The following is a 115,343-nucleotide window of genomic DNA, read 5'->3' as shown; positions in this document are numbered from 1 at the left end:
CATCATTGGAAGAGCAGCCCGCCAGCAAACCAACGACCAATGCAGCCGTAATCCCCATAGTCATCCACTTTTTTGTCTTTGTCATTGACACCCTAATTCCTCCCAATGAATAAATTCCTGTAGTGCTAGATTGAGCATTTCCAAAACGATCTTTGCCCACCCCCTTTCAGGAAGAGGCCACCGGACGAGCCTTCCCTGCAACCGGATCATGGAATAGATTAACTCTTAACCGCTCCCAAAGTCATGCCTTTGACAAAGTATTTTTGCAGGAACGGATACACCATAACGATCGGTAAGGTAGCTACCATGGTAGCAGCCATTCGAATGGTATCACTCGAAACGGCATTCCGTTTGGCTGAGTTGGCCAGCATTTGCGATTGTGAGATCATGCCGCCGGTCTGAAATTGATTCAAGATTTTGACGAGCACGGCTTGCAGGGTCTTCAGGTCCGAGCTGTAGGTGAATGCATAGGAATCAAACCAGGCATTCCAATGCCCAATCGCTTGAAAAAGTCCCACTGTTGCAAGTACAGGTGTTGTCAGCGGCATCACAATCCGAAAGAAAATTGTCAGATCGTTAGCCCCGTCTACCCTCGCCGATTCTTCAATCTCATGGGGCAGCTGCTCCATAAAGGTACGGACAATAATCATATAGAAGACATTCATCAAACTTGGCAAAATGAACACCGAAAATGTATCGATCATGTTCAGCGCCTTAAGCACCATGTAGAACGGAATAAGTCCGCCACTGAAATACATGGTAAATATGAAGTACAGGTTCCAGCCTTTGCGACCAACCAGATTCCGCCGACTTAGCGGATACGCAAGCATCGTAATGACGAGAACCGATAGAGGTGCACCAATCAGCGTTCGTTTGACGGTTACCCACAGCCCGTTTAAAATCTCGCTATCTTTTAAAATCTGCTTATAGCTATCCAAGGTCAAGTCCCTGGGCCACAAGTAAACTCCGCCCCGTACCGTATCCTCCGCGCTGTTCAATGAAAGAACGAGTATATTCCAAAACGGAAGAAATGTAACCAGTAATACGAGAATAAGAATGAAATACACAATGATTTTGAAAATACGATCCCCGAATCTGTTCAGAATCATCACAAGCGCTCCCCTCTGTCTTTTGTAGTTAGAACAACGCCTGGTCGTTCACTTTTCTGGAAATCCGGTTCACGATGAGGACAAGAATAAAGGCTACAACGGATTTGAACATCCCCACGGCAGCACCGTATGAGAACATGCTGTTCTGTAGTCCGTATTTGTAGGCATAAATATCAATAACTTCGGAGTATTCGAGCACGGTATTATTTTGCAGCAGGTATTGCTGTTCAAATCCTGCATTCAAAATGCCTCCGACCGCGAGAATAGCCAATATGACAATTGTAGGACGCATGGATGGCAGCGTAATATGCCACATTTGCTTAAATCGGCTGGCTCCGTCCACCCTGGCCGCTTCGTAGAGCTCCGGATTAATAGAAGCGATTGCGGCGAGATACATTATGGCGCTGAAACCCATCTCTTTCCACATGTTCGACAGTGCGATAATCCACCAGAATAGAGGCCCGTTCTGCAAAAATGCGACTGGTTCTTTGACAATGCCCAGCAGAACCAGAATATTGTTAAGCATTCCATCCGAAGCCAGCAGTGTAATTACAATGTTAGCTGCAATAACCCATGAGATAAAATGCGGCAGATAAGAAACCGTCTGTACAAAACGCTTGAAAAATCCCTGTCTCGCTTCATTCAGTACAAGCGCGAGAATGATTGGAGCAGGAAATCCGAAGAACAGCGTCAGCAAGCTTGTCGCAAGCGTATTACGCATAACCCGATAGAAGTCCCCTGTAGTAAAGAAATACTCAAACCACTGGAAACCTACAAATTCAGCATGGAAGAACTGGTGCAAGAACGATCCCCCACCCGGTTGATAATTCGTAAACGCCATATACAGTCCGAACATCGGACCATAGGAAAATAGCAATGTCGCAATGAAGGCAGGAAGCATAAGCACGAATAACCATTTTTGCTCTTTTAGTCTGCTTATCAGATTATTGCTCCTGACTGTTTTGATAGCGCTTACCTTATGCATTAAATACCCTCCCTTTTTCTATATAGCAGCATGGCCGGCCATATCTTGATTCAACTTCTCTCCTATTTATCATAAATTTGACGCAGATCGCTTGCCATAGTCGAATTCTCCGAAAGATACCGCTTTTTAAAGATGTTTTTGTACAAAGAGAGGATTGGATTTACATATTCACTCTGCTATGATGAACTTTGCAACGAATAATCAGTCAAGAGAGGGCTACCTAATGCGCCAATTCTATCGAAAATACATATACATGCCTTTTGTTAACCTGAGCTTTCGTTCCAAACTATTTATGGTTTTTGTACTAGTTACCATCATCCCAATGATGCTATTGGTTTATTTTTCCTATGAACTTACCAAAACGAAACTTACCGAGCAGATCTATATCAACATGACGAACTCAACAGCTCAGATCACTAAAAATCTGGAGAATAAACTGGACAGCTACGAACATATTTCCGCCTCCATTTATTTGGATAACCGCCTTGCCAATTACCTTACGAACGAATATCAGGATGATCCATCCTATTTGGACGTCTATAATTATATTGGCAATCGAATCGACACCGTGATGGCAGCCTACCCTGATTTTGATAGCGCATTCATTTATTCGAACAATCCATCGCTGCCCAAAGATAATTATTATATCCGGCCGATTACACCCGAAGTTCAGAACACTGAACTGTTCCAGAAATTGAAACAATCCTATGGGAACATTATTCATCTCTCATCGCCGCAGACAGAGAACGGTCCTGCAATGTTTACGCTCGCCCGGCTGCTGAACAACAATAGTAATCAGTACCCCTACGGGATGCTGGTCTTTCAAATTTCCGAGTCTGTCATCTACTCTCTCATGGAAAAAGAAGCAGGCGGCAAAGATATCTTTATCATAAATGATAAGGGCATTATTCTATCTTCAGCGGACAAGCAGTTAATCAACACAAGCCTGCCCGAATTGCTTCATCAGAATTTTGACGAGACGCCTTCAGGCAGATTTGATACAACGTATCAAGGCGTGAAGGCTCTAGCGGTTTATAACACGCTCAAAAACGGCTGGAAAACGGTATCCATCTTCCCTTATGACAGTATTATCAAGGATGCCAAATCTCTCTCTCAGCTAATTATCAAAATTTCACTGGGCTTCATCGGCGTGGCACTGTTGCTCATTTATATTACCGCATCGCTATTCAGCAAACGCATCAGGACGTTAATTCGGATGATTCGACGCATTGAACGGGGGGATTTCAATCCTACCCATGAGGAACAAATGGGCAGTGATGAGATAGGACAGCTTCACTTTGCATTCGAACAGATGACAACTCGGTTGAAAAGTCTGGTTACAGAGGTCTACCAGAAGGAGTTACAGAGCAAGGAAGCCGAGCTTGACCTGCTTCAAGCTCAGATCAATCCTCATTTTCTATATAATACACTCGGCTCGATCTCCTCTCTGGCCGTAAAACATCAAGATCCCCAGATTCAGGATATGGTGCTTCATCTAGCCAAGTTTTATCGGATATCCCTGAATAAAGGAAAGAGCATCCTGACTATCAATGAGGAATTGAAACTGACGCAGAGCTATAATGCCATTCAGCTTATTCGATTTAAGGGCAAGCTGAACATCATCTACACGATAGATCAATCGATCCTGCCCTACTCGACCGTGAAGCTTGCTTTACAGCCTTTTGTGGAGAATGCAGTGATTCACGCTCTTTGGAATCAGGATCGGCCCCTAAATATCCATATCAAGGGCGTCATCGAGAACAATAGTATCATCTTATCTGTTATAGACGATGGAATGGGCATGCGGCGTGAGACGCTTCAGTCTTTGTTTGAAGAGAAAGAAGGACGAGGCTATGGCATTTCAAATGTGGATCGGAGAATTAAGCTGAAATTTGGTGAATACTACGGTGTTAAAGTGTATAGCAAACTAGGCATGGGAACCACGGTCCAAATTCGTCTGCCACAAAAAGAGATCCAATAAAAAAGGAGTGCGATGCAGCCACTATTGGCTTGCAAAGCACTCCTTTTAAACAGTTCTACAGCATCCTTTTATACCTGCTCACGGATACGGTACACCAGACTGTCGAAATCGCCGCGTAGAGGCAACTCCACCCCAATGTTCATCAGCGCACGGCCACTGACCGATAATCCCAGCTCTTCAATGAGATAGGTCTTGTCAGCCTGAAGACCTGCCAAACGGAGTCTAGGCAACGGTTCACCCAGCTTCTGCGAGTGAAGAAAAGCGAACAGCACATGATCACTTCCGGCAGCATCGCTGTACTGGACAGCAGTAACCCCCTTATGGCGAAGCGAAGTCAGACGGAATTGTCTTCCGAATTGCACCAGGTGGCGAATGGCTTTGTACTGACCGATGAATTCCCCGGACTGCTCAATCCATTCATCACTCCACTCGTTCAGATTGGAGCCAATACCTAGCGTGCCCATCATTGCACTGTGGAAACGATACTTCAGGGAGACGTTTCGGCCGTTCATTCCTGTAGGAGACTCGGTTACCCAACAGGTCATCATACGTGGTGCGTACGTATACGAGAAGCCTTCCTGAATGCTCAGACGGTCGAATGCATCCGTATTGTCACTCGGCCATGACTGGTCGGCATAACGGAAGATGCCCAGATCAATCCGTGAGCCACCTCCTGCGCAAGTCTCAAACTCCACATCCGGGAACTTGGCTCGCAGCTGTGACCAGATATCATAGAGACTCTGGACATGCCTTACCCATACTTCTTTCTGGCGGTTAATAGGGTGTCCCTTCATGCCAGGCTCCGTGATGGTCCGGTTCATGTCCCATTTAATGAACTTAATTTCATGGTTGCCAAGCAGTTCGGTCATAAAATCTATAATGTATTGCTTAACCTCCGGCTTGGAAATGTTCAGCAGCAGCTGATTGCGAAGCTCCGTACGTCCACGGGTCTCAAAATGATATACCCAGTCTGGATGTGCTCTATAGAGATCACTATCCGGGTTGACCGACTCCGGCTCCACCCATATGCCGAATTCCATCCCAAGTCCGTGAACCCGGTCAATCAGCTCCACAAGTCCGTTCGGGAACTTCTCCTTATTCACGTTCCAGTCGCCCAACCCCGCACGGTCGGAATGCCGCTGCCCAAACCACCCGTCATCCACGACGAATAGCTCCACACCCATCTTGGCTGCCCGCTCGGCAAGCGCCATTTGGTCCTGTGCGTTAACATCGAAGTAGGTAGCTTCCCAGGAGTTGTACAGCACTTTCCCGATTTCACTGCGCGGCAGTATGTAATCGTATTGATATTGATGCAAGCGGTGGCTCATGCCGCCAAAGCCCTCTCGACTGAATCCCCCGACAAAGACAGGCGTCTCGAACGTTTCGCCCGCACCCAGCAACCATTCACTGTCAAAATCATTTATGCCACCTGTTACCCGCACATGAGTAAATGGGGTCTTCTCAGCGACAATCTTCCAATTGCCGCTCCAGGCCAGAGCACCAAACCATACCCCGCCGCCGCTTTCTGACGAAAGACCATCATCAATCGCAAACCATGGGTTAGCATGACCGTCAGTGAAACCTCTCCGCGATTCAAGTACCTTTTTTCCCTCTGTCAAAATGGTATTGCGCAGTTGGAATTCACCCGACCATTTCCCCGTAACATGCGTCAGGCGGTAATCCTGGAGATATGGCAAGGTCCAGGCTGCGGATTGCATGCTTTCCAGCACGATATCCTCCTGTCCCTTATTTACGATATTGGCGTAACGCTCCACCAGGTCGAATTCCGGGATGACCCGATATACCAACTGCGTTTCAAGTGCATACACCTGATCCTTCAACGTGATAATCAGCGTCTGTCTGCCATCCTGTTCAATGATCTCGTGACGGTCATACCTTACCTGAAGATCACGGACACCATCAGGCATGCGCAGTTTCAGAGATGGTTCTGTATAAGATGCACCTCCCCAGAAGCTATACTCCTCCACCTCTCCTTCCACTTCCGCGTCAAAAGAGCTATGGGATTGTAGATGGAGCAACGGAGCGCTGTCCTCGATCTCCACGGGGTCACCCCAATACAGATGCTGGAGGTGTTCTCTCTCATTAATTCCAAAAATGTAGGACGAATTTTGCGTCTGTATTGCAAATATACGTAGTTGTTCATTATATTGAATCGTCAAGTTTATCATCCTTTCGAGTTCCTGTTACCCTCGTGCTGTGTGTTGTGAACATACATATTATTGTAGGAAGCAGGAGTTAAATTAGCCATATCGCATTCTTACAATCCATAGGGGAAATCATCTCTCATTTCAAATTATAAAAATAAGGCTGCGATGCAAATCGCAGCCTTAAATCTTACTTCAAAATCAGGTTATAGATGACCTGAGCCGCTTCTGCACGGGAAGCAATCCCTTTAGGTACAAACTGTCCCTGTTTTTGGCCTTGGACCAGTCCCAATCGGGCTGCATCCTTCACCGAAGCAGTTGCCCATGAAGAAACCTGAGCCATATCGGTAAACAAGATGTCTGTAGAACCAACAGGCACTTTCCCAACATTCAGTTCATATGCCTTCATCAGTATCACCGTAATTTCCTCCCGGGTAATCTGTGCGTCCGGCTGAAAACTGGCTGCGCTTCGGCCGTTTACAATACCGGCTTGGGTCGCAATCGAGATGGGTTCAGCGTACCAGGCATCTGTCGCTACATCTGTAAATTGTACTTCCCCTGCTACGGTCAGCCCCAGGGAATGAACGAGCATGGCAGTGAATTCAGCGCGGGTGACTGCCCGTCCTGGCTCAAATTGATCTTTATTTGTGCCTTCAACATACCCCTTCACTGCTAACTCCTTGATTACAGAGCTGGCCCAATGATTGGCCGGAACATCGGCAAACGTCCTATTCAGTTCCAGAACGGCATACTTGCTGAAGTGGCTCACTTTAGTCGTTAATACGCCATTCACGTAATCCGATTTGAGAAATTCCAATTTCCCATTTTCGTTAATATAATAAATTCCTCCCTGTGAAGGGTCGAAGCCTTCAGCCGCTGCCAGACTCAGCGTAACCGGATGATCAAACGCAGAGAGTGTCTCGGTTGTACCAGATTTAGTTGTTGCCGAAAGGCTGAATTCATAGATTTCTCCCTTAAGGGAAACCGTTGCCCGGGAAGATGATTCCACTGCAGCAACGACCTCCTTGGCCTTGCTGCCAAGCGGAACCATTTTCAGGGAAATCGTACTCTCTTCCTGTTGCCCCGCTGGTAGCTTGCTCAACAGCTGCTGGAACAAACTCGCAGGTACTTGTAGGGTTAGCTTGCCTGATTTCACTTCCAGTGTATGGTTGCCTAGCTGGCGTAAAACAGAAGATGACAATTGTAACTCCTGAGTACCAGCCTTGATGTCCACAATTGCTTTCCCTGCCCCACTGTCCACTTTCAGCATATCGGCTGTGATGACCAGTGTTACTGTATCGTTCTCCGGAGTCGTGCTGTTGCCGGAGTTCCCGCTAGTATTATTGTTATTGCCATTGTTGCCAGGATTGCTTGGATTACCTGGGTTGCCTGGATTTTCCGGATTGACTGGTTTTTCGGTCAATTTAACCAACTTCGATTCAGCCGGTCCAAGCGAGATGGACCATGAACCCGTGGCTGACGAAGATTCACCTGTCCACAAGTCTTTTAACGTGTAGGATTTGGATTCATTCAATCCGGCACGACCCAAATTAATCGTTTTGTTCACTGAACTATTGGCGCTGTAATTAAATACGGCAAGGTAATAATCATTGCCGTCTTTCAGAACAAACGTATCTGCGGCGTTTGCATTCGTATTCCCTTCAAGCGGCTTGAATACTTTGCCTTTCAGCGCCACCTGAAGAACATCTGTGTTATTGTACAATGCTGTCATGTATTCCTGTGCCTTGGGATCCTTCACATCATCGGAATCCATCATCACCGTGCCGGCAATCACACCGGAATTCACCCGGCTACGGGCTTCCTCCAGGCTTGAAGCACTGCTTAATGCCAAATGATCTGGGTCTGTATAGGAATAGATCGTTCCATTTTGCCAGAAGCCATATGTCAATGAATTGAGCATGTACTCCGTCTCATTGATTTTGCCATAGGTGTCACAAGAGATCCGTCTGCTATGCGCGTATTGACTTGGAAAGATCGGTGCAATGGACGCACTAATAAACATTTTCCCATCCAATCGCTCTTCGACATAACGCATCCCTTCATTGTAAGCCTGGATTCCTGTCGTCACGGTTGTGTCATAGTGTTGGCCTTCCAGTGAGCCATGGGTCAGGAAATCCAGTTTGATGAATGTGAATCCAAGTGATTTAAACTTATCCAGAAAATAATTCATACGCATTTGACTCCCCGGATGTGTCACATCCAGTGCATATGCCCCATCCAGCGTAGGCAGAGGTTTCCCCTCAGCATCCTTGAGCACAATATCACCATACGTATATTGCCCATTGGTACCATCTACCGTTTGGCTCATATCGTTGCCCCAATACACAAATGGTCCCCAATAGATGCCTGCATGCTGACCATTGTCCTTAATTACAGATACGGCTTGGGCAAGCTCTGCATCACTCAGATTATCCCAGTAGGAATCCATATTAATGAATACATTGCCGTTATTGTTGAACTTCTTAAGATTGTTCTTGAAATAATTGGACACATCCACTACGTTCTGATACGACAGCCCGCTATCATAAGCTCCCCAGCTATTCCAGCCCACCGGAACACCTTGTGGCAGCTCCGGGTTCAATGCCAACGGAGGTGTAATAATCGCATTGGCTTTACCGTATTCTTCAAGCCCTGTGCGGTAGTCACTGAAACCACCTACCATAATCAGTGGTGAGGACAGTTCAGTACCGGTCAGGCTGCCATGTGGCTGGGTATCGCGAGTAACGTCACTCGCTGCACCACCATACACAGCAAATTCATTCAGACGATTAGCTGAGCCTTTCCAGTCAATACCGGTCTTCCAGGTGTCATGGGTTACTGAACCAATCACCAGACCGTTACGAGTCGAGTTATTGAATACCGTTGTCATCTCGTAGCTGGTATCCGCCCGGTTCATCGTTTGAGATTTATAGCGAATCCATGCATCGTTGTCAAAGGGCACCGTAAGCACGCGGTTATCCGAGCTGACGCCGATATCCACACCACCCGTATTTTTCACGGTAATTGGTGACATGTAATTACTCTGGATCTCTGTATCACTGAAGGCATCCAGACGGTTGAGGAAATACGATTTATCTTCATAAAACCGATAGACCTGCTTCAGGGTTGGTTTGCCAGTCGAAGTATGAACAAAATTCAACTCAATGCCTTTGCCGAATCCATCCTGAATCTCCACTGGTGTTCCACCGCTCGCATGACTCTCATAGCCTTTGGTTTCCACAAGGCTCTCACCAAGTTTAATGCTGCTGAAAACACCACGCATCTTCTGCCCTTCTGCCCAGCTATAGCCAACGAATCCGGTCTGGGTATTATAAGACACTTCGTATTGTCCGTTCGATACCAGAAGGCCATAGGTGTAATCAGTCACCGTTATATCCCCGTATCGTTGCGAGTCACCCGGTGTTCCCAGATCGTCATCTCCTTCACCTGGATTTTCGGGTTCTGTCTCTATCGCAGGCTCTACGATAATCCGGTCCAGATCGGGAGAATAGCCATTGTTGTCTGAAAAAGTAATCGTATTCTCGCCTTCAGTTAGTGGGAGTGTAAGATCATACGTACCTACCGTATCCCAATCCGGGGTTTTGGGCAGGTCATGGAACTGCTCTTCCCCACTATTTGCATGGACATAAAAACTCCGCGGATCACCTGAAAAATAAGCTACCGTAACGCGATAATTACCTGTCATCGGGGCTATAATTTTATTAAACGTCAAGGAGCTCCCGCCATTCAGGTAGCCGACCTTTTTGCCACCGGAAGCATTCGGACTGTCTGTTACGCGCGCTTCACCAGTCAGCGTATTGCCCGAATCTTCGGCTTCATAGCTAAGCGTATACGGGATTACTTCAATTCGGTCAAAATCAGGGGAGTACCCATCATGATCCGAGAACGTGATGGTATTAGCTCCCTTATGAAGGGAAGCTTCCGCATCATACGTGCCTACCGTATTCCAGCTTGCCGTTTTGGGCAGATCAATCATCTCATCCGTGTCATTGTTCACCTGCATATAGACAGGTCGCTGGTCACCGGAAATATAAGATATTCGGATCAAATATGTACCATCTGCCGGTACGGTGACATTCGTAAATTGCAGTGAACTGTTTTTGTTCAGGTCGGTTACTTTCTTTCCACCCGAACTAATGCTGCTTTCTACCACCTTGGCATTGCCTTTCAAAATATTGTCGGCTGCTTCTGCCTCAATGATTGCACCATGCAAATTTTTCTTCCAGTCGTCTCCGCCCCCTTCTCCCGGGTGGCCACTGTCCAAACCGCGGATCGCAATCTTGTCGATGTCGGGTGAATACCAGTTGTTGTCATCAATCAGGATTGTGTTGGCACCAGCGTTCAACGGAAGAGTCACATCATACGTTCCCACCGTATCCCAGTCGACTGTCTTGGGCGGTTCTTCAAATTGCTTCTCCCCGCCGTTCGCACTAATATTGAATGGCCGAGAATCACCTGAAATGTAGTAAACAGAAATCTTATAATTTCCTGTCTCACTTACAGTAACATTGTTAAATTGCAAGGAACTGCCTTGGTACATGCCTCCGACCTTTTTGCCGCCTGAAGCCGTCGGGCTATCAGAGATTTTCGCGTTGCCAAGCAAAATATTCCCCTCGGCCTCAGCTTCATAGGTATTCATATCATCGGCGTGAGCTGTTCGGGCGAACTGGCCCCCGCCAACTACCAAGCAAAAAATGATAAAGAACACAAATCCTTTTTTCATAATCCGTCCCAACATAACATGCCTCCATTTTCTTTTGATTGAGTTAGGTCTCCATGTGCCTATCCTGCAGTGGTTCACAGCCATCATCTGTAATCGCTTTCATAAAGAGCTGTTAAATCCCATCTCTCCTCCTTCCTTTCCTATATGCCTAATTGTAAAAAGGAGGAGGGGGATGTTCCATACCACAATGTTACTATTCATACAGGAAAGCCTCTTTCATTCGCCATATCATGGTTTAGTAAGAGGGAGCCTACCCAAATCATGTTCAGGGAAAACGGGAGGATCATGATCGTTACCAGACAGCCTGTATCGTCATATACTTTTCCTGTATTCGTTTGGTGTGACGCCCTGTGTCTTCAGGAAAAGAGAAATAAAATAGGATGTACTCTCATAGCCCACGTTCTGCGCGATATCGTGAATCTTGAGCGAGCCATCTGCCAGCAGTTCCCTGGCTTTATCCAGTCTGATGCGTGTCAGATAATCGTGAATTGTCATCCCTGTTTTGTCCTTAAAAATGGATCTCAAATAGTTCGGTGACAAATAGACCTGATCAGACAGGCTGTTAATGGTAATCGGCTGATTGTAATTCTGATCGATGAGGGTACGGACCTTGTGAATCAGTTTTGCATTTTTGTCCATAAACCGCTCACCCAGCATACTCACAGCATCTTCCGCAGTACCGAGAATCAGATCCTCGATCTCATGCAGAGTCAGTGCATTATAGATGGAATGATACAGCTCAGCCCGCTTCGGAACAGGTTTATGAAGCTGCTCCAGCAGCTCATTAACAAGATCTATCGACCAGTCGCAGATGATTTTCTTCTTGACTCGCAGTGTTGCCAATCCCTCAATATACCCGTGCAGCTTCTGTGCCGCCCATTCAAAATCCAGTCGATTAATGGCCTCAAACCATTCCTTTTGTTCAAAAGGGGGCATATGCTCCGTATAAAACTGATTCGAAAGCGTCTCCGCATGAATGATCGTGCCTGTACCTTCATAGAAACGCTCGTTCAAAACGATACGCGTCTGTTCGTACAGACAGTGAATATGGGATAACTCGGTCTCTTGTCCTCCTACAGCTGCCGTTACCGTAAAATCTAGGGCACTACGAATAGCCTCAGCCAAGTCTTCCCACGCATAATGTCCCGGCTGCTGGGCCGCTTCCATAAATACACCGGTCTCTCCTTCCTTGTAATCCACAAAGATCGCTTTTAGGTTCTTCGCCTTGAAGAAATGGTCGAGAAAAGACACCAGCCGCCCTGTACATTCCTCCAGACTTTGCTGTTCCCCTTCAGCCTCCTTGGGATCGATACTGAACAAGGCCATTGCATATCGGTTGGTCTCAGGTTGTCGGGTTAGACGGCTGAAACTAAAAGCGAGATCAATAGCACGATCCTCATTTTTTTCGTAAGATAACTCCTTCAGGATATTGGCTTTGGCCGCCTCCATGGAACGGTTTTTAATTCCAACTTCGTCACAACGCTGTTTAACCTTACTGATAACGCTTTCAATTTCATTTAAATCCAGCGGTTTTAGCATATATCCCACGGCCCCTACGTTGATAGCCGATTTCACATATTGAAATTCATCGTGTCCGGTCAGAAACATCACCTGGATCGAGTCGTAGCTCTCATGTATCTTTCTCGCCAGATCAATACCGTTCATTATCGGCATCTGAACATCGGTAAGAACGATATCAGGCTGGGTGGCCTCAATCTTCTCCAAGGCCTCCCTGCCGTTACTCGCAGTTCCCATGATATAGATACCCATCTCTTCCCAACGGATATAATCCCTCATCATCTCAAGTCCCAGTTCTTCATCGTCTACCAAAAAAATACTATACATCAACGTCCCCTCCCTTTGTCTCTTTCTGTCTCTATTATATGTTTTTCCCCCCGTGGGACCATGGTCCATATAAATGAAAGTTATTTTCAAGTATAGATCGTTATTTTACCAACTCCAGCTCGCTATTGAAATAGTAACTTTGGCCTGCTTCGGCATGAAGGATCGTTCTTTGTTTGCCCCAACAAATGGTGAACGTTCCCGGCGAGAAGGTGTGAATGTTCGTAGATGTCAGCTTTCCATTCTCCCAGACGATGTCAACCTCGGCATTCCCTTTTGCCCTCAGCCCGGTTATTGAGCCAGTGCTCCATGCCTGTGGCAGCGCTGGGAGGAGGTAAATTTCGCCCGCATAACTTTGCAGGAGCATCTCCGCTACGACAGCTGTACCGCCGAAATTTCCATCAACGACGAAAATATTACTCTCTGCTCCAGCAATGCCGGATTTGGAATAGGTGAACAGATTATCGAAGCACAGGCTACCGATCAAGTGTGAGAGGTGTTTATAAGCCGTCTCCCCATCATGCAATCTTGCAAAACCCAGTCCAAACAAAGCAGCTGTAAATTCAACATCCTCTAGCTCTTCCTGAACCATGCGGTTCTCCAGCGTTACTCGTGCTGCCGCACTGAGTTCCGGTGTACGGTCAGGTGTAATCTGACTGTCCGGATACAGCGCATACATATGAGACAAATGCCGATGCTCCGGCTGCACCTCCTCATAATCCTCCAGCCACTCCTGTAACTGGCCTTTCTTGCCGATCTGTAGAGGTGGAAGCTTGCTGATTGCATCTTCCAGCTTGCGTCCCAGTTCCTCGTCTTTGTTCAAAAGCCTTACTGAAGTGAGACAAAATTCGAAGAGCCTGCGCACCAGCATCTGGTCCATTGTTGTTCCCATGGACAGCTGCTGTGCCCCATCTCTCGAATTACCGGAATAGAAATGATTCTCCGGCGAATTGGAAGGACCCGTCACCAACCAACCGTTCTGAGGATGCTCACACATGTAGTCCAGATAGAAGGCCGCGGATTCTTTAAGTACAGGATAGGCTACATTCTCAAGGAAAACATGATCCTGACTGTACTCATAATGCTCAATCAGGTGTGTAGCCAGCCATAATCCGCCCGTAACGTTCAGCCCCCACGAGGTCTCCCATCCAGGCAACGTAAAGCCCCATACATTGGAGAAGACATGAGCGACCCATCCGTCGCATCCATATACATTGTGAGCCGTTTCTCTGCCCGCCTGTGCCAGATCCTCAACATACCGAAATAACGGAAGATGGCTCTCTCCGAGATTCGTAATCTCTGTGGGGTAATAATTCATCTGGGTATTCACATCAAGGTGATAATCACAGCTCCAGCCCATTCGGCATGCTTCACCATCATTCCAGATTCCCTGGAGATGGAGTGGCAGCGGAGAGTTCTCGCGAGAGCCCGCAATGGTCAGATACCGTCCATATTGAAGAAATAATGCGAACAGCTGCGGATCTTCATCCCCATCACCCTGTTCCAACAAACGAATACGCTGATCTGTAGCCAGACCGGATTTCCCCTTGACCCCCAACTGAATATCTACCTTGTCATATTGCTCGCTGTAATCGCGAATATGATCCTCCCTCAGCAAGGCATACCCCTTGTTTAAAGCCTTCAACAGCGTATACTCGTTCTCCGTTTCCCAATCCTGATCTGAACGACGATAATCCGTACTTACACTAAAATAAATCCATGCCTCATCCGCTCCGGTCACGTTCAATCGACCATCTCTACTTGCGATGGTCCCCCCGGATATAACCAACTTGACCAAACCCTTGGCCCATACGCCGCAAGTCCCATCACTATGTACATCTTCCGTTGCCTGCCCTTGGAATTCAAGCGTGTTGTCATCTAAGGCTACAACCTTGAATGATTCCGTGCCTGCCTGCAAGCCAAGTGTAAAGGATACGCCACCCGGAGAATCGCTCCAAATTCGGGAGGCCACTATATCATCGGCGTGAGAAGCGAAAACTTCACGAAGAATCGTGATGTCGTCATCCTTCCAGAAAGCCCCGGCCAGCGCATGAGTCAGATCCAGCTCACGTTGGAAGCTTCCAGCTTCATCAGAACCCGAGTTCTTCTTCCCAAAATCAATAACAACATCACATAATCCAAGATGGGTGCCGAAATTACGTTTCTTTGGCTGTAAATGCTGTTTGGCAAGACGATCCCCTCCATCATAATCGCCAGCGAAGAAATAACCACGCATCTCTTCCAGTGCAGCCTTGCCTCCTTCGGAAGGGTGCTCCGGGTCAATCCGACCCGACCAGTAGGTGACCTCGCTCATACTCCATACTTCTCGATGCGATGACGCCATAACAACCGCCCCTATTCTTCCATTGCCCAGCGGCAGGCCTTGAGACCAATCCGCTGCAGGGGTTGAATACCACAAAGTAAAATCGTTCATATCATGTCCTCCAGTCCAATAATGATTATCTTTAGAGATAGACTCATTCCCCAAAATAGACAAACGCGCGATCTGTGAGAGACAAAAGCGCGCGTTTGACTTTGTTTTTATATCCTAAAACCGATCACAGCTCTGGGTTGTCATTTCTCCCAGTCAGTTTCCTTTCACGGTCAATCTGAAGGTTTTGGATTCCGCCGGTTCCAGCGAGACAGTAAGCTCTCCAGACGTTTCCCCTTGCGAACCTTCCCACAGATCTTGCAAACTGTATATGGCATTGGCGTTTAGCCCGGCCCGCTCCAGCGAGATGGATTTAACTGCAGCCTGTGCAGCATCAAAGTTGAAGACGGCGAGATAGAAACTCTTCTCTTCCGGCGATTCAAGAACAAACACGTCAGAAGACAGCTTCCCAAAATCGCCTTCAACTGGACGGAAGGTTTTGCCCATACGAGCAACGTTCAAAATATCCTTGTTACCAAGCCACTCTCTTGCTCGTTCGGCAGCATCCTCTTTGCGGAAGTCATCCCCGAGTAGAAGCACCGTACCGGCAATGACTGAAGCAGTCAGACGGCTACGTCCTTCATTCCAGCCAGTAGCTTCCTGGTTGAAGCTCTTGTATAACACGGAATGATCAGGATCATTGTAGCGATAGAGCGTATTGCTCATCCACCAACCGTGTGTCAACGAGTTCAGCAGATATTCCGTATCCGAAAGTGTACCGAAGACATCACAGGAAATACGGCGGCTGTGGGCAAAAGCATATGGAAATAATGGAGCGATGGACAAGTTAATGAAAAATGGCCGTCCGATTACTTCTGGCGAGAGCTTATGTTGCAAATAAGACATCCCATAGTGATAAGCCGCAATCCCTGTTGTAATATCCGAATTGTGGTGCTGTCCTTCCAGCGAACCATGTGCCAAGAAATCCAGCTTGATATATTCGAAGCCTTCTGAGATGAATTTGTCCGTGAACCAGTCGATTCTTTGCAGGTTGCCAGGATGTGTCGGGTCAATTGCCAGACCACCGTCTACATCCGGCAGGATTTCTCCCTCACTGTCACGCAGCAGAATGTCTCCATAGGTGTATTTGCCGTTCGTTCCTTCGACTGCCTGACCGAACTGATCAGGCCCTCCCCAGAAGGCAAATGGGGTCCAGTACGTTCCCGCTCTATGTCCATTTTGCCGCACCCGGTCCAGTGCACTCTTCATCTCTTCCGGCGTAAAATTGTCCCAGAAAGCATCAAAGTTGATGTATAACGTATCCTCATTCTCGAATCCAAGCGGCTGTACTTCATTTTTTAGAAAATCGCTGGTCGCTGTATACAGATCATAGTCCAGATCACTCATGGCCGCAGACCAGCTGTTCCATCCGATCGGGACACCGCCCTCCCAAGGTAATTGAGCCTCAATCCAGGTATTAGCCTGACCGTAGGCTTCAAGACCTTCACGGTAGTCTTCATAGAACCCGATGAATACCAGGGGAGATTCAACTCTTTTTCCCTTCACATAACCATGAGGCTGGGAATCGCGAGTCAATTCACTCACGGCACCGCCGTACAGATCAAGTCCCTCGATATGTCCGCTTTTTTCGCTTTGCATACGAATCCCTGTTTTCCATACCTTGTGCGTAAGGGAACCCATCACAATTCCCCGGCGGCTGTCGGGCGCGAACAAGGCTGTCGCCTCGTAACTCTCCACATCAAGCGGCGGCTTAACCACCGTATATCTGACCCATTTATCGTTGTCAAACGGTACACGCAGAATACTCGGTTCATCTCCGCCGAGTGATATGGTTTTGGATTGGATGACAGCCATGCGATTCGCCTTAAGCTCTTCATCACCGACTATAGCGGTCTGCACCAGTACAAACGGTGAGGATTCATACATATAGAAATGCTGCTCCAGTTGCGGCAGCAACGAGGCTTTATGCAGAACGACCAAGCGGATGCCTTTTCCAAAACCTTCTCGAACAATATCTTCCTGTGCCTTCAGCTCATGGTTCTGATAATGATCCGTGCTGTATTCCCGACCTTGCCAGCGAAAAGCACTACGAATGCCCTTCACATGGGAAGAATGGTTGCCGATGCAGGACACTTCACCATTTTCAAGATTGATCTCCAGACTCATATGCCCGTTTGTAACGCTTACAAGATTAACATTCTGTTGCTGCACTTGTACGGCTGTATCGCTAGTTAGCATTATATGCCTCCTTATTGTTGCATGCTGTGCCCTGAGCGGAGCTGGTTATGTCTCTCCTGCCCAAGTCTGCCCTCATTATAAAGACCGAATAGAGCATTTTCCATGCAACGATCTTCCGATCCATAACGCGATTTAACTCAACTTAACCCAGTAGGTACGTCCTGCAGATGTAGGGAAGCTTATGATATTTAAATCGATGTCCTCCGTCTTAACCACGTTGCCGTCAAGAGTTACCACAACTGGACCTTCACCTCTAAGCACGCAGTCCCGGCCCAGGTGTGAAGTGATGTGAGCTTCTGCGAGTTGTCCTTTGTCCCACCGGATACTGACCTCAAAGCCGCCTCGGGCACGCAGGCCGGAAACGCTGCCCTGCTGCCAAGCATCTGGCAGTGCAGGAAGCAGTTCCATATAAGGACGGTGAGATTGCAACAGCATTTCGGCAATCCCGGCAGAGGCGGCGAAGTTGCCGTCGATCTGAAACGGAGGATGTGCGCCCAGAAGATTCGGATATACACCGCCATGGTTGTATTGCTCTGACGCTCCATCTCTGACCAGGCGTAGCATGTTGGAGAGCAGACGCAGGGAACGATTTCCTTCTCTGAAACGACTCCAAAGCGCAACACGCCATCCCAGGCTCCAACCCGTGCTTTCGTCTCCCCGCCGCTCAAGTGAGGTTCTGGCGGCGACAAACAACTCTGGTGTCTCTTCGTCCGAAAGCTGTCGACCCGGATACACACCTACCAGATGCGAGGTATGCCGGTGGTAAATGTCCTCATCCTCATAGTCCTTCGACCACTCCTGCAATTGGCCATATTTTCCGACTTGCAGCGGCAGAAGACGTTCGCGGATGCTCACCAGTTCTTTTCTGAAATCCGGGTCCGTTCCAAGAATCTCCGAGGCTTCAATACAGTTGGTGAACAACTCCCAGATTAATGAGATATCCATGGTTGAACCCGGACTGACCGCTGCTACACCTTCCGCTGTTCGGAATTTATGCTCCGGCGAAGTCGAAGGTGAAGTCACAAGGTGACCGCTACCATCGTCAATGAGCCAATCCAGAGCGAACAGCGCAGCTTCCTTCATCACTGGATAAGCGGAATTCCGCAAATACGTCTCATCTCCGCTGAAGGCATAATGCTCCCATAAATGCTGGGTCAGCCAAATACCTCCCATCGGCCAGAAGGCCCAGCTTGGATCACCGTCACCATAATTGCCTACCGGTGCCGTCTGTCCCCAGATATCCGTGTTATGATGCGTGGTCCAGCCGCGGGTGCCATAGTTGACCTGTGCGGTCTCAACGCCCTTCTTCGCCAAATTGCTGATCAAGTCCAGCAATGGCTCATGGCATTCAGCCAAATTGCATATTTCAGCCGGCCAATAGTTCATTTCGGTGTTAATATTCAGCGTGTAATTGCTGCTCCAGGGAGGACGAGTTACTGCATTCCATATGCCCTGAAGATTTGCAGCCTGCGTTCCCGGACGGGAGCTTGAGATCAGCAAGTAGCGCCCATAATGAAAGAGAAGTTCCACAAGCCCCGGATCCTCCGCCCCATAGGTCGTAATCCGCTGTTCAGTGGACATCTCCTCCGGAGCAGGTGAATTCCCAAGCTGAAGCTTCACCCGATCGAAGAGCAAACGGTAATCCGCAATATGTGAGTCAAGCAGGCTGTCATATGGCTTGGCTACCGCCTCCTTCAGAAATGAACTTGCAGTGAAGGAAGCATCTTTTCCCTCGACTCCTGGAATGGCATCCATCCCATTAAAACTTGTAGCCGCACTGAAATAAAAGGTTGCCGTTGTCGCACCCAATACATGAATTCCACTGCCATCCACCGTTACCTGTCCGTCCTCTGTCTTCACCGCTAGCTGTCCTTCAAAGACCATGCCCTTGTTATTTCCGGGGTCACCGTATCGGATCGGCTCGTCGCTTGCAAAGTAGCTGGGATCTACATTCTCCGGGGCTGTTCCTTCCAGAACAAAGCGGCCTTCCCTAACACTAGTCGCATGCCGAAGCGGGCTATCCAGTGACGCGTGTACATTCAGCGCACCTTCCACACTTGCAGCCAGCCGCAGTACAAGTACCTGATCAGGATGCGACGCAAACATTTCACGGGTATATATAACATGGCCAATCTGATATTCAAGGCTGTGCACTGCATTTTCTACATCCAGCGTCCGCTTGTAGGAATGGTAGATGTCCCCGTGCTCAAAACGCAGGAGTAAATCCCCCAAAGGCAGATAGGACTGGGTGTACGGACCCAACATCTCTTTGGTCAGCGTGTCTGCTTCCGTATAACGTTCCTCCTGTAACAGCTTGCGAACCTTTGGCAGAGCCTCCTTTGCGCTAGGATTACTGCCGTTCTTCGGATAACCAGACCACAGAGTGTCCTCATTCAAGCTGATTTTCTCCTGCTCCACCCCACCAAAAATCATGCCGCCCAGACGGCCATTACCTATGGGAAGCCCTTCCGTCCATACATGTGCAGGTTTGTCATATTGAAGTTTCATGTGCACTCTCCCTCATGATTTCTCATTTGTTAGTCAGTTCCTTCTGGAACATTAGTAAACGTATTATCCACAATGTCAACCTCGCTGCAGGCGGTTGCATAGACTGCTTCTTCAACGCAGGATAACTTTCCTGTCTCGCTGGAGGAACATATTTTATTCGACTTGAAAACCAACCCACAAGTGGATTTGGCCCTTAGAATCGGGGCATCACTACAAGTTTCGAAATGGTTATTCAGGATAACGACCTGTCGGTGGACGGGAGCGCTCTCATCAACCACCACATTCTCCGGGGATATGAATATCACGGGATGCTCACTGCCGCCACATTCAATAAAATGGTTATCGGTGATCGTCACATCCTCTACCCTTCCGGACTCATACCAGGAAACGGCATCCACCGCAATCAAAATAGCATTCATGGACATGCGTTCAAACGTATTCCCGGTAATCAGCACTTTCCGACGAGTCGTTATGAGTATGCCTCGTGTTGGCACTCGGGCAAAATGATTATTTGTAATTTCCACTTCTGGTGTCCAGGTTACATTCTCAATGACATCATGGCTGCCAATACCGTCCGGTACCGGATGAGCAAGAGTGAGCAAGAGCTCACGAGCACTTAAACGCTCAACCGCAACCACATTGTTGGAGGCGTAGGCCGTCAACGAACCGGAACGGACAAATTCGATCTCATCACCAGGATAAAACGCCGGAAGCCCATACGTCTGGGGATGCATGAATCGAACCTTCACACAATCCACTGCCGGCTGATCTACAATTCGTAAATAGGTACCGTGGACATTGACAGGATCATCATGCGAACCGGAAAAATAGCTGTCCCTTACGGCAACCTTGCCTCTGCAGCTGGACATGTGCAGAAAATCCGCAAAGCCGGCAACCGTACGTTCCGTTTCGGTGCGGGGAGCCAGGTTCATCCGTGAGAAGGTCAGATTTGTGCTGAACTGTCCGACGACCCCGAGTCCGTGCAGAAAATGCAGACTCACGTCTCTCCACGTTATATCGGAGCATTCGGTCATAAAAGCTCCAACTTGATCACGAATGCCATCGCGGTTTTGTAGTACATAACCAGGGACCACATCAGGTTGAAAATCAAAATGCAAACGGATGGTCATGGGCTCAAGCTCTTCCACAGATTGGGCCAATTCCAGCCAATTGTCGATTCGCCAGGTTGTATTCCGCAATGGATCATAGGTTTGCATGGGACCCTTCGCAAAACTCCAGCCTTCACCGAGCCAGGTTAGCTTGTTGTCCAGAATCTGATAACGGGAATCGGGGTGAATCCGAGCATCGAAATAATGCTTTCCGCTTGAGATAATCGTCATCTCGGTCACAGTCGGCTGGTGATAATCCGTACGCAGGTTGCGAATCTCCACATTCGTGCAATGGTCCAGCAGAAACAGGGTCTGTTTGCCGTGGAAAATAAAAAGGGAGCCGTTTCCCTCCAGTGTTACATCGTTCATCCCTTTCAGCAAAATAGCAATGGTCTTGGTTACGTCTGGGTTCTCTTCTTCACTCGTAGTATTGGAGATATAATAAGGAGCACGAATCGCCTCCTCCGGGTAGAAATGATATCTTCCTCTCGCACAGTCCAGCACCACCGGACCAGGGATTTCGGCCGCCGCCTGAATTGCACGAGCCATGGCTGGCTGGGTGTCCAACTCAGAGTCCGGCACAGCGCCATAATCCGTCAGTCTTATCGTCGTGGAATTCGTGATATGTTCTTGTTCAGTCACAGGAATGTTGATCCCCCCCTTCTTGGTATGTAACGCATTCATTGCTTATCCTCTATCATCACATATACTCCATCATCATACTTCTCTTCTGCCTAAATACAAGAAAAATCAGGTGCCGGTACATCATAGGCACCTGATTCAGATATCGCTGTTAATTACTTGCTAGTGTCATATGCTTTTTGCAAAATTTCCAGATAACGATCGAGCTTCAGGTTCTGTAAACCTTTCACATAAGCGTCCCAGTCCTTATTCAAATCCTTGTTGCCTGTAATGAATTGCAATTCATTTTGCTCAATGTAGTTTCTGATATTGGTTTGCAGCAAGCTGGCTTCGTCAATTTCGTTTGGATCAATCCAGACGGACCAGATAGGGAACAGCTCTTTCGGCTCATGCCCTTCGTACAACAGCGATGCGTCATATAATCTACGCTCATAACCATTGGATGCATAAATATCTGTGCCTTGAACGAAGGTATCACGATATTCTTTTGGCATATAGAAGTGAGCCATACCGCTCCAGCCCGCATTACGTGGTGCCTCACCTTCAGCCATAGGGATTTGTTTCACTACAGGTTTAACGTCTTTACCCAGTGCCACATCACCATCCACCGGGTCAGTCCAGTCAATCCCCTTCATACCGCTTGCACCGTTCGTTTGGCCTTCTGGTGTGAACATGTAGTCAACCATTTTGATCAGGGCAATCTGTGCTTCTTCACTCGCCTTATTCGTGATTACAAATTTCGCTCCTGGAGATACACCGCCCGCATCATGCGTCGCATAGGACACACCCTGTGGTCCAGAAATCGGTGCCAGCGGGTTATAGTGCGCCGAGCGAGTATTGCCTTCATCGATGTTTACGAAGATCGCTGGATGCATGGCTGCACCGGCACCCAAAATTTCAGCATCTGCATTTTCACCGATTTTTTTGAACGCTTCTGCGTTTTGTGTGAATGCACCAGGGTCAATCAGACCTGCGTCAAAGAGGGACTTGATGTAAGTCAGTCCTTCTTTCCATTCTGGTGTAATTGCCGCAGATTGAACTTTTCCATTTTCCATTTGCAGATAGTTTCGGTCATCATCATAGACAAATGCATTCATCAGGAACGGAATAATCCGTACGCCGAACTCCTCTATGGAACCACTCAGCGGCACCTCGTCTGCTTTGCCGTTTCCGTTCGGGTCCTGCGTTTTAAATGCTTGCAGCACGTTTTTGAATTCTTCGGTAGTCTTTGGCATTTCCAGATTCAGCTTTTTCAGCCAATCAGTATTAATCCACATCTTGCTCGGGTAGGAGCAGTGGAAACATTCCGTATACGCAACAAGTCCATAGATATTGCCATCAGGCGCTGTATTAAGCGTTTTCAAATTAGGGTTCTTCTCCATAGCTGCTTTGATGTTAGGAGCGTATTGATCAATGAGATCGTTCAAAGGAACGAGCACACCCTGCTTGCCATACTTCAGCAGATCTGCCTGAGAGAATTGGTCTATATAGTGGGTCAGCAGATAGGCATCAGGGTAGTCGCCGCTTGCCAGCGAGATTTGCCGCTTTTCCTTGGCTCCATCCGATGGGTTGATCTCCCAATTGAATTTGATATTGAATTTGTCTTCCACAAATGCAGTGAATTTATTGGTCGGAATATCAATGCTAGAGTCCTGAACCGCGAACACGCTGATATTCACCTTGCCGCCCTCTTCCGAGCTCCCCTGTTGTGCAGTAGACGAGCTGCCATTGGAACACCCGCTCATGACAACTGTGAATGCCACTACAAGCATCAATAACGTTACCATACTTTTCTTCAAATCTGATCACTCCCTTTTTGTAGTTTACCAGTTGAGACGATGGTACCTTGCGTATGAACTGTCTATATCTTCTTTCTCCATACACCGAATCTAAGGATCAACCTTTAACAGAACCGACCAGCATCCCCTGTACAAAATGACGCTGTACAAATGGATAGATGACAAGTACAGGCAAAGTGGCGACCACAATTAACGAATATTTTAACAGTTCGGTAAGCTGCTGTCTTTCCACCATTTTCGCGACGTCCATGGCACCCGAACCGTTATTTTGAATGATGATACTTCGCAAGATGAGTTGCAGCGGGAACAGGTCTGCCGATTTGAGGTAGATCAGGGCATCAAAGTACGCATTCCACTGCCCCACAGCATACATGAGAACCAGCACGGCGATGATTGGCTTCGATAACGGGAGTACAACACTCCAGATAAATCGCATATCACTACAGCCGTCAATTTCACTGGCTTCCAGAAGCTCCCCCGGAATAGAAGATTGAAAGAACGAGCGAGCAATAATAACTTGCCATACCCAGATTGCATTCGGGATCAGTAACGCCCAGCGAGTATCAATCAGATGAAGCTGCTTCACCACCATATAGGTCGGAATCAGCCCACCACTGAAAATCATGGTGAAGGTAATGATCATCATCAGGGTGTTCCTGCCGAAAAAGGTTTTGCGTGACAACGGATAGGCAATCATGATGGTCAGCACTACACTGATCAGGGTACCGGCGACCGTATAGAAAATGGAGTTACCGTAGCCGATTAGAATCTCAGGTGTATTAAATAATGCCTTGTAACCGTTGAAGGAAATATCTACGGGCCAGAGCCATACCCGACCGGAAGTTACTGCTGCCGGGCTGCTGATTGAGCTGCTGACGATAAATATCAGTGGGTAAATGACCACCAGCGCCACGATACTGAGCAAAATGTAGATTGTAATCAGAAACGTTTTGTCCACGGCGGACTCTTTAATCTTTGTTTGAACGATTGCAGCCATAGGTGAACTCCTTTCCTACCAAATGCTATTCTTAGTAACTCTCTTCGCCAAACCATTCACCGTAACCAGTAAGACCAGATTGATCAGTGAGTTGAACAGCCCTACGGCAGTTGCAAAGCTATAGTTGGCATTCAACAGGCCGACTCGGTAGACATAGGTTGCAATGATTTCAGAATTAGCCAGATTGAGCGGATTTTGTAGCAGGTAGACTTTCTCAAAGCCAATCGCCATGACATTTCCGACATTCAGGATCAAAATGATAACAATGGTTGGCACCAGCCCTGGCAGATCCACGTGACGGATTTTTTGAAAACGCGAGGCTCCATCGACTTTGGCCGCTTCGTACAATGTGGGATCGATTCCGGCAAGTGCTGCCAAATAAATAACCGCACTGTAGCCCGCAGTCTGCCAAATGTCGGACCAGACGTAGATCGAGCGGAACATGCCCGGCTCACCCAGAAAATTCACGGAATCCAGCCCAAAGAAGTTCAGTGCGATGTTTACAAATCCGAGCCGTGGTGCCAGGAACAGCATAATCATGGACACCATCACGACCGTTGAGATGAAATAGGGGGCAAAGGATACGAGTTGGACGAATTTCTTGAACTTGGCTCCTCGTACCTCGTTAATCATGAGTGCGAGCACAATCGGAATTGGAAATCCGGCCAACACTAAATAGCCGCTTAGCAAAATAGTGTTCTTCACCAGGGTCCAGAATAATGGGTTCTCAAAGAATAGACGAAAGTTTTGAAAACCAACCCAATCACTTCCCCATATTCCCTTGATGACGTTATAGTCCTTAAAAGCAAGAACCGCATTGATCATCGGATAATACTTGAAGATGAGAAAAAATAGCAAGGGCGGAATCACCAGTAGATGTAACTGCCAGTGCTTCATCATTCTTTTGCGGGCATTGGTCAGAAAGCCAGGTCCCTTCGACTGTGTTGATGTCTTGTGATTAAATACGATTTCCTTCTCCAGAACAATCCCCCCTTACCAGCTGTCTGCGGTGCGCAAATTATGATAGCGCTTTCTTGATTCTGATCATAGTCGATTTTGATGTCCCATAAACAGGTACACCTGCGCCGTTACACGTACAGTTATCCTGTTTTTGGGGGCACACATCCGCAGTACGACAGCCATTTTTCCATTACGGAGGCGTATTCGCAAAAAAAGACCGCATTGTCCGGAACACGGACAACACAGTCTATGGGTCTTCCTTTCATTTAATCGTCAACCGATTGTCTATACACACTGGGCGAAACGCCATTCAATCGTTTGAAGGCCCTCCTGAAGGAGTGAGAACTATTGTAACCTACCCGTGACGCAATCTCGTCCACCGTATAATTGCTCTCTTTTAACAAAATCACAGCCTGATCCATTCGGACTTTGATCAGGTGGTCGGAGAAATTGACCCCCGTAAACTCTTTGAATAATTGAGAAATGTATTTCTCGGGCCGCTCCACATGCTCTGCCACTCGATACAGAGTCAGCTCTGTATCTGAATACATTTTCGCAGTATATTCCTTGATCTGTTTGATGATTTGAATATGAGCATCCTTCTTCTTGTTCGCAATAACGGAGCACAGTTCTTCCATGATTTCATAAAACTCAGCTTTGATCGTTTCGAGCGGCTCCGAGGAACCAATATCAATGACCCGCCGTTTCACATTCTCGATGGAGGCATATTCCGTAAACGCCTTTTGATCCAGCAACTTGAGAAAAGTCCCCTTCATTTCTCCAACAAGTTGATGCTTCATTTCCATGGACAGTTCCCGCTGCTCCATGTTCTGCACAATGATTGCATCGACAATCCGTTTGGCCTCTTCAAGTTCTCCTGCACGAATCGTGCCAATCAGTCGCTGCTCCGAATCCAGCGGGTAATAATACGTTGTATTTTCGGTTTGGGCTTCATTGTTCCACATCATACCTTTTTTGTTCATGTAGACTGCATACTCCAGCGCCTGATTGGCCTGATCAAAGGATAGACTGACCTCTGTCAACGATGTGAAGAGATTTCCGAATCCTGACTGGATGGTCATCCTGTATTCATTGAACACATACTGTGCCAGATTCTCCATGATATGCGTGATATCTTCCTTTTCACGATCCATTTCGGAGTCGGTTTCCTTGGAAAAGAACAGGATGACCACTTTATCCGAGCCCATATCGGTCATCAGGACATCCACATCCAGTTCAGCCAAAGCCTGCTTCAACAGTAGTCGGGAGGCATTCAGTTCATTCAGGATCTCAACGCTGTCCATACTGGCATAACCCTTAATCTGGACAATTCCTGCATATCCCGTGCCTTGATACAAATTAATATCTGCTTGTTCGGCGGCGGAAAGAATCTCATCCCGCGATTTGAATTCACCGGAGATCAACCGCTTCAGGAAGGCATCCCTGACCAGTGGGAGCTGGCGATTCAATTCGGATTCGAGCAGCTTGTTCTTGGTAAGCATATCAGCGATATTTCCACTCAAAAAGTCAAATTCATTTTTGGGAGCCGATTCATCCTTCCCAAACTGCTCTTTCATTACACTTAACAGTCGATTGATTGGTACGCTGTTGCGATAGGCCAGCACAAGTCCAACAATCAGTCCGATGAGCAGTGTGCCGCCCGTAATCAGCATCGTCATCCCCTTGATCCTGTTTGCATTCTCCATCAGGACATGACGGGGAATGCCCGCCTGATATACCCATCCGTTCTTATCGGATCTTGTAGTGATCACGAGATCATCCCCATAGAACTGGCTGACTCTGCTTGGATCAAAATGAGAGTCAGAGGCCATTTTCACCATCTCGGGCTCGGCGCTCCCTTGCAGCGCAATGGTATTGCCCTCCGCATCGCTGATATGAACCCAGCCACCGTATCGGTCATTCAGGCTGGACAACAGACTAAGAATCATTTTCTCGTCAATGATTACAACGGCGACAGCCGGTGAAGAATCATTGAAGCTGTCCAGAGGCAATGACTGCATATATGTGATTACCGAGGTCTGCTTTCCCCTACTGACATAGGAACTGAGCGGTTTAATCTCACTCCGGTGGGTCTTCCCCAACACGTCCTTCATCCATTCTTCCAACGAAAGATCGTTATAACGGAAATCAGTGTAATAGTGATTCGGTCTGTAAGAAGAACCCGGGGTCAAAATTAGATTGTAATTCGCAAGATAAATATAATAATTTTGCAGAAAATCATTGGTCTGTCCAAAGGTCAACACATTCTCCATCGTTCTCCATATCCCATATACGTTGGTTTCGTTGTCCCTTTCATTCATCAGAACGTTTAATTCCTGATTGACCGCAAGCTGTCGGGTGAAGCCCTCCACTTCCGCCATGCGGCCCTCCAATATTTCCTGGCTTTTCTGAAGTTGGGTAACACTATTCTCAATGGAAATGGACTGTGTTACGGAGATGGAAGTCAGATAAGACATATAACCGCCAATGCTGGGTATAACCAAAATGATCACGTAGGAAATTAAAAATTTACGAAAAACATTGGAATATTTAATGGGTAACCCTCCTCCCCCTCCTTGAGGTATTGGTAGCGTTATCAAAGATAATAATATTTTCCGGGTTAGTCAATTGTTTTATCTCATTCTTTAATCGTGTTTCATTCGGGAATGAATAAAAGGCAACGATAAAAAGAAGATTATCATTGCTTTTTTTAACATTTCCGAAGTTCTTTGGTTTGAGATGATAACTCCTTATCATTCAGAAAAAAGGGGCCAAGATGGCCCCCAATCCTAGTTCACATCATTTCTTCTTTGGTTCTTCCCCCTCTGTCCGGGGTTTTACAACCTGATCGACCGATGCTGCTTCAACATCGCTAAAGGCCCAGTGTGTGGAAGGAACATCCTTCCACTGTGGCTGCGAAACGTTCGTGAGTGGTGCTCTGCCTAAAGCTCTATTGATTGCTACAACGGCTTCCGCTCTTGTCAATAAAGCATTCGGTCGAAAAGTTCCATCTTTATAGCCTTTCAGAATGCCTGCGCTTTGCGCTTTCAAAATGGCTTCCTTGGCCCAGTGGCTGCTGATATCAGAAAATCCATCGCCTGAATTCTCGGAAGCCGGACAGAGAAGGGCCACAAGACTGGCCATCTCCGCACGAGTCAATGACTGATTGGGCTTAAACGTGCCATCCTTGTACCCATTCATCAGCCCCATCTTGCTTACCTTAGCAATGGCGTCGGCTCCCCAATATTCAGATTTAACGTCACTGAATGCAACAGCAGATCCCGTGGCTTCTTTCTCAGATACCATTGCGAGTATGGTTGCCATCTCAGCACGGGTGAGCTTGTTATCCGGCTTGAACAAACCGCCCGGATATCCTTGAATATACGCCTTATACCCTATATCCTGACCACCCTCCGTTCCTGTTGTCCCGTCAGTAGTTCCGGATTCAGGAGTTGGCGCTGGCACAGAAGTGTCTGAGGGCTGAACGACTGGAGTCGATGGTCCGCCTGGATTGGATGGACCACCTGGATTCGACGGATTCGTTGGTTCACCGTTTCCGTTTCCAGTGGGGACAGTAAATTTCAGTTGATCGGCCAGCATGAGCTCACCGGATTTCTTCACAACTTTGATTGTATGCTGGCCACTTGCCAGTCCCGAGATGCTGTAAATCTCCTGCTGAATCTGCCGGCTTGGACTGTAGGCGTTCACGGTTTGCACCAGCTGTCCGTCTAAATAAATATCCACTTCTCCCTGCTCCGGTCCCGTAGGTGTAATCAAGCTTATTCCGGTCCCCTTGAAGGTGTATTCGAAGAAATCTCCATCCACCGTCGTAGAATGTACGTCATTGAGATAATCACCGCCGAAGGAAAAACTGAGATTCAACGTTCCCACGGGCTGGGCAGCAAGATACGTTTTGCTCAGTGTAACGTGGTCGCCATTAACCGTATAATCAGTCCCCCGAACCAGTTCATTGGAGCCGTTGGTAATGCCTTTAAAGCTTTCCGCCTGGATCAGCAGCGTTACATCAATGTCAGCCTGAGCGGAAGCTGACTTGTCGAAATCCGCGGTTACCGGATTAATTAGATTCGGAAGCTCAACTTTGAGCATATCGAGCAGCATGTAGTCCCCCGATTTCTTCACTGCCTTGAGCGTGTGCTGCCCATCCGGCAGCCCCGAGATGCTGTACAGGTTCTGCTGTGCCAGCCGACCGTTACGATGGGCGCTGACTGTTTCCTTGAATTGGTCGTCAACATAGATATCCATGTCTCCCTGTGACTGGTCAACCTCCGTAAATAACTGGATCCCCGTTCCCTTGAAGGTGTATTCAAAAGAATCATCGTTTTTTTCGGTATACTGCACGTCGTCCTTATAGTCACCCAAACCTCTGCCAGTGCTTCGTGACCAGGAGCCGTTGTACTTGATTGCCGGATCGTCGTTATTGATCATTATAAATCGAATGCCCGTAGTATCGCTGATCCTTATTGCCAAAGACTGCGGATCACCCGCGCTAAAGATTACGTTTAGACTCGTTGTCCCTATAGGCAGCTGCGTGAGGTACTGCTTCTTGATAGTCAGCTTGTCATTGACCACCGTGTAGTCGTCTTCACTGAGCAGCACCCCGTCATTTTCAACGCCGGTCAGCGTATTGCCGTTCAAGGACAGCCTCACGGTGACATCCTTCTGTTGTTCCGTCTCCTTGTCAAAGTCTGCAGAGGCCGGACTAATGGTGCTGTTCTGCCCTCCAGGAGGAATTTCCATGGTTACTCTAAGCGCATCCAGCAACATATACTTGCCCGAGCCCTTGACCACCTTCAAGGTATGTGGGCCGTTGTCCAAATCAAGTTTGCTGTACAAAACCTGCTGGACTTCCCTTTCTCCACTGGTATAGGCGCTTACAGTTTCAGGTGCTCCATTATCGAGGGTGACAATCATGTCTCCTTGGTCTTTATCCTTCTCCGTCAGTAGTTCAATGCCTGTGCCCGTGAAACTATACTCAAAATAATCACCGTCTTTTTCAGTAAAATGCACATCGCCATTGTAATCGCCGTAACTTCTGCCGGTATTGGAGTTCCATGAGCCCGTGTATTTAATACTGCTGTCATCATCATTAATGTAGACCTCATTGGTAACAGTGGCATCTTCCACGGAAATTGAATTTGCAGCATTGTCAGCTTCAGCGTCCAAGGCACCCGCTTGACTGCTATTCGTTGGACCAGTGCCCGAGGAATCCTTAATCGCTATGCTCAGATCCTGTCTCCCATCTGTCTGCTCCTTGCCCCCGTTGCGCTGCCAATCCCCGCTATAGAGCATGCCTGTATCATCGTCATTGACGGCTGATGTGCCTTTCAACGCTGTTACTTTAAGCATTCGAGAAGCATGGGGTTCCAGCACGCCGCCACTGAATTCCTTATTAAAGGTTCCCAGTTCGGAACGACTCCACAGGTCGCGGACCGAAGCAGGACCGTTGAGACCAAGATCGCTCCATTTGACTTTAACCTCCGCACTCTGGTCGCCCAAATTGAACAAGGCTACACTGTAAGTACCATCTCCGTTATTGGCATACCAAACCTGCTGCTGGGTCTCCATGGAAACCGGATGGCCTGGACGTCCGGCCTGATTGACGGCAATGACTTCGTCATTCGTAAGCAATTCCAATCCATAGCTGTCTAGCCTTGTTAAATCATTGCCTGTATAGAGTGGCGCTGAAGAGATAGACCAGAAGGTCGTGGCGGTTTGCCGCTCAACCTTGGTCAGACCATCCATCGAGCCATTCCCGACATTCAGGGAATCGAAATCGTTCCAGCCCCCTGGCCCTGCATCACGCCACCAGATGGCTGCTATGGGGAATAAGCGGGAAATACTCGACCATTCGGTCAATCCCTTACTGCTGTCATAGGCTTCAACATCCCAGTCAATACGCCAGCCGTTCGCATACTTTTTCCAGAAGTCCACGTAATTGTGGTCAAGCGCCCAGGAAAGCTCAAACCAGATGTTATTTCTGTCCAGGGCTTTGGACCATGCCTCCACATCGCCGCGTGCATCCCGGCTCAGGTTATTGATTCCCGATCCTGGAGTCACACTGTCGAATTTGACAAAGTTGATGCCCCACTCGCCAAGAAGATCCGCGATTGAGTCAATGTACTTCTGTGAGCAAGGGTTCGTAAAATCAATTTTGTAAGTGTACGAATCCCAAGCATCCATAATAACGAGCGGCTGTACCGCAATATCCTGCATACGACATGCTCCGCCCGTCCCATAAACCTCAAGATTTTTGTTATAGGCGGTAATCGATAACCCCGGAATCAGATAAATCCCGATCTTCTGTCCGTTATTATGAACATAGTCGATGACCTCCTGAAATCCGTTCGGATAAAGAACTTCACTCGGAATAGGACGGCCGTATTCATCCTCGTCACCGTTCCAGCCAGCATCAATATTAATGTATTCATATCCATGGGCTTGCAGCTTCTCGCGCATGGCGTCCGATTGCTTCTTAATACTCTCGGCCGATGTCCAGTTACCCGCCCCGTCATATACCTGCATGCTGTAACTGCTCCAACCCATATACGGCTTTTGGGCCAGACTCTTATCTGCTGCTTGTGCCACATTACCTGTCGTTCCGATTATCCCGAACTGCACTGCCGCAATCATGATTACCATGAAACACATTGCCATCCTTTTTCCGATTCGTTTCAAATTATCCCTACCCCCTCTGAATTTGGTCGTTCAAACCCTTGTTGATAGCGCTTCCATACGAGAAGAGAATAGTGGATGAAAGATTTCCAGGATAGGTACAATTCGGTATTTTACGTACAATTAACCTGAAATATAAGGGCAAACCGTCGCAGAACGAACACATTTCCATTACTGGATAAATAAACAAAGTTTTTTTCTCTGCTCAAGTTGAAGGAATGAGTTGAAAAGAATTAGGATGAGCAAATATCAAAATCCGTAAACAAATAAAAAAGGTTCCTAAAGTGGCAACAATGCCATTCTAGGAACCTTTTTCGTATTACATATGATGCGGTCGAGAGGACTCGAACCTCCACGGGGGTTAGCCCACACGGACCTGAACCGTGCGCGTCTGCCAATTCCGCCACGACCGCGTATGTCGTATCTCCGAGAAATTATATCGCGGCGACAAGAAATAATATATCATGTGCAGGTAATTAGTGTCAACAAAAAAATAATTCCCCTTCAATGATAAAGCCTTTTAAAAATTATATCTTGGAAGGCCAGTTGCCGTACCAGGCATACCCGCCTCTTCTTTCCTTATCGATATCGCTGAGTTTATATTTCACAACCCCATCACGTCCTACGAAGATCGGTTTATCCGTTCCAATTTCGTAAAAACGTGCCCAAATTGGCGCTGCACCTGAATCAGCTACGAGTTTGCTACTTCATAAATCCTTGTTCCTGCAGGTTTAAGGGAGCTGGAATCATGCAGCTGTCCCCATGCAGTCAGTTTACCATTCGCTACAACCTGTGTATTAAGAGCATCTACGCCTTTGGCAACTGATTTTTTACTGCGATCCGCAAGAGAGCTGTCGATGAATGAGAAATCACCTTTACGTGCACCTACTTCATCCAACATGTACATGACATTATCATGGCATCATCGTAAGTTGATTCCTTTGATGGCAGCAGCCGAATACCGCGGATCATTCGTCTTTTTAAATTCCTTGGCTAATCTTCTAATTTCTGAGTATGTAGCTTTGTTATCAATCGTAGATTTGGCCCACTCACCACTTGTTTCTTTGTACTCCTTCTTCCATCCCCCGTCAGGACGTTGATTAGGCAAAATATCTGAGATACTTGCTGTCGTTCCAGATACTTAACCTAAAGCTATCGTCTAATTGTATATGAGAAAACCAATAAATTGTCCAATTTTTCTCCATTTGAAACAGTAGTTACTTTTTTGTCATCTATTAAAAATCAACATTCGAGTTATTTCTACATAAATAGCGATAATTCCGTTAACATTGAGATGATAAGAAGTGTTCAAGATCGGTTTGACATTTTCGCATTTATGCAATATAGTTTCAAAAGGTTACAAAAACTTAATTATTCATTTGCCGAGTTTCATGTTTGAAAACGGGGGAACCATTTTGGGTGAATTATTCTTATACATAGGAAATATAGGGAACCTTCTACCGAACCCTTAGCTAACTCCGTAGGCATCGAAGGGAGAACAAAAATTTTGAAAAAGCTTATCATCTCCATTTTTGGAGCAGCAGTTCTATTTACATCCGGTGCAGCAAGCACAGAGGCAAGCAGTATTAACACCGTCGTTAACAACATGACTGGCATACCTTACAAATGGGGCGGCACAACAATGGCCGGATTTGATTGCTCTGGATTTATGAGATATATTTTCAACAAATATAGCATTGAATTACCACGCACTTCCCAGCAACAAGCTAAGGCCGGAACTCCGGTATCCAAAGCTAATCTGCGTACTGGTGACATGGTATTCTTTAATACGATGGGCAATGGCATTTCACATACAGGTGTATATATCGGGGGCGGACAGTTCGCTCATGCTTCAAGCAGCAAGGGTGTCAGCATCACACAATTATCCAATCCTTACTTCAACGATCGTTACGTAACAGCACGCCGGGTAACAGGACAGTTTATGTATAACAAAATGCTGGGCAAAATATAAGTTAAACACGAAAAGGCTTCGGTTATAACCGGAGCCTTTTCTTTGTCTACATTGATTTTCTACAGACGTAAAGTCGCAATCAGTCTGCAATTAAAACTTTTAATGTAATGCCTTCTGTACTCTCATTGCACCCTGAGACAGCGCATGACCTCCGCCTACTGCTCCAGCCACAGCAACCGTCTCCATAATCTCCTGATCGGTCGCTCCTTTGGCACGTGCCTCTTCCACATGGTAAAACGTACATACCTCATTGTTTGCAAACAAACCAATGCCCAGCGCAATCAGCTGTTTGGTCTTGGCATCAATCGCCCCTGCCTGAAAACATTCTCCAGTGAACTCATGATAAGACTTCACCACAGCTGGCAGCACGTCGCTTAATTCACCAATCTGATCTTTATAGGCATGAACCTTATCATTCATCAATGTCACGGTTACCGCACATCCTCTCGGCTGATATGTTACAAGCTCTCACTGTACCTATCTTCTCTCCCGAGAGGTGTAATTATGCCAAAACATCCATGGTAAATCCTATTCTTCGAGCAGGCTCTCGCGTGGTTCGCTGAACAATTGATATCGGTAATTCCGATCAAGCTTGACCACACGACGATTCTGACGGCGAATGAGTACCTGCTCCCCGTCCCAAGCCACTACAATACCTGTCACATCATTGGACTGAATCTCGTCCCGTACTACCCTTACTTTTTCACCTGATAAACGCAGTGCATCCAATTGTGCATCACTGATCATATTTCCGACGCCTACTTTCCCAAAAAAATTATTTACAAAAAGAGACCTAAATGATAAGTCATTTAGGTCTCACGTGACTGTATTGGACTGTCATGTCATTCGAAAGTATGTCCCGACTGAAAGTTACCGCTGCGCGTGCTCTTTGCTGTCGTTCTTCTCAAACCAAAAATCAAGCACTTTGGCGGACATCACACGTTCTTCAAGGTACTCCACTTGATGCGGTGTAAATTGTTCTTTCCAAGAGAAGGACAACTCTTCGCACAAGCCTACAATCGTCAGCAATTCTGACCAGGCAACGTAGCGTTTGTACCAGAAAAATTGAGGATGTTCAATCATATAGGGATAAAGGTCATCGAATTCCGTATGTTTACAATCCAGGGCACGCTCAAAATGTACTTTCGATTCCGCCAGCTTATCAATAAAAAATTGTTCTGTTGCCGGTTGGTTACCCATGGTGTTGCCTCCTCTCCCTAACATAACCCCATTATAAATGAAATCAGCGGTCATGCAAAGGCATTGTTATAAAAATAGGCACTTTTTCCTTTAAAAAGTCACATTTCGTTATCGTCAAATTGCACGGTGCCATCGTTCAATGAACGAATGCGCACCAACGCTTCAACCGGAATGCCCTGCTCACGAATGGTACGCGCTCCGGCCTGAAAACATTTTTCGACCACGACACCGAATCCAACCAGTTCCGCACCCGAACGTTCGATAATTTTGATGACACCACGAGCGGCATCGCCATTCGCAATGATATCGTCAATAAACAAAATACGGTCATTCTCATGAATATATTCACGGGACACCATAATATCCGTTACGATCCCTTTGGTAAAAGAAGGCACTCTTTCACAATAGGCGTCGGGGTCAGCCAAAAGTGTTTTTTTTCGACGGGCAAATACCAGCGGAACACCCAGTTCATGTGCGGCAGCAAAGGCGACCGGTATCCCGGAAGACTCCACTGTAATGACCCGAGTTACACCACTTTCACGGAAACGAGCGGCAAATTCACGTCCCATTTCCATCGTCAATGCAGGATCAATCTGGTGATTCAGCAGACCATCCAGCTTAAGCACCTGATCTGACATGACTACACCTTCTTGTAAAATTCGTTGTTTCAATACTTCCATAATTTGACCTCCCAAGCCTATCCTATGACGTAAAAGTATCATAGATCCGGCTATCAGTTCAAGCGAAATTGCCTTTGCTCTTGTCCAGAGCATTGAAATAACCCTATGTCACACTTCAATAGTCATGACTTTGGTGGGTCAAGCATACCTTGTACCATGGCACCCGCATGTCCAAACTATTCAGGGGCCTGAGAGGGGAAACGCATGAAACAGGCATTTCGGGTGCTGCAGATCGCATTTACATACATTGGAACGGTGGTAGGAGCCGGCTTTGCAACAGGGCAGGAGATATTGCAGTTTTTTACCCAGTATGGCAAATGGGCCACCATTACCATCGGCTTATCGACCATACTCTTTGTCTGGTTAGGTACAAAAATGATGCTGATTGCCCATGATACCGGCTCGCGCTCTTACGAAGATCTCAACAAGCATCTATTCGGTCATAAAGCAGGAAACTGGATTACCTGGGTTACCCTTCTAATTCTCATCGGAGTAAACAGTGTTATGCTGGCCGGAGCCGGGTCGGTCTTTGTAGAGCATCTGGGGCTTCATTACCAGACAGGTCTGATTGTTACCCTTATCGGTACATATCTGCTGCTTGGACGGGGCATTCAGGCTATTCTGCAAATGAACAGTATCGTGGTACCCATGATGCTCCTGCTCTCCCTGCTTATGATCACCAGCACCATACATCATCCCGGCGCAAACCGATTTATTACATTAACCACTGACAGCAATCCTATCCAGGTCTGGTTATCTCCTCTGTTGTATACTTCATTCAACCTGGCACTTGCCCAAGCTGTACTCGTTCCGGTGGGAAATCAGATTCGTAGCCGAAAGGTGCTGAAATGGGGCGGCGTTCTGGGCGGAATTGGTGTAGGATTCATGCTTATGGCAGCTCACTTCGCCATGTCAGCCCAGATGCCTGGCATCACACAATTTGAAATTCCAATGGGCAGCATTGCCTTTCAACTTGGATGGGTAGTCCAGTCTATCTATGTATCCCTGATCTTTATGGAAATCTTCACAACGTTTGTAGCCGATATTTATGGAATGACCCTCCAACTCAGACAGCATGTCCACGTACATCCCAAACTAATCATACTGGCCATCATGCTGCTATGTTATTCGCTCAGCCAGTTTGGATTTAGTTCACTGCTCTCTATCCTTTACCCCATTTTCGGCAGTTTAGCACTGATCTGGGGTGCAAAATTAGTAATGGATCGATGGGGAAGCTTTCGCGGACGCAAAAAACATCTATAACAACGTATCCTTTTGTTGCGAAATATCATTTCCCTAAACATAAAAAAGCCGCTGTTCACACAGCGGCTTCCTTCTTTTCCCTTTTCATCATTTAAAACTGGCTCGGGAATTGCAAATACATTTTTTTCAGTTCATTGACCGATCTGCCCAAAGAGTAATGGGTTTTGGCCTTCTCACACGCCGAACGAGCGAGCTCATAACGGTACGCCGGGTCAACCATCACCTTCTCCAGCGCTTCTGCCAGTGCAGACGGATCTTCTGAAGGCACCAGCAAGCCGTTACTGCCGTTCTCGATCTGTTCTGGTATGCCGCCAACATCTGTACCTACAAGGGCGAGACAGCTAAGCGCTGCTTCCGCGAAAACAGACCCGAACGCCTCCGCCCGCGAAGGTAGTACAAAGATATCAAAAAATGGCATGAATTCCTCAGGGTGCAGCGTGTAACCATAAAAAATAGTCTCATTATAAATGCCCAGCCGCTGGGCCAATTCTTCCAAGTCTGGACGGATCGGTCCGTCCCCAATAATATGAAGCACATAATCATGTCCCCGGGCTTTCAGTTCGGCACAGGCTTTGAACAGAATATCCAGCCCTTTCGCCGGAACCAGACGGCATACGGTGACCAGCTGTGGTATCGCATTCTCATGGGGAATTGGCTTAAACCTTTTTTCATCAAAACCATTAGGAATTACACCGATAACATCGGGATGCTGTACATAAGGAGCCAGATAACGACGGAAAGAATCCGATACCGTTAACAACCGCTCCGCCTGGTGCTCCAGCTCACCATAGATGGCCAGCAGGAATTGATGCTCCGGTCCGTTCGACTCAATACGTCCATTCAGAATCAGCTCTCGCTCATAACTGGAGTGGATCGTTTGAATGAGAGGAACATCCGGGAAAACCTTCTTCATTGCAAGCCCCGCAATAGGGTGATGGGCATGAATCAGATCGTAAGGCTTCTGAATACGCAGCTTGGTCCACCACAAATAATCCCGGTAGGTTTGCATATATTTTTGCACGACAGGACTGTCCTGATACTGAGTCCAATCGAACGTCTCAAACTGGATATCTTCCCTGCCCTTGTTGCGAATTCGCTTAGGCAACGAGAACAGATCCATCTCCCACCTCGGGGTTGTAAACCTCTCTTGCATATACGGAATCATAGAGGATACACCTCCGGGCTGCTCCGGAGGAAAGAAAAGCGCCTGCAGCAATCTCACCGTTAGTTTCCCCCTTTCTAGCATAAATCTTTTCATTACATCTTCAATCATGATATATCAGAACATATGTTCAGTAAAGGTACAAAATGAGATTTCTTATCACTCGCTCATTTACAGCTGAATAATAGAATTCATTTCAATAGCAATTGTACCATGTTGGTTCTGACGCTGACGACATGACGAATATTGTTAGGTACTGAGTAACTCCACCGGAAATAATCGCTCTTTGGCTGGCTTTATTCTACTATACGTTATCTTTTTCATCTTATTTGAGCGTACGCCCTCACTCCGGAGTCGTATATACAACATATTCAGAAGATGCTCGGCTAAGAAGCGGATGTATGATTTTGAAAGTTAAGCCTCTTTTGCCGACATACAAATGAAAGCCAGTGAGCAATGGTTGCCCCCGGCTTTTTGAATGTACTTCTTATGTTTGAATACAGCGTTTATACAGACAAGTGTGTGACCGCCTTCTGGTACGTACTGAAGCCGTTTGTTTCTCCCACAAAGGTATAGTCGTTACGCCCATAGAATGCGTTCAATGTTGCGTTCTCGGCTCCACAATCCAATCGGACGATATGTTTGTCCTCAAACTGTATGCCGCTGCTGGACCATTGCAAAATCGCCCTTCCCAATCCACTCTTGGCATACTTTCTGCGAATGGCTAATCGGTGCAGATAAAGTGCGCCATCCCCGGCATGCGCTTTGCTTCCCCACAAATGTACATCCCATGCACTTGGCTGGCTCATCAAAATAACCATGCCAGCTACGTCAGAACCCTTTTTAAATACAAATACGTCGCCACGCTGAATGGCCTCCGCCGTATTATGAGAATCCTCACCTTTTAACAAAGCATTCCATTGAGAAGAGCCCTGGCTCTGCAACCACTCGGCTGTTTCCATGAGCAGGGACATCACATCCTCCGTGTCTTCCGGCTGAGCCTGCAATGCCTTAAATTCATCATTGATGTAGTCTGTTGTGATACTGAATGAGTGCTTCATGATTCTCCTCCACTTCCAGGTCTCTCTTAAACTAATGGTACTATACCGGGAAATGGCTTTTTCGTCAAAAAGTAAACAAAAAAGGCAAGAGGCTGTGCCTCTTACCCTTCAATCTTCGCTTCATCAATAATTTGATTACGGTATAACATCGTGAGATGTAATGTATCAAATTCAAGCTCTTTGTCCAGCTCTCGCATCAGAACTTCAACCAGACTCTTTCGCTGAACACTTGTGCCGGGAACCTGATAATCGATATAGCCTGACAAATCCGCTTCTGAGGTATCAATCGTTGCTGTACCTACAGGTAACCCTCCGCGTTCTTGTAGAAACAGTTCATATACCCGAAACTCCCGATCTTTGCGCACCAACATTACATAACAGGCTTCTTCAGCAGCTTCAATCTCTTCGAGCTCTTCTTCGGACTCTATCTCATCCTCATCCGCAAAATCCCGGTGCACCCATTCCGCCGATTCCATCTCCTGCCCCTGATGCCACATGCGGATCGTAATCGTATCAATGATTTCTTCATCGAGCTCTCGTACCAACAACTCGGCAGCCGCATCCTGATAACTCTCTGCCGGTTCATCATACCAATGGATCTCACCCTGTACATCAGCACCATATTGTTTCAGAGAGGCTTCGGCCAGTTCCTGTCCATTGGCGTCATTAAATACATAGGTAGATATGCTGCGTCCAGCGCTTACAAGCTCCATCTCGAGCAAATGTTCCGGGTCTTCATATGTAAATGATTCGGCTTGTGAGCCGGATATGACATGTACTTCATTTACGCCAGCCCGATCACTTTTCCCATCGTGACTGTACTTATCTTCAGACCGTGACGACTGAATGAACACATCCGTTTGAGACTCTGGCTTCTGTAACACAGAATACAGTGTACCGCAGCTTACAAGCACTTCATACTCAGCAGCACTTACCGCATCCGCGAGAGAACGAATATATTCGTGCACTTGCTCCACAATATATTCTTCTGTCTCGTCAGGTAGCGAATTCTGCTCGATCTGAAGACTGCCGGATACCCGATCCCCTTCCCTGAACACAAGCAGCAGCGAACCCACATATTGACCGTCCACCATAATATCCTGCACTTCGCCACCTGATGTTCGAAGATCAGGAATCAGCTCTACTTTCAGTTCCATGCACTGTCCTCCTCGGTTCCTAACGTTATTCTATTAGGTTACCCTTGAGAGCGACAGTTTATAAGATACAACGCTATTCAATTTTAAGAGCGAACTGTTAGACGGACAACACATATTTTTGGATAGCGTGGGCCACACCCTGATCGTTGTTCGAAAGTGTAACCTCATCCGCAGCAGCCTTGACTTCTTCCGGGGAATTGTCCATCGCAACCCCTTTGCCTGCAAAAGTCAACATTGTGATGTCATTATAGTAGTTACCTACCGCCATAATCTCGGAAGGCAGGATTCCTTTTGCTTCGGCCAGTCTTTTTAGAGCTGCACCTTTGGAGGCTTCGGGATGCATCAGATCAATGAAAAAATCACCGCTACGCGTCATATAATATGGAAGATTCCAGGTCGACCACTCCTGTTGCACCGCATTCATCTGCTCGATGGGTCCAAACGCAGTGAATTTCGCAAGCGGCTCTGTCATATCCGCCCATTGCGGCAGCTTTAATGGCTCTGCCATGAAATTTTGATACATTTCGCGTACCTGCAACTCTAACCCTTCTGGCTGATCCACGTAGAGTCCAAACGCCGTATTGATATCAAAATGCACACCTTGCGTACGGCAGTAAGTTATGAAAGGCTCCAGTCCCTGTCCATCCATGGCAAAATGGTGCACTACTTCGCGAGTCTGAACCTGTGCGGTCACCGCCCCATTATGTGTAATGACATATCCGTCAAGTCCCATCTGCTCCATAAACGGGATCGTATTCGCAGGACCTCTACCTGAACACAGGACAATCTCAGCTCCCTGACGGGAAGCACGAATTAAGGTCTCTTGCGTCATTTCGGTAAGTTCATGATGATCATTAAGCAGTGTTCCATCGACATCCAGTGCGATTAATTTAATTGTCATTGTCTTCATTCCTTATCTGTAAAAGAGTCGCACCCACCCAAACCCTCCCTTCCGAGGGAGGGCCCCAGAGGGCTCTGCCCTCTGGACTCCCGTCTCGTTTACAGCGGCGGTTTGGATCTTGCTATGTGACGGTCGGTGTGGGAGCGCTTGGTTGCCGGGTCTGCCGCTTGACAGCGGCGGTCCCGCCCAAGCTCAAGCGGGACCATTACGGGCAGGGCTTCCGCATCCTGCCCGGCTCCCTGCTCCGCTTCGCGAAGGACGGGAGCTGTTACTTCCGCAGACGATCTAACTCGTCAGCGGTTAATTCGCGATAACTGCCAATTTCCAAATTGGCATCCAGCTCCAGGTCACCCATGGCAACACGTTTCAAATAAACCACGCGTTTGCCTACAGCCTGAAACATTCTTTTCACCTGGTGGAACTTGCCCTCATGAATGATCAATGAGATGGAAGAAAACACGCCCTCTTCCGTTTCCTCACGATCCAGCACAGTCAGTTCCGCAGGCAACGTCTCATATCCATCATCCAGCTGAATGCCGGCTTTGAATTTTTCGATATCTTCTTCATCAACATTTCCCAGCACACGGGCTTCATACGTCTTGGGCACATGTTTACGCGGGGATAACAGATCATGGGCAAGCGGCCCATCATTGGTTAGGATGAGCAAGCCTTCGGTATCTTTGTCGAGCCGTCCCACAGGGAACGGATCGAAGACACGCTCCTCTTTACGCAGCAGATCAATCACCGTTTTATCCCGATTATCTTCGGTTGCCGACACCACGCCAGGTGGTTTGTGCAGCATCAGGTAGATCATTTCACGATACACGATCCGCTCTCCATCGGCTTCAATTACGTTTACGTCTGGATTAACCTGCACGCCACTGTCTTTCACCGGCTTACCGTCCACACGGATTCTGCCCTGCTTCACCATCTTTTTGAGTTCACTTCGTGACCCCACGCCCATATGGCTCAATATTTTATCCAGACGCAGCGTTTGTTTGCCTTTTCCACTCATACCGATGTCCACCTCCAGCCTGCCGGATATTCATTTTTCAGTACACCATCCAGCCATTTCCCCCAGCCAGCCGCAAAACCGTCCACACACACCAATACGAAACCTTTGGCCACCGTATCTGCTTGACGATCAACTCGTGCCTCTTCGATGTTCAAAGTTTCTCCTTTGAGATACCTTACTGCTTCACCCTCTGCCGAAGATAAATTAACGGATCTCTGGGCTTCAGCTGCATTCAAAGCGCATGCAAGCGGATGAGAGGGCACAAATCGCCCATTCTTCACGGTACCCATAAACCATCCCGGTCGTATAACCTTGAGCCCTTCCAGGCGGGCAGCATCCACAGAAGATTGATACACTCGATCGCCGTAATACACCGTTTCTCCAGCAAGCTCGATTTCCAGATTTTCTTGTAAAAATTGAGCATACACCGTTCCTGGATCGACATTCGCCTGGTCGGTTCCTCGTCCCTGAGCCCGTTCGTTTTTGCGACCACCACGTTCGTTTCCTTTGCCCTGTTTTCCCTGAGCCTTGCCACCAAGGGTATGCCTGTCATTGCGTTCTCTGGATTCGGTTCTCATTAGACGTTCCCGTTTCCGCTCTTCTTTACTGATTGGTGCAGATACACGGATAAATGGATCTACCGATTCACTTGGTTCGGTGAAATCTGCGCCCACTGCCTGTCCAATTTGTAAAACACTGCCCTCTTCTTGATTTCCGTCTTCTTCTGCAAGAGATTCCCCACGATGCTGCAATACAGCAACATAATGTCCCTCCCCCTCTAACAGATGAGGCCACAACCTCGCAGTGCCGCGCGTTTGGTCCAGCACAGATCCCGTCTCTTCTGCTTTTTCGGGCAACATCTGACGCACCCATTCCGGTCGTCCTGGAGCAAATCCTGCACTTTCCGGGATGTCATTCACCACAAAATCAGGATTGATGTTCAGAAATTCCGCAATCATCGCTTCATTTTCCTCTGGCGCAAACGTACATGTAGAATATACGATGGTTCCTCCTGGAGCAAGCAGTTTGGCCGCAGTCTCCAGAATATCGCGCTGCATCAGCACACATTTTTCCACCGAATGATTTTCCCAGGATTTCACCATGTCCTCATCTTTACGGAACATGCCCTCACCCGAGCAAGGCGCATCGATTAACACTTTATCAAAATAATGAGGAAATGCATTGGCAATCCGTTCCGGAGATTCATTCAATACTACAGCATTGCGTACTCCATAAAGTTCCACGTTTTTGGCGAGGGCTTTCGTACGTTCCGCATGGATATCATTCGTAACGAGTACACCCTTGCCTTGCAGCTTGGCTGCAATCTGGGTTGTTTTCCCGCCAGGAGCCGCACATAGATCCAGCACACGTTCCCCGGGTTTCACATTCAATAATTCAACTGGGGCCATGGCACTTGGTTCCTGGATATAATACAAACCCGCATGATAATAAGGATGTAACCCCGGCTTAACCCCGTGAGGCACATAAAAACCCGTTCCGCACCACGGAATGGGTCGCATATCAAATGGAGCAATTTCCTTGAATTGTTCCAGCGATATTTTTAACGTATTCACTCTCAGCCCCGCATGTGGCGACTGCTCATAAGATTTCATAAATTGTTCAAATTCATCGCCTAACAAGCTTTTCATGCGCTCGGCAAATATCGAAGGCAGCTGTACAGCCATAATCCCACTCATCCTGTCTTGTTAAAATTGCATATAGTTCTATGTTATCATATCCGGGCAATGCTTTCCTATTGCTTCATACATATTCCACTACAGCGTGTAATGTAGTATAATGGCAAGTAGATTGATTGATGTGCAAAAATTCGGGTGTTTATGCATATTATCCCATCCTGTCTTTTTGCCAAACTATATTTCGATATGATCGATGGGGGATGTCTTAATGAAATCCAAGAAGAAAAAGAAAAGTGCTGCGATCCTTATTTTCCTGGGTATTTTCGTCGTATTAATTGCAGCACTTGTCCTGGTGAATCAGCAATCCAAGAAACAAATGGACGCCGTGGGGAATGCTTATGGCATCGCCGCTTCCAAGCTTAATCCCGCAACCCGCGAATTGCTGGACGATCCGAACTACCAACAAATTATTTTGCCTGATGATCTGAAAGCCAGAATTGATAACAAAGACAGCTTCTTTGTATATTTCTTTGCCTCCGACTGCTCACACTGCCGTGCGACAACACCTCAGCTGATGCCGCTGGTCGATGAGGAAGGTATTCAACTGCCTCAGTTCAATCTGCGCGAATTCGATTCCGGTTGGACAGATTATAACATTGAGTTCACACCGACTCTGGTATATTATCAGGATGGTGTTGAGAAAGACCGCATGGTTGGTGGGCTGCAGGAAAATGGCAGTGACAACGGTTATACGCTGGATGACTACAAGCAATTTTTCGAGAAATATAAAGGCAGTGCTACTCCATCAGCAAGCTAATCGTATATTACTTCGTGGATGCGATGGATCCGCATGGATCATATTGTCCTTTGCATGGACAAACTCTGGAATCATTCCAAACTTTTAATGATGTCTTTTAATATCGAACACCCCGGCCAATTCCTCTAGAGGAACTGTCGGGGTGTTTTTTATAGATCATATATCTGACAATAGTTAATGATGAAGTGAATGATGACTTTCTATTACAAGCTTACTCGCTCTGCAAGTTCTGTTCTTGCTGCAATGCTTTCATCTTCTCTTCATAGATTCGTCCACGTGTAGGACTTCGGCGTTGGGGAATATTAGGCTTCAGTTCAAGAGCTCGTTCTCGAACCTCCCGGGCCAGCACCTCATCCTGAATCTGAATGTGCAAGTCTCTGTAAGGAAATTTCTGTGGCTCCGGACCCGAAAGTCCATGAACCAGCTCCTGTACTTCTTGCACCAACGGTCCTAGGGAAATGCCTCGCGAAGTTTCCGGATATGACTTTAACAGATCTACCGAACTCTGTAACATCATGCGTCCTCCGCGAAGGTTATCATTCCTGAAATGATACAGCCCCACTGCGATTTGCAGCAATCCTTTGTACAGAGAATCCCGATCCCGTTCAAGCCACAGTTCTTCCAATACCTCATGGCATTCAAAGTAGTCCTGATCGCGATTGAAGTAGATCAGATAGTCAACATACAGCGGCTCATAGCTGCTCATCCGGGTTTTCGCCCTTTCTAGCCGCATTCAGAAGTGCTTTCACATCATCCAGAAGGTCTTTTAACCCTTCCATATCATGACGCTCCCAGCAGTCATTGAAGCGCTTTTGTGCCTCTATCGCTTCGTTCACGAGGTGGTAGAAGTACAATTGATGTATGATGTTAAGCGTTCTTGATACAATATTGGAATCATCCTCAAAGGCCTTTTGCGCCTCCAGAATTTGCAGACGGATCGCCGACATCTCATTATCGAGTACAAAAGCGGCTTCCGCCGTCTTTTTCAATCTTGCGCGCATATCATCCGGCAGACTCTCCCGAAACTTGTAACTCAAGGAGTGCTCGATCGTGGCCCAGAAGTTCATCGCCAGTGTCCGAATCTGAATCTCGGCCAGCACATTCTTTTGCCCCAGAGCGGTCTGAACAGGATACTCAATAATCATATGGAAACTGCGGTAGCCGCTCTCTTTGAAATTAGTGATATAATCTTTCTCGATTAATACCGTCAAATCCTTGCGACCACGAATATACTCGGCTACTCGCCGAATATCATCCACAAACTGGCACATAATGCGGATACCTGCAATATCCTCAATGCCTGTTTCCACCTGATCAAGCGGCACATTCAGGCGTCTGGATTTCTCCAGAATGCTGGATATTTTTTTGACACGACCGGTAACGAATTCGATCGGGGCGTATTCTTCCCTTTTCTTAAGCTCCGCCCGCATCGTTTTAAACTTAACTTTCAATTCCTCTACCGCTTGTTCATAAGGAAGTAAAAATGTACCCCAGTCTCTACCGTCCATGCTTATGCCTCCTGTCTCTATAGCTTCCCCTGTTCTTATCCATTATACATGATGTTAAGCGGGGGGAAGAGTTCCGTACGACATTACCCTCTTCCACGCTTCTAATTTTCAATCCGGGAAACTCCGAAACATTGCTTAACGATGCTCTGCACCGACAGCTTCCGAAATATGACTGTAACCGTCTTTGCGCAGCAATTCACGCAGTCCGGCATGAATGCGCCGGTTCACTTCAGGTCCTTCATAGATCAATGCCGTATATATTTCCACTAGGCTGGCTCCTGCTTTAATCTTTTCGTAAGCATCTTCGCTTGTGAAAATGCCCCCCGATCCGATGATTGGCAGTTTTCCTTCTGTCTGGCGATAGATTTGACGAATGATTTCCGTGGAACGGTCATGCAGCGGCTTGCCACTTAGTCCACCTGTCTCTTTGGCATGCTGATGGGACAGACCTTCTCGGCTAATCGTTGTATTCGTTGCGATGATTCCAGCAACTCCACTATCTGCAATGGTACTCACCATATATTCAAGCTCCTGGTCATTCACATCAGGTGCAATTTTGACCAGCACCGATTTAACGGAACCGCCCGCTCTGTTGCGCTGCGTCTCCATCTCATTCATGACAGCGGCAAGCAATTCCTTCAATTCATTCCCATGTTGCAGATTACGCAAATCCGGTGTATTTGGTGAACTGATATTCACCACGAACAGGTCCGCATAATCATATAGCGCCCGAATGCATTTTGCATAATCCAGATGCGCTTCTTCATTAGGTGTCGCCTTGTTCTTGCCTATATTAACGGCCACTGGAATTCGGCGCTCCTTGAGGCGTGCCAATTCGACTGCCATGGCTTCGGCTCCAAGGTTATTGAATCCCATCCGGTTCACCAATGCCTCATCGGGAGGCAGGCGGAATAACCTTGGCTGGTCGTTACCTGGCTGTGCAAGTGGTGTGACTGTGCCCACTTCCATGAAGCCAAACCCGATGGAAGAAAAGCCCGTTACAGCCTGTCCGTTTTTGTCCAAACCGGCCGCAAGTCCTACAGGTGTAGGGAAATGACATCCGAACATGTCCACAGCCAGATCCGATGTTTCACGCACGCCATACATGACACGCAAACCGGAAGGAACCGGGCGAATACTCCCCATTCCACTGAGGCCCCCGATAATTAGATGATGGGCCTGCTCAGGGTCCATTTTGAACAACAAGGGTTTAGCAAGACTTCTGTATAACAAATCAATCACTCCGTTCTGGTCCGGTACGCTGAAAAAATGCTTTCCGTCTTTTTCATATGTAAAAAAACACTCTAAACACAAGTCTATCCGTTTCTTCTTCAAAAGGAAAGTAGTTTGAGCATAGACAGAAGGAATCGTATTATGCAAAATGCTCACAAGAAATCCACCCGCCTACTGGAAATGGCGAGTTGAATTCTTTACAATGGGAGCATGGCTACATCTATATAGCCTTATTCCATGAAGGAGGAACAGCCCATGGCTCCCAAACGCAAACCACCTACTTTGCAGCAAAAGAAAGATGAGGTCAACCGGAAAGCCATTATCTGGACGGCAGCCAGCGTCGGTGGACTGATCATTATCATTGGTGCGCTTATTATTATCGCCAACCTGTAAATGCTTCAACCGACTGTTTCTGCATCTACATACCAATCCAGCATGGATTTTACGTTTTCTTCGGTCTGAATCACTTGGTTTTTCGTTTAATTCAACCAATGATACGTCTTATTCGGATTATTTTGCTTGGGAACAAGTGTGTACCGGTAGCGATCCTTTGCTTCTGGAACAATTGCTGTCTCTGGCAGTAAATCTTTCCCGATGCGTACCGGAGTTCCCTGAGGAGCAAGAGCAAATAGCTCTTCCACATCTTCAGTACTCATTCTCACACATCCAAGGGATTCATCCAGCCCGATACTGTTTGGCTCGTTGGTCCCATGGATGGCATAATTCGTGTCCGATAGCTGCATTCCCCTACTCCCAAATTCGCCGTTGGAGCGACCATTTGGATTTACAACCTTGTCTGAAATCACAAACGAACCCTCTGGAGTGCGATCTCCCCCAAGCCCCACCTCGTAATTCCGAATAATGGTGTTGCCACTAATCAATGCAAGCTTATGTCTGCTCTTGTCCACGATGATCTCAAGCCGATCCTGCAAAAAAGGCTTTCCGCCTAACGTATCCACAAATGCAGCATTTTTGCCTTGCGGCGAATCTGAACTTTCACCGATTCCCTCATCTGTGTTTTTCCCTTTTCCCATTATCCCTTGTTGATGCATAGCTAGTAGTGTCGGAAACATCCGGGTCATGCCAGGTGCAGTCTCTCCCAGAATATTATTTGGAAATGGCTGGGCAAGTTGCGCCACACTTTTCGGCCAGCTTCCGTTTTGTTTCTTATATGTAATCATTGCACTCGACAGAGCTGCCGCGGATTCCTGTTTGGCTGTCCAGGCCTGTGCCAACCGCTTGATCTCCGGTGATACTTCCGGTGGTTTACAGTTACACTGTTTGGCATCATAACTCTGTGCCGTTAATTTGCCACTGCTGTTCGTCTGAACGATGTATTTCACCGACATATTTCGCTTCCATAATGTCCAGTTACCTGCAACCTGCATTCCAAGCACAGCCGACGTCTGCACTTTGACACCAGAGCCCGACCATGCAGCTGCAAGTGCAGCCTCACCCTGGTCACCTCCACCGAATGCTCCAGCTGTAAACACATTGGAATTCGTAATAAGAGCCAGGTCTTCCTTCGGGCTATTGCCTGATTCGTTATCCGCAGAATCGTCCATCGGTTCCAACGCTGAAGCCAAAGCCTCGGCTGCATCCCGATTGAAACCGGGAGCATCCGCAGGTGGTAATCCTGCCAGTACAAGCAACATCAGTAGGGTGAGCCACATCTTGCGAACACGATGTTTTTTCTCCTTTTGCTCAGCCATCTCAACCAGCTTCTCCTGATAATCCACCCATATATCTGCCGGTGCCTTACTTCGCTCGAAAGCCTCGTAGACTTCACCCGCCTGTTGAAAACAATAGTTCGCCTTGGCCTCCTGCCCTTCACCCAAATATTCCTTACCGAGTAAATACCAGGCCATTTTATTGTCAGGATGTTTCTTTACATATGTTCGTAGGTGAGTATTTTGCATCCGATCCTCCATCATTTCGCCTTTTTCCGTTTCTATATATATCGGCAAATGATGACAAGAAATCCATAGGACTTGAGTACCCGGATCTTAACCCCAACATTCGACAAAAAAAGCACGTCCCACTGCCTCAAAGGCAGAAGAATGTGCTTTTATATGTTCATATGAAAGAAATTAACCTTCTTTGTTGAAAGGTTCATCCGCTACTTTAATGGAGTCCGTAGGGCAGCCGTCGCAAGCATCCTGCATGTCGTCGAACAAGTCATCCGGAATTGCTTTGATCCCTTTGTTGGCATCCCCATCGAAGATTACTTCTGCCAAACCTTCATCATCATAATCATAAATGTCTGGCGCCGTTGCTCCGCATGCTCCGCACGCAATACATGTATCTTTTTCAACCCAAGTAAATTTACTCATTACCAATCTCTCCTCCTATTATTCAAAAACGTACAGTATTTTTATCTAGAAACATATTAATACAAAGTAAGAGTTATTACAAATAATTTTAACAGCCTCAAGACTCCATTATGCCCTATTTAATCGGGACTTTGCAAATTATCTTTTTGCAGCGATGTTCCCCGGACCTTATGATTACGCAGTAATACGGAAGGATCATCCCCCAGCATTCCAGCTGTAACGACAGCATTCTCACCAAATTTGTCACGTAACTGATCCATAATGCGAATTAGGTTTTCCTTCTTCGGCTTCTGCTCATATTCAAACAGATCAAGCTGTATCACCGACTCCTCACGCGGAATCAACGTTTGAAGGGTCACACCCAACATACGAACAGGCTTCCCGCCGCCCCAATGTTTCGCAAATAAAGCACAAGCCTCCCGGTATATGATTGATGCATCTTCAGTAGGCACTTCCATCATCCGTGATCTCGTAATCGTCTTCATATCTGGTGTACGAATCGTAATCTGAATGCCCTGACTGAGCATTTCGTGCTTGCGCAACCGTCTGGCAACCTGATCACTTATATTCAGCAGTACCCGATGCACATCATCCATTTCAGATATATCCGCAGGTAACGTTGTTGTGTGTCCGATCGATTTGTTCGCTTCACGTTCAGCCTGAACTGCCGAATGATTAATGCCGTTTGCTGAATTTTTTAACCAAGAGCCATTAATTCCAAACACATCGGTTAACATCCGTTCGTCTGATTTGGCCAGCTGGCCTATTGTTTCAATGCCCAGCTTCTTCAGCTTTTCCGCTGTCTTTTTGCCAATCCCAAACATCTCGTTGCAAGGTCTATGCCATAAAATCTGAGGTACATCCCTCATCCGCAAAATCGAAATGCCATTAGGCTTTTTCAAATCAGAGGCCATCTTGGCAAGCAGCTTGTTGGGTGCAATTCCGATCGAACAGGGCATCCCCAGCTCATCCCGGATTCTGGTCTGAATACTTTCCGCAATTTCCAGCGGTGTACCGAACTGTCTGGACCCCGTAATATCGAGGTAACACTCATCGATTGAGGTCGCTTCAAGCAGCGGTGTATAACTGTAAGCTATTTTCATGAATTCTTTCGAATACCTACGATATAAATGAAAATCCGGACGAATCACAATTAAGTCAGGACATTTCTTCAATGCTTGATGAACGACCATACCTGTGGAAATACCCCTGCTTCGTGCCGTGTACGAACAAGTTACAATGACACCTTTGCGCACTTCACTACTGCCAGCAACGGCCGTCGCTTTTCCTCTATATAATTCCGGTTCCTCGGCTTCATGTACAGAGCAATAAAAAGCATTCATATCGACATGCAAAATCACTCGTCCGGCGGTAGGATAATATCGATCTACATTTATGTTGTTATGCGTCTCGTCCGAAGACATGATCTACCACCGCCCTTTCGTATACACAATTCCGTTAAATGCAATCTCTACTCTATTATATCAAAATCCCTTATGTAAAAATCATTTATGTCCCCTTATTTTCGGCGAGATTTAACGATCGATCGAATGACAGCCCACACGGCAACGACGAAAATGGCGATCAAAATGAATGAAATGATTGTGTTCTCCCAAACAAAAGACATCCTCTTCCCCTCCATCTACAAAGACATAATATGAATCCATTTTCAATCCTGGAATATATGCATTTAGATGAAGCATAACATATTACAAGACTACGTTCACAGCTCACTCAACTCTATAATCCATCATTTGTTACACCAAATGCTGAATTCGATGTAGCAATTGGCGATAATGGTGCTATAATAATTAATTATACAAATTCACGATTTTAGGACAAATCTACACTTTGAATTTAATACAGTGTAGCGTTACAGAATCGAAGGGTTCGTCACCAACATGTTCATATGTTTTTTAAACACACCATTAAACTTTCTAAAAAAAGCGCTTCATCTTAAAGGAGGATCTTCATGTCAAAGGCCATCTCCATCTTCGATACGACTTTACGTGACGGCACACAAGGGGAGGGAGTCAGCTTATCGGCAGATGACAAGCTCAAAATTGCCAAGAAGCTCGATGACCTGGGTGCTCATTATATTGAAGGCGGAATTCCAGGCAGCAATACCAAGGACATTGAGTTTTTCAAAAGAGTCAAGGAACTGAACCTGAACGCGAAGGTTGTCGCTTTTGGCAGTACACGTCGTAAAGGCAGCATCGCCAGTGAAGACGCCAACTTGAAGCGCATGATTGAATCCGGTGCTCAGGCAGCAACTCTGGTTGGAAAATCATGGGATTTCCACGTACACACTGCTTTGCAGACCACTTTGGAAGAAAATCTTTCCATGATCTACGACTCCATTGCCTATCTGAAACAAAACGATATGGAAGTCATCTTTGATGCAGAACATTTCTTTGACGGATTCAAACACAATCCGGAATACGCACAGGCTGTATTGACCAAAGCCCATGAAGCTGGAGCGGACTGGCTTGTAATGTGTGACACCAACGGTGGAACAATGCCGCATGAGGTGTACGAGATCGTATCCACTCTCGCTGGACGCCTTCCACAAGCTCATCTGGGCATTCATACACATAATGACTGTGAACTTGCTGTAGCCAACACCTTAAGCGCGGTACAAGCTGGTGCCAGACAGGTGCAAGGTACGATGAACGGTTATGGAGAGAGATGTGGTAATGCTAATCTAGCTTCCATTATCCCTAACCTGCAACTGAAGCTTGGATATGAGTGCGTTTCTGAGGATTCAATGAGACAGCTCACGAATGTTGCCCGTTATGTCAGTGAGATTGCCAACGTAAATATGCCAATCAACCAGCCTTACGTCGGAAATGCTGCTTTCGCTCACAAGGGCGGTATTCACGTCTCTGCCATATTGCGTGATTCCCGAACTTACGAACACATCGTTCCTGAGTTGGTTGGTAATAAACAGCGTGTGCTCGTCTCCGAGCTGGCAGGACAAAGTAATATTGTGTCCAAAGCACAGGAACTGGGTCTTGAATTCGATCCAAGCAGTGCCAACTCACGTCAGATCATTGAGAAAATCAAAGATCTGGAACATCAGGGCTATCAGTTCGAAGGCGCCGATGCCTCTCTTGAATTGTTGATCCGCGAAGCCAACGGTGACATGAAAGAATTGTTTACCTTTGAATCGTTCAAGATGCTTGTTGAAAAAGTGGCTGGCAAGTCTGTTGTTTCGGAAGCCTTTGTTAAACTTAACGTAGGCGGAACAAGTGCGTATACCGCAGCTGAAGGCAACGGTCCGGTTAATGCACTGGATAACGCACTTCGGAAAGCGCTTGTGCAGTATTTCCCTTCCCTTGCCAACATGCATCTGTCCGACTATAAAGTACGTGTTCTGGATGAAAAAGATGCTACTGCCGCGAAGGTTCGTGTATTAATTGAATCCAAAAACACAGAAAACACATGGAATACGGTCGGTGTATCCGAGAACGTGATTGAAGCGAGCTGGGAAGCCCTCGTACACAGTTTCCGTTATGCCCTTCTTCAGGAAAAATTGCAGGACGAGCCTGATGTAGTCAACATTCCAGCTCACGGTCTAAGCAACCATTAATGCATATTTCCCGGAAAATAAAAGAAGCGCCTGTTTCCAAAAAACATTGGAAGACAGGCGCTTTTGCTTCTCGCTTGGCTAGCTTCTTGCTCGGCTAATCCTCAATTAACTCCTTGATTTTTCTCTCCAGCTCTTTCTCAGGTAAAATCCCCAAGATAATTTCCTGAACGACACCTCGGGAATCAATCAGTACATTCGTCGGAAAAGCTAAACCGTTATATTTGGCATATGCTGTTCCGTCTTCATCAAGCAGAATAGGGAACGTCAGTTTGTATTCATCTACAAAAGCTTTGGCATCCCTGATTTTATCGTACGTAGTTACATTCACACCGTAGAGATCCAACTTATCCTTGTATTTTGCTGCCAATGTATTGAGCGCAGGAGCTTCCTGCTTGCACGGTTCACACCAGGATGCCCAGAAACTGACGAAGATGGCTTTTTCCTTGGCCCCACCTACAGCGTAGGTTTTCCCATCCATGGCTTTCAAAGAGAATGCTGGTGCCAGTAAACCCGCTTTCGGCCCCGTCTCCGTCGGCATTGGCTCCTCTTGCTTAAACACGGCTGCGATTCCGTTGTCTGCATTTTGGGCCAAAGCAATGCCAACAAGCAAAACAACACCCAGCAGTATGTATATATTTCGTTTCATGGCCAGCCACCCTTTTGTATAATCAAACATATTGAGATTCACGCTCTTCTAACATGTGAGATATTTCAAGCTCTCTCTCATATTGTACCCTTTTCCTTTAAAATTTTACAATCCGGGTCACACAAAATAAAATAAAAAAGGACTCCTGCCGAAGCAGGAGCCAAAGAGAGAGGGGTGAATACAAATGGCAGCACTTCACGGGCAGCAAAACACCTTATACATCCCTTCCTCCGTAGAACAGGAGATGTCTAAGTACATGTTCGCTTCACTGCCACAGGAAACCTGCGGGGTTGTGCTGGGTGAAGCCGCAGCGGGCGGCATACGAATCAGTCGGTTTCAGCCCATTCGTAACGTAGCGCCTGACCCGCTGCACCATTTTGCATTGGATGATGCCGAATGGATCCGGTGTGTGTTCAATGAGCCACAACTTATCGGACTCTTTCACTCCCACCCCCGAACCACTCCCGTACCTTCCAATGAGGATCTGCGTAACCTACCGATTTTCGCCGGACTACTCCAGGTATATTTTATAGGCTCGCCTGATCAGACAACTGGTACACAATCAAAGATGCTTCTAAAGGGTTATCAAATTCATGCAAGTATTGATTCAAGCATTGGAATGAGCCATGTCCAATCATACAGCTTACAGCCCGCCCAGTTATGCGTGACTTAACTGAGTGTACAGATCACCTAATGTTTCTACATTTTTGCGAGACATATCCTCCAGATAACAGGACCATAACTGCGCAGTCATTTTGGCGTCCTCCAAGGCGTGGTGGCGTCCATAGATCGGAATGCTTTTGGATTCCAGCAATTCATCCAGACCATAGCCCGGTCTGTTCGGTTCAAGCCAACGTGCCAGCATCATCGTATCGATGAGCCGGTGCGTTAGCCTTACTTTGGATGTCCGCCACAAGGCCGCATTCAGAAAAGCCCGATCATGCGCACTTGCATGGGCAACCAGTACACTTCCGCCAACAAAAGACATGAAGTCATGCAAACCTTCCAGGAGCGACGGAGCATCCATCGTCATTTCCTGTGTAATTCCCGTCAGTTCGGTAATGTGTTCCGGAACGGAGACTTTGGACTGAACCAACGTATAGAATTGCTCATTCTCCAGCATCACACCGCCATTAATACGAACCGCCCCAAAGGAAAGGATCTCATCCCCATGCTGGGGAGAGAAGCCCGTCGTTTCCAGATCAAATACGACAGCATTCAATTCGTTCAAGGGTGTGTGTAGCACCTCGGGTCTGCGCTGTTCTCTCATCATCGAACGGATAAACGCCATATGTTGCGCCGTAGGGGCTCCCATTATGGAAGCGATGGCGGAAGGAACCCCTCCCTGGCGCAGCGAATTCCAGAATCCAGTATTGCCCCTTGCCGGCTCTCTCATGGACGTCTCCTTTCTGCAAAACGAAGTTGTCTTTGCAGCGCACGATGTACTCGCCGCACCAACCCTAACGTATCCCGGAGTTCATAATGTATTTGTTTTTCCTTCAATTGCTTCTCATTCAGGAAACCACCACTATGCTGCAACCCTTGTTTGACCACAATGGGTGTACTGCGTCGCAGCTTCAAAGCCGTCATAAATGAACGCTGAGCTGCATCCAGCAATGTAAGCGGAACTGCTTCGAGCGAGACCAACCTCTGAATCCGCTTGAGTGTGGACGTTTCTTTGATACCATGCTGTAAAGCCAGAAAACGCGCACTGTTCACCAGAGGAATATACAGGCCATATTTCACATCAAATCCACCTGCATGTTCACCGAATCGTTCCGTTACGACCCTTCCAAGAATGTTCAGCGTCGCCTTGTGTTTAACGGTATTGCGCAGCACAGCATCGGAAAGCTCAGGAACCGATCTGAACCCTTCATAAAATGCAGAAATCCATTCCTCCGCAAGCTCTGGATCACCTGCAACAAAACGCATGTCTGAAGCGATAATTAGATTGCGAACCGGCTCCCATGACAGGTCCGATCCCCACGCTATCAGTTGTTCCTTCCAAGATTCCAGCGTTTTCCTCCATAGAGGCTCTGAACACATCACTTTGCCTTCACATTTGGCGTAACCAAGTACCTCCAACATATCGGTCATTCGAAGTCCGAGTTCGGCAAAATATGTCTCTTTCCCCTTATGAGGGATATCACTGATAATCATGCCATTATCCTGATCACTCCATAACGTCGCTTCTTGCCTGCCGGAACTGCCAAAAACGATAAAGGCATAGGGGACGGGAGGTCGGCCTAAGCCTTCCTCTACCATCCCCTGGATGCATAACTCTACTGCCCGCCGAGCAACCCGGTCATGCAGGTCATTTACCGTCTGGTACCATTCAATCGGCGACAAGGAAGCGGACAACAGTTCCTGGAGCTCATTCTGCAATATCACACGTGCCTGGCGCAGTTCTTGAGAAGATGCCGCACCATCTATTCCCTGATAGGACCAGGATTGATTTATATACGGGATGGGTTCCATCATGTCCAGCCTCCTTGAAGCATGATTCAGCAATCATTCCTCTTAGGAGCTGAACGTACCGCCATTGGATTTAGTTTCTACATTTTTCATTTGTTCAGGGTACCCGTAAGTACCATGCTCACTTAAATCCAGACCCATCGTTTCTTCTTCTTCCGTTACACGGATTCCCATGACAGCTTTCATACCACCAAGAATAATGAAGGACATGATCAGTACGAAGGCAAATGCGCCTGCCAGACCCAGAAGCTGAACGCCCAGTTGGTGGAAACCACCACCGTAGAACAGTCCCGCTTGACCTACGCCTGCATTCTCAGCAAGTTCCGGTGTTGCGAACAAACCTGTGGAGATCGCGCCCCACATACCGGCAATACCATGTACAGAGAAAGCATAGATTGGATCGTCAATTCCTTTACGCTCAAAGAATTGAGCAGTGAAGAATGTGATAATACCTGCCAGAGCACCAATAACCAGCGCTGCCCATGGTTCTACGAAAGCACAAGCACCTGTGATGGCAACGAGTGCGGCAAGCACGCCGTTCAACATGCTAGGAATATCGGATTTACCCAATACAGCCCATGAGATCAACAGTGCCGCAACACCACCAGCAGCCGCAGCTACGTTTGTAGTCAATGCTACATAACCGAAGAATCCATCACCCATGGCAGATAATGTACTACCTGGGTTGAAACCGAACCAACCGATCCATAGGATAATTACACCGAGTACGGAGTAAACTTGGTTATGACCTGGAATGATGTTAGGTTTACCATCTTTGTTATATTTGCCGATACGCGGCTTCAACAATATAGTAGCTACCAATGCAGCAGTTGCACCCGTCAAGTGGACAACCGTCGAACCTGCAAAGTCTTGCATACCAAGCTCAGCCAACCAGCCGCCGCCCCATACCCAGTGAGCAACAACCGGATACATGATAATGGTATACAGCGTACCGAAAACGATATATACACTCATCTTTGCACGTTCAGCCATACCACCGCAGGCAATGGCCAGGGATACTGCTGCAAAGGCAAGGTGGAATACAAACTTAATTGTTAGCGGAACATCAGAGAAGGCCAATGATTCGAACGATGCCGCCATTCCGTCCCCACTCAGGAAAAATCCAGTTGTTCCGAAGAAACTGTTACCATTACCGAAACCAAGACCGAAGCCAAGAGCCCAGAAGGCAATAACCGATATTCCCAATGTCAGGATTGTTTTACCCGCAATGTGCCCTGCGTTTTTCATTCGAGTCGAACCCGCTTCAAGTAAAGCAAATCCCCCTTGCATCAGGAAAACCAGCACAACAGCCAGAAACGTAAAGGCTGAGTTCAGACCGCTTTGAAGCTCGATGTTAGTCGGCCCCTCCGCAGCTGCAAATGCGCTGACCGGGAAAGCCAATAAAGTAAGCATTATTAACACCGAAACCAACCATTTCTTTCTCATATACCCCACTCCCTCTTATGTTAAGTTTCTTCACATATCGTGAAACTCTTAATGCCATTATAAGCAGAAGACAGGAAAGTTGACAAGAGTATTTTCAGCAAAAATGAAAAATATTTCTGGGAATAAAGTCTTACGTCTTTTTCTTGCACTTAAGTACATATTCATGTCCTATGAGCACATAGATATAGAAACGCAGCTTGACAGCCGTCAAAGCGTAACGTTTGACTGTATGGTTAAAGATCATGTATCATAACTATTAGTAAGAAAAAAATTGGGCGGGTTATGCAAAGCCGCAACTGGAATCTAAAATTCCCTACATTTGAACTTGCAAGCGAGGTGAATATCATTGGGGATATGAAATTGTTTCGGATTGGCGAACTTGCCAAAACTGCAGGTGTGAGCGAACGGACGATTGATTATTACACAAAGCTCGGTCTCATCGCTCCTGAAGAGCGCACAGAAAAAAATTATCGTCTTTATAGTAATGAAACTTTAACCAGGCTCGAACGTATTGTACACATGAAACAAGAGAAGTATAGTCTCGACGAGATTAAGCAATCTCTTGAGAAGTGGAGTCTGGTGAGCACGGAAGAACAGGTTGCCAGCAAACTGACAACATTGGAGCTCCATGTGCAACAGCTTGAGCGAGAGGTAAATGAGCTTAAACCGCTGCTAGGCGAGATGAAACCTGTACAAGCACGTAAGATGATGGCCGGACTGCTCGCCAAAAGTGCTGGTACGATGGAAGCTTTGAAAATCTTGCTTGAGAACACCATGATGTAGCTTATTATTTAGAAAGCGGAGGAATGAATATGAGTTTTAATAACGGTATGTTCGTTTTGATCATTATCGCCTTTTTGCTCTCCTTATGGGCGCAATTTCGCGTTAAGAGTACATTCAATCGTTGGTCTGATGTTAAAAACCTGAATGGAATGACCGGTTACGATGCTGCTCGTCATATGCTGGACTCTAATGGCCTACACGACGTCCCTATTGAACCGGTGCGTGGAGCACTCTCCGATCACTACGATCCAATCAATCGTGTCGTGAGGTTGTCTGAGCCTGTATATTATGAAAATTCAATCTCGGCTGTCTCCGTTGCGTGTCATGAAGTTGGCCATGCGATCCAGCATAAGGAAAGTTATCCGATGTTGGCACTACGTCACCGGATTTTCCCGATCGTCAACTTTGCATCCGGACTCGCGCCCTTCTTGCTCATTGCCGGATTCATCTTTAATGCAATGAACCTAGTCGGTATTGGTATTATTTTCTTCTCCGTAACTGTTGCGTTCCAACTCATTACGTTGCCGGTCGAGTTCAATGCTAGTAATCGTGCAAGAGAGATTATGGTATCGGAAGGTTATATCCGGAACGAAGAAGAAAGAGGCGTCGCCAAAGTACTGAATGCCGCAGCATTGACTTACGTCGCTGCAGCGTTAATCTCATTGCTGGAACTGGTTCGTTACATCGGAATTTTCAATAGCCGTGACTAATTGAATACACAAACAAAAAACAATACCCCACCGTTAATCGGATGGGGTATTGTTTTGCTGTAAACCGAAATAATTAAGCAAGAATGAACGAAATGACTGCGCAACAAGTGGAAGCTTGTCATCCGCGCGATGGATCAACCCAATCGTACGTGTCACTTTTGGATGAGAAATGGCTACATGCGCCGGTTGCAGCGGGTTCGTCTGGAAAAGCGCCATTTCTGGCAGTAAACTCACACCCATGCCAGCAGCAACCAGCCCACGAATGGTATCCGTCTCTTCACCCTCAAAAGCAATCTTGGGGGTAAACCCGGCTTCGAGACACGCGTGCCAAACAATTGGACGCAGAGAATAGCCTTTACTGAATAACACAAATTTATCATCTTTAAGCTGCTCTAACGCAATGCTCTCTTCACCTGCCAATGGATGATTAGGTGGAAGGATTGCATGCAGTTCTTCCGTAAGCACAATGTCACCATCAACCTGGTCGTGCTTTTCCGGAAATGGAGATATGAAGGCCAAGTCTACTTCAGCCGATAACACATCACGAATGAGCGTCGGGAACATACCTTGCTTGAATCTGAATTTGACGTTAGGATAACGCTGACGGAACGCTGCTACAACCGAAGGAATCAAGTGAATACCGAGACTATGAGGAAAACCGATACGAATTTCACCATGCTCCGGGTCGAGAAACTCATGAACCTCCCCGACCGCTTTGTCCAGATCTTTCAATATGCCTTCAACCCGTTTGCAAAAGAGCTGTCCGACTGCGGTCAACTGCAGATTTCGCCCTTTTTGCATAAAGAGGTCTACTCCCAGTTCTTCCTCCAGTTGATGAATCTGACGACTCACCGCAGACTGCGCTACATGCAATTCCTCCGCCGCCTGCGTAACATGCTCCTTCTGTGCCACTTTCAAAAAGTAATGCAACTGTCTTAATTCCACTGCCCCTGATCTCTCCAATCTACTATACCCTACTTATCCTTGATTGCATTCCGTCTTCAGATCAATCCGACTACTGCTTAAAGCTGCGGGGTTTCCACAAGCGGATGAGAAGTCCATAAATGAAGAATCCACCTAACAAACCACCCAAATGCGCCATCCAGTTAATGCCTGTCATGGCAAAGGAAAAAATAATTCCGAATACAAGCAGTGTATACAACGTTTTACGTGAGGTTTCGTCCATCATTGTCCGCTGGAACAAGGCTACATACAGAAACGCACCATAGATTGCATAGATTGCTCCTGAAGCTCCTACTGAGATTGTCGTCGCTCCAACCGAGTTATACCATGCAACAGCCAGAATGTTGCCTAGAATGCCTCCACCCAAGTACAACACACCATATCTTACCGACCCAAGCAGCCGTTCCATTGGTGGTGCAAATACGATGAGAGCAAAGCTGTTAAACAACAAATGGCTGAAACCAGCATGCAAGAACATGGACGTAATGTAACGCCACCAATCTGCTGCAAATAACTCATGGTTAACAAGTGCTCCAAACTTAAGCAGCGTCATACTGTTTGTGGAACCGCCGTTCAAACTCAACACAATAAACATAACAACATTGGCAACTAAAAGAATTGACGTCAAAGGGAAAAATTTCAAATAACTTTTCCAGTTCTCATACCTTATAAATATCATAAGTTTCTGCTTTCACTCCACCCTGTTCAGATCGGCCTTCAAGTATGACCCATTTTAATGATCCTTCGTCCGAATTGGACAATGCCTTTCATAAAAGATTATAATGGATTTTGGCACGGATCACCAACTTATAAGGAGGAACATTATTATGGCACAAGAACGTACAGGCGCAGCCACCTTTAAAGGCAACCCTATTACATTGATCGGACCCGAATTGAAAGTAGGCGATCAAGCACCCGATTTTACACTGAGTAAAAACCTGGTTGAAGATGCATCCTTGAAAGACTTCGCAGGTAAAGTCAAATTAATCAGCGTTGTTCCTTCACTGGATACTGGCGTATGCGATGCCCAAACTCGTCGCTTCAATGTTGAAGCAGGAGATCTCGGAGACAATGTTGTCGTATTGACAGTAAGCGTTGACCTTCCATTTGCACAAGCACGCTGGTGTGGCGCAGCCGGAGTTGACCGCGTCGTAACACTGTCTGATTACAAAACACGTTCATTCGGTGAAGACTACGGTGTTCTGATCAAAGAATTCCAATTGGACATGCGCTCCATCTTCGTGGTGGATGCTGAAGACCGAATTACATATGTGGAATATCTGCCTGAAATGACAGACTCCCCTAACTTCGAGCAAGCGATTTCCGCTGTAAAAGCCTTGCTGTAAAAGGTAGTTCACGTTCAGAACAAAAGCGAGGAAGGTTAACCTTCTCTCGCTTTTTGTTATTCACCCATCTATTTCAATCATTTGACTTATACTTACTCAGCTTTTTATCCAATACGGAGAACAAGTTCATGATCGTGCGATAATTAGAACCCAGATCTCCAAGTGAACCACGTGAAGCCGAATACATATCGACCGCACTACGTACAGGACTTACCGATATAATGGAAACCGTAATATCCATCGTCCGTCCAAAGGTAGTCCGCTTCTCCAGTATGACCTCTCCCACAGAAGGCACTTCATGCAGCACTTTATAACCCGGAATTTTTTTGAGTGTCGAAGAAACCTCTTCCCAGGCTCTGTCTTTGGATAAGTTATAATACCGTGTTTTTAATTTGGGATCCTTGGCTCGATCGCTGGTTCCCTCCATGCTGCGGATGATACCGACGAGCGTTCTCTTTAAGGTCAAGACCCTTCCTCCTTTGAATGTAACCGTTCCATTTATGTATACTAGTGTAACATTGTTCATGTAGTAACAAAAGGGCAAGCGACACTTTTAACAAAATACAGCCAATTCAACAAAATAAGCTCAAATAAAAAGCACCCTGAAATTCCTGGATTAGAGGAAAGAGTCAGGGTGCTGTACATGATAAAATAGGAACCCGCCTATGCCGTCCGGCTACATTGTCTTATGAACCTGCTTAGCAGGTGGGTGGCCGCAAAAATGTTTTTTGAAGTCCCCATGTCATATAGACAGGGCGTTTCAGCAACATTCTGTATTGATCTCCCGAAGACATCATCATTGGTTCAAAACAACGAATAACCGAAACGTACATCGCAGGATGTACAATTATTATATCCCTAACTGTGTAAAAAGTAAATGGTGACAGCTCATGTTTTATTTTTGGAGATTATCGTGTTTTTCGTCAGATGGCTTAAGCTTAGATGGTTCAGCCGTCTCGATCGTATCAACTGACTCCCCTGCCTGTTCAGCGGCTTGTGCAGCTTCCTCTTCTTCTTTCTTCAGCTGCATCTTCTCCATCTGCTCCTGCATCTTATTAAACGTTGCATAGAAGTTGAAGAAAGCAAACCAGGCAACAATACTAATAATGAAGAAGATGAACAAGACCGGATAACGAAAACCGATATAGAACAACAATCCACTTCCCAGCAACGTGGAAAATACACGGAATGGTCTAATCAGCGTCAATAGAACCGCATTTTTGATAATCAATCCGATAGACATGTGGTAATGCACAACCATCGAGAAGAAGTTAAAGAGAGAAACAAACAGCAGCAGCAACAGTACGAGCATAATAATTCCGACCAGCTGCATATTCTTGAATTGTGTCATATATACTGTGTAATCCAGATACATGATGACAAACAGCAAGGTATAGAAGATGCCTCCGATTAAACTCTGCTTGTAGTTCTCTTTGTAACCTACAAAGAAAGTACGGAAGATCGGCACGTCCGTATCACCCATATTCCATTTACGAACAACCGTAAACAGCGCCGATGTCGCCGGGAATAGTGTAAGCGGTGCCACAATGGCTATAGCCCAGTTCATTTGCAGTGATTCGTTGGCCAGGTTCTGCTGCATCACGAGCAGTTTCATAAACAAGAAAAACAAGAACGGAGACGAACAAATGGCCCACAACAGATTGGTTGCGGCCAGTCTCGTAATCCACTCTGTAAGTCGGTAGATCCCACCCATAGCTCCTTTAAATTCCAAACAATTCTCCTCCTCCGCAGCCTTGCGTCTAGCCTTAATTCTAATAATATTAATATACCTTATTATAGATAGGAAAAGCCAGCCCTTCCCGAAAAGAGATCGACGGCTCATTGGTTTGGCATAATCTGCACATAAAAAAATGGAGCAGTCGCCCTGCCCCATTTTCCAGTTCACACTTGTATATTATTCGAAAGAAGAATCTTTGGCAGGACGACGTCCTTCGTTGTTGCTTGGACGCGGTTTGCGGTCACGGTTGTAACCACCTTCTCTGCTTCCACTTCCACTTCCAGTTCCACTGCTGTTACGATCGCGGTTGTATCCACCACGTCCGCCGCCACTGCTGTTGCGATCACGGTTGTAACTACCGCCACCACCACTGCTGCTGCGGTTGCCGCTGTAACCAGATGGTTTGCGTCCGCCAGAGCGAACATCCGGTTTACGACGTTTTGCACGGATCGGATCTTCAGGAGTCAGATCAACTTGAGCATCTTTTTTGTCACCTGTCAGGAGCTTCAGAGCAGCTGACAACAGTTGAACAGAATCATATTGCTCAAGCATTTGAATCGCGATACCTTTGTATTCGTTCAGTTCGCCAGATTGTACGATTTCGAGCAAACGCTCAGCTGTCAAACGTTGTTTTCCTTCTACAGCCTCAGCCATTGTTGGCAGTGGTTTGCGCGGAATACGGTGACGTGTTACACGCTCGATAAAGTGCAGGTGGTCGATCTCACGCGGAGTAACGAAAGACCAAGCAGCACCCTCTTTACCCGCACGACCTGTACGGCCGATCCGGTGAACATAGCTTTCTGGATCTTGCGGAAGGTCAAAGTTCACAACGTGAGTTACGCCGGATACATCGAGACCACGTGCAGCCACGTCTGTTGCAACGAGAACGTCAATGCTGCCGTCACGGAACTTACGCATTACCGCATCACGTTGATTCTGGGACAAGTCACCATGAAGACCGTCTGCAGAATATCCACGTTTTTGCAAAGCTTCAGCCAATTCGTCAACACGACGTTTTGTACGTCCGAATACGATCGCCAGCTCAGGAGATTCCATATCCAACAAACGGCTAAGTGCTTCGAATTTTTGACGCTCAGGTACTTCGATATAGGATTGGTCAATCAATGGTGCACTAACATGTTTCGGGATCACAGAAATGTGCTCAGGATTGTTCAAGAATTGTTGTGCCAATTTTTGAATGTTAGGAGGCATTGTTGCTGAGAACAGCATTGTTTGGCGCTCGTCTGGAACTTGTTTCAGGATGGATTGAATATCCTCCATGAAACCCATGTCGAGCATTTCATCTGCTTCATCCAATACAACAGTTTGTACATCATCAAGTTTGATTGTTTTGCGGTTGATGTGGTCAAGGAGACGTCCAGGTGTACCAATGATAATCTGTGGTTTTCTTTTCAATGCACGAATCTGACGAACGATATCTTGTCCGCCGTAGATTGGCAGGGAGCGCAGACCTTTGAAGCGAGTGAGTTTTTCGATTTCTTCAGCAACTTGGATTGCAAGTTCACGTGTAGGTGCCATAATGAGGGCGCGGATTTTCTCGTCACTTTTAGTGATTTTGCTGATCAACGGAATACCGAATGCAGCTGTTTTACCCGTACCTGTTTGTGCTTGACCAATCAAATCTCTGCCTTCGAGTGCCAAAGGAATCGCTTGGGATTGGATCGGTGTTGCTTCTTCAAACCCGAGCTCAGTGATGGCTTGCAGCACCAGTGGTTCAAGATTGAAATCTGTGAAATTTAAATTTGTCAAAATTATTCATGCTCCTTTTATATGGTGGACATGGTGGACAATCCACTTTGTTGTCTGTATTCTTAAGTAGCGTTAATATTTATAGGGTATCCCATCAAGCCAAATTATTTTCACGAACGAATATAATTCCATGAATGGGTCCCAAACATAAGACTAAAACTACATACATGTGTTTGAAACATTTCAAAATTTTATTGCTCCATTTAGGAAAAGTTTCCTACTCAAGAATATCCACAAATTATTATATCACAAAACAATTCAAGATTACCAGCAATCTGGTTTTAAATATAAATGAGGTGATTAAATTGCCCAAAATGATTTGGCACTTTTTAGTGATCGTATTGGGTGCTGCAGCTATTGCCTGCGGCTTCAACTGGTTTTTGGTTCCCCATCAGCTTCTTAGCGGCGGGGTATCCGGTATTTCCATGCTTCTTGGCTATTTTACGAATTTGAATCTTAGTATAATGTATTTTGTTCTGAACATCCCTCTGCTCATTGCAGGTTGGTTTATTCTTGGACGTCGCTTCATTACATTAAGTATTGTTTCGGTAGCAGCCACTTCATGGTTCATCGGGCTTCTGCCTGTTTTTGCTGTGGCAACAGATCCCCTTCTGAGCTGTGTATTTGGCGGCGTGTTAGTGGGACTGGGTACCGGAGTTTCTTTCCGAGTCGGCGGCTCGACGGGCGGGCTGGACATTGTCGGTTCCATTTTCACCCGTAATCGTGATTTCCCGATTGGTACGGTAATGGCTGGCATGAACGGAGCCATTATTATGCTCGCAGGCTATCTGAATGATAACTGGAACATCGCACTTGCCTCCATGGTATCGATCTATATCACAGGCAAAGTGTTGGATCTGATTCACATCAGCCATGTCAAAGTCACATTGTACATTATTACCAATGAAACCGAAGCGATGTTGAAAAAATTGCTTGTTCGCCCTCGTGGGGTCACCAAAATCAAGACCCAGGGAGCATATACAGACATTGAAAAGGACATGTTAATGACAGTGACTACTCGCTACGAACTCGTTGAAATCAAACGAATTATCAAGGAAACGGATCCGAACGCCTTTGTTAATATTGTGGAAACAGTTGGAGTTATGGGCTCTTTCCGCCGAAGTTGAGACAGATGTACGGTTAACAATTCTAAACATTGTGGTATAATAACGGTGTACGGCTCCTAAATATGTTGTATAGCAGGATGTGCCCTTCAATTTCACAGAACCATGTGCTTTTCCGAATCGCGCCGAATGACTTACCATTTTGGAATTCGAGTAGGGAAGGGTGATTATTGTGGATATGGAAACGGTAAAACTGTTTGAAATCGTCAACAAATGGTGCCCGGAAATGCTCCCTTTCTTAAAACCGAATGAGCTCGACTCACTGATTGTTCTCCGGGATGGGCTGGGCATCCTGGAACAGGGAGACGCAATGGAAATCATTCAGTACAGTATTTGTGAGCATCAAAATGAGATCTACATTCAATAATTTTTTTTAGATTGATCACGCCGCTTCTTGTGGGGATTACCCCTCAACAGGAAGCGGTTTTCATTTTCCCATGTGTTTCATCACTTGAATAATATGGTTAAAAGCCCAGAGGCTTTATTGTATAATTCAAACATGGAATGCACATAGGGGAGTGGAAATGAATGAACATGTTTTGGGCTTTACTGGCTATGGCCTGGGGAACCTTCAGTGGTACACCAGCTACAGCTGATCAAGGGAATCAACCCTTTCAATCATTAACAAACAGTTTCAACACCGCCATCATTCAATCTCAAAAAGATCACGTCATTATTGATGCGGATAACCCGCCTGCAAAAATCGACCCACAACCCGATGCACCCGTTGTCAAAGGCATCTATGTGACGGCTTATAGCGCCGGTGGTGCACGGATGACATCATTACTCGATCTGATGGATAACACAGAGCTCAATTCCATGGTCATTGATATCAAGGACGATCTCGGATACATAACTTACCCTACGGAGAACAAGACGTTACAGGAAATGGGCAAATCTCAGCCTTTTATCCGTGATATTGATGCCTTGATGAAACGCCTGCAAAAACATGACGTTTACCCGATCGCACGAGTGGTAGTTTTCAAGGATACAATTCTGGCCAAGAAAAATCCGGAGCTCTCTTTCCGTAACAAGGACGGTTCTGTATGGGCTAACGGCAAAGGCGACAGCTTCGTTAATCCCTACAGCAAGGAAGTATGGGATTACAATATAGAGATTGCCAAGGAAGCTGCTAAATTGGGATTTAAGGAAATTCAGTTCGACTATGTTCGTTTTCCGGAAGGTTTTGAAACGCGTGCAGACGCATTAAAATACACCAAGTCTGACAAGTCCCGGGTCGACATTGTAGCCGAATTCGTGCAGTATGCACGCAAGGAGCTCGCACCGCTGGGTGTCCGAGTCTCAGTTGATATATTCGGTTACGCGGCCTCAGTACCAGCAGCCGAGGGTATCGGACAGGATTTTGTGAAAATATCTCAAAACGTGGATGTCATCTCACCGATGGTTTACCCAAGTCACTACTCCACTGGCTGGTACGGTGTAAAGAACCCTGACAAAGATCCATATACGACCATCAAAGGCTCCATGGTAGATACACATAAGAAACTTGATCCAACCAAGGAGCTGAAACCCGTTATCCGCCCATGGATTCAGGACTTTACAGCAAGCTGGTTAGGCAGTGGACATTACATCAAATACGGCAAAAAACAAGTAGAGGACCAAATTCGCGCGATGAAAGACATGGATGTGGATGAGTACCTGCTCTGGAATGCCTCCAATCGATATACACCAGATGTAAACTATAAATAATGCACTCTTATTTTTGTTCACTTTAAACCAAAAACCTCGTTCCGTATTATCTGGAGCGAGGTTTTTTTAATATGCTTTCACCCTTACCTTCCGCACAACCACGTTCCCCCTCCCTATTCAAATCGGGCAAAATCCACTACAATAAATAGCTGTCCGTACATGACAGTTTAGTGATAACTCTTAAGAATAGTGAGGCACTGCCAGTGAACATGACCACCACCAGCTTCTCTCAGAAAGTAAAGCAATTCCTGATTATATTTTTACCCATCTTCACCACACAAATCGCCCTCTCTGCCATGTCGTTTTTCGATACCAATATGTCAGGCAAGTTCTCCCCTGCTGATCTCGCGGGCGTCGCCATTGGCACAAGTCTGTGGTTGCCGGTTCAGACCGGACTAAGTGGTATTCTGATCGGCATTACACCTGTCGTCTCCCACCTGCTCGGTTCGAAGCGTAATGACAAGATTGGTCATAGCGTCATTCAAGCCTTATATCTCGGTTTGGCTGTCGGAATCGTCGTTCTTGCAGCAGGCACATTGCTGCTCAGTCCGATTCTAAACGGAATGCCTTTGGAGCAGCGGGTTAGTCAAGTCGCCTTCTATTTCCTATGTGCCTTGGCTTTTGGCGTTATTCCCCTTTTCGGTTACACGGTGCTACGGAGTTTTATGGATGCACTTGGACAGACTCGGATCACCATGATGATCACTTTGGTCTCGTTGCCAGTAAACATCTTCCTGAACTATTTGCTCATCTTTGGACGCTGGGGTTTCCCTCAACTTGGAGGTGTCGGAGCAGGTGTGGCTACAGCAAGTACATACTGGCTCATTTTTCTCCTCAGCCTCTTTTTCGTACACCGGATTGAGCCCTTTGCCCAATATGGTATCTTTCGGAAAATGCCCAAAATTTCATTGACCAAATGGAAAGAGCTGCTCAAGATCGGCGTCCCCATCGGATTTGCTACTTTTTTTGAAACCTCCATCTTTGCAGCGGTCACATTAATGATGAGCCGGTTCGACACGATCACGATTGCTGCCCATCAGGCGGCCCTGAATTTCGCTTCTACGCTGTATATGCTACCTGTGAGTATATGTATGGCCCTTACGATTCTTGTGGGCTACGAAACGGGTGCAGGGCGTGTGAGAGACGCAAAGCAATACAGTCTCCTGGGTATCGGAGGTGCCATTGGGCTTTCTCTGTTAACAGCTGTGGTATTGCTGGTATTCGGGGAACAAATTGCAGGCGTGTACTCGAATGATCGTGAGGTTATTGCTTTGACACAGCATTTCCTGATTTACGCCATCTTCTTTCAAATCTCTGATGCCATTGCCACCCCAACGCAGGGAGCACTTCGGGGCTATAAGGACGTGAATCCTGCATTGATCATAACGTTTGTCGCGTACTGGATCATAGGTCTACCTGTCGGCTACATCACGGCTACGTATACTTCACTCGGTGCCTTTGGATACTGGGTCGGACTCATTGCCGGCCTCGCAGTTGGAGCAACGGCGCTTCTCTGGAGATTGTTCCTTGTACAGAAGCAAGCCTCGGTACGTATGTCAGAAAAAAAATAAAGGATATAACAAAGAACACAGCCCTCGCAAGAAGGGACTGTGCTCTTTTGGTTTTGATTGGATTATTGGGACAAACGCTGTGCAAGCTCGTAAGTCACCATATCGAAGTCTTTTTTCGTATTAACAACTTTATCAATATCGGTCAGGGTCAGTTCTCCCTTGATAATACCGCAACCTTTGTCTGTCTCACCTGCAATCAGACTGCGTACGGCGAAATCTCCCAGACGACTGGCGAGGTTACGGTCAAACGGAGTTGGCGTACCTCCACGCTGAATGTGACCCAAGACAGTTACACGTGGCTCATATGTTGGACAGCGTTCCATCAGTTCTTTCGCTACATCCTCACCTTTGCCCACACCTTCAGCAACAATGATGATACTGTGACGTTTACCATGTGCAAAATTGGCTTTCATGCGGTCTGCCACTTCGTCCATGTCAAACGGAACTTCCGGTACAAGAATGGTTTCTGCACCCGATGCGAGTCCTGCATGTAAAGCGATATCGCCACAGTGACGACCCATTACTTCAACGATGGAAGAACGTTCGTGTGAAGACATGGTATCGCGCAATTTGTTAACTGCATCTACTACTACGCTTACTGCTGTATCGAATCCGATCGTGTAATCGGTGAAAGAAACGTCATTATCAATCGTTCCCGGAAGACCCATCGTGTTGATGCCCAGCTTGCTCAGTTTGTTGGCGCCGTTGTATGAACCGTCCCCACCAATAACAACCAGCCCGTCAATGCCGCGTGCACGCAGAATGTCTGCACCTTTTTGCTGACCTTCAGCGGTATAGAATTCCTTGCAGCGTGCCGATTGCAGAACCGTTCCCCCACGCTGGATGATATCCCCTACACTCCGCAAGTCCATTGGGAAAATATCGTTATTCAAAAGACCCTGGTATCCACGTTGAACCCCGTACACTTCGAGACCGTGAAACAGTCCGCTGCGAACAACCGCACGAACAGCCGCGTTCATCCCTTGTGAATCACCACCGCTCGTTAAAACTGCGATTTTCTTTACTGCTGTCATGATGTTTCTTCCTCCTCTAGTTTCACTTCAGGCTCCCACCACAATACGCCTGACTTACATATGCTTACGAATCCAGCGGCTAAAGATAAAGAAAAATACTCTTGTCATCGGACTATTCTTCATCAAACGCTTGGAAACGACGCGAACTTCCTGTTGTTCGCTGACTTTGGGATCAGACAGGTAAATGGCAAGCAGTCCTTCGATAATCATCCGGTGGAACGAACTTCCCGGAATCTTCTGCACATCACTGCGGGCCATCTCCACAATAAAAGCAATTCGGTCCAGCATTGTCTCCACATTCTCATAATAATTGCAGAAGTTGAGATCTCCTCCGATGCGATCTTCATCCTGATCGATTAAATAATCGAGCATAATGTGCAATGCGCATACATGAGGAAAATAGGCAGTGTGGATCGAAGCCGCCTGCTCTTCTGTCAGCTGATCATCACTCGCAGCCAGAAACAGCATGAATACGCCCAGCGTAGAGCCGGTAGCGGCGGCAAATTCGTTCCAACGGAACTGAGGTGTGCGGTGACGATGTTCCGACCACCATTCCAGCAATGCCGTTTCTCTCAGTTCCGGCTTGATGTGCTTATATACCTGCAGGTCCGTGTATAGGCCTGCCAGATCCTGAATTTGAGGCTTGGCGGATGCATAGCCTGGCAGCTGACGGGTCAGCTCCTGACATGAGGTCACCAGATTCCTTAGATATCCACCATCATCCTGCTCCTCACGGAGCGCGTAATAATTGACAGGGGTTGCTTCGGGATCTACCGCATCAAGCATTGATTGATGGAGAAGCCGAAAGTCATTCGGGTCCATCGATGTACTGCGATCACACAGATTGTCCAAATAATCACTAATAGTCTGATATGAAACGATCAGTGGAATCAGAATGTGCCTGTTCGGCAAATCAGGTAAAGCATAAACGGTCCCGCCTTCACAGTGGAACTGCTTGTCCCTGAGACTGGCCAGTGCCTGATTGCGCAATTCCTCATTCGGAATTTTCTCAGCCTGGGCACGCCATCCATCCAATTCCTTCCGCGTTTCCGGAATGGTGTATTTGTACACCCCTCTCATCAATGCCAACGGTCCACGCGGATATTGATGACGATTTCGATTTGATTGGCTCAAAATAAATGTGCCTCCACTTGGTTGAATACGTATTAGAGCGATTTTTAACCAATCCTATTATAATATGATCCCCTTAATTGTACAAATGATCTCCCGCATATTCCGCACAAAAAATCGCATCCGCTTCCAAGGCTTTGTGATATACTAGGCATATTTCATCCATCAAAGGAGTCGTTGACATGACGTCAAGTGAACCACTTTCGTGGAGACGGTTATTTGCATTTTTTGTGCCGCTGGGCATATCCGCCTCTCTCGTTACCATTTCGCACGTAATCATTAACAGTACACTCGCACGTTCCGCTCATCCCGAGACAGTCATTGCCAGCTACGCCATTGCCGGTAGCCTGCTGACCCTCACCGAGCGCCCTTCAACCCTGCTGCGTCAAACCTGTTCGGCGCTGGTTCGGGATCGCCTTTCCTTTCAGGCCCTCACGTTTGTGACCAAAATATTTCTCGCTTGTGTACTTCTGATCGGATTTCTCATCGTATATTCTCCCATTGGTACAGGTGTATTCAAATATCTGTTCGGCGTAAGCCCGGATCTGTTATCCAAAGTGATCGACGTCTACGAGATTCTCATGTATGTCAGCATCTTTTCGGTCATCCGCAACATCTATCAGGGCATCATTATTACGAATAACCGTACAAAATGGCTGACGATCGGCATGTTATTCCGCCTTGCCGGCATGTATGGCCTGTCCTTGTATTTCATATATACAGACAGCATTGACAGTGGACGTGTAGGCGCTATCATTTTTGCCGTCGGTATGATGATTGAGGCTTTGGTCAGTTTTCTCGAAGGAAACAGCATCAAGCGCAAGATGCCAGCCAAGCTGGAGGATCATCCTGTTGAAAACAAGGCAGACGTCTTTCGCTTCTACAAGCCGCTGTTATTATCCAGTTTCGTGGCCCTGTTTATCGGACCCGTCATTAACATCGTACTTGGTAAAACGACCGGGATTGCTCTGGCCATCTCTTCCTTTGCCGTTGCGAGTAGCCTGATGCAGCTGATGCTAAGCTTTTTTACATATATCCACCAAATCGTGCTGAATTTCTATCTTGTTGATGCCAAACTTGTGAAGAAGTTCGCACTGGTCACCGGATTTGTTCCTTTTGCCATGACCGTATCGATAGCTTACACCCCACTTGGACCGTGGGTATTGGAAAATGTAATGAGCGTTCAGGGCAATCTGCTACAGCAAAGTTTGTGGACACTGCGTGCGTTTGTACTGTTTCCGCTGATTTCACCTTTTCTCGACTTCAGCAATGGTTTGATTCTGCTGCGCGGACAGACCAAAACGATGTTTCGCTCCCAGACGGCAAATGCCATATGTACGGTTATCGTCCTGCTCATTCTGGTCAGCATATTCCCTGCGTGGAACGGCATGATCGGCGCAGTGGCTCAATCCCTCGGCCTGCTTGCCGAGCTTGTCATCGTCTGGCTTGTCATCCGGCGTACGCAGAAGGAACCTACCATGTCTGTACCCTCATCCGGGAAATCATCTTCCCTCAAAGGATAATAAATTGAACTGTAATCAAGAATGGAGCCTTTCATCATGAAATCAAGTCTTACCGCCCGGCCAGATCAAACCTGGCTGCGGGCACTTATGTTCACCATCTTCGGTTCCACCGTTCTGGTGGTATCGTATTTCCAGCTTTATTTCAGTCATCTGGGGTTCAGTCGGGCCGAAATCGGTTACCTGTACGGAATTGGCCCTCTCGTATCCGTATTCTCCAACATGTTCTGGAGTATGGCCAGCGACCGTTACAAAACCGTACGCAAAGTGATGATTATCTTGCTTGCCGGACAACTAATCACAGGTGTCATGCTTGCAAATGCCACAACCTTTGGTCAGGTATTTGTACTGGTGACCCTGTTTTACTTTTTCTACTACCCGGTTTATCCACTTTCCGATACGATGGCGATTACAACCGCGAGCAAGTATGGGAGAAATTTCACTTCCATTCGTGTATTTGGCTCGATCGGATATGCGTTCTTTGCGTTAAGCATCGGATACTTTCTCGGATCTTTCGGACCGGGATGGACGATGTGGGTATGTATCGCGCTGGCCGCGACTACACTCCTGATCGGTTTTCGATTAAAAGATCAGCCTTCGGGCAGCAGCACTAAAATGGATCTTTCGGGACTCTGGTCCATCTTGAAACGAAGGGATGTCCTCACCTTTTTCGGCTGCGTTTTCTTGCTCGCTCTGGGTCACCGGATGAATGAAGCCTTTCTTACCATTACGCTGAAAGATCTAGGTGCCAGTGAAGGGCTGATTGGATGGTCCCTGTTGATCTCTTCGGTCAGTGAGATTCCGGTATTTCTGCTGCTAAGCAGATACGGCAATCGCTACAAAGAACTTCCTTTGCTCACGATCGCTGCGCTGATGTATACGATTCGTTTATTTCTGATGTCCATCTCGGATACACCCGCGGCGGTCGTTGCCATTCAGACAATGCACAGCGTGACCTTTGGCATCTTCTATGTGACTGCTGTCCGTTATATCACCCGCCTTGTTCCGGATGGCTATCGCGCCACTGGCATGGCCCTGTTCACCATTGTGTGGTCCAGCGCTTCCGGTCTACTCAGCGGAACACTGGGAGGTTTGCTGCTGGAGTATACCAACAGAAACACCTTCTATCTCACTGCGATGGCGTTTTCCCTGGCCGCACTTATTGGATTTTCCATGAAGCTTTGGTCAAGCATGACTAGCCACACATAAGCATCCAACAAGGATTTCCCTTATGGAACTCAACATATCAAAAAAAGCACAGCCTCCCATGGGGGGACTGTGCTTGGGTTCATATATTCAGCTAGAAGCCAATCATTTATAAGAAATCCGTATGACCGGAAATATTCTTACAATTTGTTTACGTTAGCTGCTTGAGGACCACGGTTTCCATCAGTGATTTCGAATTCTACCGCTTGACCTTCTTCCAATGTTTTAAAGCCGTCGCCTTGGATTGCGGAGAAATGTACGAATACGTCCTCGCCGCCTTCAACTGAAATAAAGCCATAGCCTTTTTCTGCGTTAAACCATTTAACTGTACCTTTCAAATGAACAACCTCCTAAAAATATCGCCATCTATGGCGAATACCCTCATTATACTGTATGACCTTCTACATTGCAATTTATCTTTTCCATAAAAGTCGAAAAAATTTGCTTTGAATCCAAGGGTACGGTATCATTTTACCAAAACCGTTAGTTTGGAGACTACCTATGATAAAAAAACATGAAATATACAAAACAGACAAGTGGAATATGATGACCGTAGAAGTTCAAGGCAAATATCTGGTGCTTCGTGAAATTTCGGAAGAATGGGGCGAAGAATGCCATACATTCCTCAGCCGTCCTGCATTGATGCACTGGGCTGAACGCCGCTTCCCGAAAGAAGATTTCGAGAACCGCGAGGACGAATGGCGTCAATTGATGGCTGCCTTCAAAGGGGTCTAGCCCATGCAGCTTGACTCAAGCAATGTTGTCATCTTTATTATTCTTGCATTTTCCTTAGGAGTCGTGCTGATTCTGGGACGCAACTCCATCCCGGATCGTCTAAGACGGGGCATGGCTCTGATTGCCACCCTGCTGATTTGTTTCGCATTTTTCCTGATCGTTTACTTTTTGGTCAATATGGGAGCCTAGCTTCTTCAAATATTTCAAAGCCCCTCAGGTCATACTATACGGGATTATTCGTATAGTGAGGAGGAAGGCCGTTGAAATACCGCAAATCGCTGTTCATTCTGCTGGTACTTAGTCTGATTCCTTCGTCTCTCTCCGCACAAGCGAGTGGGACGAAGGCAGCTTCGTCTATATATTCATCACTTCATCAAAGGAGGATTCCCATGAGTCAACTATTGAAACGTTCCGAGGTACCTACTGAACAAACCTGGAAACTGGAAGATCTATTTGCCGATCAGAAAGCTTGGGATCAGGAATATGAAGAAGTATCGTCTTTGACCAAGAAAGCCTCCGAATTCCAGGGCAAACTGAACAAACCTGAGACACTCAAAAGCTGTTTTGAACTCGAAGATGAGATCAGTCTCAAAACCGAACGCCTCTTTGTGTATGCACGGATGCATCAAGATGAAGACACAGCTAGCCCTACATATCAAAATCTGTCCCAAAAAGCACAAAAGTTAAGCGTGCAGGTTGGTGAAGCACTATCTTATGTTACACCCGAAATCTTGTCCCTTCCGGATGATCAGTTGGATGCCCTCATTTCCAACGAGAAACTCTCTGCTTATAAGTTCACATTGGAAGAGATGAAACGTGAAAAGGCTCATGTACTGAGCCAAGCTGAGGAAGCATTGCTCGCACAGGTGGGCAACCTGTCCCAGGCACCACAAACCATCTTTAGCATGTTGAACAACGCCGATCTCAAGTTCCCAAAAATCAAGGATGAGCATGGAAACGAAGTGGAACTAACCCACGGCAGCTATATTCAGTTCTTGGAAAATCCGAATCGGGAAGTTCGCGAACGTGCCTTCAAAGCGGTGTATGAAACCTATGGCAAGCAAAAGAACACCATTGCTGCAGCTCTGAACGCCAACGTAACCAAAAACATGTTTTATGCCGATGTTCGGAAATATCCTTCCGTCATGGAAATGTCCCTTTACGGCGACAACATTCCGAAGGATGTCTATACCAATCTTGTGGATACGATTCATGAGAGCCTTCCGCTGTTACACCGTTATATGGACCTGCGCAAAAGATTGCTCGGCGTAGATAAGTTGCATATGTATGACCTTTTCGCCCCACTGGTGGATGAATACAAAATGGACATTACCTACGAGGAAGCAAAACAAACTGTTAAAGATGGCTTGAAGCCGCTTGGCAAGGATTATGCAGACGCATTGCAGGCCGGCTATGATGATCGCTGGATTGATGTATACGAAAATGAGAATAAACGTTCAGGCGCATACAGTTGGGGAGCCTACGGCACCCACCCTTACGTCTTGTTGAATCACAAAGATAACCTGAATAGCATGTTTACACTGGCACATGAAATGGGCCACGCACTGCATTCCCACTATTCGGACACTACACTTCCGTATCGTGATGCACAGTACACCATTTTCCTGGCTGAGGTTGCATCAACAACGAATGAAGCCTTGTTGATGGATTATCTGCTCAATAAATCGACAGATCCGAAGGAAAAGCTATACTTGCTGACGTATTATGCAGATCAGTTCCGTACCACGGTATTCCGTCAAACCATGTTTGCAGAATTCGAAAAAATTATTCACGAGCGTGCTGAACAGGGTGAAGCTCTCACACCTCAGCTGCTTTCCGAGATTTATTATGACCTTAATGTCAAATACCATGGAGATAGCATGGTGGTGGACAAAGATATTGAAATGGAATGGGCGCGTATTCCCCACTTCTATAACAGCTTCTACGTGTACAAATATGCGACCGGCTTCTCAGCAGCGACCAGTTTTTCCAAGCAAATTCTGGAAGAGGGCCAACCTGCCGTGGACCGTTATCTTGGATTCCTCAAGAGCGGTGGCAGTGACTATTCCATCAACATCCTGAAAAAAGCAGGAGTGGATATGTCTACGCCAGAGCCGATTCGCGAAGCTATGAGTGTGTTCAAGGAACTGATTGAGCAAATGGAACAACTAACGAAATAAGGTTGCTTTCTCGTCCATGTGACCTGATCCCTTGCCCAAATGGGCAAGGGATTTTATAATCAAGCAAGATGCAAGCTCCATGAATTAGGGTAATTGCTTACATAGTTCTGAATTGTTCAACAAGGAGGCACCACCATGAAAATGCAATGGGCACTCATCGCAGGTCTAGTTTTTGCATTACTTACCGGAATTTTTGCGGTCATTAATGTGGATTCCGTACAAGTCAACCTGCTATTTAACACGGTTCAAATCCCGCTGATTCTGCTCATTCTTGGCTGCGCCCTAATCGGTGGAATCATTGTAGGGTCTTATGGCATCTTCCGCCAATATCGACTGCAACGTGAGAACAAGCAATTGAAACTGCGTGTATCCGAATTGGAAAGCTCCGCAGCAAGCAGCTCTTCCTCTTCTCTGGATTCGTTTAAATCGATGGATACATTCGGAACGATCGATTCGGACAACGCTTCTGTGGAGTCCGATTCTATTCAGAGTCAACGAAAAGGAAATCCTTCGGATACGCTGTAACACATCAGAGGCAGCCTGCTGGCTATCAAGAATGGAATTGTACATTCTGCCAGACAGGCTGTATTCTGTTTTTAGAACAACTTTCTGCACATTCATTAACGAGGAGGAAATTTCCATATGAGTTTTACCATTGACGAATCCTATGTCCTATCTTTTCTGAAAAAGTTACTCGATACTCCCAGTCCTAGTGGCTATACCCACGATATTATTGAGATGATCCGTAAGGAAGCTGAATCACTTAATGTCTCTTTTGAATTGAACAACAAAGGTGGAGCTGTGCTCACATTGCCTGGGCAGGATTCTTCCAGAACGATCGGACTGAGTGCACATGTGGATACATTGGGAGCCATGGTGCGTTCCATCACTTCCTACGGCACACTGAAGCTCACTTCTGTCGGCGGGTTTACCATGAACAGTATCGAGAATGAGTATTGCACCATCCACACACGCGATGGAAAGACCTATACAGGCACCATCCTCTCCCTTCATCCTTCTGTACATGTCTATCCGGATGCGCGTACGTTTGAGCGAAGCGAGAGCCATATGGAAGTCCGTATTGATGAAGTGGTCTCTTCCAAGGAAGATGTTTTGGCATTGGGTATCTCTGTAGGGGACTTTATTTCCTTCGATGCACGTGCGGTCATTACGCCCAGCGGATATATCAAATCGCGTCACCTTGATGATAAAGCCAGCGTAGCTGCCTTGTTCGGTATCCTGGAATCTGCACATCGCGAAAACTGGAAACCACTACATAACGTTTCGCTGCTCATCTCGAACTACGAAGAAGTTGGACACGGTGCATCTTATATTCCTGCGGAAATCAGCGAATTGATTGCTGTAGACATGGGCGCAATGGGTGACGACCTTAGCTGCAAGGAGACGGATGTATCCATCTGTGCCAAGGATTCATCCGGACCATATGACTACGATATGACCACTCGACTGATCGAACTTGCCAAACAAGCAAGCCTTGATTATGTCGTTGATATTTATCCACAATACGGCTCCGATGGCAGCGCAGCATTACGTGGAGGAAATAACATTCGCGCTGCATTGATTGGGCCGGGCGTTCACGCTTCTCACTCCATGGAACGTACGCATAAAGACGCTGTCCTGAATACAGCGAGACTGCTCGCTGCATATATTACAACCAAGTAAATTGTGAACATGGACAAGTAGAATGGCAATACAGCATTTGAATAAATGATCAGAGTTGTGATCTCAATCTTGTCGGGCATGCCGACTTGGATATCTAAGATTCACTTTTATCATGTAAAAAGGACACTTCAGCTGCGCCGTTTAGGGGCAAGCCAGAAGTGTCCTTCTTCTTTGAAATGATTTAATCCGCTCGCTCAACATGTTCGCAATACTTACGTTCCAGAAGCTCCAACATCACCTTGTGCTCCCGGATCTCATTCTTCAGTACACGCATCGTGCTTCGCACTGCACTCAGTCCATCCTTCACCTGGGTTTCTGCTTTGCGAATTTTGTCTTGAACCATCCAGTCCACAAAGAGATTGTCGAAGAAATAGTCTGCGAATGAAAGCAAGCCTCCAAGGTGTAATTCCGTGTGTACAGCCATCTTCACATCCTCTAGCTCCTTCTGAAATCGGCGAAGACGTCTTCCGGCATCCATAATGGCAACCTGAGCATCATCCATTCTGCTGCGCTTAATATGAGTCGAGATCATACCCCCACCCATCATGTCGTATACCCCCCAATTTCCCGCAGAGGATAAAGCCTTTTCAGCACGTTCAAGTGCATCGAGCAGATACTGCCCCTCTCGATCCGCTTCATTCAGCTCCTGAAGTTCTCCCGAGAGATGTTCCCGATCTTCAGCCATTTGCTGTAATTCTGCATCTTTCTCCAGCAAATCGTTTTCCTTCTTGCCCCATAACACCTTGTAATCACTCTGCCAGAATTGATATTGCCGCTGTCCGTCCAGTTCCTGCTGCACGTGCGAACGCTGCTCCTGGATATCCGTTAACATCTGGCAAGCTGTATCGTACTCTGCCTTACTTTCCATCAACTCCAGTTCTTCTTTTTCCAGTCGATCCTCTTTTTTGCCGATTAAATGATAAAAGAATGCTGATAACGTCATACTGTTGAGTCGATCTACATCGTTTTGTTCCTTCTGCAGATGCTCCAGACGCTGCTGTACTTTCCTTTTCCATTCCGCTTCCTCCTGATTCAGCTTCTCCAGCCGATCATTCCATTTCTCGTACATTCTTCCCTTTTCCTTGATCACTGCCAATTGTTCATTCAGTTCTCTATACATGGATGTGGTGTTCTCCCCCTTCTATGGAATTCTTTATTTAATAAACGGTTTGAATATGGTTAACGTTTCATATAAATTCATTTACATCAATGCAAAAAAAATCGCCCTCCCCCAAAAGGCGACTACAAGTCGCTTTTGAGGAGAGAACGATTCATTAAAAAATACTTTAAGACTTGCTGTTTTCAATCTGTTCCGCAAGCTCATTCAGGACCGTCCAGCGTTCCATCAGTTCATCCAGATGACGCTCGGCCTCCGCCTGCTCTGCCATTAACTCCTGCAGACGGGCTGAATCGCTGAACGATTCTTCCATCTCTTTATTAATGCGGGCGAGATTAGCTTCGGCTTTTTCGATATTCTCATCAATCTGGTCATATTCACGCTGTTCCTTGAAGCTGAACTTCAGCTTAGGTTTAGCCGCCGAGGCAGCAGGTTTATTTTCCTCCGTTGCCGGTTTCACTTTAGCTGCTGTTCCCGTCGTACTTTCCTGAGAAGATCCAGGGGCATTTTTCAGCATCCATTCTGCATATTCACTGTAGTCCCCAACATGCACACGAACAGCACCGCCACCCTCAAAAGACAGTACTTTATCCACAGTCCGATCCAGGAAATACCGGTCATGGGATACGACAAATACAACACCCGGGAAATCATCCAGGTAATCTTCCAGTACTGCAAGTGTCTGAATGTCCAGGTCGTTCGTAGGCTCATCCAGCAGCAGGACATTCGGTGCAGCCATCAGCACACGCAGCAGGTACAGACGACGCTTTTCTCCGCCAGACAGACGGGAGATTGGTGTCCACTGTGACGCAGGGGTGAAGAGGAAACGTTCCAGCATCTGAGCTGCGGTAATGAGAGATCCATCAGCCGTTTTCACATTCTCGGCCACTTCCTTGATGTACTCAATAACCCGTAGAGATTCATTCATCTCCTGATGCTCCTGAGTAAAGTAGCCCAGATTAACCGTCGGGCCCACAGCTACCTCCCCGGCATCGGGTTCCAGTTTACCGGAAATCATTTGCAGTAAAGTTGATTTACCGCTGCCATTCGGGCCGACAATACCTACCCGGTCACCAGGTACCGCAATGTAACTGAGATCGTCAATCAATTTGCGGTCATCTGCCGATTTGGACAGATGCTCAATCTCCAGTATTTTTTTACCCAAACGTGTGGAACCCACGGATACCTCTAGTGAACCTGAGCGATTGGGTCCCTGTTGATCCTTTAACTCTTCGAAACGATCAATTCTTGCTTTTTGTTTCGTGGTCCGTGCTTTTGCACCGCGACGAATCCATGCGAGCTCCGTACGCAGCAGATTTTGTCGCTTTTGTTCGGATGCCGATTCACGCTCTTCACGCTCAGCCTTCAGTTCCAGGAAACGGGTATAGTTGGCTTCATACCGGAATAAACGTCCATGATCCAGCTCCAGCATCACATTTGCTACACGATCCAGGAAATAACGATCATGCGTAATCATGAGCAATGCGCCGCGCCGTTTTTGCAAATACTGTTCCAGCCAAACTACGGAATCATTATCAATATGGTTCGTAGGCTCATCCAGAATGAGCAATTCGCAGGGATGAATCAGCGCAGAAGCAAGCGCCACCCGTTTGCGCTGTCCACCAGACAATGTGCCCATCAGCGCATCGAATTGACGAATTCCCAGTTTGGACAGAATGCTCTTCGCTTCACTTTCCATCTGCCAAACCTGAAGCTGCTCCATCTCCTGGTTCAATCGCAACAAACGCTCTTGCAGTGCCGGATCGGAAGGATTAAGCTCCAGTAGCTCCATTGTTTCTGTATACTCACGTACCGTTTTCATCTCCGGGCTGTCGCCCTCAAATACTTGTTGCAAGACTGTATTATCCGGATTAAACTGCGGATTCTGTGCCAGGAACTGTATGCGCACGTCATTCCCAATCGAAATCTGTCCCTCATCCGGTGGCTCCATACCTGCAATGACACGCAAAAACGTGGACTTCCCGGTTCCATTGACACCAACGACACCAATCTTGTCCTGATCGCCCATACCGAATGAGGCGTCTTTAAACAATATTTTCTCACCATAGCTTTTCGCAACTTGCTCTACCGTCATTATGTTCATTGCTCGTAACCTACTTCTCTGTAAAATAAATTCAATATGAAGCTGCACTTAAGATGCAATTACACTCACTAACGCTATACTTGCAAAAAGGAACGACATCCGTCCAGAAACAGAGCTGCTGCAAAGGCAATTCGTTTATTCAGATGTTCCTCGTTAAACTCCGGATTCAGCATAATATCCATCTTTAGCCGATCGAGAATCCCGATATAAGCTTCTGCGAGCAGCACAGGCTCAGGCACGCCAGCATTCTCTAACACCTCACGCACCATGCTCATATATTCATTCATAAATGCCTTCATGAATTTCATCAGGTCTGGATCATTATTGGGTGCCATAAAAAACAGCTTGGTATGATTGCGACGCTCATAATAATACGTAAGGTGAGTCTTGGCGATCGCACCGAGCTTATCCCCCGTACTCTGATGTGAGTTCAACGCATGATCCAGGCGACTGATAAAACTGTCGCAATCCCGCTTGGATACGGCGATAAATAATTGTTCCTTATTTTTGAAATATAAATAAATGGTGCCTTTCGCGATGCCTGCTTCGTCCGCAATATCGGACATTTTCGTCTCATAGAATCCTTTTGAACCGAAAATACCGTAAGCTGCATCCAAAATAGCCTCCGATTTGTCTCCTTGCACAGTGCTCAAACGCACTCCCTCCCTACGACGCCAAAATGATACCCAAACCGATCGCCAAACATCCGCCGATCAACGAACTGAGCACGTTCACCAGATCATTACTCATCCAAGACCAGCCACGAGATCGAACGGTTTTGTGTCCACAATGTTCACTTACCTCGACCTCACGGCCGCACACAGTACAACGATACATATACTGAACCGTCGCGCCCAGATAAGAATCGGCAAAAGCTCCTGCCAATCCGCCGACAAGGCCGACACACATCCAGCTGAGCAGACTTAAGCCTCCGATCCCGGCAATCCAGGAAAAGAAAAACGCACCCACGCCGATTAAAGCTCCACCTATGGCAGCAGCCAGTGTCCCAAGTAATGAAACACCTCCAGAGGTACCTGGAGTCAGCACCTTCCACGTCACGACAGAGCGTGGCGGCTTACGGCTGAGACTTCCCCACTCGGTTGCCCATGTATCTGAAGTAACGGTAGCCATGACACCGATAAAAGCATACATCCAGGCCGGGTGTGGAAGGATCCAGTTCCCCAGAACAAGAAACATGCCGATTCCACCGTTAGCCATAACCTGTCCAGCATCACGATTGCCCGTCTTGGCATACGATTTCTCAAGCTCCTGCTTGCGATCCTTGCGAAATTTGGAGAACAGCGTTGAGGTAATGAAAAACAACAGCAGTGTTCCAAACCAGAACAGGTTGCCCGCTCCGTAATATATCGTACCCATGATCACAGCCGCGAGGCAGCCGGACAGGGTTAGCGACTTCTTCGCGTAGGCAGCACCCGCCACAATAAAAGCGCATACGGCGCCAATAATCCAGTCCATAAGTTCTCCTGCATGTGGCAGCATCTATGGCCCACATGACGTTTTATATTTTTGAAATTCAATTATACCACGGTTTGATCCCAATGCCGAAACTCCCTAGCCCCGCATACAAAAAACCTGATTCGGTAACTTTGAAAGCTACCAAATCAGGTCTATGATATTGCGATAAAACTGAGATAAGTGATCCTACTTCCGTTTGACCAAGAATTCGAGGATTACATCACCTCAAGTTCCAGTTCAGACCCGCTTCGTTCCACCAATTACACCATAACGGTAGAGCACACTGCGACCAAACCAATTGAACAACCGATCGGTGAGAAAGCCCATAAAGCCCAGCGAAATTAGTCCGACAAAGATCCAATCTGTGCGAAAGAATAATCGGGAATTCCAGATCAGATAACCCACGCCTTCATTCGCAGCAATCATCTCTGCGCCGATAATAGCCATATAGGAAGTGCCCATTGCCAGTCGTACCCCCGTGAAGATATACGGAGTCGTCGCCGGAACAACGACATGCAGCAAAATCTGCCATTCGTTTGCTCCCATACTGCGGGCTGACCGGATCTTGTCTTCTTCAATGGAGAGTACACCTGTCAGCGTATTTAACACAACGATGAAGAACGTTGCATACATGATGAGTGCAATCTTCGATTGCTCCCCGATCCCGAACCAGACCAGGAATAGGGTAATGAACGCAATCGGCGGAATAAAGCGGATAAAATTAAGGAAAGGTTCAGCAAACAGCCGGATCATATGAACCTTGCCGATGATAAGCCCTACCGGGATCGCTATCACACTGCCAAGTACCCAACCTGCAAGCACACGTGTAAAACTAATTCCGATATACTGCATCAGTGTACCGTCAGCAATCAATTCGCGAGCACCAAGAATCGTATCCCACGGACCGGGAATCACGTCAGGTCCATAGAGCATGGCCCCTAGCTGCCAAATCAGAATAACCGTCACCCACAATAGAGGGATAGACACCCACTTTTTCTCCAACCATCTCATCTTGCTATCACCTCAATTATTCTTCAAAATGGCTTTGAATCTGATCATATAGCGTGTTGAACTCGGATGAGGCAATGTTCCTCGGATAAGACAGTGCATTGTCGTAAATATCCGTTATCTTGGAAGATGGCCCTACTGACATAATGCCTATCCGCTGACCCAGCAAGAGCGCCTCCTGAATATCATGAGTGACAAAAATAACGGTCTTGTGGGTTTCCTGCCAAATATTGACCAGCTCTTTCTGCATCGTACGCCGAGTCATTGCATCCAACGCTCCAAAGGGTTCATCCATCAACAGGATGGCCGAATCGTTGGCTAGCACCCGGGCCAATTGCACCCGCTGCTTCATGCCACCTGACAGTTCCTTTGGAAATTTGGCTTCATGACTACCCAGTCCGACAAGCTCGATGTATCGGTCTGATATTGTACGCCGCTGAGATTTTGGCACCTTGGCCATCCGAAGTCCAAACTCCACATTCTCCCTTACGGTAAGCCACGGGAAGAGAGAAGAATCCGCCTGCTGGAATACCATGGCCCGATCCTTGCCTGGCCTATCAATCTCCTTATTATCCACCTTGAGCTGACCGCCCGACTTGGAGATAAAACCTGCAATCATATTTAGAAGCGTGGACTTGCCACATCCGCTGGGACCGAGCAGGACAAAGAATTCCCCTCCCTTGATGACCAGATCGACATCCTTGATAATATAATGTACGTCCCCATGGGTGGGGGCATTGTATGTTTTTCGAAGCTGCTCGATACGAATCGTATGCTGATCTGCAGGTAAGGACATGAGAACACCTCCAATGCAATTTTGCGAGTTATTTGCTATAAGTCACTTTATCTGGCAGTGCCTGCTTCAGGAGCTCCAGGTTCAGTTTGCTATCGAGATCAAAATCGTGTTCGATGATCCCGTTATCCACCATATATTGCTTCTGCCCTGCCAGACTGTCATAGGCTGCCTGGGTAAATCCAACTTCCCATGGATTGATTGGCAGATCCTTCAATGTGGCCTCCTTAGGCTGCTTGGTTTCCTTATACATCAGGTCTGCAACCTCTTCAGGATGTGCCTGGGCATACACGGAGGCTTCATTCAGCGCCGCGAGAAAACCACTCACCGTTTCAGGGTTCGCCTGAATGAACTCATTGCTTGCTACGAGCCCCATTCCAAGACGTACAGGAGTTCGGGACATATCGGTGAGCTGATGCACGCCTTCAAGCGCATCGAACTTATCAGTCAAGGCGGAACCAATGACCCAGGTTGCATCTAGATCGCCCTGCTTTAGTGCAATGTAGGCTTCGTCAAATGCTCCCTGACCCACCTGGGTTACCTCCTTTAGATCCAATCCCTGGTCCTTCAAATATTCATCCCACAGGTAAGGAATAAATGTACCGCGGATGAAACTTACTTTTTTACCCTTCAGATCTGCACCACTCTGTATATCGTTCTTGGCATACAACTTCCACGCGACTGCCGCTTCATTCGTAGCCTGACCTGCGGAAGCAATGACGGAGTAATCTCCTTTTGCCAAAGCGTTCAATACAGGAAAGTCAGCCCCGTAAGCAACATCCACCTGCTTGATAAATAGCGCATTTACACCTTCCGCTGGCGAACCAAACGTAATGCTCTCTGCATCAATGCCGTGGCTTGCAAAGAAACCTTTGGCAATGGCTACCCTGAACGTTGGGTTTGTACTTGTATCTGCGATCCGGATTTTCACTTTTTTGGCCTCTGTGCCGGATGCGCTTTTTGCTTCGGATACCGTTTCGTTTGCAGAACATCCCGATAATATCAATAACATGGATAAGAGCATCAATAATGCACCAGTTAAGGTGGATGGTTTTCTCACAATATGCACCCCATTCGTTCTAATCATTGTTCGTCGCTCTTCGCCACCTTACTTGCCTTCATCTGATGTTGCCACACAGGCTGCACCTTCAACAAACGGCAGTGTTATCTCAACACTTACAACGGATGCAGAACCTTTGGACGCTGCTCCCGGCACTCTGTAGGCGGACACATCAATGGCTTCAATGGCAACCTCCTGCGGCTTCTCCAGCTGTGGTACCCAGTGATAAGGCACGCGATACGAACGATAGACCATATTGGTGTTCCGTCCATCCTTATAAGGGGATATATATTCCCAAACCAGCTCATACTCGGATGTAACTTCGAACAGTCTGCCATTGGAGCCTTCCGTAATTAGCGTGTTTCCATTAGGCAGACGCTGAGCGGAGCTAATATATGGACTATAAAATTTATAGGAATCTGTCGGAACGGAAAATCCCGCTTCTGCGGATGTATATTGCCAAACGATTTCCAGGGTCACCGGATTGATCTCCAGTACGCGTGAATGATCGCGAACGGCATGTTTCAAGCCGTATGGAGAAGCCGGATTGGGCAGGCCATAACCGGCCCAGCCGCCATTGTCGAATACCAGCAGATTCCCTTCTCCGGGCAAACCTTTGGGAATGATATGTGCATGATGCTGTCCAATAATAGTGCCAATATGCTTCACTTCAGGCAAAGAGTAATCCGGCCCTAGTCTCCATACGATCTTTCCACTCTGTCTGTCGGTAATTGCGATAATATTTGCTTCTCTGGCATCCCAGATAATATTGTCGGGATGGAACCGCTCGTCTCCATTCTCATAGAAATGGTTTGGACCGACATAAGAAGCTGAATTAATATGTAGCCAATCACCCACCCCACCACCGAGATGTCCAAATGAGCGTGTGTTCGGGTCACGGAACAGAACATTACGGGCGGCTTCATCGAATCCAAGTTCCTCAAAGTGCTCGTTCGGCAGCCATTCCCATAATACATTGCCCTCCCAATCGACTTCTATAATCGCATCATCAAGCAAAGGTTTATCCGAAATGGACGGGTTATTCACATTTTTATGAGCAAGAATCAGTGTCTTCCCGCTCTGTGTCTTTGGTGCAAGCCCAGGGGCGTAATAACCGACCGGATTGCCTTCACGCTGAAAATCATGGTGCTGACGAGCGTACCACAGCGGTTCATATCCCGGATCTTCGATGTGTTCGTAGCTATTGTATTTCCACACAATGTTGCCATACCAATCCACCTGAACCAAATCGACGTTGTCCTGGATACCGAACTTCGGATCTCTTCGTCCCGTGCTGCCCAATACGAAGCCACCGGGGAAGACTTTGGCCGGAAAGCCCAGCAGCCCTTTCCACAGGTGAACCTCCTTACCATTCATATCAATCAGTACAACCCCTTCCTCGCCTGCCTGATAGACGGTATAACCGCCCCAAGCCTTATCAGGGTTATATACGGTTGCCCCGGTTGGATAAATTGTTGAATGTCCCATTGATCATCTCTCCCTTGGATTGTTTGTTTTCACATCGGATCAAACGTTAATAACTGAGATAATTGCTCTTCCCGGTATTCTCCCGCTGCTTCTGTTCAGGGTCACTTTCGGTGGATGGATCGTGTTCCTTCTTCCCGTTGTTCTCTGCCAATTCCAGCAGCGTATCCGAGAACCCCTCCAGATTCGCTATCACCCGCTCATAAAATTGGCTTTGCTGCTCCAGTTCCTCCGTAGTAAAACCCTCAAACAGAAGCGTGATACATCGAGCACCGATATTACTGTTTCGCGCAAACATCTCCCGTCCACTTGCAGTAATGTCCAGCAGAACCGTCCGGCGGTCATCTTCCTTGCGCCTGCGGATCGTAAGTCCCTTTTTCTCCAACTTGTCTGTTAAAGCTGTAATGGCACCTGAAGTGAAGTCCAGTTGTTCAGCCAAATCCCCCAACCGCTGTTCCCCTTCACGAATGATTTTGTGCAGGATGAGCATGCCCGGTAAACTGACCCCCTCTACCGATATGCGATCTCGTTCTTTCACGAATCGTCTGACCATTTTACGAAACAACCAATCTGTCTTCTCCAACGCTTCCCAGTCCTTATTGCTCATTTCATCCTCCCTGTCTAACTGAAACGGCAGAAATACGAAAAAAGGCTCCCGCGGACATTCCATAGTGGAGTAGTCCCGGGAGCCTTTGGTGGTCCAATCAGCTCGATTCAGTTCAAATTATTTCACTGTTCATTTAATTAGTGTTAAAATAATTGAGTTCATCATATAACCCACTAACCCAACCTGTCAAGTGTGAATTTAAATTTGCTTTTTCGTAGCCAGATGTCCCTCATATTTAGATTACTTATCCGGTTTTAAGTTTCACTTCAGCTTTCCCGGTTACACTATCCTCAGAGCATTACATCAAACCAGCTACGATTCAGTTCGTACTTAACCATAGAAATGAGGATGACACATATGAATATGAAGCGCGTAATCATTGTCGGAACAATGATTGTTACCATGTCCTTCGCCGGAACAGCCTGGGGCAGATCAGCGATATCCCCTATACCTTTGACGAAATGGTCCATCGTTAACATAGATACCAGAGACGAGAGCGGAGATGAGTTGCTGAGTGCTCTGAATCAACAATCGGAAGATGACTTAGTTCAGGATCTGTACGCGGGTAAATCGCTGAGGATGATTGCAGATGAAAATGATGGTGATTTCAACGAGGTTGTCTCATTGCAAATAAGGCAGCTCAAGGAGCAATTAGATCAACGACTCGCAAGCGGAAGTATTAGCCCGGAGCAACACGCAGTGCAAAGCAGTGAACTGGAAGAGTTGGTCACGGAGAGTGCCAATACACCCTACAACTTGGCGTAAATGAAAAGTTTCCCATGTGCCATAGCAGAGAATGAGGGCACGCCAAAAAGGAGCGTCGAAACGCCCCTTTATCTGTTTCATATTTACTCTAAGTAAGCAGATTGATGATGCATGATACTTACTGAACTGCTGCTGCAATCGTGCATTTGCCCAAGGATTCACCGTCCCAGGCCAGTTCAAGCACATCTCCTGCTGCCGTTGGTCCAACCCCTTCTGGTGTACCTGTAAAGATGACATCTCCAGGTCCCAGGCCGTAATGATGACCTACATAATCCACAATGTCCTGAAGGCTGAAGATCATGTTACGGATATTGCCCCGTTGGACCTCGGTACCGTTCTTGGTGAGTGTAAAGTCTTTCTCAAGAAGAGCCTGGGCCCCCGGAAATGGCTGGAATGCAGTAACCGGAGCGGAGTTCTTGAACCCTTTGGCTGCTGTCCACGGATGGCCCTTTTTCTTAATGACCGTCTGTACGTCACGTAATGTAAAATCAATGCCAAACGCATACGCGTCAACCAACTCATCCACAGCCATACCCGGCTCATAATCCCGCCCGATTTGAACGACCAGTTCAGCCTCATAATGAACTTCGCCCTTTGTCGCAGGTAATTGCAGCGTTTCACTATTCAAGGCCACAACCGCATGGGAAGGCTTCATAAAGATCATCGGTTCATCCGGAACCGCGTTACCCAATTCTTCTGCATGAAGTTTATAATTTCGTCCTACACAGTATACATTGCGAATGTTTGTCAGCATGGGTTTACGACCACCTTTATCGGATTCATTAGCGTATATGGAGCATATTTATCTTTTTATTATATAAGTACATATCATATTTTCGCTATTCAAAAAATTGGAGTTTACGGCCTGAAAAATCGGCTGCTCGTTTCCTGAAAAGCCTGTTCCCACACATCAGGCCGGTTTGTACATAACATCAGCTCCGGATCAATCGCCGCAAGCCGCTTCATGATGATTTTGTCATCCACTGTCCAGGCCATCACCTGAATGCCCTCAATACGCATCTCGCGCATCAGTGATTTGTCCACATTGGTGTACCCGATGGAAAGGAAACTGCAATTCATCTGCCTCAGCACTGCTGCAAGATCCCCTGGTCGTGCATCAATAATCAACCCCGTTTTGAACTCCGGGGCCAGTTTCTTAACTTCAACCAGAGCTGCAGGTTCAAACGAAGTAATGACCACATCATGCTGCATATGTCTCTTCCTTACCTCATAAATGACCGCTGCTGCCAGACCGGGATACATGTTACCTTGAGTTTTCAGTTCGATATTCAATCGCACTTTGCCACAGGTGCGGTCCAGCACTTCACTAAGCGCGGGAACGCGCTCCCCTTTATAGGCTTTTCCTTTCCATGATCCCGCATCCAGTTGCTTTATATCTGCCCAGTCTGTCTCTCGTACGAAGCCTTCACCGTTCGTGGTGCGGTTTAGCGTAAAGTCATGAATAACGACCGGCACACCGTCACGTGATAACTGTACATCCAGCTCCATCCACTGAACTTCCGGCTGTTCCATGGCAAGTAGAAATGCAGCCATCGTATTTTCTGGTGCAATGGACGAAAATCCACGGTGCGCTACACAAAGGTTGTTCATTCCATCCCCTCCTAAATAAATAAAATGCATCTTAACTTGTAGATGCGAATCCGTTCGCATCAAAACGAATACCTGGCGAGAGCTGGGTCATCTGCTCCAGCAGAAGTTTGTTGGCTTGATCCACCATGGGAATGGCCTGACCCAACCCTGCTTCATAAGGGATAACCTTCATGCTGCATTTGGCATCCTTACTACAGCTCGCCTGAAAAACCGCTGTTTTCCACGTTTCCTCTGTTGTTGATTTCGAGAAAATAAAGTTGCCTGTACTATATGCAATCCATTTGCCTTTGTAGTACTCCACCCCTTGCAAAACATGGGGATGCCCACCTATGACCAGATCGGCTCCGGCATCTACAAATTCATGTGCCAGTCGGGTCTGGTCATTATTCGGCGTGCTTACCCGTTCTTCTCCCCAGTGTGCAACAACGATGACCAGATCAGCCTTTTGACGGGCTTCCTGAATCGCTTTTACCGCTCCAGTAGAATCGTAGGTCTCGGCAACACCCGCCCGATTACCTTCCGCTTTCCAGCTTGTTTCAGGCACAACCCGACTGAATCCAAGCAGTGCAATCTTCATGCCTTTGCGTTCCAGATATGCAGGTGCATAAGCCTCATCCCTGTTCATACCGGCCCCTGTGTGCGCTATACCATATTGCTCAAGGTAAGTTAACGTATCGACCAAACCTTCTACACCTTGATCCAGAATATGATTGTTGGCCAGATTCACGGCATCAAATCCTGCTGAAGCCATCGCTTCGAGCGCCTTTGGCGAAGACTTATATACATAGGTTTTGTCTGCTGCACCAGTTCCACCAAGGGTTACAGGGGTTTCAAGGTTTCCAATGGTCAGATCATCTTCCTTGAACAAGTTGCCGAGCTTTGCAAAGGGATAGTCATAACCGTTCTTCTCCAACAATTCAGCCACTTTGCCGGAAAACTGAATATCCCCAACAAAGTTAATGGTTACATCCTTCGCCGAATGAGATGGCTGTGTCGCCCCAGTTCCGGCACCTTCGCTTCCCTTTGAGCCGGAAGAAGCGGGAGTATCCGTCGGTTTTTTCGTCCCTGTATCCGTCTTTCCATTTGCCTCGGAGCCTGTAGCATCAGGTTTTTTCTCACCCGACGTAGCGCCTGGATTCTCAATTACCTGTTCAGCAGAATCCTCCGATTCTTCATCCGAAGTATTACCTGCCTCCGAATTCGTATTAGGTGAACTCACCTGATCACCGCCCTGTGGGCCCTCTTCATTCACTGGTTCCTGATTCACAGCCGTTTCTGTCACCGCCGGGTCTATTTGCTGCTTCTGCATGCCCACTGCGTAATAAATGCCGACGAGTCCAATTGCCGCAATTAATACCAGATTAATAATCCAAATCCGGCGTTTGCGGGCACGTTTCACTTTTTTCTTTTGTACACTTCGTTTTGATCTTGGGGGATACATAGGCAGCTCCTCTTCTTCACAGCAATCCTTATCATATTATATCAGGCATATTCTGGATTTCCATCATTCCTTGGAACTGCAAATATTGAAAGAGTTCACATCTCTCCCCTTTTCGCTTTATGGTGCAAAAAAGGCCGTCTCCCTGTAGAAAAAATCTACGTTCGAGACAGCCAAATACGTTAATTATTTTGCAGCAATCAATTGCGTAGCTTGAACTGACATTTCCTTTGCCTGTTTGATACAGTCAGGCAAGCCTACCCCTTCATAACCAGCGCCGGCAATGTATACCCCCGGCAATTTGCTGCCAAGTTGTTCGCGCAGTGCTGCAATCTGCTGCAGATGACCTACCGGATACTGTGGCATGGATTTGCGAAGCCGAGTAATTTCCGAGAAGATCGGAACGGCCTCAACGCCCATTGTTTCACGCAAGTCCTTGAGTACCAGATCTGTTAGTGCATCATCCGGGAGTTCCACATTCTGCTCGTCTCCGGAACGGCCAACATAACAGCGAAGCAGTACTTTGTCATCTGGGCTGGTGTGCAGCCACTTGGTTGATGTCCAAGTACATGCTGTAATATTGCGACCTTCCTTACGCGGAACGAGGAAACCAGACCCATCAAATACATGTTCGATATCCTTTTTCTCAAAAGCCAGCACCACATTCGCGACAGATACATAGTTAATCGCATCCAGAGCCGCTGTATCCACGTGCGGTTGCAGCAGTTCGGATGCAACATACGTAGGCACGGTAATGACTACATCATCTGCTTCAAGACGCTCTCCGTTATCCAGTTGAATGTTATATCTGGCCGCATCTCCATTCAGAACCTCCAGGGACTGCACGGAAGTGTTCAGCCGTTGATCCACGTCCTGCAATTCATGTACAAGCGCGTGAACCAGACTCTGCAAGCCCTGACGGAAGTTCAGAAAAGCACTTCTCTTCGTTCCCGTATGGGTCTCTGCCGGTTTGCGGCCCGTCATCATTCCTCGGATCAAACTACCATAATCCCGCTCCACTTCACCGAATTGCGGAAAGGTTGCCTGAAGACTCAATCGCCGCATATCACCCGCATAGATACCCGCAAGCAGCGGCTCAGTGAGGTTTTCCAGCACTTCCGTTCCAAGTCGGCGCTCAATCATATAACCGAGCGATTCATCCTCCGTTGTACGACGGGGAGGAATGACAAAATCCATTAATGCCCGCAGCTTGCCTGCCGGAGATACAAGACCACTTCTCAGAAATGGTCTCAACTCCGTCGGAATACCGAGAACGAGTCCTGCCGGCATGGGATGCAACTTGCCACGCTGCATGATGTACGTTTTTTTGGATTCCGGATTTTGACTGACCAGTTCATGGTCTATTTCCAGCTCTTTAGCCAAATCAATCATCGCCGTTTTGCGGGCTAGGAAAGAATCCGGCCCCTTCTCAATAACGAACCCATCCCGGTGCAGCGTTTCAATCATGCCACCCATGGAAGAACTCTTCTCAACCAAGGTAATGACAGGTTCAATTCCTGCTTCCCGGTAATGCTTCCGGATATAAAATGCCGCGCTTAGGCCGGTCAGACCTCCGCCGACAACAACGACACGACGTTTATGGTCTTCCATTACTCATCCGTTCCTTGCTGCCATTGGTTAATAATGACGTCACTTAACGTTTCCATGTAAAGTGGGTCACTATTGAGAGAATCGATACGCATAAGGCGCATGTCGATCTCTTTGGCAATCGCTTTGGCCTCAATATCAAGATCATAGAGCACTTCCAGATGATCCGATACGAATCCAATCGGTGCTACAAGCACATCCTCAACCTGTTCACGAGCAAGATCCTGAAGTGTGTCCAGAATATCAGGGCCCAACCATGGCTCTGCCGTCCGCCCCGCACTTTGCCACGTGAACTGCCAGTTGGTAATTCCTAAACGGGAAGCAATAACTTCCGAAGTCTCCAGCAGTTGCTGCGGATATGGATCACCGATATCTACAATTCGCGCAGGCAGACTGTGTGCACTGAAGAGCACTCGAACATCCCCGCGTTTGGCTCCTGCTTCCTCGAAAGCATCCAATTTGGCGCTAACACGTGTGGAGAGAGCCTGAATCAATTTCGGATGTAGGTGATAACTCTCAATGAAGGACATCTGGATGCCCAGTTCTTCCGCTTTCTCACGAGCACGCTTGATGTAGCTCCCTACACTCATTGTGGAAAAATGTGGTGCCAGTACGATGCCTATTGCAGTCTGAATTCCATCCTTCGCCATCTGTTCCACGCCATCCTCAATGAACGGATACGCATGCTTCAACCCTTGATAACAACGGAATTCAACCTCTTTGGAACGGTCATCCTTATTTAACGTCTCCTGAAGGGCCTTAACCTGATTATCCGTGTTTTCTCGAAGAGGGAATACGCCCCCAACAATCGCTTCATAACGATCGGTCAATTCCTTCAGTTGTTCCGGTTCAGGCGGACGTCCTCTCCGGATATGTGTGTAATACGCTTCAATACTCTCCATATTCTCAGGTGTGCCATACGACATCACCAGTACACCTACCGTATTAGTCATTAGTAACCGTCACCCCAGTCTTCAATGCTTTAGCGGAATATTCATGAATATACGCCGTGAGTTCTCTTAATTTATCCAAAGACGCTTCAGGAAATAGTCCGTGCCCCAGATTGAAAATATACCCTGGCTCCTTGATACCTTCGTCAATAATCAATTTGGCATGCTGTTTGATCAGATCCATCGGTGCAGTCAACACATAAGGGTCCAAGTTACCTTGCACAGCAAATTTTCCGCCCAGTCGTTTACGTCCCTCGGAGATCGATACTCTCCAATCCAGCCCAATCACATCGGCTTGCAGATCATGCAGGGTTGGCAGCAATTCACCAGAAGCCACACCCGGGAAATAAATTTTCGGTACATTCAAATCCGATAATTCGGTAAAGATACGAGTAATCGTCGGCAACACATACGTTCTAAAGTCGTTTGGCGAAAGCGCGCCTACCCAGCTGTCGAACAGTTGGAATGCCTTACCGCCGTTCGCAATGTGTGCACGGACATATGTAATCACCATATCGCCCAGTTTTTGCATCAATTTATGCCACACTTCCGGTTCACTGTACATCATCGTTTTGGTCCGTATGTACCCTTTGGAAGGTCGGCCTTCAATCAAATAGCTGGCGATGGTAAACGGTGCACCGGCAAACGTAATCAGGGGTACATCCAGTTCCTTGTCCAGAATTCGAATCGTCTCCAGAATATGAGACAGATCTCCTTCAACATCAATAGGACGCAAACGATCCACATCTGCCGCCGTGCGGATTGGATTGTCTATAACAGGTCCAATATTTTTAACAATATCGAAATCTATACCGAGGGAAGCAACCGGATTCATAATATCGGAATACAAAATAGCCGCATCCACACCGAGTTTACGTACCGGCATGAGTGTAACTTCAGCTGCTAGCTCAGGTTGACGGCAAATTTCGAGCAAAGAATACTTTTCCTTAATCTTGCGATATTCGGGATCATAACGCCCAGCCTGACGCATGTACCACACGGGAACACGGTCCACCTGCTGTTTGAAGCTGGCCTGAATCAGACGATCATTATAGCTCATGTAAGAAGCCTCCAATAGTTTTTGGACTCATAAATAACATTATGCCCTTTTTAAAGAGCGGTAACAACCACGTGTCGATCTGTTCCGATGACAATACTATGACATTCCTTACATCCCCTCATCCATATGCAAATTATGTTATAATGAAAGAATCGTGTTTTTTTGAAACGTTGCAGAAACGATCGGAAAGGAAGTGAAAGCACTTTGAAAACGTGGAAAGTAAACCTCATTGTGCTTTGGTTTGGACAATTTCTGGTCAACTCGGGAATGACCATGATTACCCCGTTTTTGTCCCTTTATCTCGCCAGGGATCTTGGCGTGGTTGGTGAGCATGAAATTGGCATATGGGCGGGATTTATATTTGCTGCCAACTTCCTCACCTCATTTTTGTTCCAGCCTTTGTGGGGCAAATTGTCTGACAAGTACGGTCGAAAAATTATGTTGCTGCGTTCCGGATTCGGGATGGCGATTGTTATCGCCTTGATGGGTTTTGCACAGAACCCATGGCAGCTCCTTTTATTACGACTGCTCAACGGTACGATCTCCGGTTTCAACCCGGCAGCAGTTGCGTTGATCTCGGGTACAACGCCGAAGGATCGCATGGGTTTTGCCATGGGCATCAGCCAGTCCGGCCAGGTAGCCGGTACGATTCTGGGTCCACTGATCGGCGGTTTGCTCGCTGATGCGGTTGGCTTCCGCCCTATCTTCTATATTACAGGCGGACTGATCTTTGCAGCATCCATGCTAGCGATGTTCCTGGTACGGGAGACCTTTGACCGAAAAGAAGCGGCTAAACTGCCGGAACAATCCGTTTTGTCCGGTTTGAAAGAATTGAATAAGTCCCCTCAGCTGCCTGCGCTATTCGCTGTAACGTTTTTGTTGCAATTTGCCATGATTAGCCCGATGTCACTCTTGCCGCTGTATGTACAGAAATTACATGCTTCGGATGTCAATGTGGCCTTCTGGGCAGGGCTTGTCGGCGCTGTCACGGGACTATCCAATATGGCCATGTCCCCGATTCTCGGGAAGCTCAGTGACAAGATAGGTTCACATAAGGTACTTACGTTCTCTCTTATAGGAACAGGGCTCATGCTTATACCTCAAGCTTTCGTGCAGACGGTATGGCAGCTCATCATCGTCCGTTTCATGATGGGTGTGTTTATGGGCGGCCTGCTTCCGAGCGTCAACTCGCTCATTCGCTCCTACACGCCAGATAGCATGATTAGCAGGGCGTTCAGTTTTAATACGAGTACACTCGCGCTCGGTAACATGCTTGGAGCCGTAATCGGCGGCTTTATGGCCGGGTTCATTGGCATCGAAGGACTGTTTATCGTCTCTGGTGGGCTGCTGCTGCTCAATATGGTGTGGGTGAGATTCAAACTGTACAAAAAGCCCCCTCTGATCAGAGAATCCTGACGCTTCGATTCAAAAGATATTAATTCTTATGAAAAAGCCGCTTTCAGCGCCCATTAGGCATGAAAGCGGCTTTTGGCATTCATTTGTTCAAACCTCAACATGGATTCATTGTGTCAGATGGCTTGTAAATTGAACTTGTGAATTGAATCGGATATTCTTTAACTCCAAATACAAAAGCACTTTGAATCGGCTGCAAAACCGTTTCCGGCACAAGCTGAATGTCTTCCATTTGGCGAAGCATCGTCTGAAGTACAACCCTCGCCTCAAGTCGTGCAAGCGGCGCACCGAGACAGAAGTGAATACCAAATCCAAAACCCATATGTCTGTTCGGCTTGCGGTCAGGCACGAATTTCTCTGCCTGATCGAATTGAGCGCTGTCCCGGTTGGCCGATCCTACCCAGGATATCACCTGTTCCCCCGCCTGAATCGTTTGCCCGTTCAATTCTACGTTTTCTTTGGCAATACGCCCAATAGCCACAATTGGCGGATAATATCGCAACGTTTCTTCTACCGCAGTCGGGATAAGTTCAGGGTGTTCCCGCAACTGCTTCTGAAGCTCAGGCTGCTCTGACAGAATACGAACGGCATTGGTAATTAGATTGGTTGTCGTTTCATTACCGGCAGCAAGTAACAAGATGCAAAATCCGACCACTTCCTCTGCCGTTAGCTTCTCCCCTTCAATCTCCGCAGCAAGCAGTAAAGAGATCAGATCCTCCTCTGGTCTCTGACGTCTTTCTTCCATAATGGTCGTGAAGTAGCTCGCCAGTTCCTGCTGGTTCCGTTTCTTTTCTTCCATCAATTCCTGGAAAGCTTCATCACTGTCATCCCGCGCACCCTTCACAAGTGCATCAGACCAGTCTTTAAACTTTTGGCGATCTGAAGCAGGGACGCCAATCAATTCGGCAATCACGATAACCGGAAGTGGAGTAGCAAGATCATCGATAAGACGCATACGGCCTTCTGAAAAGTGCGTAGTCAATAATTCATCAGCGATTTCCTGAATACGCGGAGATAATGCTTCGATCGCTCTAGGTGTGAACGCCTGATTAACCAGATCCCGCAGTTGTTTGTGCTTCGGCGGATCTGTAGTAAGCATGCTGGCGTTGGCACGATCACGTTCAGAAGAGAACAGTTTAGGGTTTTTCAACACATATTGCACATCTTCATATCGGAAAACATCCCAGCATTCTCGATGGTTGTCATAGCGGACTGGAGTATTTTCACGAAGTTCAGCGTACACCTGGAAGGGAAGTAATTGCTGCTCCACCGCCTCCAGCTCCCGGATCGGAATGTAATTGGCATACTTTCTGGGTGCTCGGTTCATCGTTTCTCCTCCAATCATTAATATATATTTATTTACATATTGAAATCACCATATATTATAGACTCAATGCTTTGAGCATACAAATATTTGGCAATAATTGAGCCTCATTTCCTAGGACGTTTTACAAAAAATCGTCAAGACTTGCTAACTTATACCCCCGCTATTCGTTTTGGATAAGATCACTTCTACTATGGACGATACTGCAACACTTTCCCCAGTATCTTTCAATAGCCCTATCAGGACAAAAGACTCATATGTCATAAAATATGACGTTAAAATTCATTTAGTATGATTTCATATTCCCCATTCTCTTTTTTCATCTCCTTATATTTATCCATAAAACCTTATAAATACGCTTTATACTCTATATATCTATTAATGTAACCGATTACTCTATCTATATCTGCAATTGTCATATTATTTAACATGAAATACAATAAATTTGAACTTATATACATATCATCCTCAACAAACATCACACGAAACTAACCTGAAGGAGAGTGCTATTCATGAAAAAAACTTCAAATCTTCGTCCTTGGGCTGTATGGAGCACAGCTGCTTTGACAGCTTTGACCATCTCCCTGTCCCCAATCGGAACCTATGCGGCTCAGGCGGCTACGGTAGAAGTGAGCGGTACAACTAGCGCGCTTCAGACCGCATCATCCACTCCGGCTCGCAATACGACCATCCCTGCTCTATCAGATTCGTTCAAACAATCCGCACTGCCTAATGTTCTGGTCATTGGAACGGGTGGTACGATTGCTGGTCAATCCGAGGATGCAACCAGCTTCCAGAACTATAAGGCCGGTACACTCCCGATTGGAGAAATGGTCGACGCCTTACCGGACAAACAGAAGATTGCAGATGTTAGCACACTCCAATTCGGAAATTCAGGTTCAGGTTCTTATACCATGGCTGATCTCTATGACTTGTCTCAGACGGTAGATAAGGCTCTGGCTCAGTATGACAGCGTTGTAGTTACCACCGGTACAGATACCATGGAGGAAATCGCTTACTTCCTCGACATGACCGTACAAAGTGATAAACCCGTCGTCATTACAGGGTCCATGCGCCCTTGGACGGTTATCGGCTCAGATGCACAAGCGAATCTGTACAACGCCATAAAGCTCGCAAGTAGCGGGCGCACCACTTCATTTGGGACCGTGCTGATGTTGAACGATACCATTCAATTGGCACGCGGCGTGACCAAAACGAATGATTATCGAACAGACACGTTCGAAACCCCGATGCTTGGTGCAGTAGGTTATATTGATGAAGAAAACATTCGAATTTACCGTGCTCCTGCACGTGCCTTGAAGCCTGAAGGTACATTGAAACCGGCATTCGACCTGAGCAAAATCAAGAAGGCAGATCTCGCCAAAGTGGAAATTGCGATTTCCTATCAGGAAGCTGGCGGCGAGGCTATTGAAGGATTTGTGAAAGGCGGCGCCAAGGGAATCGTAACGTCCGGTACAGGAGCAGGCGGTATTTCCAGAGCGATGGGACAAGCACGTACCAAAGCGGTCGAGGATGGCGTAATCTTCGTAACGACCACTCGGACAGGTTCAGGCAGTGTATATGGCGGAGGGAAAGGCGTTATCGCCGGTGACAACCTCAGTCCTCAGCAAGCACGCATTTTGTTGATGCTCGGGCTGTCCTTCAGCGATGATTTTGACACCATCCAAAAATGGTTCGAGACTTACGGAACGCCGGAAGTTTAATAAGGCTCTCATCACTTTATTTCAATAAGCAGAAAGAGACGATAACATCCTGAGATTCAGGAGTGTTATCGTCTCTTTCTTTTCGAATCGACCGCGCATGTCACTCGTTATAGTGGATCTGCATCTTTTTCTTACTTCACCCAAGCCAAAGCCAGGCCATCATAATCCGGCAACATCGTCGTTACGAGGCGCGGGTCACTGGCCATCTGCTCGTTGAAGCGTCGAACCGCGAGGACAGCCGGGCCCTGCTTGTCCGAATTCAGCGTACGTCCGCGCAGGAAACAGTTATCTCCCACAATGACCGCTCCAGGCCGCGCGAGCTTAATGGCGTAATCGAGATAAACGGGATAATTCTCCTTGTCTGCATCGATGAAGAAGAAATCGAAGGTACGTCCTTCCTGTGCCAGCTGCTCCAGACTGGCGGCTGCGGGGCCAATTCGATATTCGACTTTATCCCCAAAGCCTCCTTCCTCCAGATGACCACGAGCCATCGCTGCGTATTCCTCTTTCAGTTCCAGCGAAGTCAGGGTTCCCCCGTCACTTAAACCGCGAGCAAGACAGATACCGCTGTATCCGCCCAACACGCCAATTTCGAGTATAGCCTCCGCTTTAGATGTCTTCGCGAGAAAAGTGAGCAAACGGCCATAGGCCGCTGCAACCGAAACTTCCGGCATGCCGTTCGATCGGATGGCTTCTTTTACCTTTAACAAGAGATCATCCTCTTGAAATAATTGATTTACATATTCATCAGGGGTCAGATTCACCGCTAAAATCCTCCTTGGACACTTGGACTGCTTTCCATATGGATGCCAATGTTCTATAATAAATGTTTGTTGTCAAACACAGGCGGTTGACTGCTGCATCGGCTCGAAAGGTGAATGCATAAGCTCTCCGCATTTCTCATTGTAAGTTTTTTCACGGAAAGCGGCAAGGCCGCACCGTCACTATACAGCTGAGAGAAGGACATTCCTTCTTCGGCTTGAAATGGAGTTGAAATGAATCACATGGCTCAATTGCAATTGATTGCGACCTCGGCGATGGGACTCGAGGCTGTTGTCGCCCGGGAACTGAAACAACTGGGGTATGAGGATGTTACGATCGACAATGGCCGGGTTTTCTTCACTGGAGATTATATTGATATTTGCCGGTGTAATCTGTGGCTGAGAAGTTCCGACCGGGTGTTGGTCAAAATGGGTGAATTCCCGGCGACAACTTTCGATGAATTATTTGAAGGTACCAAAGCATTACCTTGGGAGGAATGGATTCCAGCCGATGGCGAATTTCCGGTTGAAGGTCGCTCCCAGAAATCTCAGTTGAGCAGCGTGCCTGCATCACAAGGGATCGTGAAGAAAGCAATCGTAGAGAAACTGAAGCTGACTTATGACACGGAGTGGTTCCCAGAGGATGGGTCTCGTTATGTGATTGAGGTCATTCTGCTGAACGATCGCGCCCTGCTTACATTAGATACGACGGGACCAGGTCTGCATAAACGGGGTTATCGTAAACTCGTAACCGAAGCACCACTCAAAGAAACGCTTGCTGCGGCACTTATTCAGCTCAGCCGCTGGAATGTATCACGTCCATTCTATGATCCATGTTGCGGTTCAGGCACAATGCTGATTGAAGCCGCCATGATCGGCTGGAACATTGCACCAGGACTTCGTCGGACCTTCAACTCCGAGAACTGGGCTGTCATTCCTGAAGAATTGTGGGAACAGGCGCGCGAAGAAGCATTTGACGCGGTTCGCGACGATATTCCATTGCAAATTTCGGGCAGCGACATCGATCCGGAAGCTATTGAGGTAGCACAGGCAGCAATCAAGAGTGCCGGCTTCGCCAAAGACATTGAAGTCAGCGTACTACCCGCTCATCGTGCAAGACCACAGGGCGAATACGGTGTCATTATTACCAACCCTCCATATGGTGAACGTTTGAGTGAAGAGAAAGAAGTGCAGAAGCTGCTGCGTTCTTTAGGGCGCAGTTACCTCGATTTACCGACATGGTCCTTTTTTGCCATCACGTCGACCAAATCTTTCGAGGAAGACTTTGGCCACAAGGCAGACAAGCGTCGTAAGTTGTTCAATGGACGCATTGAAACCCAATATTATCAGTATTTGGGCCCACTGCCTCCAAGAAATAAAACACCACAACAATAATAACATTGGAATGATCAAGCGCCCCTGCCTTCAACGGCTGGGGCGTTTTTTTGTATTTATTCCGGGAGACTTATGGATGATCTTGATAACATTGCTTCCGCATGAAGTTTTTCTCCCTTGGGCATAGTTGAAAAGCCATGACACCACGCTATAATGGATAAAGTCCTATTTTACATTCCGTTAACAAAACCATTCATCAGGGGGGAGACATATATGTTTGTCACTAAGCCAACACGCAGCCTTACGCCGCGCGGGCTTCTGAATCATCCACTTACGTTATATCTTATTTTTCTTGTACTCATGCTACTCAAATTAATGTGGCTCCACCACAATCTGCACGCTTACAATATTACGATGGGGCTTCTGGACAAAGTGATTGCCATCGGTTCGCTACTGATTCTGTCCTTCTGGACCTGGTGGCTGCCTCGCCGGGGTATGATCATATCACTCGTTATTCTCAATCTGCTGCTCACTGCACTGATCTATGCGGATATGGTTTATTATCGCTACTTTCAGGATTTTCTAACTATTCCTGTGTTGATGCAAGCCAGACAGGTCGACGCTTTGGGAGACAGCATTGCTACGCTTATCTACGCCAGTGATCTGTGGTTCTTCGTCGATTGGCTTGTGATTATCCCATATGCAGCAATCCTGCTGTTCAGCAAACGTAACCGCCGTCGAGATTACAGCGCATATTCCAACGGGTTAAACTCTTACTCGTCAAATTCAGGCAAATCAAGCGTGCGTCGTCGACTCACCGCAGGTAGCATTGCCCTGGTGTTGGGTCTGGGGCTCGCGGTTGGTCCGATTTATTTTTATAGTAAAACCTGGGCAAAAGGGTTGTTTGATAACAACTGGTGGAACGTATCCATGTACAACGTTACCGGACTTCTTGCTTTTCATGGTTATGATCTGTACAACTATGCCAAAGACCAGCTCGGCTCTGGACCAGAGGTCGATCCTGCCGATCTCGAACAGGCGGAAGCTTATTTCGCCAGCAGACAACAGGCTGACCCACTGAAGGATGCGATGTTTGGCAAGTATAAAGACAGCAATGTGATCATTGTCCAAGGTGAAGCCTTCATGAATTTCATGATTGGTCAGAGCATTGGCGGACAGGAAATTACGCCTCATTTTAACGAGCTGATGAAGGAAAGCCAGTACTACAGTCACTTTTATCACCAGACAGGTCAGGGGCGAACATCGGATGCTGACTTTGGGGCCAATATTTCATTGCATCCACTGTCGGTTGGATCCGCGTTTGTCCGTTACGCAGACCACAGTTACGATTCTCTACCTTCTATCTTGAAGGATCATGGTTATAGTACGAATGTATTTCATGCCTATGAGAGCGGATTTTGGAATCGCTATACCATGTATCAGAATATGAAGTATGACAAGTTTTACAGTAAAAATGATTTTGAACAGGATGACCCGCTTGGCTGGTCGCTATCCGATGAGTCCTTTTTCCGCCAATCGGTTGAGAAAATGAGCAGTGAGGTTACAGAGCCATTCTATTCATTCCTGATTACACTCAGTAGTCATCATCCATACGCGTTGCCCCAAGATAAACAGCAGCTGGATGTCGGGGAATTCAAAGGAACGATGTTTGGCAACTATCTGCAATCTGTTCATTACGTGGATTCTGCGCTCGGAAACATGGTGGAAGACCTGAAAAATCGGGGATTATGGGACAAAACGATCTTCATGTTCTATGGGGATCACGATAATTCCATTAAAGAACAGCCACAATATGAGAAATTTCTCGGACGTTCGCTGAATGATCTGGATATGGAGCAGATTATGAACGAAGTGCCTTTGCTGGTGCATCTGCCTGACGGAGCCGCAGCGGGAACGATTGACGAGCCTGCGGGACAACTGGATATTACACCTTCAGTACTGCATCTGCTGGGTATTTCAGATCAATCCTACTACCACATGGGCAACGATGTGTACGACAGTTCCTCCCGCATGGTGATATTGCGCAGTGGTGCATTTACAGATGGCTCCCTGTTCTATATCCCTTCGGATGATTACCTGTATGACAGCGGCTCCTGTTACGATCTGTCTACAGGCACCAAAACGGATATTAATGCTTGCCGATCTGGTCATGATGAAGCAACGAAACGACTGCATGTGTCAGATACGGTCAATACGTTTGACCTGATCTCGCGTTTTCGCGAGGAGCAAGCGTCTGAGTCCTCATCCTAACAGACACTGAGCGGAACGGTGCGCCGACGGAACACTGTATATTTCATGTTTGAAAGTTAACCCGACACTACAATGAAATGGAGCTAGTGCACTACCATGACGTCACATACAGATCAATTCAATATCGAACAAAAGCTGTTCGAGGAAGCTGCAAACTTTGTCAAACATCGTTACCCTCAAGGGTGGGGCGGCGCAGCTGCCGTTTATACTGAAGCTGGCTCGCTATTAATCAGCGTAGCTCCAGAAGTGATTAATGACGCCACGCATCTGTGTATGGAAACAGGCGCCTATCTGGAAGCTCACAAATTAAACGAGCGGGTTACTCACTCGATCTGTGTGGCACGCGACGATGAGCACTCGGAATTCAAGGTCCTCACCCCTTGTGGTGTGTGCCAGGAACGACTGTTTTTCTGGGGAGAAGACGTGAAGGCTGCCGTGTACGATCCAGATGGAGCTTTAATTTACAAGAGATTGGACGAAATTCAGCCTTACCATTGGACCAAGGCATACCGGGATAAGTAAGAAGTTAAACTACAAGTGTTGAGGCTGCGATCCGTTGCATGCTTCAGCACTTCTTTTTTCGAGGCTGGCAATAACAACAACCTTGCGAATGATAGAAAGTCGCTATATAATTGTAACTGTATTGGTTTCATTTATAAATGATGGAGGTTTTAATTGATGAATATTGAAATATGGTCCGACTTTATGTGTCCTTTCTGTTATATTGGCAAACGTCGTCTGGAGAATGTACTGGCACAATTCCCACACCGCGATGAAGTTAAATTACAGTTCAAAAGTTTTGAGCTCGATCCAAATGCTGAATTGAACAGTGGCAAAACCAACGCGGAATATCTGGCTTCCAAATATAATATGAGTGTCGAGCAGGCACGCGGTATGAATGCCCAGATGAATGCCAATGCTCGCACGGCTGGACTGGAATACAACATTGATGAGATGGTCCCTACCAACTCCTTCTCTGCTCACCGTCTGACCCATTGGGCAGAAACACAAGGGAAAATGCTTGAACTGAGCGAACGGCTATTTCAAGCGATCTTCATTGAAGGTAAACATGTCGGCAATACCGATATACTGATCGAGTTGGCTGAAGAAGTGGGTCTGGATCGCAATGCCGCAGCAGAAGTGTTGTCAAGCAATCAATTCGCAGACCAAGTGCGTGCCGACCAGGCCGAAGGCGAACAGTTAGGCATCCGAGGTGTACCGTTCTTCGTATTTGATCGCAAGTTCGCTATATCTGGCGCTCAACCGGATGAGGTGTTCCTTGACGCTATTCAGAAAGCATGGGACGAGCGCTCCCCTTTCACCATGGTAGAGTCCAACACCACTGACGCAGATGGCAGTGGAGTATGCACCGAAGACGGCTGCGAGGTTCCGCAACCGGATCAATCCAAATAACACAAAAGCAGCAGGATCAAGGGGCTTCCCCTGAACCTGCTGCTTTTTTTACTTTTCCCTTTTAAATCCATCCACATAAGATGAACTCATAATTTACACTATAACGGAGAGGGCAGAACAAATCTGGAGAAGCGGAGCTACAAGCTTTCTGAAAGAAAGCTGCAACGGAAGCATATGCTTCGCATTTATCACTGGATTTTACCCTTTGAAGAAAGGGAATTCCAAAAATCCGGGGATAACGGCGATCGAAAGATTGTTCTGCACACGTAGTGGCCTAGTGTAAAGGATTATGCTTTCATTTTATATCACGAAGAACGATCCGTAACCGGAACAACTACACGCAGATCATTAAACACTTGTTTCGGAATTGAGCCACTCGCTCAATCCCAAAACAGCTGATCCGGATGTGGTCCTGTCCGTTTATCCGAATCCAGCGCATCAATCAGTTTTAGCTCATCTGGAGTCAACTCAAAATCAAAGATGTCCGCATTCTCGCGAATCCGCTCCGGGGTAACCGACTTCGGAATCGTCACGATCTGGTTCTGGATATCCCAACGCAGAATAACCTGTGCTGGTGTTTTTCCGTATTTCTGGGCCAAACTTTTCAAAGCCGATTCCTTGTTCAATTTACCTCTCATAATGGGGCTCCATGCCTCCAGTTGAATGCCCTGCTCCCCGCAGAAATCCTGCAACTCCTGTTGAATCAGACCCGGATGCAGTTCTACCTGATTCACCGCAGGTACCGTTCCACCTTCATCTATGATATCGCGCAGATGGTGTACTTCGAAATTACTTACACCAATGGCACGTACGCTTCCTTCGCTATATAGACGTTCGAAAGCTCTCCACGTCTCCTTATACTGGTCTCTGCCAGGCCAGTGAATTAAGTATAGATCAATGACATTCAATCCAAGCGCCTTCTGACTGGCCTCAAATGCTCTCAATGTCGAATCGAACCCTTGATCCTCATTCCACAGCTTGGTTGTCACAAACAGCTCATTCCGGGCAATACCGCTGCTCGCAATGGCTTGTCCAACTTCCTCTTCATTTCCATAAACGGACGCCGTATCAATGCTCCGATATCCGACTTCCAGTGCAGTCTCCACCGCTTGCTGTACTTCTTTGCCCTTTGCTCGATAGGTCCCAAATCCCAGCCATGGCATCGTCACGCCGTTGTTCAGAATCGTACAATCTGTAATATGTTTTGTCATTCTGTACCTCCTGTGTGAAATTTGCCTGCTCTTGGTCTATTAACCTTCTCACAAAATTTTAAGCGGCACGTTACATACAGTTTGGCTGAGATCCATTTCTCGGGGCCATTCAAAAAGAGACATGAATAACCCGCAAAGCACTGCTGCTCTGCGGGTTTCTGTTGTGACAGGAACGCCTATAGATCCCCTTGCCCATTCTGACTCTGGATCGAGTTCAATCTTCTCTTCTCCTCAATGAACATCTCTTCTGCCAGCTCAACGCCCTGACCTCCAAGCGAACGTTCAGCTTGACGCATAGCCTGCTCGGTATGCGCCAAACGGCGTTCTGCCTGTTCAATGGTCTGTTCTGTTGGATGTGACATTGCCTGTGAAACGGCAAAATGAAGTTTGTTCACTGCATTCTGCGCCTGGGATACGGTCGTATCGGCTTGCAAACTGGAATCATAACGCTTCGGCATGAGTATTCCTCCTTGGGATCATGTTCCTGTTACCCCTTTAGGATGGTTGACATCGGCCTTCCTTATTCTTGTTTTGTTGAAACAATAAAGGATTACTTTATGTTCCCCATGTGAGATTAAAGATGAATATTAATGATGTGTATAACCTTTTCCGGTCTGACTGCGTTTATTTGATAAGTATCTTTTCACAAGGAGGTTTGTATTTGAAGAACTTTTGGATTCTATTCATTCTGGTACCTTTATTGCTACTTACCAGTGGCTGTACACCTTCCACGTATGAAATAACGGGATATACAGGTTCCTCTATTAATGACGAGATTCCGGTTCCCGAGAATGCAAAGCAGCTGAGCGTATCGACATATTCAGACAACCCAAACATTAAAACAGGCATTAAATATGAATTGAAACATATTGGAGGAGAACAGGGATTATATGTACCATCCGATTATTTTGAGAAGTTATCCGAAGCCGGATGGGTTGAGGTGAAAGAAGAGCGTATGGGGAATGTTCATTATTTTAAAAAAAGCGATACTGTCATCGCTATTGAGATTCAAGAGGATACCTTTAAGATTTTTGAAATGAGGCAGGACTTCACCTTTTAATCTTTTATCATTCCCGATCACAAACTAAAAAAAGAGAGGCCACAGCCTCTCCTTTCCCTTCGTGGACAAGTTTGCCCACTGCAATTTCATACCATTACTTCACGAATTTCGCTACTTTTGCAAGCACTTCTTCTTCTGACGGTGCACTGATGTACCGACCGTTGATGAAGACAAAAGCACGCTTCGCGCAAGGACCGCAATACGATTTGCAACCAATTTTGATCTCCGTATCCGGAGCCATTTTCTCCAACTTGGCTACAATCGATTTTAGTCTAATATGATTACATTTTTCGCATACGCGGATATCGTTAGCCATGAGTTCCCCTTCTTCGCTCCCTTAGTGGTCGCCGTGGTTGCCTTTGGATGGGTTCGTAATAACGAATCCTTCTTCAGGGAAGTAAAGGTAATCAATTTTAACGCCATCCAGCAAAGGTTGATCATTTTCAAGAATAACGTCGATCTCTTTATCCGTAGATACGACCGTATCATTTTCTTTTGGCGTATCGATATCGAGTCCGTAGTGGGCATGGTCTCCATGTGCATGCGTGATCACAACGCGCAGCAATTTACCTTCGTTCTCAGGCTTGTCCAATTCAAGTTTTAATACTTTCGCGGCATTACGTGTAATTTTGCAGTTCATTCCATTCATCTCCTATATCGTAATTGCTGGTTCCAACAATTTTTCAGTATTTCTAAACTCCAGCATCTATTGTAAAGAAAATTACTGCGCTTCGCAATAACATTGATGCAAAATCGATGTTAAAACCACCCATTTTGTGTCGGATTAAGACGATGCGCCCGCTGTAAGTACCGGATATTTGCGCTCCGCACGACTTACAAACCAGTTCATCAGCAACAACGTAACCCCGATATCATCTATAGGCATAAACGGCATCACGTCGGGAAGTACCCAGTAGAGCAGCGCCGGGATGATGAACAGCAGCTTTTCGCCCAATGGAATCTGCGGAGCCCGCAACAGACGCGGCAGCCGTTTGAATACTTGTGTCCATCGTTTGAATGACAGCAGTCTTCTCCACTTCATATGAACCCCTCCGTATAAGTATTGCACTGAAATAAAACAGCACACGTTATAGTCACACCCATCATTACCCGTTCCAGAGCGATCCGGAACGAATGATGCAACATGCAGATTAAAAAACGAACGCCGGTAACAGCGCCCGTTCCTGTTATACGAGTGGACAACCAGTAAGTTTCATGTCTTCCCATCCAGATTATGTTAAGTCAGGTTTCATGGATTCTCAGTGTTTCCTGTTAGTGCTCTCGATCTGATAATAATTCAGCCAACAGCATGCCAACCTCTACGCAGATGTCATCGAACTGATCCATAGGGAGTGGGTTTACCCCGAGTCCCACCTCTACCGTGAAGCCAGGCTTCCGAAACTTCTGGATGAACCAGTCTTTGTACCCTGCATCGCTTCCACCCAGCTTGACTGCCCTGTACCCTGAAGCTCTTGCCAGTCTGCGTGACAGCGGAGCACTCTCCTTTGGCTCCAAATCGCGGTAGTTCCAATAAATTTCCTGCCCCTGGCTGTGCAGCGAGACAACAGCATCGAAATGATGTTGTTCGGTCCACTGTGCAAGCGCCCACGCCTCCGGTTCAGATAAGGGAGCGGTTCCTGCATAATCTCTGGGCCCTGGGGACGTTATCCCTCTTCTAGCTGCCTCTTCATCCCAATAAGCCGGAAATTGATCGTTAAGGTCTACCCCCCTGATATTGGACTTCCAATGCGTAAAATGGGAGCGTCCGGCATTCCACTCCAGCAATTCTTCTGCATGGGGATGATCATTAACCACGCCCTCTTGCACCAATTCAACTCCATCCGGATTGACCATGGGTACAGCCCACAGCGTGGTTTCCTGCATCCAGCGTTCCGTCTGGAATTGATGCCATGGCGTATGTGTACTGTAGGCCTTCGCATATTCTTCAATGAACCGCATCAGAACCGCTGTTGTCAGCCACTCATTCGCATGAACAGATGCGTTGACATGAATATGTCTGGGTCCTTGACCCAAACGCAGATAAGGCAAATCCTTGCCCATAACACTGCTGCCAATCGAGCCAATCTCGATAAATGGATACTTCTTTGCCAGCAAATCGATATCACGGTTCATTTCACGGTAACCATACTCTCCCTGCAACTTGACGATAGTTTTTCCATTTGAATCCGGAATATGAATACATCGCCCGCACCAGTCCGGAATGTTCGCTATTTCTGGATTGGCCTCGCGCAATTCTTCTTCATTCAGTCCAAAACGTAATGCAATCACGGCCACTTTCTCCCCAGGTTCTACTGCATACCTGCGTCCCGTCCCCGGCGTAATGCGCAGCATCTGTCCTGTCAGTAAATAGGGCTGGGACGATGCTTCCGGGTTGAGAGCGGCCAGTAACTCCTTCGTCATATGGTTCGCTGCCGCAATACGCGACAAGGTATCTCCCTGATGAACAATAATCCATTGCAGCTCCATGTTGATCTCCTTTCCCTTAGGAAACTGTGTAATCTCCTGTCCTTCTCTCGCCTGTGTCCTTACTGTATGTAATATGTATGCAAGTCTGGTTGTCCGTCATGTGACATGAATCGCGTAAATACCTCTATCATAAGAAAACGTGATGATCTTCCGAAGCTCTTTTACTATCTGATATGAACAAAAAAATCCCGGAACACTAAGGGTTCCGGGATTCTTATCAGCATAGAAATCAAAAAAACGCTATGATAATTGCGTAACCTGCCACACAACTGGCGTTTTGGAGATCTGTTCTCCGAGCCATTGGCGGGTAATATTCTGGAACATGCGGGGGTCTCCGGTGCAAAAAAACTGATGGACCGGCGTCTCATCCCCACTGGCCAGCTTTCGTTTATCATACAAAATCGTACTGATTTCCCTCGCCGTTTCATCTGCCGAACTGATCAGCTTCACTTCCTGCCCCATAACCTCCTGAATGGTGTCCATGAGAAAAGGATAGTGCGTACAACCCAGAATAAGACAATCAATCGGCTGTTGTTTAATCTGGCCTAAAGATTGCTCCACCGTACTTGTCGTTTGCTCGGAACGGAATTCGCCTTGCTCCACCAGTGGCACAAGTGCCGGACAAGCCTGACTGACCACATCAATATAGGGGGACAACTGTTTGAGTGCAGACGTATACGCACCACTTCCAATGGTTCCCACGGTGCCAATGACACCGATGCGTCCTGTGCGTGTGGCTGTGATGGCTGCTCGTGCTCCCGGATGAATGACACCAATGACAGGCACATTCACCTTGGCTCGAATATAGTCGAGCGCTGCTGCCGTAGCCGTATTACAGGCGATAACGATAACCTTCGGATTGAACTGGATCAAGAAATCAACGATTTGTTCCGTGAATTGTTGAACTTGTTCGGACGAACGGGGTCCGTACGGTGTCCGGGCAGTATCTCCAAAATATATGATCTTTTCCCGTGGGAGCTGACGCATCACTTCCTTGGCGACCGTCAATCCCCCTACACCGGAGTCTAATATAGCGATTGCTTGCTGCACGAACACACCGCTTCCTTCTTCATTGAATTGGTTCTGTAACAAATTGGTTCCCAAAGCTTTCTCCCTACCGTATGAATTTTCAGGCAAAAAGGTACCTACATCTTACCCGATTTCATCGCAGGGTTCAAACAAAATGCCGTATCGTGCAACTCCTGCACGATCACGCACAACAAAGCAGGCTCCCCTCCAGATGGAGGAAAGCCTGCTCGCGTTCAAGCTTAGCTCTAGATGTTATCTTTGGAGTCGTCGGCAGGAAGCTTGGCGATGACTTCAATGCCTGACTCGGTTGCTCCATCTGCATCGATGGAAAAATCGGAATCAGTAATGACGGCAGATACGCGCACTTCTTTATCTTCAGCGCAATTGCGCCATGATTGGATATCCTGGATAACGACATCTGCCGTCTCTTTTACTTTGGATACGATCTGTGCGCTTTGTTCGCCTACCTTGCTAGCCAGTTCTTGACCCTTCTCACTCACCTGACGTGCACCTTCCGAAATATCTTGACGAAGTTCCCGTCCGGATTTTGGCGCCAGCAGCAGAGCTGTCACTGAACCTACAACCGAGCCAATTAATGCTCCCCACAACAAACTTTTGTTAGAATCCTTCACGTCGCATCTCTCCCTTTACCTTAAATGAAGTACCGAATAACCAAGCAACGGACTGTTGCTCGTCAATCCGGGCGAATGCCTACTCTGTTGATGCAGTATAAGCAGCAAGGGCTTGACCTGACACTCGGATACCAAAAAAAATTCTGGATACCGTTTCCACACCTTCTGACGTTATAGTGATATATCTCAAGTCTGCCGCGCCGGCTCAAGCGGAGCAGCGGCATGTTCATCACCCGGGTCCAGATCAATTACATATCGTCCTGGTGCAATCATCGCCGCTTGATGCTCACAACGCCAGCGTCGTCCGCCTGAAGATCCCAGCGTCTGTCCATCCTGTAGAACATCTCCCTGATCAAATATGTAATAGGCGGCACCCAGTAATGTCTGGGCTACCGTATCCGGATCAAGTCCAATGAAATGACACTGTACATCAGGTACGCCAAGTGCTGACAAACCTACCGTGTCCATAACCAGCTGACGCTGTTCCTCCGTGCCTCCAGCCTGATACATGCGTACATTCATCGCAGCATAGAGATGTTCCTCACGCTCCTGTGACAGCACATAGGCTTCCGGTTCAACCAATTTGTCACTGCCGTACCAGTATAACGCTTCACAAGGCAACACTTCCATGACAGCCTGAATCGTCATTTGGAACAATTCGAGCCGCTGTTTGCGCGGCATGGCAGCAGTGAACATATCATGAAGCCGGATGGAATATTGGATCGTTTCCATAGCTTGTCCTGCTTCTGGCCAATGCCAGGCTTGCTGCAAAGCCCCTCCAAAGCGGGCGCGATCTACAATTTCAGTAATGGGGAGCATACAAGTCTGTGCTGGAATGTTACCTTCCTGAAAAGAAACCTTATGGTCCAGATGGTAGAAAACCAGCATCTCAGGATTATGCTCCTCATTGCCCTGCTTCACGTCAAGCCGGACTTGTCCGGTATGACGGCTCAGTGCATCCTGCAAACGCCCCTGATCAATAACGGGACGTTCCTGAAATAACAGCTCAATCATATATACCGGATGAAATCCGGAAGGTATGTCATTCGTTTCATTATTTCCTTCTCGAGCTTCTTTCCATTCGTTCGTCATGCTGCTTCCCCTCATTCCTTGCTCTGTCCCTCGGCCTGTGCAATCTGGAAAGGTCCGAGTTCTTTTTCCACATAGGTATTGACCTGATGGGAAAAATGTTCCAGCACGCCCGGCAAGTCACTGCTCAGCGGATGCAGTTCAGACCGCTCCCAGCTGTAATAGTCCTGAACGAGCGGCTTGCGCAACGATACGAGGCGACTAAGCACATCATAGGTTGCATGATCAAAAACCTTCTCTTCGTAGTTAATCTGAATAATATCGTCATAGCTGCTCGCATCACGCATGATGAAGCCGTCAATGAGATAACTTCCCACATCCGTAACGATTTCAATCGCCAGATGAAGACAACGTTCCTGTACCAGACCCAGCATGAGACTGCCATCCCAAGCTTGTGACGCGCGGCGAAGACCTTCGGCCACCTCAGGTACGGCAGCAAGCCGGCGGGCAATCTGTTCTCTGTTTACGTAATACAATGCGTTCACTTCCCGTTCAGTGAATTATCGGTTCCTTTTTCCTCTTCGCTTCAGCCAAAATAACATCACAGGACAAGCGATTAGAAACACGACAAAAATATATAAAAATTCCATAACGTCTCTTAAATCGCTCATGCAGAGTCCCCTTTATCCAAAGTAGAATGAATAACAGATTAGATTTCGTAGTCCACTGCAATCGACTGCTCTCTGACCTCGTTCATATACTTGATGACTTCCTGATGCAGCGGATGCACCTGATATGCCTGAAGATCTTCCAGTGATGCAAATTCTGCCGTAAGTGAGATGTCAAAAGATCTCTCCGAACGAAGCACGTCGATACCCACTTCAAGCGAGATCAGAACATCAATTTTCCCTTGCAGATTGCGAAGAACATTCGCAGCCGCTTCGATACTTTCAGGAGAACGATCTTTCATTTTAAAGAGAACAATATGTTTAATCATCAGACAAGCACCTCATTTGAGTATAATAATTGGTATGAATGAATTTTCTTGTATCCAAAATATATCATAACGTCCTCTATTACGAAAGGATACTTGGAAACGTTCTCTT

At 47.0% G+C, this 115,343-nt stretch carries 101 protein-coding genes, 1 tRNA gene, 1 other RNA gene, 1 pseudogene and 1 riboswitch (1 of these 105 only partly in view); of the genes and pseudogenes, 29 read left to right on the top strand and 75 right to left on the bottom strand.

The genetic code is table 11. The features are described from left to right. From AC3ITG_RS10825 to AC3ITG_RS10815, 3 genes are all read right to left on the bottom strand, one after another. Positions 1-85, bottom strand: partial view of an extracellular solute-binding protein gene (locus AC3ITG_RS10825; RefSeq protein ID WP_413377228.1) — the 5' end (the start) only. Its footprint begins 1,520 nt before the window's first position; only the first 85 of its 1,605 coding nucleotides appear in the window; it begins with the start codon at positions 83-85; the stop codon falls past the left edge of the window. A gap of 133 nt (positions 86-218) precedes the next feature. Further along, the gene (locus tag AC3ITG_RS10820; RefSeq protein WP_413377226.1) at positions 219-1,109 is read right to left on the bottom strand and encodes a carbohydrate ABC transporter permease; all 891 of its coding nucleotides are present in this window, start codon (positions 1,107-1,109) and stop codon (positions 219-221) included. A 28-nt stretch (positions 1,110-1,137) separates the two neighbouring features. Continuing rightward, positions 1,138-2,094 carry an ABC transporter permease gene (locus tag AC3ITG_RS10815; RefSeq protein ID WP_062322050.1) on the bottom strand — a complete coding sequence of 319 codons (957 nt, stop codon included), beginning with the start codon at positions 2,092-2,094 and terminating at the stop codon, positions 1,138-1,140. Between the two features lie 223 nt (positions 2,095-2,317). On the opposite strand from AC3ITG_RS10815, the gene AC3ITG_RS10810 reads away from it, so the two are divergent. Further along, positions 2,318-4,075, top strand: coding sequence for a cache domain-containing sensor histidine kinase (locus AC3ITG_RS10810; protein WP_489253708.1), 1,758 nt, complete (start codon positions 2,318-2,320; stop codon positions 4,073-4,075). Positions 4,076-4,143: 68 nt separating this feature from the next. Here the strand turns inward: AC3ITG_RS10810 and AC3ITG_RS10805 are convergent, their stop codons facing one another. From AC3ITG_RS10805 to AC3ITG_RS10735, 15 genes and pseudogenes are all read right to left on the bottom strand, one after another. Further along, a complete protein-coding gene (locus AC3ITG_RS10805) occupies positions 4,144-6,264 on the bottom strand; it encodes an alpha-galactosidase (protein ID WP_489253707.1) in 2,121 nt (706 codons plus the stop codon). 166 nt (positions 6,265-6,430) lie between these two features. Continuing rightward, positions 6,431-10,999 (bottom strand): S-layer homology domain-containing protein, encoded by a 4,569-nt coding sequence (locus AC3ITG_RS10800; protein ID WP_489253706.1) that lies wholly within the window; start codon positions 10,997-10,999, stop codon positions 6,431-6,433. Between the two features lie 297 nt (positions 11,000-11,296). Further along, positions 11,297-12,829, bottom strand: coding sequence for a response regulator (locus AC3ITG_RS10795; RefSeq protein ID WP_413377216.1), 1,533 nt, complete (start codon positions 12,827-12,829; stop codon positions 11,297-11,299). A gap of 100 nt (positions 12,830-12,929) precedes the next feature. Then, positions 12,930-15,260: a glycoside hydrolase family 95 protein gene (locus tag AC3ITG_RS10790; RefSeq protein ID WP_489253705.1), complete on the bottom strand. Its 2,331-nt coding sequence runs from the start codon at positions 15,258-15,260 to the stop codon at positions 12,930-12,932. Between the two features lie 153 nt (positions 15,261-15,413). Continuing rightward, positions 15,414-17,456 carry an alpha-galactosidase gene (locus AC3ITG_RS10785; RefSeq protein WP_489253704.1) on the bottom strand — a complete coding sequence of 681 codons (2,043 nt, stop codon included), beginning with the start codon at positions 17,454-17,456 and terminating at the stop codon, positions 15,414-15,416. Positions 17,457-17,588: 132 nt separating this feature from the next. Continuing rightward, complete coding sequence (locus AC3ITG_RS10780) at positions 17,589-19,964, bottom strand: glycoside hydrolase family 95 protein (RefSeq protein WP_489253703.1); 2,376 nt, start codon at positions 19,962-19,964, stop codon at positions 17,589-17,591. Positions 19,965-19,993: 29 nt separating this feature from the next. Next, the gene (locus AC3ITG_RS10775) at positions 19,994-21,757 is read right to left on the bottom strand and encodes a right-handed parallel beta-helix repeat-containing protein (protein WP_489253702.1); all 1,764 of its coding nucleotides are present in this window, start codon (positions 21,755-21,757) and stop codon (positions 19,994-19,996) included. A 113-nt stretch (positions 21,758-21,870) separates the two neighbouring features. Further along, positions 21,871-23,514, bottom strand: a complete 1,644-nt coding sequence (locus AC3ITG_RS10770) for an extracellular solute-binding protein (RefSeq protein ID WP_413377206.1) — start codon at positions 23,512-23,514, stop codon at positions 21,871-21,873. 97 nt (positions 23,515-23,611) lie between these two features. Continuing rightward, complete coding sequence (locus AC3ITG_RS10765; RefSeq protein ID WP_489253701.1) at positions 23,612-24,511, bottom strand: carbohydrate ABC transporter permease; 900 nt, start codon at positions 24,509-24,511, stop codon at positions 23,612-23,614. A 15-nt stretch (positions 24,512-24,526) separates the two neighbouring features. Next, on the bottom strand, positions 24,527-25,381 hold the full coding sequence (locus tag AC3ITG_RS10760; RefSeq protein WP_413379565.1) for an ABC transporter permease: 855 nt from the start codon (positions 25,379-25,381) through the stop codon (positions 24,527-24,529). A gap of 356 nt (positions 25,382-25,737) precedes the next feature. Continuing rightward, a complete protein-coding gene (locus AC3ITG_RS10755; RefSeq protein ID WP_489253700.1) occupies positions 25,738-27,948 on the bottom strand; it encodes a helix-turn-helix domain-containing protein in 2,211 nt (736 codons plus the stop codon). A gap of 322 nt (positions 27,949-28,270) precedes the next feature. Continuing rightward, positions 28,271-32,167: a X2-like carbohydrate binding domain-containing protein gene (locus AC3ITG_RS10750; RefSeq protein ID WP_489253699.1), complete on the bottom strand. Its 3,897-nt coding sequence runs from the start codon at positions 32,165-32,167 to the stop codon at positions 28,271-28,273. A gap of 326 nt (positions 32,168-32,493) precedes the next feature. After that, positions 32,494-32,577 (bottom strand) — tRNA-Leu (locus tag AC3ITG_RS10745). Positions 32,578-32,691: 114 nt separating this feature from the next. Then, positions 32,692-32,814 carry a pectate lyase gene (locus tag AC3ITG_RS10740; RefSeq protein WP_413379563.1) on the bottom strand — a complete coding sequence of 41 codons (123 nt, stop codon included), beginning with the start codon at positions 32,812-32,814 and terminating at the stop codon, positions 32,692-32,694. A 41-nt stretch (positions 32,815-32,855) separates the two neighbouring features. Then, positions 32,856-33,272, bottom strand: a pseudogene (locus tag AC3ITG_RS10735) (pectate lyase). 262 nt (positions 33,273-33,534) lie between these two features. Further along, a riboswitch (cyclic di-AMP (ydaO/yuaA leader) is annotated at positions 33,535-33,666 on the top strand. Between the two features lie 5 nt (positions 33,667-33,671). On the opposite strand from AC3ITG_RS10735, the gene AC3ITG_RS10730 reads away from it, so the two are divergent. Further along, positions 33,672-34,136, top strand: coding sequence for a C40 family peptidase (locus tag AC3ITG_RS10730; protein WP_064639184.1), 465 nt, complete (start codon positions 33,672-33,674; stop codon positions 34,134-34,136). A gap of 99 nt (positions 34,137-34,235) precedes the next feature. Here the strand turns inward: AC3ITG_RS10730 and AC3ITG_RS10725 are convergent, their stop codons facing one another. The 4 genes from AC3ITG_RS10725 to AC3ITG_RS10710 form a co-directional block, all read right to left on the bottom strand. Then, positions 34,236-34,565: a carboxymuconolactone decarboxylase family protein gene (locus AC3ITG_RS10725; RefSeq protein WP_062322073.1), complete on the bottom strand. Its 330-nt coding sequence runs from the start codon at positions 34,563-34,565 to the stop codon at positions 34,236-34,238. Positions 34,566-34,664: 99 nt separating this feature from the next. Beyond that, entirely contained in the window at positions 34,665-34,883 is a 219-nt protein-coding gene (locus AC3ITG_RS10720; RefSeq protein WP_063564777.1) for a hypothetical protein, read from the bottom strand. A 123-nt stretch (positions 34,884-35,006) separates the two neighbouring features. After that, positions 35,007-35,336 carry a hypothetical protein gene (locus AC3ITG_RS10715; protein WP_024629266.1) on the bottom strand — a complete coding sequence of 110 codons (330 nt, stop codon included), beginning with the start codon at positions 35,334-35,336 and terminating at the stop codon, positions 35,007-35,009. A gap of 98 nt (positions 35,337-35,434) precedes the next feature. Next, complete coding sequence (locus AC3ITG_RS10710) at positions 35,435-36,016, bottom strand: xanthine phosphoribosyltransferase (protein ID WP_053783657.1); 582 nt, start codon at positions 36,014-36,016, stop codon at positions 35,435-35,437. Between the two features lie 204 nt (positions 36,017-36,220). On the opposite strand from AC3ITG_RS10710, the gene AC3ITG_RS10705 reads away from it, so the two are divergent. Further along, positions 36,221-37,279, top strand: coding sequence for a YkvI family membrane protein (locus tag AC3ITG_RS10705; protein ID WP_413377195.1), 1,059 nt, complete (start codon positions 36,221-36,223; stop codon positions 37,277-37,279). A gap of 91 nt (positions 37,280-37,370) precedes the next feature. Here AC3ITG_RS10705 and AC3ITG_RS10700 read toward each other — a convergent pair whose 3' ends face one another. The 6 genes from AC3ITG_RS10700 to AC3ITG_RS10675 form a co-directional block, all read right to left on the bottom strand. Continuing rightward, positions 37,371-38,501 carry a glycosyltransferase family 4 protein gene (locus AC3ITG_RS10700; RefSeq protein ID WP_489253698.1) on the bottom strand — a complete coding sequence of 377 codons (1,131 nt, stop codon included), beginning with the start codon at positions 38,499-38,501 and terminating at the stop codon, positions 37,371-37,373. A 446-nt stretch (positions 38,502-38,947) separates the two neighbouring features. Beyond that, positions 38,948-39,502 carry a GNAT family N-acetyltransferase gene (locus AC3ITG_RS10695; RefSeq protein WP_489253697.1) on the bottom strand — a complete coding sequence of 185 codons (555 nt, stop codon included), beginning with the start codon at positions 39,500-39,502 and terminating at the stop codon, positions 38,948-38,950. 101 nt (positions 39,503-39,603) lie between these two features. Then, entirely contained in the window at positions 39,604-40,659 is a 1,056-nt protein-coding gene (locus tag AC3ITG_RS10690) for a hypothetical protein (RefSeq protein WP_489253696.1), read from the bottom strand. A gap of 97 nt (positions 40,660-40,756) precedes the next feature. After that, positions 40,757-41,560, bottom strand: a complete 804-nt coding sequence (locus tag AC3ITG_RS10685) for a Cof-type HAD-IIB family hydrolase (protein WP_099853719.1) — start codon at positions 41,558-41,560, stop codon at positions 40,757-40,759. 268 nt (positions 41,561-41,828) lie between these two features. Next, entirely contained in the window at positions 41,829-42,575 is a 747-nt protein-coding gene (locus AC3ITG_RS10680) for a pseudouridine synthase (RefSeq protein ID WP_110002286.1), read from the bottom strand. Continuing rightward, a complete protein-coding gene (locus tag AC3ITG_RS10675; RefSeq protein WP_489253695.1) occupies positions 42,572-44,260 on the bottom strand; it encodes an RsmB/NOP family class I SAM-dependent RNA methyltransferase in 1,689 nt (562 codons plus the stop codon). Before AC3ITG_RS10675 ends, AC3ITG_RS10680 begins: the two co-directional genes overlap by 4 nt. A 220-nt stretch (positions 44,261-44,480) precedes the next feature. Between AC3ITG_RS10675 and AC3ITG_RS10670 the strand changes: the two genes are divergently transcribed. Next, on the top strand, positions 44,481-45,029 hold the full coding sequence (locus tag AC3ITG_RS10670; protein ID WP_489253694.1) for a thioredoxin family protein: 549 nt from the start codon (positions 44,481-44,483) through the stop codon (positions 45,027-45,029). Between the two features lie 211 nt (positions 45,030-45,240). Here AC3ITG_RS10670 and AC3ITG_RS10665 read toward each other — a convergent pair whose 3' ends face one another. The 3 genes from AC3ITG_RS10665 to AC3ITG_RS10655 all read right to left on the bottom strand — a co-directional run bounded on the left by AC3ITG_RS10665 (position 45,241) and on the right by AC3ITG_RS10655 (position 47,770). After that, positions 45,241-45,735 carry a DUF309 domain-containing protein gene (locus AC3ITG_RS10665; RefSeq protein WP_413377181.1) on the bottom strand — a complete coding sequence of 165 codons (495 nt, stop codon included), beginning with the start codon at positions 45,733-45,735 and terminating at the stop codon, positions 45,241-45,243. Next, the gene (gene yjbM, locus AC3ITG_RS10660; protein ID WP_053783647.1) at positions 45,722-46,537 is read right to left on the bottom strand and encodes a GTP diphosphokinase; all 816 of its coding nucleotides are present in this window, start codon (positions 46,535-46,537) and stop codon (positions 45,722-45,724) included. The genes AC3ITG_RS10665 and yjbM overlap by 14 nt, the downstream gene beginning before the upstream one ends. 135 nt (positions 46,538-46,672) lie before the next feature. Continuing rightward, on the bottom strand, positions 46,673-47,770 hold the full coding sequence (locus AC3ITG_RS10655) for a quinone-dependent dihydroorotate dehydrogenase (protein ID WP_489253693.1): 1,098 nt from the start codon (positions 47,768-47,770) through the stop codon (positions 46,673-46,675). Positions 47,771-48,025: 255 nt separating this feature from the next. Here AC3ITG_RS10655 and AC3ITG_RS10650 point away from each other — a divergent pair, with 255 nt between their 5' ends. Next, on the top strand, positions 48,026-48,163 hold the full coding sequence (locus tag AC3ITG_RS10650; RefSeq protein WP_162842436.1) for a hypothetical protein: 138 nt from the start codon (positions 48,026-48,028) through the stop codon (positions 48,161-48,163). An 86-nt stretch (positions 48,164-48,249) separates the two neighbouring features. Here AC3ITG_RS10650 and AC3ITG_RS10645 read toward each other — a convergent pair whose 3' ends face one another. From AC3ITG_RS10645 to AC3ITG_RS10635, 3 genes are all read right to left on the bottom strand, one after another. Further along, a complete protein-coding gene (locus tag AC3ITG_RS10645) occupies positions 48,250-49,689 on the bottom strand; it encodes a L,D-transpeptidase family protein (protein ID WP_489253692.1) in 1,440 nt (479 codons plus the stop codon). A gap of 171 nt (positions 49,690-49,860) precedes the next feature. Continuing rightward, positions 49,861-50,103 (bottom strand): ferredoxin, encoded by a 243-nt coding sequence (locus AC3ITG_RS10640; protein WP_024629252.1) that lies wholly within the window; start codon positions 50,101-50,103, stop codon positions 49,861-49,863. Between the two features lie 119 nt (positions 50,104-50,222). Next, positions 50,223-51,527, bottom strand: coding sequence for a DNA polymerase IV (locus AC3ITG_RS10635; RefSeq protein WP_489253691.1), 1,305 nt, complete (start codon positions 51,525-51,527; stop codon positions 50,223-50,225). A gap of 548 nt (positions 51,528-52,075) precedes the next feature. Between AC3ITG_RS10635 and cimA the strand changes: the two genes are divergently transcribed. Then, positions 52,076-53,695 (top strand): citramalate synthase, encoded by a 1,620-nt coding sequence (gene cimA / locus AC3ITG_RS10630; RefSeq protein ID WP_489253690.1) that lies wholly within the window; start codon positions 52,076-52,078, stop codon positions 53,693-53,695. A 94-nt stretch (positions 53,696-53,789) separates the two neighbouring features. Here the strand turns inward: cimA and AC3ITG_RS10625 are convergent, their stop codons facing one another. Next, the gene (locus AC3ITG_RS10625; protein WP_090807412.1) at positions 53,790-54,341 is read right to left on the bottom strand and encodes a TlpA family protein disulfide reductase; all 552 of its coding nucleotides are present in this window, start codon (positions 54,339-54,341) and stop codon (positions 53,790-53,792) included. Positions 54,342-54,525: 184 nt separating this feature from the next. Here AC3ITG_RS10625 and AC3ITG_RS10620 point away from each other — a divergent pair, with 184 nt between their 5' ends. Beyond that, on the top strand, positions 54,526-55,014 hold the full coding sequence (locus AC3ITG_RS10620; protein WP_489253689.1) for a M67 family metallopeptidase: 489 nt from the start codon (positions 54,526-54,528) through the stop codon (positions 55,012-55,014). Here AC3ITG_RS10620 and AC3ITG_RS10615 read toward each other — a convergent pair. From AC3ITG_RS10615 to AC3ITG_RS10605, 3 genes are read right to left on the bottom strand one after another with little or no spacing between them, the layout of a single operon-like run. Then, positions 55,000-55,737 carry an exonuclease domain-containing protein gene (locus AC3ITG_RS10615; protein WP_413377168.1) on the bottom strand — a complete coding sequence of 246 codons (738 nt, stop codon included), beginning with the start codon at positions 55,735-55,737 and terminating at the stop codon, positions 55,000-55,002. The genes AC3ITG_RS10620 and AC3ITG_RS10615 overlap by 15 nt on opposite strands. After that, entirely contained in the window at positions 55,734-56,828 is a 1,095-nt protein-coding gene (locus tag AC3ITG_RS10610) for a DUF294 nucleotidyltransferase-like domain-containing protein (protein ID WP_413379559.1), read from the bottom strand. The genes AC3ITG_RS10615 and AC3ITG_RS10610 overlap by 4 nt, the downstream gene beginning before the upstream one ends. A 33-nt stretch (positions 56,829-56,861) precedes the next feature. Then, positions 56,862-58,262, bottom strand: a complete 1,401-nt coding sequence (locus AC3ITG_RS10605) for an ammonium transporter (RefSeq protein WP_076292032.1) — start codon at positions 58,260-58,262, stop codon at positions 56,862-56,864. A 354-nt stretch (positions 58,263-58,616) separates the two neighbouring features. Between AC3ITG_RS10605 and AC3ITG_RS10600 the strand changes: the two genes are divergently transcribed. Both AC3ITG_RS10600 and AC3ITG_RS10595 read left to right on the top strand, forming a co-directional pair. Then, entirely contained in the window at positions 58,617-59,045 is a 429-nt protein-coding gene (locus AC3ITG_RS10600) for a MerR family transcriptional regulator (RefSeq protein WP_053783917.1), read from the top strand. A 29-nt stretch (positions 59,046-59,074) separates the two neighbouring features. After that, positions 59,075-59,755, top strand: a complete 681-nt coding sequence (locus AC3ITG_RS10595; protein WP_053783639.1) for a zinc metallopeptidase — start codon at positions 59,075-59,077, stop codon at positions 59,753-59,755. A 33-nt stretch (positions 59,756-59,788) separates the two neighbouring features. Here AC3ITG_RS10595 and gltC read toward each other — a convergent pair whose 3' ends face one another. Next, positions 59,789-60,700, bottom strand: coding sequence for a glutamate biosynthesis transcriptional regulator GltC (gene gltC, locus AC3ITG_RS10590; protein ID WP_024629242.1), 912 nt, complete (start codon positions 60,698-60,700; stop codon positions 59,789-59,791). A 70-nt stretch (positions 60,701-60,770) separates the two neighbouring features. Then, positions 60,771-61,397, bottom strand: a complete 627-nt coding sequence (locus tag AC3ITG_RS10585; RefSeq protein ID WP_413377165.1) for a rhomboid family intramembrane serine protease — start codon at positions 61,395-61,397, stop codon at positions 60,771-60,773. 148 nt (positions 61,398-61,545) lie between these two features. Here AC3ITG_RS10585 and tpx point away from each other — a divergent pair, with 148 nt between their 5' ends. After that, positions 61,546-62,064 (top strand): thiol peroxidase, encoded by a 519-nt coding sequence (tpx, locus tag AC3ITG_RS10580; protein ID WP_053783636.1) that lies wholly within the window; start codon positions 61,546-61,548, stop codon positions 62,062-62,064. Positions 62,065-62,137: 73 nt separating this feature from the next. On the opposite strand, the gene AC3ITG_RS10575 is transcribed toward tpx, so the two are convergent. From AC3ITG_RS10575 to cshA, 4 genes are all read right to left on the bottom strand, one after another. Beyond that, positions 62,138-62,530, bottom strand: a complete 393-nt coding sequence (locus AC3ITG_RS10575) for a DUF1499 domain-containing protein (protein ID WP_024629239.1) — start codon at positions 62,528-62,530, stop codon at positions 62,138-62,140. A gap of 186 nt (positions 62,531-62,716) precedes the next feature. Next, positions 62,717-62,908: non-coding RNA, 6S RNA (gene ssrS / locus AC3ITG_RS10570), on the bottom strand. Positions 62,909-62,959: 51 nt separating this feature from the next. After that, on the bottom strand, positions 62,960-63,796 hold the full coding sequence (locus AC3ITG_RS10565) for a YesL family protein (protein WP_413377162.1): 837 nt from the start codon (positions 63,794-63,796) through the stop codon (positions 62,960-62,962). Positions 63,797-63,979: 183 nt separating this feature from the next. Next, entirely contained in the window at positions 63,980-65,572 is a 1,593-nt protein-coding gene (gene cshA / locus AC3ITG_RS10560) for a degradosome RNA helicase CshA (protein WP_489253688.1), read from the bottom strand. Positions 65,573-65,886: 314 nt separating this feature from the next. Here cshA and AC3ITG_RS10555 point away from each other — a divergent pair, with 314 nt between their 5' ends. The 4 genes from AC3ITG_RS10555 to AC3ITG_RS10540 all read left to right on the top strand — a co-directional run bounded on the left by AC3ITG_RS10555 (position 65,887) and on the right by AC3ITG_RS10540 (position 69,977). Next, positions 65,887-66,699 (top strand): YitT family protein, encoded by an 813-nt coding sequence (locus AC3ITG_RS10555; protein WP_407944578.1) that lies wholly within the window; start codon positions 65,887-65,889, stop codon positions 66,697-66,699. A gap of 175 nt (positions 66,700-66,874) precedes the next feature. After that, complete coding sequence (locus AC3ITG_RS10550) at positions 66,875-67,063, top strand: hypothetical protein (protein WP_170867818.1); 189 nt, start codon at positions 66,875-66,877, stop codon at positions 67,061-67,063. A gap of 161 nt (positions 67,064-67,224) precedes the next feature. After that, positions 67,225-68,406 carry a putative glycoside hydrolase gene (locus AC3ITG_RS10545; RefSeq protein ID WP_489253687.1) on the top strand — a complete coding sequence of 394 codons (1,182 nt, stop codon included), beginning with the start codon at positions 67,225-67,227 and terminating at the stop codon, positions 68,404-68,406. A 209-nt stretch (positions 68,407-68,615) separates the two neighbouring features. Next, a complete protein-coding gene (locus tag AC3ITG_RS10540) occupies positions 68,616-69,977 on the top strand; it encodes an MATE family efflux transporter (RefSeq protein ID WP_489254451.1) in 1,362 nt (453 codons plus the stop codon). 62 nt (positions 69,978-70,039) lie between these two features. Here the strand turns inward: AC3ITG_RS10540 and pfkA are convergent, their stop codons facing one another. Together pfkA and AC3ITG_RS10530 are read right to left on the bottom strand one after the other, a co-directional pair. Continuing rightward, positions 70,040-71,011: a 6-phosphofructokinase gene (pfkA, locus tag AC3ITG_RS10535; protein ID WP_053783630.1), complete on the bottom strand. Its 972-nt coding sequence runs from the start codon at positions 71,009-71,011 to the stop codon at positions 70,040-70,042. A gap of 54 nt (positions 71,012-71,065) precedes the next feature. After that, a complete protein-coding gene (locus AC3ITG_RS10530) occupies positions 71,066-72,145 on the bottom strand; it encodes a tetraprenyl-beta-curcumene synthase family protein (protein WP_175381611.1) in 1,080 nt (359 codons plus the stop codon). A gap of 179 nt (positions 72,146-72,324) precedes the next feature. Between AC3ITG_RS10530 and AC3ITG_RS10525 the strand changes: the two genes are divergently transcribed. Then, complete coding sequence (locus tag AC3ITG_RS10525; protein ID WP_489253686.1) at positions 72,325-73,665, top strand: multi antimicrobial extrusion protein MatE; 1,341 nt, start codon at positions 72,325-72,327, stop codon at positions 73,663-73,665. Between the two features lie 36 nt (positions 73,666-73,701). Continuing rightward, positions 73,702-74,871 carry an MFS transporter gene (locus AC3ITG_RS10520; RefSeq protein ID WP_489253685.1) on the top strand — a complete coding sequence of 390 codons (1,170 nt, stop codon included), beginning with the start codon at positions 73,702-73,704 and terminating at the stop codon, positions 74,869-74,871. A gap of 137 nt (positions 74,872-75,008) precedes the next feature. Here the strand turns inward: AC3ITG_RS10520 and AC3ITG_RS10515 are convergent, their stop codons facing one another. Then, complete coding sequence (locus tag AC3ITG_RS10515) at positions 75,009-75,206, bottom strand: cold shock domain-containing protein (RefSeq protein WP_017689394.1); 198 nt, start codon at positions 75,204-75,206, stop codon at positions 75,009-75,011. Between the two features lie 163 nt (positions 75,207-75,369). Between AC3ITG_RS10515 and AC3ITG_RS10510 the strand changes: the two genes are divergently transcribed. The 5 genes from AC3ITG_RS10510 to AC3ITG_RS10490 all read left to right on the top strand — a co-directional run bounded on the left by AC3ITG_RS10510 (position 75,370) and on the right by AC3ITG_RS10490 (position 79,466). Next, a complete protein-coding gene (locus AC3ITG_RS10510; protein WP_024629225.1) occupies positions 75,370-75,603 on the top strand; it encodes a hypothetical protein in 234 nt (77 codons plus the stop codon). A 3-nt stretch (positions 75,604-75,606) separates the two neighbouring features. After that, positions 75,607-75,792 carry a hypothetical protein gene (locus AC3ITG_RS10505; protein ID WP_413377149.1) on the top strand — a complete coding sequence of 62 codons (186 nt, stop codon included), beginning with the start codon at positions 75,607-75,609 and terminating at the stop codon, positions 75,790-75,792. Positions 75,793-75,992: 200 nt separating this feature from the next. After that, complete coding sequence (gene pepF, locus AC3ITG_RS10500; protein ID WP_489254450.1) at positions 75,993-77,783, top strand: oligoendopeptidase F; 1,791 nt, start codon at positions 75,993-75,995, stop codon at positions 77,781-77,783. A gap of 135 nt (positions 77,784-77,918) precedes the next feature. Beyond that, complete coding sequence (locus tag AC3ITG_RS10495; protein ID WP_413377147.1) at positions 77,919-78,308, top strand: LapA family protein; 390 nt, start codon at positions 77,919-77,921, stop codon at positions 78,306-78,308. 117 nt (positions 78,309-78,425) lie between these two features. Next, positions 78,426-79,466 (top strand): M42 family metallopeptidase, encoded by a 1,041-nt coding sequence (locus tag AC3ITG_RS10490; protein WP_413377145.1) that lies wholly within the window; start codon positions 78,426-78,428, stop codon positions 79,464-79,466. Between the two features lie 181 nt (positions 79,467-79,647). Here AC3ITG_RS10490 and AC3ITG_RS10485 read toward each other — a convergent pair whose 3' ends face one another. The 9 genes from AC3ITG_RS10485 to AC3ITG_RS10445 form a co-directional block, all read right to left on the bottom strand. Further along, positions 79,648-80,586 (bottom strand): hypothetical protein, encoded by a 939-nt coding sequence (locus AC3ITG_RS10485; RefSeq protein ID WP_489253684.1) that lies wholly within the window; start codon positions 80,584-80,586, stop codon positions 79,648-79,650. A gap of 166 nt (positions 80,587-80,752) precedes the next feature. Then, a complete protein-coding gene (locus tag AC3ITG_RS10480; RefSeq protein ID WP_489253683.1) occupies positions 80,753-82,687 on the bottom strand; it encodes an ABC-F family ATP-binding cassette domain-containing protein in 1,935 nt (644 codons plus the stop codon). A gap of 74 nt (positions 82,688-82,761) precedes the next feature. Then, the gene (locus tag AC3ITG_RS10475) at positions 82,762-83,340 is read right to left on the bottom strand and encodes a TetR/AcrR family transcriptional regulator (protein WP_379434504.1); all 579 of its coding nucleotides are present in this window, start codon (positions 83,338-83,340) and stop codon (positions 82,762-82,764) included. Positions 83,341-83,353: 13 nt separating this feature from the next. After that, entirely contained in the window at positions 83,354-84,163 is an 810-nt protein-coding gene (locus AC3ITG_RS10470) for a DUF92 domain-containing protein (protein WP_489253682.1), read from the bottom strand. Positions 84,164-84,400: 237 nt separating this feature from the next. Continuing rightward, a complete protein-coding gene (locus AC3ITG_RS10465) occupies positions 84,401-85,174 on the bottom strand; it encodes an ABC transporter permease (protein ID WP_064639209.1) in 774 nt (257 codons plus the stop codon). Between the two features lie 16 nt (positions 85,175-85,190). Next, complete coding sequence (locus AC3ITG_RS10460) at positions 85,191-85,967, bottom strand: ABC transporter ATP-binding protein (protein WP_113052792.1); 777 nt, start codon at positions 85,965-85,967, stop codon at positions 85,191-85,193. A gap of 28 nt (positions 85,968-85,995) precedes the next feature. Further along, the gene (locus AC3ITG_RS10455; protein WP_489253681.1) at positions 85,996-87,051 is read right to left on the bottom strand and encodes an ABC transporter substrate-binding protein; all 1,056 of its coding nucleotides are present in this window, start codon (positions 87,049-87,051) and stop codon (positions 85,996-85,998) included. Between the two features lie 21 nt (positions 87,052-87,072). Beyond that, on the bottom strand, positions 87,073-88,512 hold the full coding sequence (locus tag AC3ITG_RS10450) for an aryl-sulfate sulfotransferase (protein ID WP_489253680.1): 1,440 nt from the start codon (positions 88,510-88,512) through the stop codon (positions 87,073-87,075). 46 nt (positions 88,513-88,558) lie between these two features. Next, positions 88,559-89,116 carry a MarR family winged helix-turn-helix transcriptional regulator gene (locus AC3ITG_RS10445; RefSeq protein ID WP_413377131.1) on the bottom strand — a complete coding sequence of 186 codons (558 nt, stop codon included), beginning with the start codon at positions 89,114-89,116 and terminating at the stop codon, positions 88,559-88,561. A gap of 357 nt (positions 89,117-89,473) precedes the next feature. On the opposite strand from AC3ITG_RS10445, the gene AC3ITG_RS10440 reads away from it, so the two are divergent. After that, entirely contained in the window at positions 89,474-89,881 is a 408-nt protein-coding gene (locus AC3ITG_RS10440) for a hypothetical protein (protein WP_489253679.1), read from the top strand. 118 nt (positions 89,882-89,999) lie between these two features. Here AC3ITG_RS10440 and AC3ITG_RS10435 read toward each other — a convergent pair whose 3' ends face one another. The 6 genes from AC3ITG_RS10435 to hemE form a co-directional block, all read right to left on the bottom strand. After that, on the bottom strand, positions 90,000-90,635 hold the full coding sequence (locus tag AC3ITG_RS10435) for a fumarylacetoacetate hydrolase family protein (protein WP_489253678.1): 636 nt from the start codon (positions 90,633-90,635) through the stop codon (positions 90,000-90,002). A 104-nt stretch (positions 90,636-90,739) separates the two neighbouring features. After that, positions 90,740-91,492: a glycerophosphodiester phosphodiesterase gene (locus AC3ITG_RS10430; protein ID WP_413377125.1), complete on the bottom strand. Its 753-nt coding sequence runs from the start codon at positions 91,490-91,492 to the stop codon at positions 90,740-90,742. A 31-nt stretch (positions 91,493-91,523) separates the two neighbouring features. After that, a complete protein-coding gene (locus tag AC3ITG_RS10425) occupies positions 91,524-92,933 on the bottom strand; it encodes a CapA family protein (protein ID WP_489253677.1) in 1,410 nt (469 codons plus the stop codon). Between the two features lie 183 nt (positions 92,934-93,116). Then, entirely contained in the window at positions 93,117-94,541 is a 1,425-nt protein-coding gene (gene hemY, locus AC3ITG_RS10420) for a protoporphyrinogen oxidase (protein ID WP_413377121.1), read from the bottom strand. Next, positions 94,541-95,491, bottom strand: coding sequence for a ferrochelatase (gene hemH / locus AC3ITG_RS10415; RefSeq protein WP_489253676.1), 951 nt, complete (start codon positions 95,489-95,491; stop codon positions 94,541-94,543). Before hemH ends, hemY begins: the two co-directional genes overlap by 1 nt. Then, positions 95,484-96,548 (bottom strand): uroporphyrinogen decarboxylase, encoded by a 1,065-nt coding sequence (gene hemE / locus AC3ITG_RS10410; protein WP_413377118.1) that lies wholly within the window; start codon positions 96,546-96,548, stop codon positions 95,484-95,486. Before hemE ends, hemH begins: the two co-directional genes overlap by 8 nt. Before the next feature lie 204 nt (positions 96,549-96,752). On the opposite strand from hemE, the gene AC3ITG_RS10405 reads away from it, so the two are divergent. Further along, on the top strand, positions 96,753-97,964 hold the full coding sequence (locus AC3ITG_RS10405) for an MFS transporter (RefSeq protein WP_413377116.1): 1,212 nt from the start codon (positions 96,753-96,755) through the stop codon (positions 97,962-97,964). Between the two features lie 94 nt (positions 97,965-98,058). Here AC3ITG_RS10405 and AC3ITG_RS10400 read toward each other — a convergent pair whose 3' ends face one another. After that, the gene (locus AC3ITG_RS10400; protein WP_489253675.1) at positions 98,059-99,288 is read right to left on the bottom strand and encodes a cytochrome P450; all 1,230 of its coding nucleotides are present in this window, start codon (positions 99,286-99,288) and stop codon (positions 98,059-98,061) included. A gap of 509 nt (positions 99,289-99,797) precedes the next feature. Between AC3ITG_RS10400 and AC3ITG_RS10395 the strand changes: the two genes are divergently transcribed. Further along, positions 99,798-101,009, top strand: a complete 1,212-nt coding sequence (locus AC3ITG_RS10395) for an asparaginase (RefSeq protein ID WP_489253674.1) — start codon at positions 99,798-99,800, stop codon at positions 101,007-101,009. A 131-nt stretch (positions 101,010-101,140) separates the two neighbouring features. On the opposite strand, the gene AC3ITG_RS10390 is transcribed toward AC3ITG_RS10395, so the two are convergent. Continuing rightward, a complete protein-coding gene (locus AC3ITG_RS10390) occupies positions 101,141-101,773 on the bottom strand; it encodes an O-methyltransferase (protein WP_489253673.1) in 633 nt (210 codons plus the stop codon). A gap of 240 nt (positions 101,774-102,013) precedes the next feature. On the opposite strand from AC3ITG_RS10390, the gene AC3ITG_RS10385 reads away from it, so the two are divergent. The 4 genes from AC3ITG_RS10385 to AC3ITG_RS10370 all read left to right on the top strand — a co-directional run bounded on the left by AC3ITG_RS10385 (position 102,014) and on the right by AC3ITG_RS10370 (position 106,789). Beyond that, entirely contained in the window at positions 102,014-103,165 is a 1,152-nt protein-coding gene (locus AC3ITG_RS10385; RefSeq protein WP_063564896.1) for a THUMP domain-containing class I SAM-dependent RNA methyltransferase, read from the top strand. Positions 103,166-103,378: 213 nt separating this feature from the next. Next, positions 103,379-105,376 (top strand): LTA synthase family protein, encoded by a 1,998-nt coding sequence (locus AC3ITG_RS10380; RefSeq protein WP_489253672.1) that lies wholly within the window; start codon positions 103,379-103,381, stop codon positions 105,374-105,376. Positions 105,377-105,472: 96 nt separating this feature from the next. Then, on the top strand, positions 105,473-105,898 hold the full coding sequence (locus AC3ITG_RS10375) for a cytidine deaminase (RefSeq protein ID WP_413377104.1): 426 nt from the start codon (positions 105,473-105,475) through the stop codon (positions 105,896-105,898). A gap of 156 nt (positions 105,899-106,054) precedes the next feature. Next, complete coding sequence (locus tag AC3ITG_RS10370; protein WP_489253671.1) at positions 106,055-106,789, top strand: DsbA family oxidoreductase; 735 nt, start codon at positions 106,055-106,057, stop codon at positions 106,787-106,789. Between the two features lie 380 nt (positions 106,790-107,169). On the opposite strand, the gene AC3ITG_RS10365 is transcribed toward AC3ITG_RS10370, so the two are convergent. Together AC3ITG_RS10365 and AC3ITG_RS10360 are read right to left on the bottom strand one after the other, a co-directional pair. Next, entirely contained in the window at positions 107,170-108,000 is an 831-nt protein-coding gene (locus AC3ITG_RS10365; protein WP_024629201.1) for an aldo/keto reductase, read from the bottom strand. Positions 108,001-108,176: 176 nt separating this feature from the next. Continuing rightward, positions 108,177-108,458 (bottom strand): hypothetical protein, encoded by a 282-nt coding sequence (locus AC3ITG_RS10360; protein WP_113052809.1) that lies wholly within the window; start codon positions 108,456-108,458, stop codon positions 108,177-108,179. A gap of 203 nt (positions 108,459-108,661) precedes the next feature. On the opposite strand from AC3ITG_RS10360, the gene AC3ITG_RS10355 reads away from it, so the two are divergent. Continuing rightward, on the top strand, positions 108,662-109,060 hold the full coding sequence (locus AC3ITG_RS10355; RefSeq protein ID WP_413377098.1) for a hypothetical protein: 399 nt from the start codon (positions 108,662-108,664) through the stop codon (positions 109,058-109,060). 94 nt (positions 109,061-109,154) lie between these two features. On the opposite strand, the gene AC3ITG_RS10350 is transcribed toward AC3ITG_RS10355, so the two are convergent. From AC3ITG_RS10350 to AC3ITG_RS10310, 9 genes are all read right to left on the bottom strand, one after another. Beyond that, a complete protein-coding gene (locus tag AC3ITG_RS10350; RefSeq protein ID WP_024629198.1) occupies positions 109,155-109,376 on the bottom strand; it encodes a YuzB family protein in 222 nt (73 codons plus the stop codon). Positions 109,377-109,397: 21 nt separating this feature from the next. Further along, positions 109,398-109,700 carry a heme biosynthesis protein HemY gene (locus AC3ITG_RS10345; protein ID WP_053783595.1) on the bottom strand — a complete coding sequence of 101 codons (303 nt, stop codon included), beginning with the start codon at positions 109,698-109,700 and terminating at the stop codon, positions 109,398-109,400. A gap of 144 nt (positions 109,701-109,844) precedes the next feature. After that, on the bottom strand, positions 109,845-110,102 hold the full coding sequence (locus tag AC3ITG_RS10340) for a hypothetical protein (protein WP_062322197.1): 258 nt from the start codon (positions 110,100-110,102) through the stop codon (positions 109,845-109,847). Positions 110,103-110,332: 230 nt separating this feature from the next. Beyond that, positions 110,333-111,547, bottom strand: a complete 1,215-nt coding sequence (locus AC3ITG_RS10335) for a M14 family metallopeptidase (RefSeq protein ID WP_489253670.1) — start codon at positions 111,545-111,547, stop codon at positions 110,333-110,335. A 240-nt stretch (positions 111,548-111,787) separates the two neighbouring features. Beyond that, positions 111,788-112,597: a glutamate racemase gene (gene racE, locus AC3ITG_RS10330; protein ID WP_489254449.1), complete on the bottom strand. Its 810-nt coding sequence runs from the start codon at positions 112,595-112,597 to the stop codon at positions 111,788-111,790. Positions 112,598-112,821: 224 nt separating this feature from the next. Continuing rightward, positions 112,822-113,208: a YtxH domain-containing protein gene (locus AC3ITG_RS10325; protein ID WP_489253669.1), complete on the bottom strand. Its 387-nt coding sequence runs from the start codon at positions 113,206-113,208 to the stop codon at positions 112,822-112,824. A 186-nt stretch (positions 113,209-113,394) separates the two neighbouring features. Continuing rightward, positions 113,395-114,300, bottom strand: a complete 906-nt coding sequence (locus AC3ITG_RS10320; RefSeq protein ID WP_413377091.1) for a DUF4261 domain-containing protein — start codon at positions 114,298-114,300, stop codon at positions 113,395-113,397. 11 nt (positions 114,301-114,311) lie between these two features. Beyond that, on the bottom strand, positions 114,312-114,773 hold the full coding sequence (locus AC3ITG_RS10315; RefSeq protein ID WP_413377089.1) for a DUF86 domain-containing protein: 462 nt from the start codon (positions 114,771-114,773) through the stop codon (positions 114,312-114,314). Between the two features lie 173 nt (positions 114,774-114,946). Beyond that, positions 114,947-115,234 (bottom strand): Dabb family protein, encoded by a 288-nt coding sequence (locus tag AC3ITG_RS10310; RefSeq protein ID WP_489253668.1) that lies wholly within the window; start codon positions 115,232-115,234, stop codon positions 114,947-114,949. Between the last annotated feature and the right edge of the window lie 109 nt (positions 115,235-115,343).

The organism is Paenibacillus sp. GL_099_B (assembly GCF_057835695.1).
The sequence above is the reverse complement of the archived record's forward strand: the minus strand, read 5'-3'. Positions and strand labels throughout refer to the sequence as shown.

Coding starts and splice junctions, on each gene's coding strand:
- AC3ITG_RS10485 (WP_489253684.1), bottom strand. CDS start 80,586: ATGTATAGAGAACTGAATGAACAATTGGCAGTGATCAAGGAAAAGGGA.
- AC3ITG_RS10555 (WP_407944578.1), top strand. CDS start 65,887: ATGATTTGGCACTTTTTAGTGATCGTATTGGGTGCTGCAGCTATTGCC.
- AC3ITG_RS10715 (WP_024629266.1), bottom strand. CDS start 35,336: ATGGGTAACCAACCGGCAACAGAACAATTTTTTATTGATAAGCTGGCG.
- AC3ITG_RS10800 (WP_489253706.1), bottom strand. CDS start 10,999: ATGTTGGGACGGATTATGAAAAAAGGATTTGTGTTCTTTATCATTTTT.
- AC3ITG_RS10795 (WP_413377216.1), bottom strand. CDS start 12,829: ATGTATAGTATTTTTTTGGTAGACGATGAAGAACTGGGACTTGAGATG.
- AC3ITG_RS10480 (WP_489253683.1), bottom strand. CDS start 82,687: ATGAACATAATGACGGTAGAGCAAGTTGCGAAAAGCTATGGTGAGAAA.
- AC3ITG_RS10755 (WP_489253700.1), bottom strand. CDS start 27,948: ATGTCTTATCTGACTTCCATCTCCGTAACACAGTCCATTTCCATTGAG.
- AC3ITG_RS10680 (WP_110002286.1), bottom strand. CDS start 42,575: ATGAGTGGAAAAGGCAAACAAACGCTGCGTCTGGATAAAATATTGAGC.
- AC3ITG_RS10395 (WP_489253674.1), top strand. CDS start 99,798: ATGAAAAAAACTTCAAATCTTCGTCCTTGGGCTGTATGGAGCACAGCT.
- AC3ITG_RS10820 (WP_413377226.1), bottom strand. CDS start 1,109: ATGATTCTGAACAGATTCGGGGATCGTATTTTCAAAATCATTGTGTAT.
- yjbM (WP_053783647.1), bottom strand. CDS start 46,537: ATGGACGGTAGAGACTGGGGTACATTTTTACTTCCTTATGAACAAGCG.
- AC3ITG_RS10545 (WP_489253687.1), top strand. CDS start 67,225: ATGAACATGTTTTGGGCTTTACTGGCTATGGCCTGGGGAACCTTCAGT.
- tpx (WP_053783636.1), top strand. CDS start 61,546: ATGGCACAAGAACGTACAGGCGCAGCCACCTTTAAAGGCAACCCTATT.
- AC3ITG_RS10805 (WP_489253707.1), bottom strand. CDS start 6,264: ATGATAAACTTGACGATTCAATATAATGAACAACTACGTATATTTGCA.
- AC3ITG_RS10440 (WP_489253679.1), top strand. CDS start 89,474: ATGAATATGAAGCGCGTAATCATTGTCGGAACAATGATTGTTACCATG.
- AC3ITG_RS10360 (WP_113052809.1), bottom strand. CDS start 108,458: ATGCCGAAGCGTTATGATTCCAGTTTGCAAGCCGATACGACCGTATCC.
- AC3ITG_RS10470 (WP_489253682.1), bottom strand. CDS start 84,163: ATGGACTGGATTATTGGCGCCGTATGCGCTTTTATTGTGGCGGGTGCT.
- AC3ITG_RS10625 (WP_090807412.1), bottom strand. CDS start 54,341: ATGAAACGAAATATATACATACTGCTGGGTGTTGTTTTGCTTGTTGGC.
- AC3ITG_RS10310 (WP_489253668.1), bottom strand. CDS start 115,234: ATGATTAAACATATTGTTCTCTTTAAAATGAAAGATCGTTCTCCTGAA.
- AC3ITG_RS10350 (WP_024629198.1), bottom strand. CDS start 109,376: ATGGCTAACGATATCCGCGTATGCGAAAAATGTAATCATATTAGACTA.
- AC3ITG_RS10540 (WP_489254451.1), top strand. CDS start 68,616: ATGACCACCACCAGCTTCTCTCAGAAAGTAAAGCAATTCCTGATTATA.
- AC3ITG_RS10810 (WP_489253708.1), top strand. CDS start 2,318: ATGCGCCAATTCTATCGAAAATACATATACATGCCTTTTGTTAACCTG.
- AC3ITG_RS10600 (WP_053783917.1), top strand. CDS start 58,617: ATGAAATTGTTTCGGATTGGCGAACTTGCCAAAACTGCAGGTGTGAGC.
- AC3ITG_RS10375 (WP_413377104.1), top strand. CDS start 105,473: ATGACGTCACATACAGATCAATTCAATATCGAACAAAAGCTGTTCGAG.
- hemE (WP_413377118.1), bottom strand. CDS start 96,548: ATGAGCTATAATGATCGTCTGATTCAGGCCAGCTTCAAACAGCAGGTG.
- AC3ITG_RS10710 (WP_053783657.1), bottom strand. CDS start 36,016: ATGGAAGTATTGAAACAACGAATTTTACAAGAAGGTGTAGTCATGTCA.
- AC3ITG_RS10370 (WP_489253671.1), top strand. CDS start 106,055: ATGAATATTGAAATATGGTCCGACTTTATGTGTCCTTTCTGTTATATT.
- AC3ITG_RS10615 (WP_413377168.1), bottom strand. CDS start 55,737: ATGAGAGAGCCGGCAAGGGGCAATACTGGATTCTGGAATTCGCTGCGC.
- pfkA (WP_053783630.1), bottom strand. CDS start 71,011: ATGACAGCAGTAAAGAAAATCGCAGTTTTAACGAGCGGTGGTGATTCA.
- AC3ITG_RS10335 (WP_489253670.1), bottom strand. CDS start 111,547: ATGGAGCTGCAATGGATTATTGTTCATCAGGGAGATACCTTGTCGCGT.
- AC3ITG_RS10460 (WP_113052792.1), bottom strand. CDS start 85,967: ATGTCCTTACCTGCAGATCAGCATACGATTCGTATCGAGCAGCTTCGA.
- pepF (WP_489254450.1), top strand. CDS start 75,993: ATGAGTCAACTATTGAAACGTTCCGAGGTACCTACTGAACAAACCTGG.
- AC3ITG_RS10585 (WP_413377165.1), bottom strand. CDS start 61,397: ATGATATTTATAAGGTATGAGAACTGGAAAAGTTATTTGAAATTTTTC.
- AC3ITG_RS10780 (WP_489253703.1), bottom strand. CDS start 19,964: ATGAAACTTCAATATGACAAACCTGCACATGTATGGACGGAAGGGCTT.
- AC3ITG_RS10525 (WP_489253686.1), top strand. CDS start 72,325: ATGACGTCAAGTGAACCACTTTCGTGGAGACGGTTATTTGCATTTTTT.
- AC3ITG_RS10340 (WP_062322197.1), bottom strand. CDS start 110,102: ATGAAGTGGAGAAGACTGCTGTCATTCAAACGATGGACACAAGTATTC.
- AC3ITG_RS10635 (WP_489253691.1), bottom strand. CDS start 51,527: ATGTCTTCGGACGAGACGCATAACAACATAAATGTAGATCGATATTAT.
- AC3ITG_RS10720 (WP_063564777.1), bottom strand. CDS start 34,883: ATGATCAGTGATGCACAATTGGATGCACTGCGTTTATCAGGTGAAAAA.
- AC3ITG_RS10445 (WP_413377131.1), bottom strand. CDS start 89,116: ATGAGCAATAAGGACTGGGAAGCGTTGGAGAAGACAGATTGGTTGTTT.
- AC3ITG_RS10645 (WP_489253692.1), bottom strand. CDS start 49,689: ATGCAAAATACTCACCTACGAACATATGTAAAGAAACATCCTGACAAT.
- cimA (WP_489253690.1), top strand. CDS start 52,076: ATGTCAAAGGCCATCTCCATCTTCGATACGACTTTACGTGACGGCACA.
- AC3ITG_RS10455 (WP_489253681.1), bottom strand. CDS start 87,051: ATGATTAGAACGAATGGGGTGCATATTGTGAGAAAACCATCCACCTTA.
- AC3ITG_RS10490 (WP_413377145.1), top strand. CDS start 78,426: ATGAGTTTTACCATTGACGAATCCTATGTCCTATCTTTTCTGAAAAAG.
- AC3ITG_RS10685 (WP_099853719.1), bottom strand. CDS start 41,560: ATGACAATTAAATTAATCGCACTGGATGTCGATGGAACACTGCTTAAT.
- AC3ITG_RS10775 (WP_489253702.1), bottom strand. CDS start 21,757: ATGAATGCGTTACATACCAAGAAGGGGGGGATCAACATTCCTGTGACT.
- AC3ITG_RS10790 (WP_489253705.1), bottom strand. CDS start 15,260: ATGAACGATTTTACTTTGTGGTATTCAACCCCTGCAGCGGATTGGTCT.
- hemY (WP_413377121.1), bottom strand. CDS start 94,541: ATGGAAGACCATAAACGTCGTGTCGTTGTTGTCGGCGGAGGTCTGACC.
- AC3ITG_RS10550 (WP_170867818.1), top strand. CDS start 66,875: ATGGAAACGGTAAAACTGTTTGAAATCGTCAACAAATGGTGCCCGGAA.
- AC3ITG_RS10815 (WP_062322050.1), bottom strand. CDS start 2,094: ATGCATAAGGTAAGCGCTATCAAAACAGTCAGGAGCAATAATCTGATA.
- AC3ITG_RS10495 (WP_413377147.1), top strand. CDS start 77,919: ATGAAAATGCAATGGGCACTCATCGCAGGTCTAGTTTTTGCATTACTT.
- AC3ITG_RS10425 (WP_489253677.1), bottom strand. CDS start 92,933: ATGTATCCCCCAAGATCAAAACGAAGTGTACAAAAGAAAAAAGTGAAA.
- AC3ITG_RS10605 (WP_076292032.1), bottom strand. CDS start 58,262: ATGAGAAAGAAATGGTTGGTTTCGGTGTTAATAATGCTTACTTTATTG.
- AC3ITG_RS10620 (WP_489253689.1), top strand. CDS start 54,526: ATGGCAGCACTTCACGGGCAGCAAAACACCTTATACATCCCTTCCTCC.
- AC3ITG_RS10465 (WP_064639209.1), bottom strand. CDS start 85,174: ATGAGATGGTTGGAGAAAAAGTGGGTGTCTATCCCTCTATTGTGGGTG.
- AC3ITG_RS10670 (WP_489253694.1), top strand. CDS start 44,481: ATGAAATCCAAGAAGAAAAAGAAAAGTGCTGCGATCCTTATTTTCCTG.
- AC3ITG_RS10385 (WP_063564896.1), top strand. CDS start 102,014: ATGGCTCAATTGCAATTGATTGCGACCTCGGCGATGGGACTCGAGGCT.
- AC3ITG_RS10320 (WP_413377091.1), bottom strand. CDS start 114,300: ATGACGAACGAATGGAAAGAAGCTCGAGAAGGAAATAATGAAACGAAT.
- AC3ITG_RS10675 (WP_489253695.1), bottom strand. CDS start 44,260: ATGGCTGTACAGCTGCCTTCGATATTTGCCGAGCGCATGAAAAGCTTG.
- AC3ITG_RS10345 (WP_053783595.1), bottom strand. CDS start 109,700: ATGAACTGCAAAATTACACGTAATGCCGCGAAAGTATTAAAACTTGAA.
- AC3ITG_RS10510 (WP_024629225.1), top strand. CDS start 75,370: ATGATAAAAAAACATGAAATATACAAAACAGACAAGTGGAATATGATG.
- AC3ITG_RS10400 (WP_489253675.1), bottom strand. CDS start 99,288: ATGAACCGAGCACCCAGAAAGTATGCCAATTACATTCCGATCCGGGAG.
- AC3ITG_RS10595 (WP_053783639.1), top strand. CDS start 59,075: ATGAGTTTTAATAACGGTATGTTCGTTTTGATCATTATCGCCTTTTTG.
- AC3ITG_RS10695 (WP_489253697.1), bottom strand. CDS start 39,502: ATGAAGCACTCATTCAGTATCACAACAGACTACATCAATGATGAATTT.
- AC3ITG_RS10690 (WP_489253696.1), bottom strand. CDS start 40,659: ATGGAACTGAAAGTAGAGCTGATTCCTGATCTTCGAACATCAGGTGGC.
- AC3ITG_RS10705 (WP_413377195.1), top strand. CDS start 36,221: ATGAAACAGGCATTTCGGGTGCTGCAGATCGCATTTACATACATTGGA.
- AC3ITG_RS10450 (WP_489253680.1), bottom strand. CDS start 88,512: ATGGGACATTCAACAATTTATCCAACCGGGGCAACCGTATATAACCCT.
- AC3ITG_RS10640 (WP_024629252.1), bottom strand. CDS start 50,103: ATGAGTAAATTTACTTGGGTTGAAAAAGATACATGTATTGCGTGCGGA.
- hemH (WP_489253676.1), bottom strand. CDS start 95,491: ATGACTAATACGGTAGGTGTACTGGTGATGTCGTATGGCACACCTGAG.
- AC3ITG_RS10430 (WP_413377125.1), bottom strand. CDS start 91,492: ATGAACAACCTTTGTGTAGCGCACCGTGGATTTTCGTCCATTGCACCA.
- AC3ITG_RS10765 (WP_489253701.1), bottom strand. CDS start 24,511: ATGGCTGCAATCGTTCAAACAAAGATTAAAGAGTCCGCCGTGGACAAA.
- AC3ITG_RS10650 (WP_162842436.1), top strand. CDS start 48,026: ATGGCTCCCAAACGCAAACCACCTACTTTGCAGCAAAAGAAAGATGAG.
- AC3ITG_RS10665 (WP_413377181.1), bottom strand. CDS start 45,735: ATGAGCAGCTATGAGCCGCTGTATGTTGACTATCTGATCTACTTCAAT.
- AC3ITG_RS10435 (WP_489253678.1), bottom strand. CDS start 90,635: ATGCTGACAAACATTCGCAATGTATACTGTGTAGGACGAAATTATAAA.
- AC3ITG_RS10520 (WP_489253685.1), top strand. CDS start 73,702: ATGAAATCAAGTCTTACCGCCCGGCCAGATCAAACCTGGCTGCGGGCA.
- AC3ITG_RS10785 (WP_489253704.1), bottom strand. CDS start 17,456: ATGCTAACTAGCGATACAGCCGTACAAGTGCAGCAACAGAATGTTAAT.
- AC3ITG_RS10365 (WP_024629201.1), bottom strand. CDS start 108,000: ATGACAAAACATATTACAGATTGTACGATTCTGAACAACGGCGTGACG.
- AC3ITG_RS10505 (WP_413377149.1), top strand. CDS start 75,607: ATGCAGCTTGACTCAAGCAATGTTGTCATCTTTATTATTCTTGCATTT.
- AC3ITG_RS10380 (WP_489253672.1), top strand. CDS start 103,379: ATGTTTGTCACTAAGCCAACACGCAGCCTTACGCCGCGCGGGCTTCTG.